This is a genomic window from Pseudarthrobacter sp. IC2-21 (genome assembly GCF_034048115.1).
Lineage (GTDB): Bacteria > Actinomycetota > Actinomycetes > Actinomycetales > Micrococcaceae > Arthrobacter > Arthrobacter naphthalenicus.
The window spans coordinates 3,762,751-3,873,729 of record NZ_CP139145.1 but is presented as its reverse complement, the minus strand read 5'-3'; the positions used below and the strand labels follow the sequence as shown (position 1 = coordinate 3,873,729).

Sequence of the window (110,979 nt, the reverse complement as noted above, 5' to 3'; positions counted from 1 at the left end):
CCGCCGCCCTGGCCCTGGCCCTGGTTCTTGGAAAGAGTTCCGGCTGGCCAAAGATGGAGCACACCAAGCCGCACAGCCGGCCCCTGGTGCTTATCGGCGCTGGCCTGCTCTGGATTGGCTGGTTCGGATTCAACGCGGGCTCGGCACTCTCGGCCGGCCAGTCGGCGTCCGTGGTTTTCCTGAACACGGCCGTAGCGGCTTCGGCCGGGCTCCTTGCCTGGGCGCTGGTTGAACGGGTCCGTCACGGGGCGGCCACCAGCATGGGCGCGGCCTCCGGCCTGATCGCCGCTTTGGTTGCCATTACTCCGGCGTGCGGTGCCGTGAGCCCGCTGGGTGCAGTGGCCATCGGGGCCATCGCCGGCGCAGTCTGCTCACTCGCCATCGAATGGAAGTTCCGCCTGGGCTATGACGATTCGCTGGACGTCGTAGGCGTCCACCTGGTGGGCGGCATCATCGGTACCCTGCTGATCGGGCTCTTTGCGACCGATAAGGCTCCGAACGGTGTGAGCGGTCTCTTCTACGGCGGCGGCTTCCAGCAACTTGGCATCCAGGCGCTGACCACTGTCTCAGTGCTGGCTTACTCGTTCGGGGTCACCTGGGTTCTGGCGAAGATCCTGGACCGTGCGATTGGCCTCCGTATCAAGCCGGAAGACGAGCTTCGGGGTATCGACCTCGCTGCCCACTCCGAGCTGGCGTACCTGACGGATGAAGACCCCGTGGAGCTGGGTTCGCCGCAACGCGCCTGATAGATAACGCCCAATTCGTAACCTGCCCGATCCAGGGCGCCACTGGCCTGTTGAATAACTGCCTTCTTGAATAACCGCCTTCTTGAATAACTTCCCTGATGAATAACTGAATAGCTAACGAGTCCGGCCCTGGGCCGAACTGCGGACAGGTGCCAGCGCCTGCTGGTTATAGTTCCGCGGTTCGGCCCACGGTCGTATCTGCCGTGGGTGCCGACCAGGCGTCAGCCATCCAACCGTCCGTCACCCGGCTCTGAGAACCCCAGCCCTGAGCCGCCCACTTCACAAAGGGATCCTTTGGTAGGGGCCGCCCTGGGAGCGAGTCATCAGGAAATAGCACATACTCCGGAAGATCATCTTCCGGCAGGGACAAGGGTCGAGGCAGGGTATAGCTAGGAACGGTGTTGGGCACGTCCCGAGCGAGGGCAGTGTCCAACTTGGCGGCGTCGAACCTAGCAGTGTCGAATCTAGCAGTGTCGAACCCGGCGGTGTCCACCTTTTCTGGCCAGATGGGTGGTTCGAAGTCGGGGTGTTCGCTGGTGTAGTGGCGGCCGGTGGGGGAAATCCATCCGGGAGGTTTGGTGGCGCTCGCCGGTGTGGGTGTCCAGGGTGAGGTGTGTTTTAGCCGGTGGTGGCGGCGGCATGGCTGGGCGAGGTTGGAGATTCCTGTGGTGCCGCCGTTGGCCCAGGCGAGGACGTGGTCGGCGTCGTTGTCCAGGGATTGGTTGTTACAGCCGGGGAACGGGCATTTGCCGTCCCGGAGTCTGAGCCAGGCCCTCATGGCTTTGGGGACCCGGTAGCTGGTCCGGCCGATTTCCAGGGGTGCGCCGTTGCGGGGGTCAACCAGGACGCGGTGGAAGGACTCTGCACCATCGGCGATGAGGGTGCGCGCCATGGATGGTGGGATGGGCCCGTACCCGTCCAACATGGCGGGCTCGTCGGTCAGGCCCATCAGTGCGAACACCGGCACGGTTACCAGGACCTGGGCTTTCGGTGAGGGGATCAGGTCGGCTTCCCCGCCGAGGAGCCAGGCTGCGACGGTGTCGGCGCGGAGTTGGGTGAGGGTCCTGGTTTCGGTGGGGCCCTGCATTGCCCGGGCGGCGGTGGTGGCGCGGTCATGGATCCCGGCGGCTTGATCGGCGGGGAGGTAGGCCGAGAGCCAGGCCATCCCATCCCGGTCCGGAGAGTACTCCAAACGCCGGTCCAAGGCACTCTTGGTGTGGCGTTTTTCGATGCTGTCCGGGTGGTGGCGTTCGCGCCAGGTGCGGGCTTTGGCGCGGAACCGGCCGGGGGTCAGCTCACCGGCCGGTCCCCGGGCGGGGTTGGGTGCGTCAGGGTCCAGGAAGTGGGCTTCCAGGGCGGCGGCGCCGGCGTGATCGAGGTTGAGGGTTTCGTCCGCCATGACCCGGGCGTGCTGCCACGACATGGTTCCTGCCTGCAGGGCGGCCAGGGTCAGGGGCAGGGTGGTGGTGAGCCGGTGGGAGGTGGACAGCAGTGACGCGGCGTTTGGTTCGCTGACGGTCAGGACGCAGGCGAGTTCGGCGATCGCGGCCATTTCGTGGGCGGTATTCTCCTGCGGGGACGCGGCAGGGGGTGTGAGTGCCGTGGTCCCGTCGACGTATTCGGTGGTGGTGAAAACTTTCAAAGCGGCCGTGCTTGCTTCGAGCCGGGAGATGACGGCCAGGCGGTCCAGGGAGTCGTCCACACCCCGGCGCAGCGGATCCGGCCCGGCGGGGTCCTCACGCTGGCGACGGCGGAGTTCGGTCAGCTCGGCGACACCAGCCACGACGGCCGCAAACGCCGCATCCGCCGACACCGCGTCAGCCGACGCCGCGTCGACTGGCACGGCTGCTGCTGGGCCGGCGTCCGCCGACACCGCCTCTGGCCGATCGTCCGCTGCTGTGCTTTCCATACCTCCATCATGTCGAGGGGGTACGACATTTAAGGCTGTCAGCGTGATCGCTCGAAAAAGAATTTTGAGGTATTTCAGCAGCGGAGTTCTCGCATCGCCGCGGTCGTCGCGACGTCGCGGTCCTCGCCTGCCGCGTAGCCTGACCGATTGTGTGACCGACTCCACCAACAGGCCTGACAGCTCAGGACGGCGTGCACTAGTAGCCTGTTCACCTCCGCCGCACGCCGGCCTCCCCCGCACGGCTGCCCTCTCCCGCACGCCTCCCTCCGCCGCACTCTTGAAGGACATACCGATCAACCGTTCCGCCGCCACCAAGGCATTGACCCTGTTCACCAGTCTGCTTCTCGTAGGCGCCCTCGCCGGTTGTGACGCCGCAGCCCAAGCCGCAGGGCAGGCAGCAACCTCGATGGCCGAAGGGGTCAGAGGAGCGCCGTCGGCCAACTCCGGCGAATCCCTGAGCCCGGCCGAAGCAGCGACGGCCCGTGCACAACTGGAATCGATCCCCGTGAAGGGGCGTGCGCCCAAGACCGGCTACAGCCGCGAGGAATTCGGCCCGGCCTGGGCCGACGTGGACCGCAACGGCTGCGACACCCGGAACGATATCCTCGCCAGGGATCTCGAAGGCGAGACGTTCAAGCCCGGCACCCAGGACTGCGTGGTTGCCACCGGCGTGCTCAGGGACAAGTACACCGGCACAACCATCAACTTTGTCCGCGGCAACGCCACCAGCACGGCCATCCAGATTGATCACCTCGTAGCACTCAGCGATGCCTGGCAGAAGGGCGCACAACAGCTCACTGCCGAACAGCGAAGGCAACTGGCGAACGATCCCTTGAACCTGATGGCTGCCGACGGCCCCACGAACAGTGCCAAGGGTGACAAGGACGCGGCCACCTGGCTCCCGCCCAACAAGGCGTTCCGCTGCGAATATGTGGTCCGTCAGACCGCCGTCAAGGTCAAGTACCAGCTGTGGACCACCCAGGCCGAGCACGATGCGATCGCAGGGATTCTGACTTCCTGCAGCTAGAGCCGTGGGGGAGGGGCCCGGGACGCGAAGGAGAGATCAGTCCTTGAACAGCCCCGCCAGGTCTTCGGCCGTGATGGCGCCGCCGGAGAGGGCATCGCCTTCCATGACGTCCGCGAACAGCTGGGATTTCCGCGCCTTCAGGGCCATCACTTTTTCCTCGATGGTGTCCTTGGCGACCAGCCGGTAGACCATGACGTTGCGCGCCTGCCCGATCCGGTGAGTCCGGTCCACGGCCTGCGCCTCGGACGCGGGGTTCCACCAGGGGTCCAGCAGGAAGACGTAGTCGGCCTCGGTCAGGTTCAGCCCAAAGCCGCCGGCCTTGAGCGAAATGAGGAACACGGGCGCGCTGCCGTTCTTGAATTCATTGACGACGTCGGTACGGTTCCGGGTGCCGCCGTCGAGATAGCAGAACTCGATCTTCTCCTCCACAAGCCGCTCGCGGACCTTCCCGAGGAAACCCGTGAACTGGCTGAAGATCAGGGCGCGGTGACCCTCGGCCACCAGGTCCTCCAACTGCTCAAACAGCACGTCCAGCTTCGAGGACCGGACGGCGGTCAGCGACGGATCCACCAGCGACGCGTCCAGGCTCAGCTGCCGCAGCAGCGTGAGCGACTGGAAGATGGTGAAGCGGTTCTTATTGACGTCCTCGATCAGGCCCAGGATCTTCTGCCGTTCGCGCTGCAGGTGCGTCTGGTAGACCTTCTGGTGGCGCGGATTCAGCACCACCTCCAGGATCTGCTCCTGCTTGGGCGGCAGGTCCTTGATGACCTGGTCTTTGGTGCGGCGCATCATGAGCGGACGGACCCGACGGCGGAGCTTTTCCAGCTGCCCCTTGTCGCCGTTCTTTTCCACCGGCTTTTGGTAGTACTCGGCAAACCGCTTGGGGCTCGAGAACAGGCCCGGCGCCACGATGGACGTCAGCGCCCAGAACTCCATGAGGTTGTTTTCCAGCGGCGTGCCGGTGATGGCCAGCTTGAAGGCTGCCGGCAGCTTGCGGGCGCACTGGTAGGCCTTGGACTGGTGGTTCTTGACGAACTGCGCCTCATCCAAAACCAGCCCGGCCCAGGTCCGGGTGGCATAGGACTCGTAGTCGATCCGGAAGAGGGCGTAGGAGGTGATGACGATGTCCGCGCCGCCCAGTTCCACGGCGACGTCCTGGCCGTTCTTGGCGAAGGTCTCACTGACGGTCCGGACTTTCAGGCCCGGCGCGAACCGCGCGGCCTCCGCCGCCCAGTTGCCCACCACACTGGTGGGTGCCACCACCAAAAAGGGAGTCCCGCCGTCGTGCGCTGCTGTTCGGGCGGTGGGTTCCGCGGCCGAAGAATCGGCCGCTGTTCCTCCCGCAACCTGAGCAGCCTGCGCAGCCTGCTCCTTCGCCGCGCACATCAGCGCGAGGGCCTGCACGGTCTTGCCCAGGCCCATGTCGTCCGCGAGGACCCCGCCCAGGCTGTGCTTGTAAAGGAAGCTCAGCCAGTTGAAACCCTCAAGCTGATAGGGCCGCAGTTCGGCATTCAGTGAGGCAGGCAGCGGCAACCCCTCGATCCCGCCCTCAAGCAGGCCGCCCACGGCGGAGCGCCACGCGGCAGCCTGTTCGTCCACGATGCCCAGCTGGGCCAGCTCGTCCCACAGCCCGGCCTGGAAGCGGCTGATCTGCAGCGGCGCGTCCTTGTTGTCCTGCAGCGAGCGGGCTTCCTCGATCAGGGCCCGCAGCTGGTGCAGTTCCGGTAGGTCCAGCGAGAAGTAGGCGCCGCTGGGCAGGAGCATCTTGGTCTGGCCGGCCGCAAGGGCGGAGAACACGGCGGCGAACGAGACGGGCTGGCCTTCCAGGGAAATCTGGATGCCAAGATCGAACCAGTCGCGCTGTTCGGTGGCCTTGGTGGAGATGGAAACCACCGGGGCTTCCTCGGCCTCACGGTAGTCCGCGATTTCGCCCGCGGTGTCCACCGAAACATCCGGTGCCTGCCGCAGCATGGGCAGGACGTCCTCGGTGAACGCGAGGGTGTCCAGGCCGCTCAGTTCCGCCGAAGCGGAGAGCCGCGGCGTGCCCCAACCACCGGTGGCCGATTCGCCCAGCGCCGGGACAACGTCCCACGGCTGGCCGATGCCCTCCAGGATGCGTGCTTCCGCGGTGTCGTCGCGGTAGCCGTGGTCGCCGGGGTGCCGCCAAAGGGGCTGGGCGGTGACCAGGGTCCCGGACTTGTAGTGCCATTCCCAATGCAGCCGCACGCGGTGGTCCGCCCCGTAGTTGGCCAGCAGCGAGAGCGTGGGGACAGCCAGGGCGGGCAGTTCCACCGAGTCATCCTTGGCGGTCACCCGTGCGGTCTGCTTGAGTTTCGGGTAGAAACCGGTGAGGAAGCGGGTTTCATCCTTCGCGGGAATATGCAGGGTGCTGCCCGCGGTCACGAACGCCAGGAGCTCCTCGCTCAGCCCGCTTTCCAGCGGGGCAAGCGTGATCACACTGTCCGCAGACACACCCGGCAGCGCGTCCCCGCCGGTGGTCAGGAAGATGCCGTGCGCGGGGCGGCCGATGGTGCCCACCGACGCCGGATCAACGTCTTCCCCCTCCACGGTGATGGTGGGCGCGAGCTCCAGACCGCCGTCGTCGGCCGTTTTGTCTGCTGACTGCCCCGACGCAGTTACCGTGGCAGATTCGTTGCCGTAACGGCTCAAATTAAGCCCGACGGCGGCGGGAGACTCCGCGAGCCGCACCGGCTCAGTGCCGCGGCTGTGGACGAGGGCGAGGCCGATCTTCTTCGCGTCAGCGAGCAGGCTCCACATGTTCTTGCCCGCGAAGGTGTTCAGGCCCAGCCAGAGCGCGGAGGAGTTGTGGACGCGGTTGGCGGCGGCGGTGTGGGCGGCGAGGAAGGCCTGCATCCACTCGATGTGCGCCTCGTTGCATTCGCGCCGGAAGTTCAGGTAGCTCAGGGTGTTCCAGGAGACGTCGCCCCGGATCCACTTGCCCTTGGCGCCCATGATCACGGGCCGGGCCTTGAGCTGGCGAACGCTGCGGAGCGGATCGCGGCGGCCTGTGTAGGAGAAGTGCGGGGCCGGTTCCTCGACCTCAAACTGGAGGGCCAGCGGGATGCCGTTACTCGACTGGGTGATCCCGGGCTGCGAAATGAGCGGGCTGAGGGCCTGCTCCCAGTCGGCCAGCTCCAGGCTCGCGGGCTGCCGGGACAGCCGGGAAACCTCGGCCGGGGCAAGGAGCTGGACGCGGATGGCGGGGTTGTCCTCGGCAGCGAAGAGCAGCGCCGCCACGTGCTTGCAGTCCTTGCGGACGGGGCAGCTGCAGACCCCGACAGTGCAGCTCCAGCCGCCCGTTTTCCGGACCAGCTTGGCCGTGGTGGAGTAAGGCACGTCCGCCCCGCCCCTGACCTTGCCCAGCATGAGCCCGGTGGTGGCATCGAACGAGATACCGGAGACGCGGCTTCCCATGGCATACGCCAGGCCGGCCGCGAGGGAACGGTCGTTGATGGCGGGAGTCTGTATTGCCAGTGCCGCACTCTCGTCCGGTTGGGATGGCATGGTGCGCGCTACTTTCAGTGGCCACGGCGGGGCCGTGTCCGATTCGATGGTTATCTGATTCATCTTAGTTCGCCCGGCGGGGGCCTGAAACTTCGTCTGACGTTCACTTCCGCCTCAACCGCCCGCTGTCCAAGCCCCCGTAGCGTGAAAGTGTCCCGAGCTTCATCGAAGCTTTCAGCAGCAGTGAGGAATCCCATGACCATGAGCCAGAACCCTGTCGTCCTGACCAAGGCCAGCATCGAAGCCGGCAGTGAGGAGGTTGTCGATGCCAACGTTCACGTGGTGAATGCCATGTACGGCAGCCTGCTGGACTCCCGCGAGATCGCCCCCGCGGCACTTCGCAGCTACTACGTGGACTTCTATGTCACGCAGTCGCTGGAGGGCGGCTTTGCCCAGTACGTGTTCACTGCCGACCGCGACGAGGTGGATCCGCTGATCCGCGAGGGCCTGGAGAGCATGGGCGCAACGGCGCACCTGGAGCTCTTCAACCGGACCGTTGGTGTCTTTGATGCCCTGTCCGAGGAAGACGAGGAGCGCTACCTCGACGGCGACCTGGACGCCGAGGAAGAATCCAACGATGCCGTGCGCACCATGGAAGAACTCGACGGTGAGTTTGAGGAACTGTTCGAAACCGAGAACATCACCGCCCTCAACGCCGCCTGGCTGCTGGGCCAGGAAAGCCTGCTTGTGCTGGATGACGAGGAACTCAGCGCCTACATCGAACGCCAGGTTGCGCTCCTGCCCGATCTCGAAGAGCGCCGGGCGCGGGCCGAGGACGAGGCGCTGGACAACGCCCCGGACTTTGAAATCATCATCCGGGAACTGTGCGACGTCGCCGGGTACGAACTCGAAAAGATCACCTTGGGCGACCCCAACTACCTCCACAACGGCGAGAAGACGCTGGCCTGGCACTTCAGCACCGACCACGGCGACTTCCTCATGGTCGAGGAAGAGGACGAGGCCTTCATGATCAACCCGGAGACCCAGGAGATCGTGGCCGCCGTCGAGTTCGAGGAAGTGGACGACGACGAGATGATCGAGGCGTAGCGCGCCTCACCTTTAGAGTGGCTCAGCTGGAGCGCGCCGCGCCCCAGCTCGCCGGGCCTGGCGGGGCCGCCGGTGCTGGCGCAGCACGGCGTGCCAGAAGAGTGCGGGGCCGCCGGGACGTTCCGGCGGCCCCGCTGCTTTCCGGCGCGGGCTGTGCAATGAGACGTATCCCTTCCGCATCTGGATTTCCACCCCCTCCGTGGCCGATGCCGACGTCGTTCTTTACGCCCGTACTGCGCGCGAGCTCCACCCAGTAGGCCACGTCCCGGCCGGTCTCCCGCAGCAGCAGTTGTTGGTTGTGATCCACCATGGTCTGCCAGGTCCTCCGCACGGTGCCAAAAGAAATTTCGGACAGGCCGTAACTTTCCCGGCCCGGCCGGCGATGTAAGGCGTGATGGGTTCCCCACGGAGCCGGATCTGAAATGTTCTCTAGTTTTTGGAGTGTCTCTATGTCGCTGTTCACTGTTCTCGCCACCAGCAAAGTTGCAGCCGGAGTTCTCGCTGCAGGCACCTTGGCCGTCGGCGGGACCGGCGTAGCCGCTGTCTCCGGCGTCCTCCCGGCCGACGCGCAGCAGACCGCGCACGAACTGCTGGGCGCCCCGGCCCCGAAGCTGGCAGGCGAAGCAGCCGCCGACGCCGCCGGTTCCGCAAAAGCCAATTCTGCAGTAACGTCCGCCGACGCCACCGCCAAGGGTTCCGCTGACACCTCAGCCAAGGTGACGGTTTCTGACCACGACGCCGCCGCCAAGGCAAATGTCGCTGCCGCTGCCGGCACGGCCGTGGACGCCGCCGGTGCCGCGGCCATCGGCCTTTGCACCGCCTTCACGAACGGCGGACTCAACGCGTCCTCCGAAGGTTTCTCCTCGCTGGCCATCGCGGCCAAGGGCGAAGCAAACGTCGAAGCTTTCTGCGCCGACGTGGCCGCCAAAGGCACTGCCGCCACTGAGGCCAAGGCTGCTGTAACGGGCTCTGCGGCTGTCCAGGCAGAGCGCCCCGAAGTGCCGGCAGTCCCCGCCATCCCGGCGGTACCCGGCATCGACGGCGCCCCGGCCGTGCCCGCCGTCCCTGCCGTTCCGGCAGTTCCTGCAGTGCCCGCCGTCGCCGGTCATCACGTAGACGTTCCGGCCGTTTCGGGCCGCTAGGACCCTCGCGGCTAGGCTGGACTGCGGGAAAACGGCCCCTTAGGGGTCCCCCGCGGTCCAGCACGCCGGGACGATGCAGCAGCCCGGGACGAAGGAGCCACTGGTGCCAGGTACTTTGGCCGAAGAAGACATCGACATATTTGAAGACACAGCCGGCGCTGATCCGGCCGTGCTCTTCGGCGTTGTCTACCGGACCTTTGCCGGCGCAGTCCTGGGTTACCTGAGGGCCCGCGGCGTCGACGATCCCGAAGCGGTCACCCAGGACGTCTTCCTGGCGTTCTTCCCCAAAATCGGCGAACTGACCGGCGGCCTGCAGGGCGCCAAGTCGTTGGTGTTCTCTATCGCCCACGCCCGGATGGTGGACTACTACCGCCGCGTTGAGCGCAGGCCGGCCTTCACCCCGTATGACCCCCTGCAGGACGCGCGCAGCACGCCTTCAGCAGAGGACCTCGCCCTCGGGCACGCCGGCGGCGCAGCGGGCATGCTCGAAGGCCTGGCCGACGACCACCGTGAAGTGCTGGCACTGAGGGTGGTGGCTGACCTGTCCATCGAACAGGTGGCAGGCATCATGGGCAAGTCCCAGGGCGCCATCAAACAGCTCCAACGCCGGGCGCTGCAAAACCTCAAGGACCGGACCCTCAGAAGAAACCAGGCAGATCATGAGTGACATTGCAGGCTCCAGCAGCGAGGGGACCGTCGACCAGCTGCTCCATGACGCCGGGTTCGACGGCGACGCTGCCCTCCGTTCCGCCCTGCAGGACCTCCGCGGCCTGGCCGCCGGGGAACAGCCGGAAGCCTCCGCCGCCGTGGCCGCGTTGATGGTCCCTGCGCCCACACGCCATCTCGCGGCCGTCCCGGCTCCGGCCACCGAACCGGCTCCAGCCCCTGAACCGGCTCCAGCCGCCGACGAACTGGCCGCCCGCCGTCGCGCCAAGCGCCGGATCACCCTAACCACACTGTCAGTGGCCGTTTCACTGGCAGCCGGCGGCGCGGTGGCCGTCGCTTCCGACCACGGCCTCCGAGATTCCATCGGCCATGCGAATCAGGCGGTCAGTTCTTTCGTGGCCACGATGGCTGGCGGCAACGAAGCCGCCCCGCCCGCCCCGTTGCCTGCCCGGCCGGTCACCCCGTCCACTGTGCCCGCCGCCCCCGCAAACCCTTCCGCTCCTGCCGTCACCCCGCCGCTTCCGGCGCCTTCGCATGCCAACTCCGGCCACACCCCGGCGCCATCGCCCGGCCAGCCGTCCCCGGCGAAGGACGCGCCGCTCCCGAGCCTGCCCGTCCCGCAGAATCTCACGCCTGGCCTCCCGAAGGTCCCGGACCGGCTGCCGGTCGGGGAGGGACAGCCCCCAGCCCTGCCCCTGCCGCCGACCCCTCCAGTCCATGTGCCCGGCGTCCAGCCCTAGCTACGGGTAGCCGCCTCTCCTTGGCAGCCCGCGCCGTCAGCCGCCGGTTCCTCAGCAACGCGGCGCTTCCTCAGTACCCCGGTGCCGCCGTCTTGATCATTTCGCCGGCCGGGTCTGCCAGGTACCAGACCCCGCCAACGCCCTCGCCCATGACGTCACCCGGCTCCTTGTCCTTCGCGTAGTAGTACAGCGGCAGTCCATTCAAGGTCAGCTGCTTTGCACCTTCCGGCGTCGTGATGGTTCCCAGCACTCCGGTGACCCCGTCAGCGGAGGGCTTGGCTGCGACGGTGAGCGCTCGGGGCCACGATGCCAGGCATGCGCCGGTGCAGGCGCTGGCGCCCGAATCCTTGGTGTCTTTGGCGAAGAAGTAGAGACTCATGCCCTTCGCGTCCACCACAATCCTGCCGGCGCTTGATGCCGCGGTCATGAGGTCGACGGCGGGTGCTTTGGTTGCAGCGGTGGGCGCCGCGGACGTGGCGGCGGGTCCGGTCACTGCCGGAGCGGCGGAGGACCCGCCGGGGGCAGCCGTTGTGGTGCTGGTTCCCGGGCTGCCGGCGCATCCTGCCAGTCCGGCCATGAGGGCCATGGCCGCAAGGCTGGTGGCCAGATGCTTTTTCATGGAATGCTCCCTCGAACTGATGGCCCGGCGTCGGATCGCCGGACGCTAACCGGTATGACGCCCCACGGTAAAGAATGGTTCAAAGCGGTGGCCGCCTGGTCCGCCGCCGTGCGGGCCCTAGCCGCGGGTGAACCGTTTGCCCGTGGCGGACGTCGTATCAGCGGAACCAACGGAGCCCGGCCGGGACCCGGGCGGGCGGCGCTGAGGGGCGGGCGACGCTGAGGCAGGGACGGGAGGAGGCAGGCATGCCGCTGGACGAGGATGTGGTGGCCGCGATTTACCGCGAACACGGCCCCGCCCTGCGCCGGTTTGTGCTGAGTGCCTCCCGGGACCCGCAGGTTGCCGAGGACGTGGTCCAGGAGACGGTGCTGCGCGTGTGGCAGCAGGCGCCGGACATCACGGGCAGCCTGCGCAGCTACCTGTTCCGGACGGCGCGCAACATCATGATTGACAACTACCGGAAAGCACAGCGCAGGCCTGCCGAGGTGGCTGAACGCGAAGTCGCGGATCCCGCCGAGGCCGTTGAGCGGGTGGATGAACTGCTCAACCGGGTGCTCATGGAGGAGGCCCTGCTCCGGCTCAGCAGCGAACACCGGGACGTCCTGGTGGCGCTCCACTACCGCCGTTTCACAGTTAACGAGGCCGCCCTGCAACTGAATATTCCCAGCGGAACGGTGAAGTCGCGGGCGTACTACGCGGTCCGGGCATTACGGACCATCCTGGATGAGATGGGGGTGGAACGGTGAACGCCGAGGAATTGCACCACTTGCTGGGCGCCTACGTGCTTGGGGGGCTTGATTTTGCCGATACGCAGCGCTTCGAAGCCCATCTCCGGGGGTGTGCGCAGTGCAGCGCGGACCTCGCCGAACTGGAAAGCCTGCCGGCCCTGCTGGACGCGCTTCCGGTGCCGGACGCGGTGGCACTCACCGGTCCGTCCCGCGCCGCCGCCGCGGCAGACCCGGCCACCTCCGTGCCCAAGGCGGTCCTCGGTGAACTGGCCGCCCGGCGTCGTAAATCACGACGCCGGTGGGCAGCGCTGGTGGGCGCCGTCGCGGCCGCGTGCCTCGCATTGGGCGTGGCCGCAGGACCACTCCTGAACCGGCCGCCGCAGCCGGACGCCAGCTACTCCGTCCAAGCCGACAACGGCCTGCGTTTCAGCGTTGACCTGGCCCGGAAGAACTGGGGTACCGAGCTGGCGGTTAACGGCAGCAGCATGCCGCTGACCGGAACGTACTCACTGTGGGTGCGGGACCGCGCCGGCGGGGAGGACCGCGCCTGCGCCTGGACCGCCACACCGAGCGGGCGGGTCAAGGTCACCGGCGCCACCCCGGTGCAGCTGGCCAGCATCGCCACCGTGGAGCTGCGGGACGATGATGCGAAGACCGTCGCCGTGATCACCGTCCCCTGAGTCCCGCCGCACCGGCCGTTCCCCAAGGCCGGAGGGGGCGTCAGATTATCGGGACATCTTGGCCAGCTTGGCCCGGACCACCATGTACACGCCGTAGCAAATGAGGCCGGCACCCACGGCGGCGAGCAGATACACACCGAAGGGCTGGTCCCGGAGTGCTTTCAGGCCGCCGTCCAGGCCCGTGGAGTTCTCCGGATGGGCACTCAGGGTGGCGATCACGATCAGCAGGCCGGTCAGCAGCAGCACCGCGCCTTTGGCAACGTAGCCGGCAACGCCCAGGACCGTGACCGCCGTCCGTGCCTGCGGTGAGGAAGGCATGACCAGGTGTTTTTCGAAGGATTTCTTGATTCCCCTGATGGCATACACGGCCCCGGTGATGGCGATGCCTGCACCCACCAGGACCAACAGGGCCACGCCGCCGGGGGCCTTCATGACGGTCAGGGTGAGGTCGCTCGCCTTTTGCCGGTTGTCGTTTCCGGAGCCTGTTCCCATGGCGAAGGCAGCGAGCGTCAGGGCAAAACCGGCGAACACCAGGCACTGCGCTGCTGCCTTGCCCTTTTCCGCCGCTTTCTTCTTGGTGGGAAGCCGGTTGTAATCGAAGATCGCATCGCTGGCCTGCCAGATCGCCAGTGCGGCGCACGCGGCGAAGCTTGCCCAGAGAAGGAAGGGGCCGGCAGGCTGGCTGGCGAGCTCGGCCACAGCCCCGCTGAAGTCCGCGTTCCCTGCTCCGCCCATGGCCAGGCGGATGGCGATAGCGCCGATTAGAAAGTGCAGGACGCCGCTCGCGGCAAACCCCGCCCGTGCCAGCAACTCCAAAGCACGCGAGTTGGTGACGTCCTCCGCCGCGTCTGCGGCCTGCTTTAATTCTCTTTTGATGACGGTTCCTTTGGCCGGCGCCAGGGAGGCGCAAATTGTGTGCCCCCCACACAATCCCCATCGTGCCATGCAACGACTGCCATCAACAGTCCCGCCATCCGCCGCGCCCATGGGGAGTGATCCCCATCGCGGGGCACCGGCCGCCGTGCAACCATATGTTCAGCGATATACCCACACGTATCACTTCCCGGGGGAGAAACCATGACCTTTTACGGCGCGGACGTCAGTCAGCTGCGTGAGCTGGCGAAGGCCGTCGACAAGGCGGCCACTCTGTTGAGCAGCCGGGCCAGCTCCCTGCAGGGTCAGATTCAGTCCGCGCCATGGAAGGGCCGTGACGGTGAGATGTTCCGGCAGGATTGGGCGTCAAGCCACCGCCCTGCCCTGGAACGCGTAGCGTCCAGCCTGCGCCATAACTCCAAGCTGCTGTTGCAGCACGCGAACGAGCAGGAACAGGCGTCTGATGCGGCCGGCGCCGGGAGCAGCGGCACTGGCGGGGGAAGCGTTCTGGACAAACTCAAGGGTTGGGGCGGCCGCGCTCAGACATGGCTCGAAGAACAAATACAGAAGGCTGCCGAGGCGAAGGCCCACCAGCAGGAGCTCGAACAGGGACTCAACGAGGCGGCCAAGGGCAGCCCGGAAGAGCAGGCGAAGTGGTGGGCTGGGCTGTCCGAGGTGGACCGGCAGTACCTGATCGAAGGCGAAGGTGAGCACGGCCCCCTTGCCGCTGAGCTGATGAAGATGGACGGCGGCATCCCGGAAGCTGCCCAGGCCCAGGCCACTGACCATCTCCAGCAACTTGCCCTGGCGGACACCGCAATCTACACCGAGGCCGGCAAAGCCTCCATTGACGGCCGGGTGGCCTGGTTCCACGCCGGCGCCGAAGTGGGCACCGTGGTGGTCGAAAACGCTGACGGTTCAGCCACGCTCAAGGTCTACGGAAACATCGGCCTGGGCGTCAATGACCACACCGGATCGGGAAACATCACCCTTAACGGGGAAACCTCCCGCGAGTTCAAGTTCGGCAGTGCTGAGGAGGCCATGGCCGCCCGGAACCAGCTGTACCGTGAGCTTCCGCCGGACAGCGCCGGGAAGGTCAAGGACGTGGCCACCAACGCGCCGGTCTACCTCGCAGCAACCATCCAGGAGGCTGCGCAGGACAACGGTACGTCCAGCTGGGACGACAAGGTCAAGGGAACGTTCTCTCTTGAGGCCAAGGGTGACGCCGGCGCCGCGTCCGGCTCCGCAAAGCTGGATCTCGCTTACGAGCGGAACCTGACGGACGGCACCGCGAAGGCCAGCGGCGAAGTGTCCGCCCAGGGCAAGCTGGACCTGGACGGCCAACTGTTCACGGCCTCCGGCAAGGGTGGCCTGGAAGTCAGCCTGGACAAGGACAGCAACATCGATTCGATCGCGGTATCAATGGAGGGCAACGTAGCGCAGGGAGTCAGCGCGGGACCTGACATTGAGGGCGCCAAGCTCGAGTCCAACGTGACCGTTGGTTCGCAGAGCACCGTCAAGATCGATGTGGACTACACGCCGGACAATGCCGCCGTGATCGACAGCTACATGCGCAACGTGGCGCTGGGTGACAACCAGGCGGCAGCCGCTGACGCGGCCAAACTGTACGAGGCAGGTTCCGCCACCGTCCAGGTGAACAACGTGGTGACGGTGTCCAACGAGGCCGGCGTGGACTTCAAGGCGGGCGAGGTGGAGCTGAAGACGGAGAACAAGGCAACCACCAACGTGTCCACGTACTATAAGGTCGCGAACGACACCAAGCTCGAGCGGCTCTGACCTGGCCGTGCCTGATCCCAAGACTTACCGCCAAGGAGCAACCATGTCAGTGCACATCGAATCCCCGTTGGGCTTTACCGCGGACTTTCCCGAGCACACCCAGGTCCTCGAGGATTCCGCCGCCGGACCCAACACCGAGCAGTACGGCCTGCTCGGCGGCGTCCTCGTCACCGTGATCAAGGACGATAACTCCGTCACGGATGCGCCCGCTGCCAACGGCTGGGCACACCTGATGTCGGACTTCTACCGGGATGAACACGCCGGTGTTGTATTGACCGAAGGTGAGCTGAACCTTCCCGGAAAAGCGGCGTATGCCGTCCTGGTGGGCTACTCGGATTCTGCCGGAGCGGCGAGGGTGGCCGCGACGGTCGGGGTGTGGGAAAACAACCGGTTCATCGGCGTTGTGGTGATCTGGCCGTATGTCAACCCGGAAATCGAACCGCGCGTGGACATGCTCAAGGAGATCGTCGCCTCAATCAGCGTGGCCTGACCCAACTAGGTAGCAGTAAGTGTCGTTTTGAGCGCTCAAAACGACAGATAGCGCTACCTACATTCTGGGTTGGCGGGTTCAGCGGCGCCGGTAGCAGAGGTCGAAGATCAACCGGCCGGCCTCATGGGCTTTGGCTTCGAAGCTGGTCCGGATGCGGCCCTCGAAGCGGGGAGCCCAGCCTCCGGTCTCATCCACGCCCTCGTTGGGGCCGGTGTGTTCGGTACTGACCGGGGCCCTGCCCTCCCGGACCGGCGCGCCGCCCACCAGAGACTCGACGCCGGACTGCCACACCTGGGTGAGGGGGCTTTCGGGCCCGTGGCGCTCGCCGGTGTGCAGGTTTTCAAAGTCCGCGGAGTCCGCCAGGACGTCGCGGACGTGCACGGCGTAGTTGGACCAGTCGGTCGCGATCCGCCACAGGCCGCCCGGCGTGAGCGCCCGCGCCGCAAGCGCTGCGAACTCCGGCTGGATGAGGCGCCGCTTGTGGTGCCGCGACTTGTGCCACGGGTCGGGGAAAAAAACCCAGAGTTCGCTGACGGAGCCTGCCGGCAGCATGGTGGCCAGTACCTCGGGCGCGTTGGCCTCCACCACCCGGACGTTGCTGAGCCCTCTGCTGTTGATCTTGATGATGGTGTTGGCCAGGCCCGGCGTGTAAACCTCCACGGCCAGGAAATCCGTGTCCGGGTTCTGTTCGGCGGCATGGCAGATGGCATCGCCCAGCCCGGAGCCGATCTCCACAATCAGCGGCGCCTTCCGGCCGAATTCCGCCTCGGCGTCGAACGTGTAGTCCGGGTGGACCGAGGTGTTCGCAATGTGCCGGGGCACGTCCACAGCCCAGCGGTCTGAGTGCTCTTCCCAGGCTGTCTGGCGGCGGCCCTGCAGGCGGGTTCCGCGGCGCACGAAGCTGACGGGCCTGCCGCCGTACGTGCCGAACGACGCCTGGGTTCCGGGGGTCACCGGCCGCGGGACATGCGGAGGCTGGGGGGTTTCTGGGGATTCGCTCATCCTCTTCAGGATACCCGCGCCGTGCGGCCGGCCCCTGGCGCTTAACCTGCCGGAGCGCAGGAACAGCAGTGGCACAATGGGTGCCGTGACCCGAGCTGACAACGTTGACGTACCCGGACTCCTTGTCGACGCCGAGATCGATGATCTCCCGCCGGCGCCCCCCACGGCCCTCCCGGGCGGCCCCCGCAGCCGCCGCGCCCTGGCCTACCTGGGCCTTTGCCTGGTGCTCATCGGCCTGAACCTCCGGACGGTTTTCTCGAGTTTCGCGGCGGTACTTCCGGAAATAACGTCCGACGCCGGCCTGCCGGGCTGGGCGGTGGTGGTGCTCACCACAGTGCCGGTCACCCTCCTGGGCGTTTTCGCGCCGCTTGCCCCGGTTTTGGCGCGCCGGTTCGGCGCGGAACGGGTGCTGCTGGGTGCAATGACGGTGCTCACGGCAGGGCTGTTGCTGCGGCCCGCGGACCTTGGCGGGCTGGTGCCTGGCGCCGGTCATCTGCCCGCGTTGCTGCTGGGGACCGCGGCCTGCGGTGCGGCCATCGCCCTGTGCAACGTCCTGCTCCCCGGGTTGGTGAAACGGGATTTCCCGCACCGGCTGGGCCTCATGGGCGGCCTGTACACCACCGCGATCTGTGCCTCGGCTGCCCTCGGCGCCGGCTTTACGTACCCGGTGTTCACGGCAACGGGGGAGTGGACGGCGGGGCTCTGGTTCTGGGCGCTGCCCGCCGCCGTCGTTCTTCTACTGTTCCTTCCGGTGGCGCTCCGGCAGCACCCCGTCCGGCACCAGGCAGCCGGGGACGGTGTCAACGTGTGGCGGTCGGCGGTGGCCTGGCAGGTGACCATATTTATGGTGCTGCAGGCCATGATGTCCTTCAGCGTGTTCGCGTGGCTGGCTCCGATCCTGCGGGAACGGGGCGTGGACGGCGGCACGGCCGGGCTGATGGTGTCCGCCTCGATCCTGATGCAAATGCTGGGCTCGCTGTTCGCCCCTGCCCTCGCGGCACGGTTCAAAGACCAATGCGCCATCAACGTGGTGGTGGCCCTTATGACCGGCGGCGGCTTCGCGCTGAGCATCTTCGGGCCGCTGGATCTCATCTGGGTGTGGGCCGGGCTGCTGGGGCTGGGGCAGGGGAGCCTGACCGCGGTGGCCCTGACCATGATCATGCTGCGGACCCGCGACGGGCACACCGCCGCGCATCTGTCCGGGATGATGCAGGGCGTGGGCTACGGGGTGGGTTCCACCGGCACGCTGATGGTGGGCCAGCTGCACCAGGCCACCGGATCCTTCACGGCCGCCGGACTGCTCTTCCTGCTGGTGGGCCTGCTGGCCGCAGTGTTCGGCTACCGTGCCGGACGAAACAGGTACATCGGCGCCTAGCCATTCCTCGCTCCGTACCACTTTCGTTGCCGGAACGTAGCAAAGCCGGGTCGGAAATCCTTGACAGGCCATGAGCCGCGCCTTAGATTTGCCGTAACGTGAATCACCTTTCAGGTTCACTCCGGATTTCGCTCGCATCACGTTCAGATTTTGCGGTATTCAACGAAAGGCATCCCGTGAAGGATACAAAGAAGTTCCTGCTCGCCGCCGTTATGGCCACGGGCCTGGCCCTCACTTCCTGCGCCCCCACACCCGGCACCAGCGCCCCTGCAGGCTCCGGCAAGGCCGAGGCCCAGCCGGTGGACGTGGGGATCATCTACTCCAAAACCGGCCCCCTCGCCGCCTACGGTGAAACCTACTACCAGGGCCTGCAGGCGGGAATCGACTACGCAACCGGCGGCACCGGTGAAGTCAACGGCGCCCAGATCAACCTGACCTACGCGGACGACGGCGGCGATCCGGACAAAGCGGTCACGGCAGCCAAGGATTTGATCGGCAAGGGCTACAAGATCATCGGCGGCACGGTGGTCTCCGGCATCGCGCTGAAGCTGGCCGAACAGGCCGCGCAGAACAATGTCCTCTACATCTCCGGCCCCGCGGCCACCGACGCCATCCAGGGCATCAACAAATACACCTTCCGTTCGGGACGCCAGAGCCTCCAGGACGTAGCAACTGCAGGCTCCTTCCTCGATGCCAATGCCAAGAAGGTGGTGGTCTTCGCGCAGGACAACGCCTTCGGCCAGGGCAACGTCGCGGCCGTCAAAGCCGTCCTCGGCGCCAAGGGCGCCACGGTTGACGCTGTCCTGGTTCCTGAAGGGCAGGAACTGACCCCCTTCGCCCGCCAGCTCATCGACGCCAAACCGGACATGATCTTTGTGGCCTGGGCGGGGGCAACCTCCGGCACCATGTGGCAGACCCTCAGCCAGCAGGGCGCCTTCGATGTGGCTCCGGTGGTAACCGGACTCGGCGACGCTTCAACGTTCGGCGCGTACGGCGAGGCGACCTCCAAGATCAGCTTCCTGAGCCATTACTTCCCCGGCGCTTCCGGCACGGAGGTGGAAAAGAAGATGATCGCCGCCGTCGAAAAGGCCGGCCACAAGGCGGATCTCTTCACCCCGGACGGCTTCGTCGCCGGTCAGATGATTGTCCAGGCCATCAAGGAGGGCGGTGCGGATTCCACTGAGCTGATGGTCAAGGCGCTGGAAGGCTTCACCTTCGACGGCCCCAAGGGCAAGGAAACCGTCAGGGCCACGGACCACGTTCTTGAACAGAACATGTACCAGGCCAAGCTGGTGCAGAAGGCCGGCGTCTGGACCCCCGAGCTCGTCGCCGTGGTTCCCGCAGACGACGTGACACCGCCGGAAAAGCAGTAGCGCCGCCCGACTGCCGCCGGCGCGGTGCAGCTCACAACCCGCGCTGCTCAGGAAAGCCCGCCGCTCCGGCGGACACAACGAAGGGTCCAACCATGGATGCCCCAGCCTTAGCCCTGCCTGCCCTCGCGGTGGACAGCCTCGGCCTGCAGATCGGCGGTGCCCGCATCCTCCAGGATGTGAGCTTCGCCGTAGGCGCCGGCGAAATGATCGGCGTGATCGGCCCCAACGGCGCCGGCAAAACCACCCTGTTCAACCTGATCTCGGGGGTGCTGCGGCCTACCCAGGGCAGCATCAGCCTCAACGGCAGGGAGATCACGGCGGCGCCTATCCACCGCAGGGCAAAGGCAGGGCTGGGGCGGACCTTCCAGACCTCCAACCTGTTTCCCCGGCTCAGCGTCCTGGAGAACGTCCGCCTCGCCGCGCAGGCCAAGATGGGCGGCAGCTTCAACCTCCTGCGCTTTCCCTCCGCGTCGGACGAAGCCACCCGGATCGCCCGCGGCACCATCAGCGAAGTGGGGCTAACCGGCCAGCTCACGACGGCGGCGGGGGACCTTTCGCACGGCGAGAAACGCAAGGTGGAAATCGCCGTGCTCCTCGCGACAAATCCTGCCGTGGTCCTTCTCGACGAGCCGATGGCGGGCGTCGCCTCGGGCGATGTCCCGTCGCTGAGCGCGATCATCCGCAGCATGCACCGCGACCGCGGCTGCACCGTGATGATGGTGGAGCACCACATGGATGTGGTCCTGGGCCTGGTGGACCGGGTGGCCGTGATGCACCACGGCAGCCTCCTTGCCCTGGACAGCCCCGACGCCGTGATGGCCGATCCCACCGTTCAAAGTGCCTACCTTGGAGAACCCGTATGACCGCCCCCATCCTCCGGATCCAGGGACTCAACGCCCACATCGCGGGCCAGCAGGTGGTGGAGGATGTGTCCTTCACGGTTCCGGCCACCGGCATCACGGCCCTCCTGGGCCGCAACGGAGTCGGAAAAACCAGCACCATCAAAGCCATCATCGGCCTGATCGACCGCAGCGGCCTGGTGGAACTCGACGGCGTCCGGGTGGAGAAGGAGCCAACCTACAAAATCATCCGCAGCGGCGTGGGCTACGTCCCGGAGGACCGCGAAGTGTTCTCCAAGCTGACGGTCGCCGAGAACCTCCGGCTGGCCGAACGCGACGCCGCGCCGCGGCGGCAGCTCGTGGAGGACCTCTTCCCGGACCTGCTGGCCCGCTCCGGCCAGATGGCCGGCACGCTGTCCGGCGGCCAGCAGCAGATGGTGTCGCTGGCCAGGGCCCTGCTGAACACCAACAAAATCCTCCTTGTGGATGAACCCACCAAGGGTTTGGCCCCGAAGATCGTTGCCGAAGTGGCCGAAACCCTCGCCGAGGCGGCCAGGACCGTCCCCATCCTGCTGGTGGAACAGAACCTGCAGGTGGTCCGCCGGCTCGCCGAAGGTGCCGTGGTCCTCTCCGGCGGCCGCGTGGTCCACACCGGAAATGCGCTGGAGTTCCTCAACGATGACGCGCTGACGCACCGGCTCTTGGGCGTCTCCACCGAGACGGCACCCCCGGCACCCCCGGCACCCCCCGCCGCGCCGGCAGAGAAGGGAGCAGCCCTGTGAGCACCGTGGTCCTCCTGCTGTTCACCGGGCTCGGCCTTGGAGCCCTCTATTTCCTGGTGGCCGCCGGCCTGTCCCTGATCTACGGACTGATGGGCGTGCTGAACTTTGCCCACGGCGCGTTCCTCACCCTAGGCGCCTTCACCGGCTGGGAAATCGCCCGCCGCACCGGCGCCGACAACTGGTGGACGTTCCTGCTGTCCCTGCTGGCGGGGGCGGTGGCCGGAGCCGTGTTCGCCGCGTTCACCGAGTTCGTCCTCATCCGCCGGCTCTACCAGCGGCACATCGAGCAGGTCCTGATCACGGTGGGCCTCTCGCTCGCCGCGGTGGCCCTCTTTGACGGCATCTGGGGCACCGACCCCGTGTTCATCCAGGGCCCTGCCTGGTTCAAGGAAACCACCGAAATCCTGGGTGCCCGCATCCCCAACGACCGGTTCATCTGCATCATCGCCGCCGTCCTGGTGCTGCTGGCCCTGGTCTTCTTCCTGAAGAACACCCGCTACGGCATGATCATCCGGGCCGGCGTGGAGAACCGGTCCATGGTCACCGCGCTCGGCATCGACGTCCGCAAAGCCTTCACCCTCGTGTTCACCATCGGCGGCGCCGCGGCGGGCCTGGGCGGGGTCCTGGCGTCCCACTACTTCGGCTACGTGTCCCCGCTGCTGGGCGGCTCGTTGCTGATCTTCGCCTTCATCGTCACCGTCATCGGCGGACTCGGCTCCCTGACCGGCGCGGCCATCGCCGCCGTGGCTGTCGCGGTGCTGCAGCAGTTCGCCAACTTCTACCTCGGCGGCACCGGCGACTTCGTTGTGGTGCTGGCCCTGGCGCTTGTGCTGCTGTTCCGTCCCTCCGGCCTGCTCGGGAGAACCTCATGACCACCGAAACCGACGCCACCGAAACCCAGGACACCAGCGGCAATCCCGCGGGGCCGGCTACGTCCCGCCGCAACGCAGCCGACGGCGGTGGCCCGCGCCCGCGCCTCACCCGCGGCAGGGTGGTGGGCGCCGCCGTCGGAATTGCGGGAATTGTCCTGCTGGTCCTGCTGCCGCTGCTCAATCTGTCCCTGCCCGGCGTGCTGCCCGGGCCGACCTACACGCCGGGGTCGCTGCAGCTGCTGGCCATGTGCATGCTGATGGCCGCTGCCGCCCTCACGTACCACCTGCTGCTGGGCGTCGCCGGGCTGCTCTCCTTCGGCCATGCCCTGTACTTCGGCGCCGGCGTCTACGGGCTGGCCATCATCCTGCAGAACCTGGACATCCCGCTGCTGCCGGCCATGGGCCTGACGCTGCTGGTGGTGATTGTGCTGGCCCATGTGGTGGGCAGCATCAGCCTGCGGGTCAGCGGCATCCCGTTCGCCATGGTCACCCTGGCCTTCGCGCAGGCCGGATCGGTGGTGGTCGGGAGGAATCCGGAAGGCGTCACCGGTGGCGATGAAGGCCTCACACTGCGCACGGACAACCTGCCGGCGTTCCTGGTGGGAGTGGTCAACACCCGCAACCTCTACTGGCTGGCGCTGGCTGTCCTGGTGGCCGTGTTCATCATTGTCACGTGGGTCCAGTCCTCGCGCGCCGGCCATGTTGCGGCGGCCGTCCGGGAGAACGAGCTCCGCGTCCGCATACTCGGCCTGCAGCCCTATCTGGTCAAACTGCTGATCTTTGTGGTCTCCGCCGTTCTGGTCTGCATCATCGGCATGGTCTTCCTGTTGCTGCAAAGCGGCGCCGTGCCCCGGGCCGTGTCCGCCGACCTCACCATCACCCTGCTGGTCATGGTGGTCCTGGGCGGGGTGGGCTCACGCTGGGGCGCGGTGATCGGCGGCGTCTTTTACACCATCCTGGACCAGCGGCTCACGGCGCTGGCGAACTCTGACGCGATCGATGCGCTCCCGGACATCCTGCGGGTGCCGTTGTCAGAACCGCTGTTCATCCTCGGTACCCTGTTCGTTCTGGTGGTGCTTTTCCTCCCCGGCGGCCTGACGGGAACCGCCCAGCGGCTGGCACAGCGCCGCAGCCGTCGCGGCGGGGACCGGGTACAGAAGTCCCGGGAAATCCTGGAGGAGGCCGCATGACCGGCACCAGCGGGCCGGGCCACGCGGACGGGCTGCACACCCTGGGCCGCTGGACCACGGACCGCAGCCTCGCCACGCCGCACCGGATCGCCATCGACGACCGCGGGCTCACCCTGACCTACGCCGAACTGGAACGGCGGGCGGCCAACCTCGCGGCAGCATTCCGGGCCGCCGGTTACGTTACTGGCGACAGGATCGCCACCCTGACCGGCAACAGCTCGGACCACGTGGTGGCCTTCTTCGCCTGCGCCAAGGCCGGGCTGGTGCTGGTGCCGCTCTCGTGGCGGCTCTCGCCCCGCGAACTCTCCGCCCAGCTTGGCCTGGCGGATCCGCAGCTGCTGCTGGTGGAAGATGACCTGGACGCCCTGGCCGCCGCGGCGTGCTCGCTGCTGCCCCAACCGCCACGGACCGCGGCGCCCGGCCCCGGCGGCGTCGAAAAGTCCGTGCCCGCACCGACGCGCCTGCTCCGCCCGGAGATGGTTCCAGCGGAACCCGCCAGGGCAGTGCGCGACGACGACGCCCTCCTGATGATCTTCACTTCCGGCACCGAGGGGGCCAGCAAGGCCGCCGTGCTGACCCACGCGAACTGCTTCTGGACGAACCTCTCGCTCTCCCGGACCCTGGACATGGCCAGCACCGACGTTGTCCTGGCCGTCCTGCCCCAGTTCCATGTGGGCGGCTGGAACATCCAGCCGCTGCTGGCCTGGTGGGCCGGTGCCACAGTGGTCCTGGAACGGGGTTTCGAACCGGGCCGGGTGCTCCAACTCATCGCCGAGCGCCGGGTGACCATGCTGATGGGCGTCCCCACCCAGTACCGGATGCTGGCCGAGCACCCGGACTTCGCACAGAGCGACCTCAGCAACCTGCGCCATGCCGTGGTGGGCGGCGCGCCCATGCCGGCGCCGCTGCTGCGGATCTGGCACCGCCGGGGCGTGGCCCTTAGCCAGGGTTACGGGCTCACGGAGGCCTCGCCCAACGTGCTGTGCCTGGCCAACGAGGACGCCGAACGAATGGTGGGCTACTCCGGCAAGGCGTACCCGCACGTGGCCGTCGCGGTTGCCGATCCGGTCACCGGCGAAGTGCTCGACGGCGCCGCCACCGGCGAGTTGCTGGTGGCAGGACCCGGCGTGTTCGCCGGATATTTCCGCGACCCTGCCGCGACGGCGGCCGTGCTCGCCGGCGGCTGGCTGCACACCGGTGACCTGGTGGAACGCGACGCCGACGGGTACATCCGGGTGGTGGACCGGCTCAAGGACATCTACATTTCCGGCGGCGAAAACGTTGCCCCGGCCGAGGTTGAGGCGGTCCTGCTGGCCCACCCCGCCGTGGCACAGGCCGCCGTCGTGGGTGTCCAGGATGAGCGCTGGGGCGAAACCGGAGCGGCCTTTGTGGTGGTGCGCGCCGGTATGGCCACGGATGAGCAGGAACTGCTCGAGCACTGTGCCGCCCAGCTGTCCGCCGTCAAGGTCCCCGCCACCATCTCGATGGTCGGGACCCTGCCCCGCACGGCGCTGAACAAGGTGCTGCGCGCCAGGCTGCGGCAGGAACTCGCCGGCCGCGCACCGGCTGCGCACGCGGAAGGCGGCCGGCCATGAGCGCCCAGCCACGCACCGCCAGGGGCACCCGGACCAAAGCCAAACTGCTGGAAGCCGCCGAAGCGGTGTTTGCCTCCGTGGGCTATCACGAAGCCTCGATCGTCAAGATCACTGAAGAGGCCGGCGTCGGGCTCGGAACCTTTTACCTGTACTTCGACGGCAAGCAGGCCATTTTTGACGAGGTGGTGGAGGACCTCAACCGGCGGGTCCGGCATGCCATGACCGACGCCGCCCGCAACGCCGGTACCCGGATTGAGGCCGAACGTGCCGGCTTCCGGGCGTTCTTCCGGTTCACGGCGCAGCACCCGGCGCTGTACCGGATCATCCGCCAGGCCGAGTTCGTTTCCCCCGGCGCCCTGCGGCTGCACTACACGCGCATTGTGGACGGCTACATTGCCGGACTTAAGGCTGCCCAGCTCACCGGCGAGGTCCGGGACATGGATCCCACTGTTGCCGCCTGGGCGCTGATGGGCATCGGTGAACTGATCGGCATGCGCTGGGTGCTCTGGGATGAAGAAGGCACCGATCCGGTCCCGGGCGCCCGTCCGGACGTTCCGGAGGACGTGTTCGAGGAAATGATGCAGTTCATCGAACGGGCCCTCGCGCCCACCCCAGATTCCACCCCGCTCCAGGAAGGGAAAGCCCCATGACGCAAGCAGCCAACGGCACCGGCTACCGGACCACCGACGTCGAGGTCCGCGGCGGCACCCTGCACACCGCACTGTGGGGCCCGGACGATCCCGTGGCGCCCACCATCCTGGCCGTCCACGGCGTTACGGCCTCGCATAAGGCATGGCCGTACCTGGCCGAGGCCCTGCCCGGGGTCCGGATCATCGCTCCCGACCTGCGGGGCCGCGGCCGCAGCAACATGCTGCCCGGGCCTTACGGGATGCCCACACATGCGCAGGACCTGGCCGCCGTCCTGGCCGCGCTCACCACGGGGCCGGTGGTGGTTGTCGGGCATTCCATGGGCGCCTTTGCCGCGCTGGTCCTCGCGAACCTGTTCCCCGAGCGGGTTCGTTCGCTGGTCCTGGTGGACGGCGGGCTGCCGCTGCAGGTGCCCGCCGGAATCTCGGACGAGGACGTGGTGGCCGCAGTACTGGGGCCGGCCGCCGAACGCCTGAACTCCACGTTCCCCAGCCGTGAGGTCTACCGGTCCTTCTGGCGGCAGCACCCGGCGTTCAGCGCGGACTGGACCCCGCTGGTGGAGGACTATGTGGACTACGACCTGACGGGGGAGGAGCCGGACCTGAAGCCGGCCACCCGCTACGAGGCCATGGCGGAGGACACCGCCGAGCTCCACCGGGGCGCATCGCTCCTTAAGGCGCTGGATGAGCTGGCCGTCGACGCCCAGGTGCTCCGGGCGCCGCGCGGCCTCCTCAACGAGCCCGCCGCCCTGTACTCGCCCGGCTATCTTGAGGACTGGGCGGAGAAGCTGCCGACCCTCCGCGTCCGGGAGGTGCCGGACGTCAACCATTACACGATTGTCATGGGCAAGGCGGGGGCCCGGGCCGTGGCGGAGAGTGTGCAGGAGGCCCTGGCGGTACGCTGAAACGTGCGAGACTCCACCCTCCCCTCAACGGGGACCACCGCCGGGATCCTGCAGCGGCCGTACCTGTGGGTGACCATCGGCGCGTGCTCCCTGGTGTTCCTGGCGGCGTTCGAATCGCTGGCGGTGACCACCATCATGCCCGTGGTCAGCCGCGAGCTGAACGGCGCCAGCCTGTACGCGCTGGCCTTTGCCGGGCCCATGGCCACCGGGGTTATCGGGATGGTGGCGGCCGGCAACTGGTCCGACCGCCGGGGACCCACCCTGCCGCTTTACGCCTCCGTGGCCCTGTTCATGCTGGGCCTGATCATCGCCGGCACCGCCGTGTCCATGCCCGTGCTGGTGGCGGGCCGGCTGGTGCAGGGGCTGGGCGGCGGGGCCCTGACCGTGGCGCTCTATGTGGTGGTGGCCCGGGTCTACCCTGCAACCCTGCACCCGGGCATCTTCGCCGCCTTCTCCGCCGCGTGGGTCATTCCGTCGCTGGTGGGGCCCTTCGCGGCAGGCATCGTGGCGCAGGTCCTGAGCTGGCACTGGGTGTTCCTCGGCGTGGTGGGGCTGGTGGTGCCTGCGCTGGTCATGATCGTCCCGGTGCTCCGCGGCATGGACGGCCAGCCCGAACAGGCAACCCTCCCGCCCTGGGCCGTGGGCCGGATCGCCTGGGCTGCGCTCGCCGCGCTCGCCGTCCTGGGCCTGAACCTCTCCGCGGACGTGACCGTTGCGGGCTTCCCCGCAACCCCGGCGCTCCTGGCCGCGGCCGCCGTTGTCATTGCCTTGATTGCCGTGCGCCCGCTGGTGCCCCGGGGAACGCTGCTCGCACGCCGCGGCCTGCCGAGTGTGATCCTGACGCGCGGGCTGGCCGCCGCTTCGTTTTTCGGTGCCGAGGTCTACCTGCCCTACCTGCTGATCGACCAATACGCATTTGCGCCGACGTTCGCCGGACTGGCACTGACCGCAGGTGCGGTGGCGTGGGCCGGTGCCGCCGCCATCCAGGGCCGGCTCGGCGGCCGGCTGCAGCACCGAGCCGCCGTGCGCATCGGCTCACTGCTGGTGCTGGCCGCCATCATGCTCACGCTGGCGACGGCGGCACTCCACTGGCCTGCCGTCGTCGCGATTGCCGGCTGGACCTTCGCCGGCGGCGGCATGGGGCTGCTCTATCCGCGGCTCAGTGTCATGACACTGGCGCTGTCCACGAAGGAGAACGAGGGCTTCAACAGTTCGGCCATGTCCATCGGGGATTCGCTGGGCGGCGCGCTCTCCCTGGCTACCACCGGAATCGTCTTCGCGGCATTTACGACGACGGCGGAATCGTTCGCGGGAGTGTTCGCCCTGACGGCCGTGCTCGCCGTCGCCGCGGTGGCCGTGGCGCCGCGGGTGGGGAGCGCCGGGAAGGCGGCGCGGCCGCCTCAGTAGTCAGGCGAGGCGGGTGGCGCGGAGCACGGTATCGGCGATCACGACCTCCTGGCCGTCCGGGCCCGTGGCCGGCCGGTCCCGCGTGGTGCTGACCTCCACCTGCCAGTCAGGGGACTTGATGCCAAGCTCCTGCACGAGCTGCTCCGGGGAGTAGAACATGTCCGGGTGGGTGTGGTTTCCCCACGGCGGCAGGCGGTGGGGGTGGTGACCCACAATCAGCAGCGTGCCGCCCGGCTTGACCGCGGCAGCCGCGGTCCGCAGTGCCGTCGGCCACACCAGCTGGGGACCGTGCAGGAAATGGGAGGACACGAGATCGTACTTCTCGGTGGGGTGCCACGCTTCCAGGTCGCACTGTTCCCAGTGGATGCGGCTGGCAATGGCGCCGGGGCCGGCATGCACGCTCTCGCGGTCCAGGGCGTCCTGTTCGTGCCTCGCCGCGCGTTCCAGGGCCACGGCGGAAACGTCGACGGCGGTGACGGTCCAGCCCCGCTGCGCGAGCCAGATGGCGTCGGCGCCCTCGCCGCATCCCAGGTCAAGTGCCTTGCCCGGCCGCAGCCCGTCGCCTTCGCGGACCAGCTGGGCGTTGGGTTTGCCGCTCCAGATCTGCGGCTTGCTGCCGTATCTTTCGTCCCAGGCCTCAGCGGCGCTTTGCTGCCGCTGGTCGCCTTGGCGGGTGTCGCCGTCGTGCGTTCCGTGGTGATGGCCCTCGCCCTGTGCAGTCATGCCCCAAGCCTGCCCCGGCCCGGCGTGGAAGGCAACGGTCCGGGCGGCGCATCCCCCCAACTGAGTAGCGCTATGTGTCGTTTTGAGGGGTCAAAACGACACATAGCGCTACCTACATGGGCGGGTGCGCCGGGCAGGAATCGGGGCTCCGGCCGACGGGATGCTATGCTTAGGGAACTTGATGTGCAGTGATGCCCGCTTGCTCCCGGATCTGTGGATTCCCTGATGTGTGGAGTCCCAATTGTTTGGGAAGCGGGTTTTTTCATGTGAGAGGCACATCCTGCGTCGATGAACGCGTTCCATTTGGTCCCGTCAGCCGCCCCGATATGGGCAGCAGCCCGGTTGATCACCTGAATTTTCTTCGGCGAAACCCTTGAGCCAACCGGCATCGGGGGCCGATATCCACCTGGATACCGCCTGAAAGACCTTGAATCTATGACTACTTTTGCTGCCCTCGGCACGCCCAAAGAACTTGCCGAGACCCTCACAGCCCAGGGAATCGTTGAGCCATTCCCCATCCAGGTCAAGACCCTCCCGGACACCCTGGCCGGACGCGACGTCCTGGGCCGCGGCCGTACCGGCTCCGGAAAGACCATCGCTTTCGCCATCCCGCTTGTAGCAAGACTCGCTGAGCGGGAAGCAAAGCACTTCCGGAAGCCCGGCCGCCCCATGGGCCTGGTCCTTGCACCGACCCGCGAACTGGCCACCCAGATCAATGCCACCATCGAGCCGATGGCCAAGGCCATGGGCCTGAACACCACCGTGATCTACGGCGGCATCTCCCAGGCCCGTCAGGAAAAGGCCCTGCGCGCCGGCGTCGACATCGTCATTGCCTGCCCGGGCCGCCTGGAGGACCTCATCCGCCAGCGCATCCTGACCCTCGAAGCCGTTGAGGTCACCGTCCTGGACGAGGCCGACCACATGGCCGACCTCGGCTTTCTGCCCGTGGTCAAGAAGCTCATGGACATGACCCCCAGCCAGGGCCAGCGCCTGCTGTTCTCCGCCACCCTGGACAACGGCGTGGACAAGATCGTCCAGCGCTACCTGTCCAACCCGCTGACCCACTCGGTGGATGACCCGCAGGCAGCGGTGACCACCATGGAGCACCACGTGCTGGTGGTCAACGATCAGACCGTCAAGAAGCAGGTTCTTGTCGAGCTCGCCTCCGGTGCCGGCCGCCGCGTACTTTTCATGCGGACCAAGCACCACGCCCGCAAGCTCGCCAAGACCCTGACCGACGCCGGGATCCCCGCCGTCGATCTGCACGGCAACCTTTCGCAGAACGCCCGTGACCGCAACCTGGCTGAGTTCTCCTCCGGTGAAGTTCGCGTCCTGGTGGCCACCGACGTCGCCGCCCGCGGCGTCCACGTGGACGACGTCGAGCTGGTCATCCACGTCGATCCGCCCACAGAGCACAAGGCATACCTGCACCGCTCAGGCCGTACCGCCCGCGCAGGTTCGGACGGCACCGTGGTTACGCTGACCCTCCCGGAGCAGCAGTCCGACGTCAAGAAGCTCATGAAGGCTGCCGGCGTCGAGGTCAACTTCGAGCGTGTCACCGCCAACTCCCCGCTGGTTGCTGAACTCGTGGGCGAAATGGCCGACAAGATCGATCCCCGCACCCGTGCGGCACTGCTGGCCACCAAGGCCAAGCAGCAGGGCGGCGGCGCCTCCACCGGTGCCAACGCCGAGCGCAAGCGCGCCCGCCGCAGTGGCCAGGCCGCTCCGACGGCCGGCGGCCGCGGTGGACGTGGCGGACGCGGACGTGTCTCCACCGAGGCTCCCCGCACCGATCTGCCCCGTGCCGAGCGCCGCGCGGTGGCCTACGAAGGACGGACCGAGGCACGCGCCGCGTTTGATCGCGTAGCCGAGCAGAATGAGGACCGCGCCATTGCGGCCGCAGCTGCACGCCGCAACGCCCGTGGCACCACTGCGTCGACGCACCGCAACGACGTCCCCGGGGCAGGTGGCCGTGCATCGGCTGGCCGCGGTTCAGACGGACGCAGCACTGAGGGTCGCACCGATTCCCGCATCACCCGCAGCGACGCTCCCCGCGGCGGAACCGGACGTCCGGCTTCCTCCGGCCGCCCGGCGTCGTCCGGCGGACAGCGCAACGGCCGTCCGGCAACGGGCCAGCGCGCAGCCGGCGCCCGCACTGCCGGCGCAGGCGCAGGTGCCCGGACCGGCGGGTCAGGCCAGCGCTCCGCAGGCGCGGGTGCAGCCGGCGGCAACAAGGCTGTCTGGTCCTCCAACACCGGTGGCACGTCCGGTGGCTCCTACGCAGGCGGCGGCAACGGCCGTTCCGGCGAAGGCCGTCCGGCCCGCAGCGGCCCCCGCCGCGCGTCGGCTCCGGCTTCAAACGATCGCCGCAGCCGCTAGCTCCCCAACCGCCCCCTAACCTCGCAAGCTCGGTCAGGGAACCCGGCGGTCGTGGGCCCCGGCTCAAACACCATCGAGTGCTGCGTAAACGCCGTTTAGAAGGTTCATAACGGCAGTTACGCAGCACTCGATGCGTGGTTTAACGCTGTTTACCAGCCGCGGGCGCGCCACTCTTCCAAGTGCGGGCGTTCCGCGCCGAGGGTGGTGGGATTGCCGTGGCCGGGGTGCACCACGGTGTCGTCCGGGTAAACATCGAACAGCCGCTCGCTGACGTCGCTGATCAGCTGGTTAAACCGTTCCGGATCCTTCTGGGTGTTGCCCACGCCGCCGGGGAAGAGTGAATCCCCGGAGAAGATGTGGGCGGGCCCGGCCGGATCCTGGTAGACCAGGGCCACTGAGCCGGGGGTGTGCCCTCGCAGGTGCACGGCAGTCACGTCGAAACCTTCGAAGTTGCCCACGCTCCCGTGGTCCAGCAGGACATCCACCTTCACCGGCAGCTCCGGGGCGTCGTCTGTCCCGGCCGCTGTCCGCACACCGGTCGCTTCCACCAGGGCAGGCAACGCGCGGACGTGGTCCCAGTGCTGGTGCGTGGTGACAATCAGTTTCAGTGTGGGCGTTGCGGCGGTGTCCGCGGCAGCGTCCCGCAGCAGCGCCTGGATGGCCGGAAGGTCATCCGCGGCATCAATCAGCAGCTGCGCCCCGGACTCCTTGGCGGTCAGCAGGTAAACATTGTTATCCATCTCGCTGACCGATATCCGGCGGATGGTGATGTCCCGTAAGTCGTGAATGAGCGTGTCCATGGGCACCAGTTTATTCACGCCCCTCGGACACCCAGCCCGGATCCGCCGAGCGGGAACCGACGACGGCGTCCGCGGCCTGATCCAGCGCGTTCAGTTGCGTCGGGGTCAGGTCGAGGGCGAGGGCACCCAGGTTTTCATCGATCCGGTGCGTTTTGCGCGTGCCGGGGATGGGGACCACCGGCAGCCCCAACCGCTTTCCCTGGGCCAGCAGCCATGCGAGCGCTACCTGCGCCGGGGTAGCGGACAGTTCCGTGGCCACGGCCTGGACCGCCGCCACCACGGCCTGGTTCGCGTCCGCGGCATCCGCTGCGAAACGGGGGATCCGGCGTCGGAAGTCCTTTGCTCCGAGGCTGGAAGCGTCCACGGTGCCGGTGAGGAATCCCCGGCCCAGGGGCGAATACGGCACAAAACCCACGCCCAGTCCGGCGGCGGCAGGAACAACGTTGCGTTCCACGTCGCGGCTCCAGATGGACCATTCGCTTTGGACTGCGGCGATCGGATGGACCGCGTGGGCTTCAGCCAGCTCCTGTGCGGTCACCTCAGACAGGCCAAGGTGTTTGACCTTGCCTTGCTGCACAAGCCCCGCCATGGCCTCCACGGTTTCCACTATCGGAACGCGGAGGTCACGGCGGTGCATGTAGTAGAGGTCGATCACGTCCGTGCCGAGGCGCTTGAGGCTGGCGTCCACGGCCTGCCGGACGTAGGCGGCGTCGCCCCGGATGTCCGTGTAGCCGTCCGTGGGGGTGCCCACGAGGCCGAACTTGGTGGCGAGCTGAACCTCCTGACGCCTTTCCTTGAGCAATTTCGCGATGAGTTCCTCATTACCGCCCCCGCCATAGATGTCCGCGGTGTCAATGAAGCTGACCCCGGCGTCCACGGCATGGTGCAGGGTCCTGAGGGCCTCGTCCTGGTCAACATCGCCGTACACGGGCGTGAGGGCCATGCCGCCGAAGCCCAGGGGGCTGACGTTGAGGCCGTCGCCAAGGTGAACTGATGGTGCGGTCATGCGCGTGCTCCGTTCCTTGAGGAATCCTGCAGTGTGCTGGTGCGTGTGTCAGCCAAGAACCCCGTGTGTGGCGTCAGTATTCCGGGGTGCCGCTCATCGAGGGGCGGGATCTCGCCGCTCCGGCGCCGTCTTAGCGCCGGGATCTCGCCGTTCGACGCCGGGAAATCAGGCCCACGGGATGATCCGGTCCGCCGCGGGGCGGGTGGCTTCGATGAGCCGTGCGTTTGCCGCATCCGGACCCGAAGCCCAGGCTTCCGCGGCGCCGCGTTCCATGCCGAACTCCACATGCCGGCCCACCAGCCGGGCCAGCCTGACCGCGGGTGGCGTGTCCATGAACCAGACCTCGTCCAACTGTGCCCGGACGTCCTTCCACTCAGGCGTGTCCGCGAGCAGGTAGTTCCCCTCGGTGATCACCAAGGAAGCTGAGGCGGGGACGGCGATGGACGCGGCCACGGGTTCATCCAGGGTGCGTCGGAACTCCGGCGCGTAAACCACTTCCTCGTCCCGCCGCACCAGGCGCCGCAACAGGGACAGGTAGCCGCCGACGTCGAACGTGTCCATGGCACCCTTGCGTTGCCGCAGCGGTGTCCCATCGATGATGGCGTTGCCCAGATGGAAGCCGTCCATCGGCACCACCACGGCAACCTCAGGGCCAAACTCCTGCTGCAGGCGGGCGGCGAACGTGGACTTGCCCGAGCCGGGCGCCCCGGTGATGCCCAGCAGGGTGCGGTGGCCGCCATCGAGCCTGTGCCTCAGGGCGCCGATCGCCGCAAAGATTTCGGGGGAATCCATGGCAAAAGCCTAGCCCGGGCGCCGGGCCTCGCGACGTCCGGCGTCAAGAACGGGAAGACTCAGCAGGGGGCCTGGGGGCGGCCGCCAGGTCAGCGCCGCCCTTCGCATCAGCGGGCAACGATTTCAGCCCCGCGGCGCAGCCCACAATCCCGGCGATGAACAGCACTTTCAGCAGGCTGAAGGGCTCGACGCCGGTGGCCATCGCCCAGCCAACCGTCAACGCCGCCCCGATTCCCACCCAGACGGCGTACGCGGTGCCGAGCGGAATGCTGCGGATGGCCAGGCCCAGCCCGATCATGCTCAGCGTGGACGCCACCGCGAAAACCACGGTGGGCAGGGGAACCGTGAAACCGTTGGACAGCCCCAACGCGGTGGCCCAGACAGCCTCAAGGAGGGCAGAGCCAAGCAGCAGCAGCCACGCAACGGAACGCGTGCTCATCACGCCACCACCTTCAGGCCAACCACGCACGCGGCGATGCCGGTGAGCAGCAGGAGGCGCGCCGTCGTCGGACGTTCTGCCTTGGTGACCATGGCGTACGCGGAGGTCAGCACCACGCCCACACCCACCCAGACGGCGTACGCGGTACCGGTGGGGATGGACTGCATGGCGAGGGCGAGGCCGGCCATGCTGGCGAGGACCGAGGCCAGGAAGAGGACGGCGGGGACGATGCGGCGCCGGCCTGTTGATTCGAAGGTCCGGTGCAGGGCCGCTGCCCAGACGGCCTCCAGCGACCCGGAAAGAATGAGGATTAACCACGACATGACAGATCCTTTGGCCAGTCTTGTCGCGTGCCGGGTACTGAACCGTCGTCCGGAGGCCCGTTTGCAGGGCCTTGCTTTTCAGGGTAGCAAACCGCGACGGCGGGTGCCCGGGCAAGTAGGTAGCACTATGTGTCGTTTTGGGCCCTCAAAACGACACATAGTGCTACCCAGTTGGGGTGGCGGGACCCACCTTTAGCCCGCCACGCGGTCGATCGACACCACGGCCAGGAAGCCGCGGCCCAGGATCTCGGGGGAGCGGGTATCGGAACCGACGACGGCGTCATAACGGTTGAGTGCCTCGGGTGCGGACGCTTCCGCAGTACCGGAACCGTCGGAAGCCCCCGCAGCGTCGGAAGCATCCGCAGCGTCGGCATCTTCCGCAGCGCCGGAAGCCCCCGCAGCGCCCGGGCTGACCGTGGCCTGCCCCTGCAACAGCACGGCGAGCTGGCCCGCGAAGACCGGATGCGCGCGCTTCTTGGACAGTTCGATGATGGACGTGAAGCCCTTGAAGGAACCGGTGCGGGTGATGACGTTGAGGTCCCGGATATCGCCGGTTGGCAGGGCGCCGTGCGCAGCCGCGTCACCGGAGAATCTGAAGGGCCGGTACTTTTCCAGGGGATGCTCGGCGCCGTCAAGGGTGAGCAGGAGCAGTTCGCCGTCCACCACGGTCAGCACCCGCTCCATGCCGGGGAATGCCGAGAAATCCCCGGCCTTGGTGACATCGGCGATGCTGACGCGCCAGTCCCAGGCGCCGTCCTGCGCCGAAGCTGCCTTGGGATGGCTGGCCAGTTCGCGGGATACCCCGCCGCCGTTGCGCCACGGTTCGGACCTGAGTTCTGCGAAGCGGATGATCTCCATTCGTCCAGCCTAGTTCGTTGGGCAGGTTCGCCCGGCAGGCTGCCCGGGTGCGTGGCATGCTGGGTGGATGCGCAAGCGGATCACGGAAGAACAAGCCCGGCTCCTGGCGGCCTGGCTTGGTTCCTTCAGCGTGGTGCGGGATTACAGCTGGCCCCTGCAGGACACCACCGTCCTCCACGTCCGGACGGTCTCCGGCGAGGAACTCATCGTCAAGGCGAGCACCACCAGCCACCACATCCGCCGCGAAATTGCGGCCCACGGCGCCACGCCTGCAGCCGCCGGCGGCACACACCTGACCGGCCGGGTCCCTGACCTGCGGCACGCTTCGGCCGAGGCCGGGATCCCGGTGACAGGGTTCCTGCCGGGGACGCTGGTGGAAGGAACTCCCGCCGAGGATGACCCCGAAACGTACCGGCAGGCTGGATCGCTGCTGGCACGGATCCACCGGCCGGCCGGTGAGTCCAGGCACTATGCCAAGGCCCTGACCGCCAAGACCTGGTCGTGGCTGGACTGTGCACGCGGGCTCGTGCCGGAGGGGCAGCTCACCAGTCTCGCGCAGGAGCTTGGCGCGTTGCGGCCGGGGGCGGTGCAGCTGGTCTCCACGCACGGCGATTATCAGCCGCGCAACTGGCTGTACGACCATGGGCAGATCAAAGTCATCGATTTTGGCCGGGCCGACGCGCGTCCGTGGGTGCACGACCTCGTCCGGCTCAGCCATCAGCAGTTTGTTGGCAGACCCGGGCTCGAAGCCGCGTTTTATGACGGTCTGGGAAAGACCATGGGGCCTGAGGATGCCGACCTGTGGCGTCTGGAGAACCTGAACCAGGCCGTCGGCACGGTGGTCTGGGCGAACCAGGTTGGGGACGGCGCCTTTGAGCAGTCCGGACGGACCATGGTGGCGCGCGTGGTGGCCGCCACCCGAGGAATCCGTCCCGCGGGCAATCCCTGCTAGTGTCCTCCCGGGGGACATCGCGAAGACTGCCTGAAGGAGCCGGGAATGTTCGTTAAAGTGTGTGGGCTCAGTACGCCTGAAGCTGTCCACGAAGCAGTTAATGCCGGGGCGGACGCCGTCGGGTTTGTCCTCACCGCGAGCCCCCGGGTCGTGTCGCCGCCGCAGGCTGCTGCCCTGCTGGGCGGCGTTCCTGAGGGCGTCGCCGCCGTCGGAGTGTTCCGGGATGAACCCGCCGCGGACGCCGTGGCCATTGCCCGCGCCGCCGGACTTGAGTGGGTGCAGCTGCACGGGGAGCGTACGGCGGAGGACGTCAAAACAGTGCACGACGCCGGGATGAAGCTGATCCGCGCCGTCACCATGAGTGCCGCGCCGGAAGCGTTCGGCAACTGGGGTGAGGAACTCCTCCTCATCGATGCCGCCGTGCCGGGATCCGGGGAAGCCTGGGACTACGGCTCCGTGGCGGCCATTCCGGCTTTGACGGGGCGCCGTTGGCTGCTGGCCGGCGGCCTTGATCCGGAGAACGTCAGCCAGGCCGCCACAGCGGCAGTCGCCTGGGGCGTCGATGTCTCCTCAGGAGTGGAAGCGTCGCGCGGGGTCAAGGACCTGGATAAGATCCGGGCTTTTGTGAAGGCAGCCAAAGCCTGACCGAACGCTCCGGTTGCCCCTTACCGGTAGAACTCAGGGGACAATCAGGGCATACCCCGATCTCTTTGTCAGACCCTGCAGGGCACAATGGACAGATGAAGACACTGCTCAACATCATCTGGCTCGTTTTCGGCGGATTCTGGCTGGCCCTGGGCTACTTCGCGGCGGGCGTTATCTGCTGCCTGCTCATCGTGACCATCCCCTGGGGCATCGCCTCGTTCCGGATCGCGGCGTACACCCTGTGGCCCTTCGGCCGGATGGTGGTGGACAAGCCGGGCGGGACAGGCGTGTTCTCACTGCTGGGCAATGTCATCTGGCTTGTGGTTGCCGGCATCTGGATCGCGATCGGCCACGTGGTGACGGCCTTCGCCATGGCGGTCACCATCATCGGCATCCCGCTGGCCATCGCCAACCTGAAGCTCATCCCGGTGAGCCTGATGCCGCTGGGCAAGCAGATCGTGCCCACCGACAGGCCGTTCATCACGGCCTACCGCTAAGCGGCACTCAGGCGAGCTCGCCCCGGAGGTTCCGGCGCGCGGCGTCCAGCCACAGCTCCCGTGCCCGCTGGCTATGGAAGAGCGGGTCCAGTTCCAGCAGGTGACGGACGACGGCGGCGCGTCCGGCCGCGAAGTCGGCGTCGCCCACGTGCGCGTAGTCTTCCCGGACGGCGGCCACGTACCGGGCGTATGCCTCCGGTTCGCCGCCGAGGACTGAAAGGTCCGCGTCGCAGAGGAGGGCGCCGTCGTCGTCCCCTGGTTCCGGACGGTGGTCCGACGTCAGCAGCACCAGCCGCGCCACCTCCGCCACCTCGGCCGGCGGCAGCCCCGTCCCGGACAGCCGGACCTCGGCCAGCCGGGCGGATTCCTCCTCGTCCTGGCCCGCGACCCCGCGGTACACGGCGTCATGGAACCACGCCGCCAGCAGCACGGTCCGCGGCGGATCGGCGGGGTCGGTGAGCAGGTCCAAGGCCTCAAGGACAGCCAGCAGGTGGGTGCGCCCGTGGTACCTGCGGTGCTCCTCGCCCCACCGGTCCAGAAGGTCCAGGAAGAGGGCATCGTGGCCGGGCATGATGCTTTCCCAGCGGTTCAGGAGCGGCACTTTCAGGGACTTGCTCCGCTGCCGGGCAGGGATTCGCAGGCCGCTGGCGATGAGCTTGCGGACCAGGATCCGGGCTTCCACCGGTACGGCGCCCGCGGCCACCAGGTCATCAAACCTGCGCTCCGGCACATCGTAGTGGTCGCCGTCGAACGCGCGGTCCGGGATGCCGGCCGCGGCAGCGAAGGCGTGCAGTTCCGCCAGTGAGCTGTCCGAGACCAGATGCGAAAAGTGCGTATCGTGAGCCGGCCACAGCGGCGGATCGATGTATATCAAGTTCTCCATTCTGAGCCCCGGAACCGTTCGGACGCCTGCTGAAAAGATCCTAGCGCCGCTCGGGTGCCTCGTCCCATCATTCGGAACTCCAGACCTTGTGCCGACAACACGCGGCCGGGAGAACCTCAACGTCCCGGAGATATTCCCCACCGGAGCTCTCCCTCTGCAACTGTGGGTGTGAAGGACAGCGCAGGTTGGCCAGTCCGCAGGCTCAACAGAGTGTCAGCCAAAAGAGCTTCAAGAGATGGCCAAATCGCCGGGCGCCAATCGGCTTCCTCCTTGAAATATTCACTTATGCAGCCGTGCCGCCGTCCCTTTCTGAGGTCGATAAACAGGAAGTCGCCGGAACCGTCGTCTGCGACCGGGAGGAAGGATGAAATGAACATAGAAACCCTGGTACCGGCCTCTTCGGCTGCAGCACGTGCCGGGTCGTACGGTTGATGGGGCGTGGGCGCAAGAGTACCGCTGTAAGCTTCGTGGACGGCGCGCAGATTCAAGTAAAGAGGCGACCTCTTCTCGCGTTCGTCCAAGGCATTTGCTTCCTCTCCAACCCGCGCCCAGATGTCGAGCAACATTTGTTGTGTCTTCCCCGCTTCTTTCAGTGGGAGCGGCCGATAGTTCGGGAAGATGTACCCTGCGGTTGACGGCTCGGCGCCGTCGAAGAGCAGGTACAGAGTCGACAGGTCTTTGTGCCATCCGGTGGGTGCTGCCTGTTCAAATGAGCGAATAAGCGCTTCGGGCGCGGGGGCTCGTATGGTCCGGGCTGTTTCTGGTGCGTTAACGCTCAGCCACTCAACAATTTCAGTCCACACTTTCTGAATCCCCATGCCGCGAATCTACCCGCCATTCCTGAGCATGGACGCGGAAAAGCTTCAGCAATTCTTTCCAGGAAGAAACACGGGCCCAGGGAGGGAGCCAGGGCCGCACCTCGGCCAGTGAACTACGGCGGATCCAGGTAAATCACCATGGAGAAAGTCTAGTTCCGGCCCCTCTGCCGGTTCCGGAAGAAGCCCCACCGTTGATATTCGCCCGGGGAAGGCGGATGATCAGCACACACGCCGCCTGTTCAAAGGGGAGGTTCCAGTGGAGATGCCAGAGGACGCCCGGTTGCAGGGCGAACCAGTGTCCCTGTGGCTCGACTCCGCCGGGGAAACCGACTATCCCAAACTTGACCGGGATATCGAGGTGGACGTGGCAGTCATCGGGGCCGGCGTCGCCGGGCTGACGGCCGCGTTGGCCCTCAAACGGGCCGGGCGCAGTGTCGCGGTGATTGAAGCTGCCAGGGTGGGAACCGGCGTCACCGGCCACACCACCGGCAAGGTCACCTCGTTGCACCGGCTCGCCTACACCGAGCTCGCCCGCAACCACGGAGCCGACACCGCGCGCAGCTACGGCCAGGCCAACCAGGGCGCAATCGAACACATCCGGCGGCTGGTGGCGGAGGAGAGCATCGACTGCGGCTTCCGCCAGGTTGACAACTACACCTACGCCGAATCCGAGGACGCCCTGGCGGAAGTCCGCGCCGAAGCGGATCTCGCTGCGGGCCTCGGCCTTCCCTCGACGTTCACCACGGATGTGCCGCTGCCGTTCCCCGTCAAGGGCGCGGTCCGCTTCGACGGGCAGGCACAGTTCCATGCAGTGGAGTACCTCCAGGGCCTGGCACGCGCGGTTGACGGGGAGGGCAGCTTCGTGTTCGAACAGACCCGGGCTTTGCAGGTCCACGACGGCGCCCCGGGTGTGGTGGAATCCGAAGGCGGCACGGTCCGGGCCCGGGACATCATCGTGGCCACGAATGTGCCGTTCGCTGACATGGGCAGCTTCAAGGACCGGTGTCAGCCGCACCGTTCCTACATCGTGGCCGGCCGTGTGGACAGCCCGCCGGCTGAGGCCACGTTCATCAGCGTGGATGAGCCGATGCGTTCCATCCTGACCGTCAGCATCGGCGGCCAGACGTACGTCCTGGTCGGCGGCGAAGGCCATCCCGCGTCCGAATCCGGCGACACCGCCCGGCGGTACGGCAGGCTTGCGGCATTCGCACGCGACAGGCTCGGCGTCCGTGAGGTCTCCCACCGCTGGTCCACGCAGGACAACCTGCCGGCGGACGGTCTGCCCTATGTTGGGCTGATGTCCGCGGAGGCCAAGCATCTGTATGTCATCACCGGACTGCGCAAGTGGGGCCTGACGAACGGAACAGCCGCCGCCCTCATCCTCACCGACCTCATCAGCGGCCGGGACAACCCCTGGGCCGCGGTGTTCGACAGCAACCGAACCACCGGGACGGCCAGTGCCGGCGCGCGGGGCGACGGGAAAGCGACCGCGGAGCCGGCCGGCGAGGCCACGCCCGCGCCCGGGAAGCTCGGCCGGGCACCGGAACAGATTACGCTGGCTCCCGGGGAAGGAACCGTCATTGACGTCGGCGGCCAGAGCACGGCGGTCTACAAGGACACCGGCGGCCGGATCCATTCCCTGTCCGCCATCTGTACCCACCTTGGCTGCACCGTGGAGTTCAATCCTGCCGACACTACCTGGGACTGCCCCTGCCACGGCTCCCGCTTCGCCGCGGACGGCGCGGTCATCCACGGACCCGCCACCACTAACCTCCCGCCCGGACCGGAGCACTTACCGGAAAGCCTGACGTAGGCCCAGAAACCGCAAATGCGGACTATTATGGCCAAATGCCCACGATTCGCGTTTCCGAAGCGGCCAGGTTCCTCGGCGTCAGCGATGACACCATCCGCCGCTGGACGGACAACGGCACCCTGACCGCCATCAAAGACGACGCCGGCCGGCTGGCAGTGGACGGGCTGGAACTGGCCACGCATGCCCAGAAACTCGCTCAGCTTCCCGATGATCCGCACCGCGCCGGCAGCTCGGCACGCAACCGCTTTGTCGGCCTGGTCACCGGCATCACGGCGGATAAGGTCATGGCGCAGGTTGAGCTGCAGTGCGGCCCGTTCCGGGTGGTCTCGCTCATGAGCAGCGAAGCCGTCCGCGACCTCGGCCTGGAACTCGGTTCGGTGGCCACCGCCGTGGTCAAGGCCACCACGGTCATCATCGAGACCCCGCACGGCAAGGGCTCCGCATGAGGCGCGCCGTGATGGCGCTGGTCCTCGCACTGGCACTCGCCGGCTGTTCCCCGGCAGGGCAGGGCGGCACGGCAGGGCAGGGCGGCACGGCAGGCCAGGAAGGAACGGGCGACGGCGGCACGTCCGGCGCTGCGGGCAGCGTCACCGTCTTCGCCGCGGCGTCACTCAAAACGGCCTTCACGGGCATCGCCAAAAAGTTCGAGGCGGCCAACCCGGGAACAGGCGTCACCCTCAGTTTCGCCGGCTCCGCGGACCTGGTCACCCAGATCACCCAGGGCGCTCCGGCCGACGTCTTTGCCTCCGCGGACACGCGCAACATGGACAAACTCAAAGCCGCCGATCTAGTGGCGGGCACGCCCGGCAACTTCGCCACCAACACCCTGACCATCGTGGTTCCCCCCGGCAACCCGGCCCGCATCACCGGCTTCAGCGATCTCGCCAGATCCGGCGTGAAGGTGGTGGCCTGCGCCAGCCAGGTGCCCTGCGGTGCCGCCGCCACAGCCATCGAGCAGGAAACCCGCACCGCCCTCAGCCCGGTCAGCGAGGAATCCTCGGTCACCGATGTCCTGGGCAAGGTCACGTCCGGGGAAGCCGACGCGGGGCTCGTCTACGTCACCGACGCCAAAGGCGCGGGTCCAAAGGTGCAGGAGATCCCCTTTCAAGAAGCGGCCAAAGCCATCAACACCTATCCCATTGCCGTAGTGCGGGGCGCGCGAAACAAGCCGCTGGCTGACCGGTTCGTGGACTTCGTCCGCGGCCCGGAAGGCCAGGCCGTACTGGCCGCTGCCGGCTTCGGCGCGCCGTGAGCGGGCGCGTCAGTGCCCGCAGAGGCGCCACGTACACCGGCATTCCCGGCTGGATCTACGCTGTGGCGGCGGCCGGCGCACTGCTCGTGGTCCTCCCGGTCGTCGCCATGGTGGCCAAGGTCAACTGGGCCAACTTCATTCCCCTGGTCACCTCGGAGCCCTCCCTCACCGCGCTGGGGCTGAGCCTTCGCACGTCGGCCGCGAGTACTGTCCTGTGCATTATTCTGGGGGTCTCGCTCGCCCTGGTGCTGGCCCGCGGGAGCTTCCCGGGCCAGCGGGTGCTGCGCTCACTGGTCCTGCTGCCGCTGGTGCTGCCGCCGGTGGTGGGCGGCATTGCGCTGCTGTATACGTTTGGCCGGATGGGCCTGCTGGGCCGGGCGCTGGAGGTGGCGGGGCTGCAGATTGCGTTCTCCACCACTGCGGTGGTGCTGGCCCAGACGTTTGTTGCCCTGCCGTTCCTGGTGGTCAGCCTGGAGGGCGCGCTGCGCATCGCCGGGCCCAAATACGAAGCCGTGGCCGCCACCCTCGGCGCCAGCCCCGCCACTGTGCTGCGGCGGGTCACGCTGCCGCTGGTGCTGCCGGGCCTGGCGTCCGGCGCGGTGCTCTCCTTCGCGCGCAGCCTGGGTGAATTCGGCGCCACCCTCACGTTCGCGGGCAGCCTGCAGGGGGTGACCCGGACCCTGCCGCTGGAGATTTACCTGCAGCGCGAAACGGACGCGGACGCCGCCGTCGCGCTTTCCCTGGTCCTCGTGGCAGTGGCACTGGCCGTGGTGGCGCTCGCGTACCGGGGCCCGCGGGCGGGCCGGCCGGCAGGGGCCGGGAGCACGACGGCGGCGCCCGCCCACAGCGGTGACGTCCGGTGACGTTCGTGGTTCAGGCAGCCGTGGAGCAGCGCGGATTCGACGTGTCCCTCCGGGTCGGGCCGGGCGAAACGGTGGCCGTGATGGGGGCCAACGGCGCGGGCAAATCCACCCTGCTCAACATCATTGCGGGCCTGCTGCACCCCGATTCGGGCAGGGCGGAGCTGGACGGCAGGATCCTCTTCGACCTCACCGCCGGGCGCGGTGCGTGGACGGCGCCGCACCGCCGCGGCACCGCCCTGCTGGCCCAGGAACCCCTGCTGTTTCCGCACCTGAGCGTGCTGGACAACGTGGCGTTCGGGCCGCGGAGTGCCGGCGCCCCGAAGGACGCCGCCCGGGCGGCCGCTTTTCGGTGGCTGGCGGAGGTGGAGGCCACCGACCTCCAGACGCGCCGCCCGTCGGAGCTGTCCGGCGGCCAGGCGCAGCGCGTGGCTGTGGCCCGGGCGCTCGCGGCCGATCCGGGGCTGCTGCTGCTGGACGAGCCCATGGCCGCACTGGACATCCACGCCGCCCCGCTGCTCCGGCGTCTCCTGAAGCGCGTCCTGGCTGGCCGACGCGCCGTGATCATCACCCACGACGTCCTGGATGCCCTGATGCTCGCGGACCGTGTGGTGGTCCTGGAAAACGGCAGGATCAGCGAGGAAGGCCCCACCCGCGAGGTCCTGCAGCGGCCGCGCAGCCGGTTCGCCGCCGGGCTCGCCGGGCTCAATTTCCTGTCCGGCGAGGTCACCGAACACGGCCTGCACTCCGGCGGCCTGAACCTCTACGGCCAGCACCACGACGTCCCCGGCCCCCTGCCCGCGGGGCAGCCGGGCGTGGCGGTCTTCCCGCCGTCGGCCGTTTCCGTTTTCCTGTCCGAAGCGCACGGCAGCCCGCGCAACGCCTTCCGGGTGACCATCACGGACCTGGAGCCGCACGGCGACCAGATCCGCGTCCGCGCGGGCGAAAGCGGCCGGCTGAGCGCGGACATCACCCCGGCCGCCGCCGCCGATCTGGGCCTCGCGCCCGGCATGGAGGTGTACTTCGTGATCAAGGCCGGCGCCGTGTCCATCTACCCGGCCTGAACCCCGGCCGCCCCTGCCCCACACCGCTGCCCTTGCCCCACCCGACGCTCTCTCACTTAATGTGGCTTTTTGTCGAACGCTCTCTCACTTGATGCGCCCCCGGCGCGGGTAGGCTGGTCAGCGTCGTCCGGACGCGGCGGTATGGGGGGAGAATCATGAAGGTTCGGGTCAGCCGTTCGCGCGGCAGAAAATGGACGACGGCGGCTGCCGCCCTTGCGCTGCTGGCAGCCCTGAGCGGTTGCAGCCTGTTTCCGTCACCGGCGCCTCTCCCGGACATCGCCCCGGCCACCCCCGTTTCAGCGCTGCCGCCGGAATGTCCGTTTGTTGGGAAGAACGACCTGACTCCCGTACGAATCCCCCTCGGCACCCCGCGCGAAACGATCGGCAGCGTCCTCAACGCCTACAGCGGCTGGCTTAATGCCGGTTCCGAGCTGGTCGCCGCCTGGAGCCCGGGCAGCGCAGTCCCGGAAACCTGTGTTGAGAGGCTCGCGTCCAGATACGCGGATGCCTACTCCACCACCTCGTTCACGTCGCACAGAGATGTGGCCTGGCAGGACTACTTTGCCGCGGTGAAGGTGATGAACCAGCAGAACCTGGCCGCCATCCGCTCTGCGGCCCCGGAAAGCAGCGGACGGGGGAAGTTTGAACTGCTCCAGGAGATCGATTCGAGCGCCACGGACAGCGGCACGTTCCTGAAGTTCGATGCCGTCTACCGCCCGGTGGTTGCCGGCCAGGGCAGCTGGGAGGACCTGGACAAGACCACCCGCTGGTATGTGGAACTGGTCCCCGCGGGGGAGTTCCTGGTGATCAACTACATCGAGACCAAACCCGCGGCCGGCTACTAAAAGGCTGGCCACAAGCCGGCTGCGGGCACTTAAGCTGGATTTGTCTCAACGGTTAACCTGCGGACCAAGGAGTGAAGGACATGCCTAAAACCGGCAAGAACGATCACGCCCGCAAGGACGAGCTGCCCTCGACCCTGCAGCGTTCCGAGCAAAAAGCCCAGGACACTTTCGCCAAAACCTACGATTCCGCCCTCGAGTCCTACGACAACGACGAGAGCCGGGCGGCGCGTGCAGCGTACGCCTCGCTGAAACACAGCTACGAAAAGGTGGGTGACCACTGGGAGCCGAAGGAAAAGCGCGGGCCCTCGGACAAGCGGGCAGCGGAGGGGGTTGATTCGGCCCAACCCACGGCCGGGGGCGTCGATGCCAATGCGTCGAAGGAGCACCTCTACAGGCGTGCGCAGGAACTGGACATCGATGGCCGGTCAAAAATGACCAAGGATGAGCTCGTCAAAGCACTGCAGAAGGCGAATGACGCCGCAACCCGGAAGGCCCGGGGGGACTAAGGGCCGCGGGACTAAACCTGGGGGACTAGCGGGAAGCGGCCCACCCCGCATCCGCCCCCAGTGCTACATGCCGGGCATGTCCAGGAACTCGTACACCTGGATGCTGGCCCCTGGCATCATCAGGTGCGGGTGCCCCTCAAGCAGGGCCTCGGCGCCGGCAAGGTCCTCGGCCTGCAGGATGCCGTAGCCGCCAATGTGGTTGCCGCTGCTGACCTCGGTAGCGCCCGTTGCGGTGATTTCCCGGCCCTCCCCCAGGGGGCTGCCCATGTCCACAATCCCGCTTCCGGCGCGGTCCGCCCACTCCATCCAGGCCTTCATGCCCTCCTGCGCGGCTTCCGGCGAACTCTGCGCCATCTGGGCCTGGGCTGACTGCGGTGCGACGTAAAGAACAGCAAACTTCTTCATGGCTTACCTCCGCTGGAGTGCGCCGGCGGAACGGTGGTCCCCGGTCACACATCGATCCTAGGTTGATCGCCCCGGCGGCGATACAGTGCAAGGACACCGCTTCCGGGCGACCGGGCGATGATGCCGAAGGTCGGGTTCGCTGTGGGCAAAATCTGCTCTCCGTCTGACGGGAATCAAAGTTGAGCGTAGTACACTCAACTTAGCGAAAACGCTCATTCGGAAGGAGCTCTCTTTGGATTTCAAACCCACCACCAAGAGCCAGGAGGCTCTTTCGGCGGCAGCCATGAATGCCTCCACCATCGGCAACCCCCAGGTTGAGCCTGCACACCTGCTCAAGGCCCTGATGGATCAGCGGGAGGGCGTGGCCGTGGCACTGCTGCGCGCAACAGGCGCTGACCCGGACGCCGTCAGCGTCCAGGCAAGCAGCGCCATCAAGGCGTTGCCCGCAACCTCGGGCGGCTCAGCGCAGCAGGCGCAGCTGTCGCGGCCTGCCCTGCAAGCCATCCAAAACGCCAAGAACGAGGCCGACCGCCTCGGTGACACCTTTGTGTCCACCGAAGTGCTGCTGCTGGGGCTCTCCGCCGGAAGTGACGCCGTCGGGCGGTTATTGCGCGACGCCGGCGCCTCCCATGAAGCGCTCCTCGCCGCCCTGCCGGGTGTCCGCGGTGACCGTAAAGTCACCAGCCCGGACCCCGAGAATACGTTCCAGTCTTTGGAGAAGTTCGGCACTGACCTCACCGCGATGGCGCGGTCGGGCAAGCTGGACCCGGTGATCGGCCGCGACACCGAGATCCGCCGCATCATCCAGGTGCTGAGCCGCCGGACCAAGAACAACCCCGTCATCATTGGCGAGCCCGGCGTTGGGAAGACGGCTGTGGTGGAAGGCCTGGCCCAGCGGATCGTGGCCAATGACGTCCCGGAAAGCCTGCGCGGCAAGACCCTGATCGCCCTGGATCTGGCCTCCATGGTCGCCGGCGCGAAGTACCGCGGCGAGTTCGAGGAGCGGCTTAAGGCCGTCCTGGAGGAAATCAAAAGCTCCGAAGGGCAGATTGTCACCTTTATTGACGAGATCCACACGGTGGTGGGTGCGGGCGCCACGGGGGAGTCGTCCATGGATGCCGGCAACATGCTCAAGCCCATGCTGGCCCGTGGCGAGCTGCGCCTGATCGGGGCCACCACGCTGGATGAGTACCGCGAGAATATCGAGAAGGACCCGGCCCTGGAGCGCCGGTTCCAGCAGGTCTACGTCGGTGAGCCGAGCGTCGAGGACACCATCGGCATCCTCCGCGGCCTGAAGGAACGCTACGAGGCGCACCACAAAGTGACCATCGCGGACGCTGCCCTGGTGGCCGCAGCCACGCTGTCCAACCGCTACATTGCCGGCCGCCAGCTGCCGGACAAGGCCATCGACCTGGTGGACGAGGCCGCCTCCCGGCTGCGGATGGAAATCGACTCCGCCCCCGAGGAAATCGACCAGCTGCGCCGTGCCGTGGACCGGCTCACCATGGAGGAACTTGCCCTCGAGAATGAAAAGGACGCAGCCTCCGTGGAGCGGCTGGCTGCCCTCCGCGCGGACAAGGCCGACAAAACCGAAGAGCTGGATGCGCTCAACGCCCGCTGGGAAGCCGAAAAGGCGGGCCTGAACCGGGTGGGCGACCTGAAGGCGAAGCTGGACGAACTGCGTTCCACCTATGACAAGGCGGCGCGCGAAGGCGACCTGGAGACGGCCTCGCGGATCCTCTACGGCGAGATTCCCGCCGTCGAACGCGAACTCAGCGCAGCAGCAGCAGCCGAAGCAGCCGTCACCGACAAGCCGGCCCAGATGGTGGCCGAAGAGGTGACCGCGGACGACATCGCCGAGGTCATCTCGGCCTGGACCGGCATTCCCGCCGGCCGCATGCTGCAGGGCGAAAGCCAGAAGCTGCTGCACATGGAGGAGGAGTTGGGGAAGCGCCTGATCGGCCAGTCCAAGGCCGTGACCGCGGTGTCCGACGCCGTGCGGCGTGCCCGGGCAGGCATCAGTGACCCCAACCGGCCCACGGGTTCCTTCCTGTTCCTTGGCCCCACCGGCGTGGGCAAGACCGAACTCGCCAAGGCGCTCGCGGACTTCCTGTTCGACGACGAACACGCCATGGTGCGGATCGACATGTCCGAATACGGTGAGAAGCATTCGGTGGCCCGCCTTGTCGGCGCACCTCCGGGCTACGTCGGCTACGAGGAGGGTGGCCAGTTGACCGAAGCCGTCCGCCGCCGGCCGTATTCGGTGATCCTGCTCGACGAGGTGGAAAAGGCCCACCCGGAAGTCTTCGACATCCTGCTGCAGGTGCTCGACGACGGCCGCCTCACCGACGGCCAGGGCCGCACCGTGGACTTCCGCAACGTCATCCTGGTCCTGACCTCGAACCTGGGCAGCCAGTTCCTGGTGGACCCGACGCTCTCCGCCGATGCCAAGCGGAACGCCGTCATGGCCACCGTGAATGCCTCCTTCAAGCCGGAGTTCCTGAACCGGCTGGACGAAGTGGTCCTGTTCGATGCCCTCACCGTGGACGAGCTGTCCCACATCGTGGAACTGCAGGTGGCTGAACTCGGAAAGCGGCTGCATGACCGCAGGCTCACCCTGGAAGTGTCCGAGGCCGCCCGCGCCTGGCTGGCACTCTCCGGTTTCGATCCCGCATATGGTGCCCGGCCGCTCCGCCGGCTCGTGCAGCGCGAGATCGGCGACCGCCTGGCCAAGGCCATCCTGGCCGGAACGATCGCGGACGGCGACACCGTCCTCGTAGACACTGCTGCCGATGTCGACGAACTCACCATCGAGGGTCTTGAGGCGCCGGCAGGGCCCGACGGCGGCGCTCCCGCCGGCACCGGCCTGGTGGTCCGTCGCAAGGCGTAGGAAAGAACCGAAACGCGAAAATGCCCCCTCCGGATGGAGGGGGCATTTTCGCGTCCGGCCGGTTTTCGCTAGACGGCCGTGTAGCCGCCGTCGACCGGAATGGTCGCGCCCGTAATGAACTTGGCCTTGTCGCTCGCCAGGAAGGTGATGAGGTCCGCAACTTCCTGCGCCTCGCCCACGCGGCCGGCCGGGTGCAGTTTTGCGTACTGTTCGAGAGTGGGCTCGTCGATCAGCGGGGTGCGGATGACGCCCGGGGCCACCGCGTTCACGCGGATGCCCTCCTTCGCGTACATCGTCCCGGCGGCTCGGGTCATGTTCACAACGCCGCCCTTGGAGGCCGAGTACGCGATGTTGTTGGAGACAGCCACGAGGCCGAACATCGACGCGAGGTTAACCACAACGCCGCCCTGGCCCTGCTTGAGAAGCTGCTCGATGACGTACTTGTTGGTGTAGAAGACCCCCGAGTAGTCGATGCCGTTGGTGCGCTCCCAGTTTTCGACGGTCGAGGTGACGACGTCGCCCTCGCCGCCGACGCCCGCGGAGGCAACGGCAATGTCGACGCGGCCGAATTCCTCGACCGTCTTGGCGACGGCGGCCTCAACACTTTCCGCCTTCGCGACGTCGCCCTGGACAAACCTTGCGCCGATCTCGTCGGCCACTTCCTGCGACTTGGGGTTGAAATCGAAGATCATAACCTTCGCGCCTTCGGCGATGAAGGTCTTTGCGGTCGCGAGGCCGAGCCCCGATCCGCCGCCGGTAATGAATGCCACTTTGTTCTCGAGTTGCATGGTCAGTCCAATCTCTAAAGCGATGTCGCGGTCACGACCCTCAGGGTGTTCCCGCGGAACGCATCTTCATGCGTATGCATCTATCATCCCACTAATACTTGAAAAGTCAACTTTCGTCGCGGGCTGGTTGAGAAGTGTCACGCGCTGCGCGGGGGTGTTTAGGGCAGACTGGTGGAGTGAGCGGAATCCAGTGGGTGCTGCACGTCGATCTCGACCAGTTCATTGCCGCAGTCGAAGTGCTCAGGCGGCCGGAGCTTGCGGGCAGGCCGATCATTGTCGGCGGCCGGGGCGACCCCTCTGAAAGGGCCGTGGTGTCCACCGCCTCATACGAGGCCAGGGTGTTCGGTGTCAGTTCCGGAATGCCCCTGCGGATCGCCGCCCGAAAAGTGCCCGACGCCGTGATCCTGCCGGTCGATCACGAGGCCTACCTCGCAGCGTCTGAAACGGTCATGGCCACCTTGCGCGCTCAACCCGGCGCCACGGTGCAGGTGCTTGGTTGGGATGAGGCCTTTATTGGCACGGCCACGGCGGATCCTGAAGCCTACGCACGGCAGGTGCAGGCTGCTGTCCTGGGCCGGACGCAGCTGCACTGCAGCGTTGGCATTGGCGATACCCTGGTCCGCGCCAAGGTGGCCACCGGTTTTGGCAAGCCGGCCGGCATCTTCCGCCTTACTGCGGGGAACTGGCTTGAGGTCATGGGTCCCCGGCCCACCAGGGACCTCTGGGGCGTCGGCGCCAAGGTCTCCGGGAGGCTGGCAAAACTCGGCATCCACACTGTCGCCGAGCTAGCCGCGGCCGACCCGCTGGACCTGGTCCCTGAGTTCGGCCCCAGGATGGGTCCCTGGTATGCGGAGCTGGGGCGCGGAGACGGTGCCAGCGTGGTGGACGACACGCCGTGGGTGGCGCGGGGGCACAGCCGGGAGACCACGTTCCAGCAGGACCTGACCGATCCCCTGCAGGTGGACGGTGCAGTCAGGGAGCTGGCGGCGCGTGTCCTCGAGGATGTTGTGGCCGAAGGGCGTCCCGTGGTGGGGCTGACCCTCAAGGTCCGTTATGCGCCGTTCGCCACCACCACCCATGCCCGGAAAATCCCCGAGACCTACGACCGGAACGACATCCTGGCCCGCGCCCTGGACCTCGCGGCCGCGATCGAACCGGGCCGCCCCATCCGCCTCCTGGGGCTGCGGGCGGAGATGGCCATGCCGGAGGATGCCCGAAAGGGGCACACGCCTACGCGCGGCGGCTGGTGACGGCCAGGGCCACGCGGTGATGCGGTCAGGCGGAGAGTGGTGTATCCGTCGGCCGCACATAGTCAAAGATCACGGTGGTATTCGTCCCGGCCACCTCGGGCCTGACGCTGAGGTTGGCGGCCACCAGGTCACGGAGCGCGGCCGAGTCAGCCACGGCAACGTGGATGAGGAAGTCCCGGTCCCCGGTGACAAAGAAGATGCTCTCGACGGCGGGCAGGCCGGCCAGGTATTTTTCGAACTTGGTCAGGTTGGACCGGGCGTGGGCATGCAGCCTGATGGCGATCAGGGCCTGCAGTCCGCGGCCCACGGCCGCCGGGTCCACGTCAGCGTGAAAGCCCCGGATGATGCCGCTTTCCTGGAGGGCACGGATCCGACCGTGGCAGGTGGAGGGGGCGATGCCAGCAGCTGCGGCAATGGCATTGTTCGGCATGCGCGCGTCGGCCTGCAGCAACCGGAGGATAAGGCGATCGGTCTCGTCCAGCCGCGGGTGCCGAGCGTTGTTCGGTTCTGTGGCCAAAGTCCCACCATTTTCTGAATAAGTTGGCATAAGCCCACCTTGCTCCAGAATGATTGCCGAATCAATTGAGGTCCTCTTTTATATTCTTCAGACTGGAGCCAATGCCATGTGGCATCCGTCATGGTTGAAGGAGAGTGGAAATGTACTCACGTGCACAGTCGCCGCGCACCGCCGTCGTTGTCGGTGCTGGAATGGTTGGCCTGGCTACGGCCTGGCATCTTCAGAAACGCGGCGTTGAGGTGACCGTCCTCGATCGATCCGGCGTCGCCGCCGGCGCCTCATGGGGCAACGCCGGCTGGCTCACGCCGGGGATGGCCATGCCGCTGGCCGATCCGACCCTGTGGTCCTACGCCCCGAAGGCCCTGCTCGATGCCACGGCGCCGCTGCACATCCCGGCCCGGCTGGATCCGAAGCTGTGGGCCTTCCTGGCACGCTTCGGCCTGCACGCCACTGGCAAGGCCTGGGCCAAGGCCATGGCAGCACTGACGCCGATCGACCGGATGGCGCTGGACGCCTTCGATGAGCTGACTTCCGGCGGCGTGGATGCCTGGACGCGGAAGGGGCCCTTTGTCATCGGGTTCGAACGCGAACAGGAAAGCAAGCCGTTCATCCACGAAATCCAGCAGGTGGAAAAGGCCGGGCAAAAGGTCCCGCTCACGCGCCTGGACAATCCGCAGCTCAAGGTGCCGCAGCTCTCCGCCGGCGTGTCAACCGTCTATGAAATGGAAGACCAGCGCTTCATCGAACCCGGACCGTTCGTTCAGGCGCTGGCCGACGCCGTGCAGGCCCGCGGCGGAAAAATTCTGAGCGGCCGGGAAGTCCGGTCGCTGCGCCACGGCCCGCAGGGGATCTCCGTCGAGAGCTACGGACAGGAACCGGTCAACGCCGACGTCGTGGTGCTGGCCACCGGAGCGTGGCTGCCGGCGCTGGCCAAGCCGCTTGGGGTCAGGACCCAGGTCCAGGCCGGCCGCGGCTATTCCTTCAGCGTGGCCACGGATGATCCGGCCGAGTTCCCCATTTACTTCCCGGCCCGGCGCGTGGCGTGCACGCCGTACCAGGGGCGGCTTCGGATTGCCGGCACCATGGAGTTCCGCGGACCGGACGAGCCGTTGCAGACGGGGCGCATCGATGCCATCCTCGCCTCGGTGCGGCCGTTGTTCACCCACATGGACCTGGAGAACCTTGAAGATATCTGGGTGGGCGCCCGCCCGGTCACGCCTGACGGGCTGCCGGTGGTAGGTGCCACCCGCTCCCCGGGGGTCTACATTGCCGGCGGTCACGGCATGTGGGGCATTGTGCTTGGACCGGCCACCGGCAAGCTGCTGGCCGAGCAGATCACCACCGGGAACGTTCCGGAGGAGATCCGTCCCTTCGATCCGCTCCGGTAACACTGCTCCAGTGTGGCTGCCTGAGCCCGCGCCGGCCTGATCAGGCCGGCGCGGTGGGCAGCACCAACAGGTACCCGGTGGGCAGGTCACTGCTCCAGCGCCGCGGCTCGCGCACCACGAACTGCGTGGCCAGCTCCTCCGGGGTAAGCAGGCTGTTCGGCGCGGGCGAAGGTCCCCACTGCGGGCTGCCATACGGGTAGAGCGGGTCCAGGACGCGGACGCCGGTGACCTCCACGGCCGGGACTTGGCGGGGATCGCCGAGTGACTCAAACCCGCTCATCACCCAGGCGTGCCGGCCGCTCCACATGACCAGCCCCACCGGCCGGCCCGTGACGGCGATGGCGCGCGCGGCGGTTTGGAGGGCTTGCCGGTAGTCGGCGATGCTAACGACCCTGTAGGGCCCCATGCCGGCCTCGGTCAGCACCTGGGCCCAGCCGAACGGGTTGGCGCCGTTGAACGAGTTGGACGACCGCGCCCGGGCCATCTCCCACAGCTCGTTCTGTTGGGTGCGGTCGCTCCAGGTGCCGCCGCCGGTGTCATCAATGAGGTTGTGCGCCATCTGAATGCTCGCAGCAACGCACCAGTCAAAGGTGTACTGCGGCACGAAGTCGCCCTCCCGGTAGAGGTTCAGGGCGAAAGGCTGGGGTACCGGAACCGGAACCGGCGCCGGAGCGGGGACGGGGCTCGGTGCGGTGGTGGACGCCGGCGGTGCGGGGGTGGTGGCGCCCGCACCCGGCGTGGACGGCGCGGAGAAGGTGGCGGCGGTGGGTTGGCCGGTTGCTACGGCATCCAGGCGGCCGGCGGGCGTGCAGGCGCCCAGGAGGGCGGCCAGGGCAAGGAGCCAAGCCAGGAGTCGGGCGCGGGCACCGATCATGATCCAGTTTAGCGCGACGCCGGATCCTCCGGCCTGCCGCTGTTCCCGTACATGGACATCTCGGTCACGCCCCTGGCGAAGCACCCCTCTGACGTCAACTGACGGCGGCACTGCCGCAACGCCGTCGTGTTCCCCGGAAACTTAGGGGAGCACGCTGGTGTTGATAACGTTCCCGGCGTCCGCCGTGACGAAGCAGTCCACGCGGCGGTCGCCCGAGTCCCAACTCGTGCCGCTGGGGTAGGCGCGTTGGAAGTTCAATGCGTAGTCATAGGCCGCCGGCGCGAGCTTGGCCGCATGGCAGGCCTCCAGCGCCTTCGCGGCGAGAGCCTCCCGGCCCGGATAGAGATCGTTGCCTGGGTAACGGAACACGGCCACCAATTGGGCCGAATGCGGGGAATCGCAGGCCACCACGGTTGACCGGAGGGCCGCGGGGTCAAAGTCCTTGAAGCAGTCTCCCAGCCGGTAGTCCTGCGGCGTCACGCCTTCCTGTGGCAGGGCGCGCGGGCTGGCCGGATGAGTAGGGGAGATCTCCACGACGCCGGAGCCGGGATCTCCGGCCGGGGCAGTTGGCTGGGTATCGAGGCGGTTGGCCAGCCACACCAGGGCGAGCACCACGCCAACCAGTACCACCGCGAACAAGGCCTTCAGCAAAAGGGATGCACGCCGGCGGCGCTTCAGCAGGGACGGGTCCGGGACCGCGCCCGGGGGAGCGGCAGGAGGTGCCATCCGGGGCGTGGGCGGAGCCGCTGCGGGACTCGTAATCTGCGGCACGCCAACCGTGGGCGGGCCCGCAGGTTTGGGAGGGAAGGGACGCTGTTCCTGGTTGTCCATCCGGGACCCTCCTGGGTTTTTGCCTCGTCCGGGTGGCCTTCCGCGCACCCGGAAACGCGGCTGTTGAAGAAACTCTATCCAACAAAAAGGCCGCGAACCCGGCGTTCGTCGCGGAAAGGGTACCCGAGATGGCGTCCGGACGCACAGGCTGCAAGCACCTGCCGCCGAAAGCATGTAATCTAGGTGTACGACAAATTGACCAAACATTCCGGGGCCTCACCGATAGCCAAGGTGACCACCTCCGGTCCGAGTACAAAAGGGGGTCACGCCATGGGGCGCGGCCGTCAAAAGGCAAAAGCTACCAAGCAGGCTCGGGACATTAAGTACTACTCCCCGAACACTGATTATTCGGCACTTCAGCGTGAGCTCAAGGGTCGTGAAGGTCTTGCCACGAGCCATTTCGCGAATGACCCGGTTGAACCGGACTATTCGGCTTACGTGGATAAGTACGCGGAAGATTTGGAAGAAGACGACGACGAGGTGCACACCCGTCGGATCGGCTAGCTGTCGCAGCCCGTTCGCCGCGGCGGCCGGTCCCGTGACACCGCAGTACGAAGAGGACGCCACAGCGGCCAGGCCGTACAGCGCTTCTTTTTCAGCACCTTGGTTGAAGCAGACCCCCGGTGTTGGCCTCAGTTATCAGGCCCGTTGCCTGTACCGGAATCCGGTGCAGGTGGCGGGCTTTTTGGTGTTGACTGGAGTCTGGATGCGACGTACCTCCCGCGAAAGGACCCCCGATGCCAGAGACTTCCCCCGCACCGCGATACCGTCACGGCGAACCCTGCTGGGCTGACGTCCAGACCCGGGACGTCGAGGCGGCCAAAGCTTTCTACGCCGCTGTGTTCGGCTGGACCTTCAAGGACCTGCCCACGCCCGACGGCCGCAGCTACGCCCAGGCCTTCGTGGGCGAGGACCTGGTGGCCAGCGTGGCTCCGCAAAACCCGCACCAGGAAGCCTTGGGTACCGCCGCCCAGTGGAACGTCTACTTCGCAGCCGAGGACGCTGGCGCGCTTGCCGGGGAGGTCCCCCACGCCGGTGGCGCCGTGGTGTTCGGGCCTGAGGAGATCGGGGGTACGGGTGTGATGGTGTTCATGGACCCTCCCGGCGGCGGGACCACCGGGGTGTGGCAGCCCGGAACGCACACCGGCACCGGCCGGTACAACGAGCCGGGTGCGCTTTCCTGGACGGAACTGCTCACGCCCGAGCCGCAGGCCGCCGTCGGCTTCTTCCAGCAGCTGTTCGGCCACGAGGTGACCGAGTATCCCCAGGACGACGGCGGAACATACTCAACGCTGATGGTGAACGGCGCCGAGGTGGCCGGGATCGTCGCTGCTGAGGCGCCTGCGCGCTGGCAGATCTACTTCGGCGTGGCTGATGTGGCGGACGCGGTCCGGAAGGCTCTGGCAGCCGGTGCGGAGGTGCTGATCGCTCCCGAGTCCGACGACGACGAGACGCCGGGCGCCACGGCCACCCTCAGGGATCCGCAGGGCGGCGAGTTCAGCCTGCTGGAGGTTTAGAGTCTGCTTAAACGCATCGAGTGCTCCGTAACGGCCCTTTTGACGCGTCAAAACGGCGGTTACGGAGCACTCGATGAGGGGTTTAGGCGTAGGCGTTGACCAGGCGGACGGCGCCGCCGTCCACTCCCTTGGCGCCCTGGACGTAGTCCGGGCCGGACTTGAGGATTGAATCCGAGTCCTCCGTGATGGTGCCCATGACCCAGGATGGCAGCCCGCGGTCGTTGAGGCGGGCCACGGCGGCGTCGGCAGCCTCGGCGGACACGATGGCCACCATGCCCACGCCGAGGTTCAGGGTGCGCTCGAGGTCGGCCAGCGGGACGTTGCCCAGTTCGGAGACCAGCTTGAAGATGGCCGGGAGTTCCCAGGTGGCGCGGTCAACAGTGGCCACGAGCCCCTGCGGCAGGACACGGGCAAGGTTGGCGGCGAGGCCGCCGCCGGTGACGTGGCTGAAGCCGTGCACGGCCGCCCCTCCGGCGGAGCCGCTGACCGGGAAGGTGCGGGCCAGGTCCAGGCAGTCGGCGGCGTACACGCGGGTGGGTTCGAGCAGTTCCTCGCCCAGGGTCCGTCCCAGTTCGGAGACCTGGCGGTCCAGGGCCCAGCCGGCGTGGTTGATGACGCGGCGGACCAGGGAGTAGCCGTTGGAGTGCAGGCCCGAGGAAGCCATGCCGATGACGACGTCGCCGGCACGGACGCGGTCCGGGCCCAGCAGGTCGGAGGCTTCCACCACGCCGGTGGCTGCCCCGGCGACGTCATATTCGTGCTCGCCCAGCAGGCCCGGGTGCTCGGCGGTTTCGCCGCCCACCAGGGCGGTGCCGGCCACGGAGCAGGCGGCAGCGATGCCACGGACGATGTCCGCGATGCGCTCGGGGACAACCTTGCCGCAGGCGATGTAATCGGTCATGAACAGCGGCTCGGCGCCCACCACCACGATGTCGTCCACCACCATGCCCACCAGGTCAAAGCCAATGGTGTCGTGGATGTCCATGGCCTGGGCAATGGCAACCTTGGTGCCCACGCCGTCGGTGGAAGTGGCCAGCAGCGGACGCTTGTAGGTCAGCAGCTTCGAGACGTCGTACAGTCCGGCGAAACCCCCTACACCGCCCAGGACGGAGGGATTGTGGGTGGCCTTTACGGCACCCTTCATCAGTTCGACGGCGCGGTCGCCGGCTTCAACGTCAACACCGGCGGAGGCATAGGTGATGCCTGCGGCGTTCCCGGACGTGCTGCCGGCGGCGGGGGATGCGGAAGTCATATGGACTCTTTCTTGTCGGCGCCGGGGATGGTGGCTGCGGGGTGAATCTCGGGCACACGGTCTTCGTCGGTGAGCAGATCCTCGAACTCCGCATCGGGACCGGGATCGCAGCCGTCAGAGCCTTCAACGTCTGCAGGGTCCTCGCGGTCGTCGATGGCGGGCTCGGAGAGTGCAACGGTGGCGCCGGGCAGGGCCGAGGCCGACGGCGTGAGGCCGCCGAGGTCGGTGCGCTCCAGCAGGTTCTTGCCCAGTTTGTCCGAGCTGGGAAGTTCAATGGGGTACTTGCCGGTGAAGCAGGCGGTGCACAGGCGTTCGCGGGGCTGCCGGGTGGCGTTGATCATGCCGTCTTCGGAGATGTAGGCGAGCGAGTCGGCCCCGATGGCCTGGGAGATCTCCTCAATGGTGGCGCCGTTGGCGATCAGTTCGGCGCGGGAGGCGAAGTCGATTCCGTAGAAGCAGGGCCACTTCACCGGCGGCGAGGAAATCTTGATGTGTACGGACGCGGCGCCGGCTTCGCGGAGCATCCGGACAATGGCGCGCTGGGTATTGCCGCGGACGATCGAGTCGTCCACCACCACCACGCGCTTGCCGCGGATCACGGACTCGAGGGCGTTCAGCTTGAGCCGGATCCCCAGTTGGCGGAGCGTCTGGGAGGGCTGGATGAAGGTGCGGCCCACGTAGGAGTTTTTGACGAATCCGTGCGCGAACGGGATGCCGGATTCCTCGGCGTAGCCCACGGCGGCGGGAGTGCCGGACTCGGGGACGGGGATGACGATGTCCGCTTCCTGGGTGTTTTCGCGGGCCAGCTGGCGGCCCATTTCCACACGGGACTCATAAACTGAGCGGCCCGAGATGGAAGCATCAGGGCGCGCGAGGTAGACGTACTCAAAAACGCAACCCGCCGGCGTCGGCTCCGCGAACCGTTTGGAACGCACGCCGTCCTCGTCGATGGCAATGAATTCACCCGGTTCGATCTCACGGATGAAGCTGGCACCCACGGTGGCCAGGGCGGACTGCTCGGAGGCAACCACCCAGCCGCGCTCCAGCCGGCCCAGGACCAGCGGCCGGATGCCATAGGTGTCGCGTGCGGCGTAGAGGGTTCCTTCGTCCATAAAAACGAAGCAGAAGCCGCCCTTGATCTTGGGCAGCAGCTCGGTGGCGGTCTGCTCGAGCGTCTTGCCCTCCTCGCCTTCCAGGAGTGCGGTGACCAGGGCAGTGTCCGAGGTGTTGCCCTGCTTCATTTCACCGCTGAGCTGGCCGCCGTTGCGTTCCAGGATCATGGCGTTGAGCTCGGCCGTGTTGGTGAGGTTGCCGTTGTGCGCAAGAGCCACCGTGCCGGTGCTGGTGGCGCCGAGGGTGGGCTGGGCGTTGGCCCAGTGGCTGGCTCCGGTGGTGGAGTAGCGGCAGTGTCCCACCGCCAGGTGCCCGGTCAGGGTGTTCAGCGTGGTCTCGTCGAAGACCTGGGAAACGAGGCCCATGTCCTTGTAGACGTTGATCCGCTTGCCGTCACTGGTAGCTATACCAGCCGACTCCTGACCGCGGTGCTGCAATGCATACAGCCCGTAATAGGTTAGTTTTGCTACTTCTTCACCTGGTGCCCAGACCCCGAAAACGCCACAAGCGTCCTGAGGGCCTTTTTCGCCAGGGAGAAGATCATGAGAAAGTTTTCCATCGCCGCGTGCCACTGGTCGATTATCTCATGAGATGAGGTAACACTTGGCCGTGCGGCTTTTGTGACTCCGTGCTGTGACGCCCCGCGGGAACCTACTGGCCGGTACCGTCGTCGGGCTCGGAATCCGGGACGGCCTCCACAACGGCCCGTTCCTGGTGCCTGACGCTCCACCGGTCCAGGACGAGCGCAGCCACCGCACCGAGGATGGCGCCGCCGGCACCGAACATCACCAGGAAGAAACCGAACACCGCGCCGCGGTCAAAGCTTTCGTCGCCGGCGGGGGCGAACGCCACCACGGCGGCAACCAGAACGCCCACCACTGCGCCAAGAATAAGGAAAGGCACATATTTGGGCGCCCGGCGTACGGTAACCTCGCGGCGCTCGGCGGGGATTTCTTCAGAAGACATGCCCTCTAGCCTACTCATTTCCGCCCATCCGCTGCTTCCCCGGATTGCCCCGTCATCAACAACACCCAACACGGGCATCCAGGGACCAAAGGAGAGGGCGCGACGCGGAGCCGGATATCATCGGCGGAGGACCGGGGCATTGCTGGTTACTGGGCTGCCCACGCCGCAATTTCACCGAGGGGGACAACACTGCATGGATACCGTCACGTTTGGCTGGACGGCCGCGGAGTCGGACCGGGCCACCGCGATCAGGAGCTACGGGCTTGCCCCCACCGCCGCCGGGGAGCCGCCGGCCCTGCCCGAAGCGGAGGCCGGAGGCGCGCTCACCAACCTGGTCCGCCTCGCTGCCCGGCTGTGTGCCGTGCCGTTCAGTGTGGTCAATATCATTACCGAGGACCAGCAGGTGCAGATCGCGGCCTGGGGCGTGGACCCCGGCGTGTGTTCGAGGGAAGACTCGATGTGCGCCAAGGTTTTCCTGACCGGAAAGACGACCGTGGTGCCGGACGCCTCCCGGGACCTGAGGTTTGCAGACAACCCGTTTGTCACCGGCGAAATCGCCGCCGTACGTTTTTACGCCTCCGTGCCGCTGAAGACGCTTTCCGGCTTTGTGCTGGGATCGCTCTGCATCTTCTCTGACGGGCCGGCCAGTCCCACCGCGGAGCAGATCGGGATGCTGGAGGTGCTGGCCCACCAGGTGGTGGAGGTCCTGGAGCTTCAGCACCGGACCTTGCAGTTGAGCGAGGCGCTGGCCGAACTGGAACGCAGCAACGCCATGCTGGGGGAATTCGCCGGCCGCGTCAGCCACGACCTCCGCATCCCGCTCACCACCATGCTGGGCTACATTGAGCTCGCCGAGGACGATCCGGACATCCCGCCGGGCCATCCCGCCGTGGAGTACCTGCAGTTCATTGGAGGTGGCGGGCGGCGCATGCTGAAGACGCTCGAGGATGTGCTGGAGTATTCCCGGGTGGACGGCACCCTGCACCGGGAGCGGCTCTCGCTGCTGGCGGTCACCGCCGAGGCTGCCCACGATCTGGGGGTGGACCTTGGGCCCTCCAGCGGTATCTTCTGCGATGACGCGGAACTGTACGCAGACCCCGTCCAGCTGCGATTGCTGCTCCAGAACCTGCTGGCCAACGCACTGAATTACAGGAGCACCGAGCGCGAGCTGAAAGTGACCGTGGGGGCCGCGCCCGGCGAACAGGGAATGGCCCTCACCGTGGCGGACAACGGCGTGGGAATCAGCCCGGCGGACCGCAAACGTGCCATGGAGCCCCTGGTCAGGCTGAACCGGGCCGGGGACGGACCGGGCACCGGCCTGGGCCTTGCCACGTGCCGGCGCATCGCGCAGGCCCACGGCGGGGAACTGGAAATCCGGGACTCACCGGGAGGCGGCGCAAGCATCTCGGTGCTGTTCCGCTGGGACCAGTAGGAAACCGCCGGCATCCCCGAATCTGCAGGGAACCTAAACCTGCAGGGAACCTAAACCTGCTGCGACTTGGACAGGATCCAGGTGTTGGTGCCGTCCTGCCGTTCGAAGGTCACGGTGGTGACCAGCGCCTCGATGAGCGCCAACCCGCGGCCTGACTCGGACTCTTGATCCGGGGTCCCGGGCTCCATCGGACCGAACGGGGGCTTGGCGTGGAACGCGCTGACCCTGGCCCGCAGGAGCGTGGGCCGGACGCTGATGTCCACTCCCAGTTCCACAGGCTGCTGAACCCTGGCCGGCAGGGCATGCTGGACGATGTTGGAGGCCGATTCGATGACGGCGGTGGTGAACGTCATCTGGTCCATGGCCTCCACGAAGGGTGCGTCGTTCCACAGGGCGTCCAGTTCATCGTGGACGGCCTCGACGGCCTCCGCCTCTGCGAGCCCGCGGAAGCTGCGCTCTGCCAGCACATCAGTCATTGCTGAACGCATCCTCGGCGGTGGCGTAAGCGTTCAGGACTCGGTCCATGCTGGTCAGCTCCAGCACCATCTTCACCTGCGGCTGGACGGCCGCAATGCGGAGGTCTCCACCGGCCTGGCGCGCGGCCTTGAGGCAGCCGATCAGCGCGCCCAGACCGGAGGAATCCATGAACGCGGTGTTCTCCAGGTTCACCACGATCCGCGACGATCCGCCGGCGATCACATCGGTTACGAACTCGCGCAGCTTGGGCGCGGAGACCATGTTCAGCCTGCCGTCCGCCTTGACCTCGGCGTATGAATCCTTGACCTCGTAGCTAAACTCCATCGGTTTTCCTCTCTAAAGCATCAACGTCCCCGGCGGGTTCGTAGCCTTTGTACAAAACAGCCCGAACCAGGATGCTCATGACCACCAGGTCAAAAATAACCCAGGCCACGTTCACCAGGGTGCCAAGGGGCTCGGCCAGCCCTGTGGCCAGGCGGATAAGTCCGACGACGGCGGCCACGGCCAGCAGCGCGGCCACAATGATCTGGGGCCGGATCAGGCTCCAGCTGGGACCGCCGGTCTGGCGGGATTTCGGTGTTACCGCGAACCCCAGGGGACGGCCGAACCAGACGTTGCGGGCCGCCGTCGTGCACGCCTTGATCCAGGTGGGGAACAGCGCCAGGCTGTACTGCTGGCCGCGCCAGGTGGGAATCCCGCGGCCGGCCACCGCGAACAGGAGCTGGTTGGCCACCATGAACGGGATGAACCGCAGGAAGAAGTCCCAGCTGAGGCTGGTGACGGGCAGGATGCCCAGCAGCAGGTAGATGATGGGGGCGGCGAAGTAGATGACCGCCGCGTACCCGCTCAGGTAGGTCCACATGGTGGCGAAGTACATCAGCCGCTGGCCGATCTTCAGGCCCTTCTGGACCAGCGGGTTCTCGCGGAGCAGCACCTGGATGGTGCCCTGCGCCCAGCGCAGCCGCTGCGTGAGCATGGTGGCGATGTCCTCGGGCGCGAGGCCGTACGCGAGGATCTCGTGGTGGTAGACGCTCTCCCATCCCATGGCGTGCATGCGCATGGCGGTGGCCATGTCCTCGGTGACCGAGATGGTGGCCAGCGGCATCACCGGCTGGGCTTCGTCGTTCCGTTCCACGTTCAGTGCATCCAGGACGGCCTGGACTGATTCCAGTGCGCCCAGCGGAGACCAGTCGCGGGCGGACATGCGCTGCACGGCGTCCTCTGCCACCACCGGGACGCCGGCCTCGCCCACGTGAGCCAGTTCCATCGCGGCGATCTCCTCGAGGTCCGCCTGCAGGGCGGACATGTCCGCCATGACCAGGGTCTGCACGGCGGCGTCAACCCGGCGGCGGACCCGGTAGGTGATTTCACCCAACGGTTCGCCGGCGGCCAGCTGCTCCTGGGCCTCCAGGGTGGCAGCCTCCACCTCATCCAGCACCTCGGAGACCAGGGGAGTACCGACGTCGGCGGATTTCCTTGCCTGCCGGATCGCCGAACGGGAGGCCGTAAGGGCCCGGCGGATGCTCTTCTCGGTTTCCTTGACGTAACCCACCAGGCCCAGCTGCATGAGGGCTTCACGGCGCAGGATGGCATTGGAGCCGCAGAAGAATGCGGCGTTCCAGCCGTCCTTGCCCTGCTGGATGGGCCCGTAGAACAGGGGAGCCTGGCTGCCGAGGGGATCGTCCGCGGGGACGTTGCTGAAGTACTGCGGGGTCTGGACGAGGGCGACCCGGCGGTTGTTGAAGTAGCCCAGGGTCTTTTCCAGGATGTCCGGCTCCGGGATCTGGTCCGCGTCCAGGATGAGCAGGAATTCGCCGTGGGTGACCATCAGGGCGTTGTTCAGGTTGCCGGCCTTGGCGTGGCGCGGCACATTGGCGGTCCAGTCCACGCTGCGGGTCACGTACCCGAGCCCGTGCTCTTCGGCGAGGGCTTTCAGTTCGGGCCGGGCGCCGTCGTCGAGGATCCAGGTGCTGTGCGGGTGCCGGATCTTCTGGGCGGCCAGGGCGGTGGTCATCACCATGTCCAGGTCTTCGTTGTAGGTGGTGATGAAGACGTCCACCGTGGCATCCTGCGGCGGCGCCGGGGCTTCCTTGCGGACCTTGAGTTTCCATACGGTCATGCCGAAGAGCATCACGTCGATCAGGCTGTACGTCTCGGCCACCACCAGGGGCACGGCGATCCACCACGCGTCCCAGTTGAGCGACGCGGCCCAGCGCCAGGCGACGTAGTTCAGGCCGAAGATGACGGTGAGGACAACCACCAGGCGGGTCCAGAAGCGGGTCATGCGGCCCCTCCTTCCAGCAGCCGGCGGACCACGACCACGGTGACGTCGTCCTCGGCTGATTCGGCGGGAGCCAGGGCCAGGATGGCATCGCTGGCGGCCTGTGCGGAGGCTTGGCCCCGGGTTGCCGAGCCCACGGCCTCCGTGAAGGACTCCACCGAGTCGAAAACATCCAGCACGCCGTCACTGACCACCACGAGGGAATCCCCGGGGGCCAGGCCGATTGCGGACTGCGGCCAGGCCGAGCCGGCCCAGGCGCCCACCGGCGGGCCGCCGCTCTGAAGCCGGTGCAGCTCACCGTTTGCCCTGACGTGCAGGGCAAGGCCGTGGCCGGCGTCGATGTAATTGACGACGCCGGACGCGGCGTCCAGCCGGGCGTGGAAGAGGGTGGCGAATGAGTTGGAGGAGTCAAGGTCCGCCGCGATGGTGCCGGCGGCGGAGGCGAAGGCCGCGTCCAGGTCGCGCCGGTGCCCGGTGGACCGCATGACAGCCCTGACCGTGGCCGCAATCAGAGCGGCCCCCATCCCTTTGCCCATGGCGTCCGCGAACGTCAGGTGCAGGCCGTCCGGGGTCCGGTACCAGTCGTAGAAGTCCCCGCCCACGCTGCGGGAGGGGCGGAAGGCTCCGGCGAGGTCGTAGCCGTCCACCCGGACGTCTTCTTTGGGCAGAAGGCTCTGCTGGACCTCGGTGGCGCGTTCAAGCTCGCTGTGTTGGGCCGGGTCGGCCGCCCGCGGCTGGTGACGGCGGAACAGGGCGTTGATCCTGGACTGGAGCTCCCGCGGGCTGAACGGTTTGCTGATGTAGTCATCGGCACCGTTGTCCAGGCCCGTGAGCTTGTCCAGTTCGTCCGTGCGGGCGGTCAGCATCACAATAAAGGCATCGGAGAACTCGCGCAGGAGCTTGCAGACCTCCAGCCCGTCCATATCCGGGAGGTTCAGGTCCAGGGTGACCAGATCCGGCTTGGCGCGGCGGACTTCCTCGACGCCGGGCAGCCCCGCCTGGGCCTGGCTGACCTCGAAGCCCTGCTTGACAAGGACCCGGACCAGAAGGCCGCGGATATCGGGGTCGTCCTCGATCACAACGGCACGGCGGGCTTCGGGGATGGAAGGCATGACTCTACTTCTACCGTATTAAGGCTGTTGGGGCATGTCACAAAGCTGACCACACCGGTTGAGTAGCCGTTGAGAGGCCGCTTTAGGTTACCTCAGGGCACATGCGGGTGACGGGTCTTGTGGAAATATTTGCACCCCCTTGATGGGGCCTTGAGCGTCGCTGGCCACACTCGATATGGGAGCTCCAACAGGGTGCTTCGAGGAATGCGCGGCTGGCCAGAGGACGGTGCAACGGTTATGGAAGAAACTACGGAAGAAACAGGATCCACCAACGGTCTGCTCCCCAGGCTGACGGGCTCGTGGCGGCTGTTGAAGCAGGGCCGCCGTCCCCGGCGCGCTGTTCATTACCTGAGCCATTCCTGGCGCCTTCGGTCCCTGTCCCGGTCTTTGGCCAAGGCCCTGGGTGAATCATGGCAGGCCTCGAGCTGGCCGGGGGACCGGCTGGCGGTGGGTGCCGAACTTTCGGAGAAAGTGGAAAAACTGACGCTCCGCCTGAACCGGGAAACCGAAATTCACGGCCGGCTGGCGGCGCTCCTGAAGTAGCCGTTCCCTCCTGACCCAATCCGTGCCAGACTAACCACCATCGAGTGGCTGGGGGTTACCAAGTCAGGAGATGCCGTGCATTGGTATACAGGATGGGCTTACCTCTTAGCTGGGCTCATGACCATGGACGCACTCCTGTTGGCCTTGTGGGTGATTGACTCCGACTGGCCCAACAACTGGCGAAAAAAGCCCTGACCTGCCTCAGCGCAGTTCCAGCCGCATCAGCACCCTCCGGAAACCGTTGAGCACTGACTGGGTGTCCGCCGCTTTGACGAACCCCGCGGCTTCAAACAGCTTGCGGGTGCCCACGTAGGCCATGGTCAGGTCCACCTTGCTGCCCTGGTTGTCCACGGGGTAGCCCTCGATGGCCGGCGCCCCGTAGCTGCGGGCCATGTCCACGGCACCCTTGAGCAGATGGTGCGAGATGCCCTTGCCGCGGTGACCGGGACGGACCCGGATGCACCAGACGGACCACACCGCCAGATCATCCACGTGCGGAATCCTGCGGTTGCGGGCAAAGCTGGTGTCGGCGCGCGGATGGACAGCGGCCCACCCGACCGGTTCGTCGTCGTCGTACGCCACAACTCCCGGCGGGGGATCCTGACGCACCAATTCCTGCATGCGGTCTCCGCGGTCGGTTCCGCGCAGCGCCACGTTCTCCGCGGACGGAATCCGGTAACTGAGGCACCAGCACACGGTGGCATCGGGACGCTTGGGCCCTACGACTGTCCGGACATCCTCAAAGTGCGTGGCAGGGCGAACCTCGACTGCCATGGTTGCCTCCGATCCGTACGGGCTGATCCTCGCGGGCCGATCCGCGCGGGCCTGATCCTCGCGGGCCTGACCCGCGTCTGCCTGACCCGCGCCTGCCTGATTCCGTCGGCTTAGACCCCGAGCGTCTCCCGCAGGGCTGCGACGTGCCCATCTGCCTTGACCTGGTACTGGGCCAGCTCCACGTTGCCCTGGGGGTCAACCACCACGGTGGACCGGACGAGGCCCTCGACGATCTCGCCGTTCACCAGCTTTTCACCCCAGGCGCCGTAGGCGAGGGCCACGCTGTGGTCTTCATCGGAGAGGAGCGGAAAGGTCAGGCCGAAGTCGCCGGTGAAGGCGGCCAGCTTCTCCGGGGCGTCCGGGGAGATGCCCAGCACTTCGTAGCCGGAACCCTGCAGGGAAGCGAGGCTGTCGCGGAAATCGCAGGCCTCGGTGGTGCAGCCCGGGGTTGCCGCCGCCGGGTAGAAGTACACGATGACGTTCTTGCCCCGATAGTCGGACAGTGAGACTGCCTTGCCGGCGGCATCCCGGAGGGTGAACTCCGGGGCCTGCGTACCTGGCTGAAGCTTGATGGTCAGTTGGTGGCTCATGGCGTTCCTTTGGGAGACTCTGGCGGCTAAAAGGCAAAACCAGTGAAGCGGGCTTTCCGCTCTGGGAACAACTCCGGCGTCATGTGGAGTATTCCGCAGGTCATGCTTTTCCATTGACTTCGGCGGCGGCAGGGATACGGTTAAAGATACTCAGAAATGGTCTCTGCCGTACTTCGTTGCCCGCACTTTGCCGCGCCTGACCGCGCGGTTACCGCCCTCATTACCCCGCGAATCATTTCCTAGGCTGTGTCCTAATGACCGCAAATTTCATCAGAGCCCTGGCCGTCAAGTCCCTGGACATCCCGGACAAAAAGCGCTGCCCGGACAAGGCCGAGTTCGATCTCGTCACCGTGGACGACTACGCTGTGGCGCGGTTGATCCTGGCGCCCGGCTGGCGTTGGTCCGAGTCCGCCAAGCCCACCGAGCTGACGGACTTCTGCCAACACAACCACCTGGGCTACTGCGTCTCCGGTTCGCTGGAGATTCAGACGTCCGACGGCGTGAGGTCCACTATCCGGGCCCATGACACCTACGCGTTGCCTCCGGGGCACGACGAGTGGGTGGTTGGCTCCGAACCGTTCGTCGCCATTGAGTTCCTGGGGGCGGCGTCATTCGGCCGGCCGAGGAGCCGGGGCCTGCACGCTCTGATCTGAGCCCGCGGAGATCGGTGAGCGGACAACGGCGGCCGGGCGGCCGCCGTCGCGCGCTCAGACGGGAGCTAGCTGCAGAAGCTGGACAGCGCCGTGTTTGCTGCCTGGCTGTCTGCCTGCATCTGCGCCATCTTGTCCTGGTCCGGGCTCTCCTTGGACGCCTCATCCGCATACTCCAGCAGGGATCCCAAGGCAGGCTTGAGATCGTCCGAGGCCACAGCCTCGATGGGACGGAGCTGGTTGGCGAGGCGCACCAGGCCGGTCTTGGTCTGGCCGCCGCCGTTCGACGGGTTAGAGATCACAACCTGGACGCGCTCGCAGGTTTCTTTGGTGGAGAGTTTGGTGGGCGCTGTGCAGGCCGAAGCGGAAAGCACGAGGCCGGCGGCGATCAGGGCGGTGGCGAATTTCTTCATGGGTCCCTCAGTAGGCGGTTGAGGTTTCGATTGTAAGCAGAGTGCGCGCTCCGGTGCCCCTTCGGATTGCTCGGATGGGCCCAGTGTGACCGGCAGGGTGGGGGCCTCGGGCTCTGGCGGGAGGCGCTGCAGGTTGCTTAAACTGGCAGGACAACCGTGCGGGCCTGCCGCATGTTGGCCTGTGCGGATCAGCCGAATCTAGGAAGCAAAATGGCCCGCACAACCCACAATTTAGGAAGAGTGCAACGCCGTACCGCCATGGTGTTCCTGGCGCTTATGGGGTTGCTGGCACCCGTCAGCCCGGCGACAGCCACGTCGCCAAAAGACGCAGTCATTGTCCTTGAGGGCGCTAAATCCGCCGAAGGAATCGCTGCCGGCGACGGCACGACTTTCTACGCGGGCGACCTCCAGCTCGGCGACATTTACCGCGGTGACATCAACAGCGGCAAGGCGAAACTCTTCATTGACGTGTCCGAGTTTGATGCGGCACCACGGGCCGCCGTCGGCATGAAGGCCGATCTCCGGAACGACCTGCTGTTCGTGGCAGGCGGTGCCACCGGCAAGGCCTACGTTTATGACACAGCCTCAGGGGAGCCCGTTAAGGACTACACGCTCGCCCCGGGCTTCATCAACGATGTGACCCTCACCGACGAGGGGGCCTGGTTCACCAATTCTGTGGCGGCAGAGCTCTACTTCATTCCGGTCGGCCGGCACGGCAGGCTGGGCGACGTCCAGAAGCTGGCACTGCATGGCCCGGCCGCGAAGATAGCCGGAACCTTCAGCCTCAACGGCATCGCAGCCGCGGATGACGGCCGGACGCTGATCGTGGCCCACTCAGGGCTGGGCAGGCTCTTCACCGTGGACCCGGAGACCGGCAACAGCGCAGTCATTGCTGGTGTGGACGTGCCCAACGTGGACGGCATCCTGGTCCGCGGCAGCCAGCTGTGGGCCGTGCAGAACTTCTCAAACCAGATCAGCCGTTTCCGCCTCGCCGATGACCTGGCCTCGGCTGAACCCAGGAAGGTGATCACCAGTGCAGACTTTAAAGTGCCCACCACCGTGGCCTTCTTTGGCGACACACGGGACGGGGACACCCTGGCCGCGGTGAACGCCAAGTTCAACGACACCACGGCCACGCAGTACGAAGTGGTGCTGGTGCCGGCCTGGGGCTAGCGGTCGCCCAAGGTGCCGCCGAGGGGCGGAAAGGTGCCGTCCGCGCGCCTGATGCCCCTCCGGTCGGCCCTGCTGTGGGCCTCGCCCTCCGCCGATCCGTCGGATTCACCCTCGAGGTCCACCAGGCCGCCGGTCTGGTCGAACGGGTGCGCGAACCGGTTGTACTCACGCGGCTCATCGCCCGCGAGGCTTTCGGCGGTGCCCTGTGTTGCAGCCATGTCCCTTGTTGCAGCCATGTCCTTTGTTGCAGCAATGCCCTGCGTTGCGGCAGGCGGAGCCTTCCGCCACTCGCCGGAAGCATGGCCCTCGTGTTCGATGAACTTCTTGAATTTCCGGAGGTCGTGTTCTGCCTGGCGGCCCACCACATGAAGCAGTTCGCCAACCCGTTCCAGCATCCCTTCCGGCAGGTATTCCAGGGTGAGGAAAACCTCGGTCCTGTTGCCGCCGGCGTCGGAAAATTCAACGGCGCCGGCGTTCGTGGCACCTCCGGTGGAAGCCCACGCCAGCCGCCGTTCCGGTACGCGCTCAAGGATGGTTGCCTCCCATTCCCGCCGGACACCGGCAATCCGGGCCACCCATTTGAGCCGGTTGTCGCCCAACTGGGTCACACTCTCCACACCGTCCATAAAGTGCGGAAAGTCTTCGAACTGCGTCCATTGGGCGTTCGCAGTGGACACCGGCACGTCCACCACGATCTTCTTCTGCACTTTGCTGCTCATGGTGCTACTCCTCGTCGGGATCGAGGCCTTCCGCCGGTTCCTGCGAGTGCACCCGGATATCGGTCTCTCCTGCCTCAACCCCCACGGCTTCGTCGCCTTCGGCCGGGGCCTCGCTGTGGATCCGCTGCTCTGCTGGCTTGTCCTTCATGACAGATGCTCCCTGGGTGCTTTGTTGATGGCGTACTCATCATTCAGCCCCTCCCGCTGCGGGGTGTCAATAACCCCAAAAGCTATGGCTGTGCCTGCGGTTTTGTGCTGGACTGGTGGGGCACTGTGCCGCTTTCACCAACCAAACTTATTGGCCAGCCGGACTACCGGCTGTTGGGAAGGAACAATCGCATGGCATCGTTTAGGATCGGATATTTTGTGGGGAGCCTGGCAACAGGGTCCATCAACCGAACGCTTTCCCGGGCGCTCATCAAACTCGCTCCGGAGGAGCTGGAATTTACCGAGATCCCTATCAAGGACCTGCCGCTCTACAGCTACGACTATGACGCCGATTACCCGCCGGAAGGACAAGCCCTCAAGGATTCCATCGAGGCTTCCGATGGAATCCTCTTTGTGTCCCCGGAATACAACCGTTCCATTCCCGGGGCCCTCAAGAACGCCATTGACTGGGCGTCGCGGCCCTGGGGCACCAACTCGTTCGCCCGCAAACCGACCGGAATCATTGGCGCCTCGCCGGGCAGCATCGGCACGGCGGTGATGCAGTCCTCCATGCGGAGTGTCCTGAGCTTCCTGGACGCTCCCCAGCTCAACGCCCCGGAGGTCTACATCCAGTTCAAGCCCGAGGTCTTCGGGGAAGACGGCGAAGTCCATGATGAATCAACGGCCAAGTTCCTGCGGCACTACATGGAGGAATACAGCGCCTTCGTCCAGCGGGTGTTGGACGCCAGTGCGCCGGGCCACATCGGCGATCCGGAACCGGACCCTGACAAGCTTTCACGCTAGGACCGCCTTCCGACGTCCGCAGGTTCAGTCCAGGGGCAGGGTTACCGTGACAGTGGTGCCTTGCCCCGGCGTCGAGGTGACCTGTACGGTGCCGCCGGCCTCGTGAACAGCCACGGACATCAGTCGCAGCCCGTACCCGTGGTGTCGTCCGCTGAGTGCGAGTTGGCTGTCAAAGCCGGTGCCGTCGTCGGACACCATCAACCGCACGCCATGGCCTACTGCAGCCAGTTGGACCGTGAGCTCCGAGGCCGCTGAATATTTATACGCGTTGCTGAGCGCTTCCCGGGCCGACTGGTACAGGAGGGACGCGCAGTCCGCCGGGATCTCAATCCCCCAGTGGGGAGTATCCCAGCGGACTGCTGTGCCCTGCTGGCGGAGGGGGCCCGTGAGCCGGTCAATACAACCGGCCAGCCCCAAGGTGTAGAAATCGATCGGGTGGTGATCAGTGATCACTCCTTCGACCGTTACTACCTCGTCGAGAGCTGATTCGTTCACCATTGAACCGTCCTGCTTTCCGCACAGATCATCCTTGTTGATAACTCCAGAGTGAACCGCGAAATGCATGGGTTGCGAAGGGTTTGCTCAAGATTTCATCAAATTTTTCGGCGGCTGTTGCGGAGGGGACTTTCCTGCTGGGTGTTCTGTCCGGCGGTCCTGCTTGGTACCGTGATTTCCCCACATCCAGGAGGAATCATGAGCATTAACTCACCCGAATCCCGGCCCGCCGATGAGCCGCAGGACGAGGAAGCCGGCACAAGTGCCGTGAACAAAAAGGACGACGGCGGGGTCCCCACCGGGGCGGACGGTGTTGGCCTGGGCTTCACGCACGACGCCAACACCTTCGAGCCCGAGGAGGACACCGAGGCCGAGTAGGGACGGCGCTGGGGCCGCCCCCGGACGTCAGGACCAGTCGAAGAAGCCCTTGCCGGTCTTGCGGCCCAGCTCGCCGCGGGCCACCTTGTCCCTGAGGATCTGCGGCGGGGCGAACCGGTCACCGAGCGTGGACTGCAGGTATTCGGCGATGCCCAGCCGCACGTCCAGGCCCACGATATCCGTGGTCCGCAGCGGACCGGTGGGGTGTTTGTAGCCCAGCACCATGGCGTTGTCGATGTCCTCCGCGGAGGCCACGCCCTCCTCCACCATGCGCATCGCTTCCAGCGCGATGGCCACGCCAAGCCGTGAAGAGGCAAATCCGGGCGCGTCATTGACGACGACGGCGGTCTTGCCGAGTGCCTCGACCCACCCCTTCGCCGCAGCGGCTGCGTCCGGGGAGGTCTGCTCGCCGAGCACCACTTCAATGAGGGTGGAGGCGGGCACCGGGTTGAAGAAGTGCAGGCCGAGGAAATTCTGCGGCCGCTTCAGCTCCCGGGCCAGGCCGTTCACGGACAGCGACGAGGTGTTGGAGGCCAGGAAGGCGTCCTCGGCCAGGCGCGCTTCGATGCCGCGCAGGGCGGTGACTTTCAGGTCCCAGTCCTCGGGGACGGCCTCCACAACCAGCTGGCGGTCCGCGAAGTCGTCGTAATCCACGGTGACGGCGAGCCGGGACACCATTTCGTCGAGGTTGACGTCGGTTGCGCCGCGTTCGATGCTCTTGGCAGCGGCGGATTCCACGCGTTCCCGGGCGGCCTCGGCGGACTCTTCGTCACGCTCCACCACCAGGACGTTGGCTCCGTTGATGAGGAAGGCGTGCGCGATGCCGGCTCCCATGCGGCCACCGCCAAGGACACCGACGGTCGAGGGAAGGTTGGGGTTCGGCTTCGTCATGGCTGCTTTGCCTTTTCGTCGTTTGCTTTCTTGGCTGTTTTTTTGTCCAGGAACTGCTGCATGCGGTCAAACTTGGCCTGGGACTCAAAGAGGATTCCCTGTGCCAGCTGGTCGATCAGCGGATGCGCCTCGGCCGGGGCGTGGAACACGGATTTGGTGATGCGCACCGCCAACGGGTCCTGGCGGCCAACCCTGTCTGCGAGGCTGTGGGCGGCATCCATCAGCTCCGAAGCCTCATGGATTTCCGTGATGAGGTGGGCGGCCAGCGCGTCCTCGGCCCGGAGCACCAGGCCGGCCAGCAGGATCTGCTTGGCCAGCGGCTCGCCCACCAGTTCCTTCAGCCGCCAGCTGGCGCCGGCGGCGGCGAGGATGCCCAGCCCGGTTTCGGGGTTCCCGATCCGGACGCTGGGTGTTCCGATCCGGAAGTCCGCTGCGTAGGCGAGTTCGGCGCCACCGCCCAGGCAGTAGCCGTCCAGCGCGGCAATGACCGGCATGGGCAGCTTGGCGATCCGCACGAAAATCGTGGAGTTGATGCCCTGCAGGGCGTCGTCGCGGCGGCGTTCGCGCAGCTGGGCGATGTCCGCCCCGGACGCGAAGACCCCGTCCACGCCGGCGATGATCAGGACCTTGGGATTCTGCTCCAGCGCGGCGCAGACCAGGTGCAGCTCATCCACCATCTGCTGGTCGATGGCGTTCCGGACGTCCGGCCGGTTGAGGAGGACCACCACACGGTCCTCGCGTTCCTCCACCAGGAGCGTGCTGAACTGTTGCTGGGCGAGGTCCGGGCCGGCCACTAGACGCGCTCCAGCAGCATGGCCGTGCCCTGGCCCACGCCGATGCACATGGTGGCGAGGCCGATTTTGGCGTCCTCACGCTCCATCCGCCCCAGCAGGGTGATGGCGATCCGTGATCCGCTGGAACCGAGCGGGTGCCCCAGGCTGATGGCGCCGCCGTCGTTATTCACGATTTCCGGATCCAGGCCGAGCCGCCGCATGCTGGCGAGCGACTGGGTGGCGAAGGCTTCGTTGAGCTCGACGGCGCCGAGGTCCCCGACGCTGAGGCCGCTTCGCTTGAGCACCTTCTGCGTGGCGGGCACGGGCCCGATGCCCATGATTTCGGGCTCGCAGCCGGCGGAGGCGCCGTCGATGATGCGGGCACGCGGTGTCAGGCCCAGGCGTTCGATCGCGGCTTCGGAGGCCACGATGATGGCGGAGGCGCCGTCGTTTAGCGTGGAGGAGTTGCCGGCGGTGACCACCGAACCGCCCGGGACCACCGGGCGCAGACCGGCCAGGACATCCATGGTGGTGCCGGCGCGGGGGCCTTCGTCGGTGTCCACCACGGTTTCGGATTTGCGGGTTTTGACCGTTACGGGGACGATCTCGTCCGTGAACCGTCCTGCGGCGATGGCCGCGAGGGACCGTTCGTGGGACCGGACCGCGAAGGCGTCCGCGTCGTCGCGGGAGATGCCGTCCACCCGGGCCACTTCCTCGGCGGTTTCCGGCATGGAGTACGTCATCTTGCCGTCGCGGGACAGCTCACCCTTGGTGAAGAGCGGGTTGGCGAACCGCCAGCCGATGGACGTATCAAAAATGGCGCCCGGCTTGGCGAACGCGGTGGCGGGTTTTTCCTGGACCCACGGGGCCCGGCTCATGGATTCCACACCGCCGGCGATCACAATGTCAGCGGCGCCGGACTTGATCATGTGGCTGGCCATGATGATGGCGCTCAGCCCGGAGGCGCAGAGCCGGTTCACGGTGATGCCGGGGATGTGGAGGGGGAATCCAGCCAGGAGAGTTGCCATCCGGGCCACGTTGCGGTTTTCCTCGCCGGCGCCGTTGGCGTTGCCGAGGATGACTTCCTCGATGCTGTCCGGATCAAGTCCTGCGCGGGTGACGGCTTCGCGGAGCACCAGAGCGGCGAGGTCATCAGGGCGGACCGCCGAGAGCGCTCCGCCGTAACGGCCCACGGGTGTCCGGACGCCGCCGACGAGAAAAGCTTCAACCATAAGAACAGATCCTTTTCAGCAGGGAAGCGGGCCGGCCGGGAATTATTTACCGACCGTTCGTTCTATAAAGATGGCACGGGGCGCCGTGGAGGTCAACCTCGGGACGGGGCGGGCTGCTGGCGGGGCCCGTGCAGCCCGTCGAACGCAATGGTGATGACGTCATCGGCCAGTTTTTCGGGGGAGAGGGGGCCGCCCGGTTTGTACCATTCCACGATCGAGTTGATGGTGCCGAACAGCAGCCGGGTCACGGTGCGCGGGTCGATGTCCTGGCGCAGCGAGCCTTCATCCCGGGCCGCGGAAATGAGCTCCGCCACCGCGTGGTCAAAGGCGCGGCGGCGTTCCAGCGCATCGCGCTCAATCTCGGTGTTGCCGCGAAGGCGCAGCAGCAGCGTTACGAAGGGAAGCCGCTCCACCAGCACGGCCACGGTCTGCCGGAGCACAAATTCCAGCCGGGCATCAGCGGCGCCGGAGGTGGCCTGGGGCTGTTCCAGGATGGCTTCAAGGCCGCCAAGCGCGTGATCCAGGGCCAGCTTGAGGAGGTCGCCCTTGGACGGCACGTGGTGGTAGATGGCCGACTTGGAGATGCCCAGGTTCTCGGCCAGGATGCCCATGGACGTGGCATCGTAGCCGTGCCGGTTGAAGACGTCCACGGCGATGAGCAGCACGGACTGCTGGTCATAACCGGGGCGGCCGCGTTTGGCGCCGGCAGTGCTGGCTGTATCGGTGATGCTGGGCATGGGGCCTAGTTTCTCATGAACGATCGGTCGGGCGGTGCGGCCGGAGCCTGCACCGCCCGGCGGGCCTACTGCTGCGGGCGCATGTCGTAGATGCGGCGCAGCTTGCCGTTGGACCGCTCCAGGGAACCCGGATCCACCACGTTCACTTTGCACGAAGAACCCACGTGGATCTTGATCTGCTCCTGCAGGGTGCGGGCCGCCGTCGTGCTCTGCTCGAGGGAGACGGATTCCCGGCGCTCGATCTTGACGGTCATCTGATCCATCCGCTGGCCCTCCGGGCGGGTGAGCTCCAGCTGGAAATGCGGGCTGAGCTCGGGAATGCGGAGCGCGATTTCCTCGATCTGTGACGGGAAGACGTTGACGCCGCGCAGGATGATCATGTCGTCACTGCGGCCGGTGATGCGGCCCATCCGGCGGTGCCCGGGGCGGGCGGTGCCGGGGAGCAGCCGGGTGAGGTCCTTGGTGCGGTAGCGGATGACCGGCAGGGCCTCCTTGGTGAGCGAGGTGAAGACCAGCTCGCCGTGTTCGCCGTCGCGCAGCACGTTTTCCTTGCCCACCGAGGGGTTGAAGGGGTCGATGATCTCGGGGCGGAAGTGGTCCTCCCAGATGTGGCAGCCGTCCTGGGTTTCCACGGCTTCGCCGGCAACGCCAGGGCCCATCACTTCGGAGAGTCCGTAGATGTCGCACGCCTTGATGTTCATGGTGACTTCGAGTTCGTGCCGCATCTCCTCGGTCCAGGGTTCGGCACCGAGCACCGCGAACTTCAGGGAGGTGGAGGCGGGATCGATCCCCATCTGGGTCATGGCGTCCGCGATGGTCAGGAGATAGGTGGGCGTGGCCAGGATGGCATCCGGCTTGAAGTCCTGAATGAGCTGGATCTGGCGTTCGGTCTGGCCCCCGGAGATGGGGATGACCGTGCAGCCCAGGGCCTCGGCGCCGGCGTGGGCACCCAGCCCGCCGGTGAACAGGCCGTATCCGTAGGCGTTGTGCACCTTCATGCCCGGGCGGACGCCGGAGGCACGCAGTGAACGCGCCACCAGTTTGGCCCAGTCGGCGAGGTCCTGCTTGGTGTAGCCCACCACGGTGGGCCGGCCCGTGGTGCCGGAGCTGGCGTGCACACGGGCTACTTCGGCCTGCGGCACGGCAAACATGCCGAACGGGTATTCCTCGCGCAGGTCATCCTTGGTGGTGAAGGGGAAGTTGCCCAGGTCGCTGAGTTCACGCAGGTCGTTGGGGTGGACGCCGGCCTCGTCGAACTTGCGCTTGTACAGCGGGACGCGGTCGTAGGCGTAGGAAACGGTGTGCTGCAGGCGGCTCAGCTGGAGTGCTTCGATCTCGTCGCGGGACATGGTTTCCTCGCGGTCCAGGACAGCGTCGGTGCCTGCCACAGCGGGCTGAGAGGTGGGCGTTTCGGGGAGGTGGAGGCTCATGGTTTCCTACTTCTTGGGGATGGTGCGGCTGCGGCCGCGGAACTCGGCAATGAGTTCACCCGGCTGGCCGGCGCCAAGCGGGGAATCGGACGAGGATCCGGATTGTCCGGGATCAGCGGCGAATATTTGGATGTCATACAGCCCGCTACGGCCCGCGCTGGAGCGACGGTCCGCTACGGCGGTGATGACCTGGCCCTGGTAGGCGGGTTTGAGGAAGTTGATGTCAACTCCGGAAGCCACCGTGATGCTGCCCTCGTCCCCGGGCCCGGGGTTGATCGGGTTGCAGGCCATGGCGAACGCGGTGTCGGCGAAGGCGAAGATCATTCCGCCGTGGGCCATGCCGAAGCCGTTGAGCATTTCCTGGCGAAGAGGCATGCGGATGGTGGCATGGCCTTCGCTGACGGCGAGGACTTCGATGCCCATCCATTCGGAGGCATAGTCGTTTTCCAGGATCGGATGGGTGGCCCCGGAGAGGGCTGCTTCAGTCATGCGTCATTGCCTCCAGCTTTATTTACCGAATGTTCATTAGGTAATCCCACAAGGGTGCCCGGTGTCAAGGGTTGGGCGTTGCCGGCTGGTGCTTGCGCCGCATGAGCATGTTGGTGATTCGGAGGGTGCAGAGCCGCTGACCGGCCTCGTTGGTGATCAGCACTTCATGGGTGGTCAGTGTCCCGCCGAGGTGAATCGGTGTGGCCGTGATGGTGACCAGGCCCCCGCGCGCCGAGCGGTGGTGGGTGGCGGAAACGTCCACGCCCACCGCCGTTTTGCCCAGCGTGCTGGCGTGGATGACGGCGGCCCACGATCCCACGGCCTCGCCCACGGCCAGGGATGCCCCGCCGTGGAGCAATCCGAACGACTGCCGGTTTCCCTCCACCGGCATGGTGGCCACGACGCGCTCCACAGATTCCTCGAGGATCTTCACGCCCATCTTTTCGTCGAGCTCGCCCAGCGTGATTTTCCAGAGTGCATGTTCGGCGGGTTCCGGGGCGGGATCGGAGCCGTTCTTGGCGGGGGAGTTCATGGGCCGTCCTCGTTGTGGGGCATGGATCTTTTCAGTGTGCAGCACCGATCATTCATGTACTGTAGTCATATTACCGAACGGACGGTCAGTAAATCACCTGGCCCTGCCGTTTTGTCCCCGTGTTGGAAGGACCCGTCGACGATGACCACCACCGCAGCTGCAGAAGCCACCGTAGATACCGTAGAGACCGTTCCCAGTTTTGTGCAGGATTCCTGGTGGACGCCCGACGCCGGGTCGGCAGCCTCCGCTGTCCCCGTGCGGGATGCGAGCACCGGCGAGATCCTGGCCAAGGTGAGCGCCGACGGACTGGACCTCGCCGCCGTCGTGGAGTACGGCCGCACCACCGGCCAGGCCGAGCTGGGCAAGCTGACGTTCCACCAGCGCGCGCTCAAGCTCAAGGAGCTCGCCCAGTACCTGAACGCCCGGCGGGAACACTTCTACACCTTCTCGGCGCAGTCCGGCGCCACCAAGATCGATTCGATGATCGACATCGACGGCGGCATCGGGGTGCTGTTTACGTTCGGCTCCAAGGGCCGGCGCGAGCTGCCCAACTCCCAGGTAGTGGTGGACGGCCCCATGGAAGTGCTGTCCAAGGACGGTTCCTTCGCCGGCGAGCACATTTACACCCGCATCCCGGGCGTCGCCGTGCAGATCAACGCCTTTAACTTCCCGGTCTGGGGCATGCTGGAAAAGTTCGCCCCCGCCTTCATCGCCGGGGTGCCCACCATCGTCAAGCCCGCCACCCCCACCGGTTACGTGGCCGCCGCCGTGGTCAAGGCCATCATCGAATCCAACATCCTGCCCGCCGGTTCGCTGCAGCTCATTTCAGGCTCGGTCCGGGGCCTGCTGGACGTCCTGGACTACCGCGACCTGGTGGCCTTCACCGGGTCCGCGTCCACCGCGCTGACCCTCAAGTCGCACCGCAACGTGGTGGAGGGCGGCGTCCGGTTCACTTCGGAGACCGACTCCCTCAACGCAGCCATCCTGGGCCCGGACGCGGTGGAGGGCACGCCGGAGTTCGACGCCTTCGTCAAGTCCGTGGTCACCGAGATGACCGCCAAGGCCGGCCAGAAGTGCACCTCCATCCGCCGCGCCCTCGTTCCGCAGGAACTGGTTTCCGCGGTGACCGCCGCCGTCGGCAAGCGCATCCAGGAGCGCGTTGTCCTCGGTGACCCCCGCGCCGAGGGCGTCACCATGGGTGCCCTGGCATCCCTGGAGCAGCTCGCGGACGTCCGCGCCGCCGTGCAGTCCATGCTCGACGCCGGCGGAGAGCTGACGTACGGAACCCTCGATTCGCCGTCGGTGACCTCCGCGGACGGATCCACCGGCGTGGTGGAAGGTGGCGCGTTTATGTCACCGGTGCTGCTGGGCTGGGATGACGCCGAGGCTGAGGCGCTGCACTCGCTGGAGGCCTTCGGCCCCGTTGCCTCGGTGGTGGGGTACAAGGACCTGGCCGACGCCGTCCGCCTCGCCGCCCGCGGTGGCGGCTCCCTGGTGGCCACCGTCTGCACGAACGATCCGGCCGTGGCCCAGGAACTGGTCACCGGCATTGCCGCCCACCACGGCCGCGTCCTGATGCTCAACCGCGAGGACGCCCGGAGCTCCACCGGCCACGGCTCCCCGGTTCCGCACCTGGTCCACGGCGGCCCCGGCCGCGCCGGCGGCGGCGAGGAACTGGGCGGCATCCGCTCCGTCATGCACCACATGCAGCGCACCGCGATCCAGGGCTCACCCAACATGCTCACCGCCGTCACGGGGATCTGGCACACCGGGGCGGACCGCAACTTCACCCTCGAAACCGAAGGGCAGCACCCGTTCCGGAAGCCGCTGGCCACGCTGCACATCGGCGACGCCATCCGCTCCGACCTGCGCGAGGTGACCCTCGAGGAAATCACCAAGTTCGCCAACTCCACCGGTGATACCTTCTACGCCCACACCAACCAGGAAGCGGCCGCCGCCAACCCGTTCTTCCCGGGCATTGTGGCCCACGGCTACCTGCTGCTGGCCTGGGGCGCCGGGCTGTTCGTGGAGCCGGCTCCGGGCCCGGTCCTGGCCAACTACGGACTGGAAAACCTGCGCTTCATCACGCCCGTGGCGGCCGGCGACTCCATCAGGGTGACCCTGACGGCCAAGAAGATCACCCCGCGCGAAACGGACGAGTACGGCGAGGTGGCCTGGGACGCGGTGCTGACCAACCAGAACGGCGAGATCGTGGCGACTTACGACGTCCTCACGCTCGTGGAAAAGGGCTGAATAAAAAAGCCCGGTTCACTTGCCCCCATCCCACACCGGCCCATATACTGAACGAACGGTCGGTAAATAATTGAGCGCCTTTCAGAGGCCTTTGCTAGAGGAGCAACCATGGCAGTGCAGAATCTGCAGTCAGTGACCGCTGAGCTGTCCCCGGACGAACTCGAAGCCGCTGCCCGGCGCGATGCCGAGGGCCAGGCGAATTTTGACCGGGTGATCGCCGATGATTCCCGGATTGAACCGAAGGACTGGATGCCTGCGGCGTACCGCAAGACACTCCTGCGCCAGATCTCCCAGCACGCGCACTCGGAGATCATCGGGATGCAGCCGGAGGCCAACTGGATTTCCCGGGCCCCCAGCCTGAAGCGCAAGGCCATCCTGATGGCCAAGGTCCAGGACGAGGCAGGCCACGGGCTGTACCTCTACTCCGCCGCCGAGACGCTGGGCCAGTCCCGCGACGAGATGATGGACGCGCTGATCGCCGGCAAGGCGCGCTACTCGTCCATCTTCAACTACCCGGCACGGACCTGGGCAGACATGGGCGCCATCGGCTGGATGGTGGACGGCGCGGCAATCTGCAACCAGGTGCCGCTCTGCCGCGCCTCTTTCGGCCCCTACGGCCGGGCCATGGTCCGCGTCTGCAAGGAAGAATCCTTCCACCAGCGCCAGGGCTTCGAAATCCTGCTGGAACTCTCCAACGGCACGCCCGAGCAGAAGCAGATGGCCCAGGACGCCGTGAACCGCTGGTACGCCCCGGCCCTGATGATGTTCGGGCCGCCGGATGACGATTCGCCCAACTCCAAGCAGTCCATGGCCTGGAACATCAAACGCTTCAGCAACGACGAACTCCGCAACCGCTTCGTCGGCATGATGATGGAGCAGGTCAAAGTCCTGGGACTCACCCTGCCGGATGAGGAAATCCGCTTCAACGAGGAAACCAAGAAGTGGGAGCACGGGCCCCTCGACTGGGACGAGTTCCACGAGGTCCTGGCCGGCCGCGGCCCCTGCAACGCCCAGCGGCTCGAGCGCCGCAGGGAAGCGCACGACGACGGCGCCTGGGTCCGTGAAGCAGCGGCCGCTTATGCGGAGAAACAGCAGGCAAAGCAGTCAATGACGACGAAGGAATACGCAGCATGAGCCCCCACGGCAACCCGGAAGTACCGGCCAGCTCGGCCACCGAAATCAACCGCAGCGCGGAAAAAGTCAGTCCCGTCGTAGAGCCCGCCGATACCCGGGCGGCCCACCGCCAGGGCTGGGGCCTCTGGGAGGTCTTCGTCCGGTCCAGCCGCGGCCTGAGCCACGTCCATGCCGGTTCCCTGCACGCGCCGGACGCCGCCATGGCCCTGCGCAACGCCCGTGACCTGTACACCCGCCGCAACGAGGGTGTGTCCATCTGGGTGGTTCCGGCCGACGCTATTGCGGCCAGCGATCCGGATTCCAAGGGTTCGTTCTTCGAATCCCCGCAGGGCAAGGACTACCGGCACGCCACCTACTACACCAAGAGCGAAGGAGTGAAGCACCTGTGACCGCTCCCGGAACCAACACCGAAGCAACCGAGACGCACGGCCACGGTGACATCTCCACCGGCGTCGCCGCGCCAATGGGAGGTGGCGAGAGTAACGCCTCCGCCACCCGCATCACGCCCGGAAACGCCCTCCGCCCGGAGGACATTGCCCTCGAGGTCCGTGCCGGCGTGGCCAAGCCCACCGAGGACGTGGCCGAGTATGCGCTGCGCCTGGGTGACGACGCCCTGATCCTCGCCCAGCGCCTGGGCCACTGGATCTCCCGCGCACCCGAACTGGAAGAGGACATTGCCCTGGGCAACATCGCCCTGGACCAGCTGGGCCACGCCCGCAGCTTCCTCACCTACGCCGGCGGCGCCCTTGGAGAAGACGGGGCCCCCAAGTCCGAGGACGATCTGGCCTACTTCCGCCGGGAGCACGAGTTCCGCTCCGCACACATCTTTGAGCAGCCCAACGGCGACTTCGCGGCCACCATCGCCCGCCAGTTCGTGGTCAGCTACTACCAGTTCGAGCTGTACCGCCGGCTCACCGGGTCCAGCGACGCCACCCTGGCCGCCATCGCCGCCAAGGCCGTGAAGGAAGTGGATTACCACCGGGACCACAGCGCCCAGTGGATCCTCCGCCTCGCCGGCGGCACGGATGAGTCGCGGAAACGGATGATCCACGGCCTGCACGTGGTGTGGCCCTACGTCAACGAACTGTTCGAGGACGACGATCTGGTGACCCGCCTCGCGGAGTCCGGTGCCGGCGTCGCGCCCTCCACAATCCGCGCTGACTTTGACCGCCTGACCGGCGACGTCCTGGCCGAAGCGGACCTGGACGCTCCGGACGTTCCCCCCGCACCCGGCGGCGGCCGGCGCGGCAAGCATTCGGAGCACCTTGGCTACATCCTCGCGGAGATGCAGGTGCTGGCCCGCGAGCATCCCGGAGCAAGCTGGTGACCGTGATGGCTGCCCAGACAGATCAGAGCCAGAAGGCCTGGGACATCGCCGCCACGGTGGTCGATCCCGAAATCCCGGTCCTCACCATCGCGGACCTGGGCATCCTGAGGGATGTGCAGGTCGCGGACGATGCCGTGCGGGTCACCATCACGCCAACCTACTCGGGCTGCCCCGCCATGGATGCCATCCGGGATGACCTGAAAACCGCGTTCGCCAAGGAAGGCTACGCCAGCGTGGACGTGGACCTGGTCCTCGCCCCGGCGTGGACCACCGACTGGATGACCGAGGCCGGGAAAACCAAGCTGCAGGAGTACGGGATCGCCCCGCCCACCGGCCGCTCGGACGCGGCCCGGCACGCAGGCCCCATCCGCCTCACCATGGCCGTGAAATGCCCGCAGTGCTCGTCACTGAACACCAAGGAACTCACCCGCTTCGGTTCCACATCCTGCAAGGCGCTGTACGTCTGCCAGGACTGCAAGGAACCGTTCGACTACTTCAAAGTCCTGTAAGGAAACCCCATGCCTGTTGTCCGCCAGACCGCCGCCGAATCGGCGCAGGCCACCGGCCGCCGTCGTCCGTCCTTCCACACGCTCGCCGTCAAGGAGGTGCGCCGGCTCACCGAGGACGCCATTGAAGTCTCCTTCCATGTTCCGGCCGAACTCGCCGGCCAGTTCGACTACCTGCCCGGGCAGTACGTGGCCCTCCGCACCAAGCTGCCGGACGAGACCGGCGAGCTGCACGAGGTCCGCCGCAGCTACTCCATCTGCGCCGAGCCGCGCAGCTTCGAAGACGGCAGCAGCGAAATCCGCGTCGCCGTCAAGAAGGACCTTGGCGGGCTGTTCTCCACCTGGGCCAACGCCGAGCTGAAGGCCGGGGACACCCTGGACGTCATGAGCCCGATGGGCGCGTTTGTGTCCAAGCACGGCCGCGACGGTAAAGCGGTGGAGCAGAACCGGATGAACTCCATGAACCACCCGGAGGATCTGGCCGGCGAAATCGCTTCCACCGGCGAGGCAAACTTCGTGGCCATCGCCGCGGGTTCCGGCATCACCCCGGTGATCGCGATTGCCCGCACCCTGCTGGCCGCCAACCCGGAGAGCCGTTTCGACCTGATCTACGCCAACAAGGCCGCCATGGACGTGATGTTCCTGGAGGAACTCGCGGACCTGAAGGACAAGTACCCGCAGCGCCTGGCCATCCACCACGTACTGTCCCGCGAACAGCGGATCGCGCCGCTGCTCAGCGGCCGGATCGACGCCGAAAAGCTCCAGCAGCTGCTGGGCACCGCCATCCACGCCGACGACGTGGACGAGTGGTTCCTGTGCGGGCCGTTCGAGCTGGTGCAGCTCTGCCGGGACACCCTGGCCGAGCGCGGGGTCAGCCCGGACAATGTCAGGTTTGAACTCTTCACCTCGGGCAAGCCGGACCGGCCGGAGGGCCACGCCGGCCGTCCCGTGCTGGTGGACGAGTCCAAGGAAACGTACAAGATTATGTTCAAGCTGGACGGTCTTCAGGGCGAGGTGGCCAGCCCCACCCACGCCCGCGAATCCATCCTCAACGCCGCACTGCGGGTCCGTCCGGACGTGCCGTTCGCGTGCGCCGGGGGAGTCTGCGGCACCTGCCGCGCCAAGGTGGTCACCGGCAGCGTGACCATGGACGAGAATTACGCGCTGGAACAGGACGAGCTGGACAAGGGCTACGTGCTGACCTGCCAGAGCCACCCCACCACCAAGGAAGTCATGGTCGACTTCGACGTCTAGTCCTGTTGATCGCCGGGACTCTTCACATCAGCGTGCCTTAATTCCGAACCAACCCTAGGAGCCCCATGATCTCCCTTTCCATCGCCAACAACGTCGCCGAAGTGGTCCTGGACGCCCCGCACAAGCTGAACTCCCTGGACGAGCAGGCGCTCGGCGAACTGTCCAAGGCGTACGACGACGCTGCTGCCGCCGCCGCGCGCGGTGAGGTGCGGGCGTTGTTGCTCAGGGGAGAGGGCCGCGCCTTCTGTGCGGGCCGGGACATCCAGAACGTTACGCCGGAAAGCGACGACGCCGAGGCGTACCTGGCGGGGCTGGTGCAGCCGCTGCTGAAGAAGATGAGCGCGTTCCCGGCGCCCACGTTCGCTGCCGCGCAGGGCGCCTGCCTGGGCGTGGGCCTGGGTCTGCTCCTGGCCACCGATGTGGTGTACGTGGCGGAGAACGCCAAGTTCGGCTCGCCGTTCGCGAAGCTGGGGGCCACGCTGGATTCGGGCGGACACTGGTACTTCACGGAGCGGCTGGGCATGCACCGGACGCTGGATCTGATCTACACCGCTGACCTGATTTCCGGGGCAGAGGCCGTGGCTCAGGGAATGTTCAGCCGGGCCATGCCCGCTGACGAGCTACTGACGGGCACGCGGGAGATCGTGGCCCGGGTGGCCGAAGGCGCCACCGGTGCGTTCACAGCCAGCAAGGAACTGGTGGCACACATCCGCGACCAGCGGCTGGGCCTCTGGGATGCCATGGCGGAGGAGAACGCCGAGCAGGCGCGGCTGTGCAAGAGCGAGGACTACGCCGAAGGCTTCCGCGCCTTCCAGGAAAAGCGGACTCCCGTGTTCACCGGAACGGTGGCGGGCTAGCGCCAACTGGCGCCGTTTTGCGGGTTGGCCCACGCCTCAAAAGATTTAGCTGTGTTCCGGGCCACATCCATGTATTATCTAGAGTAACTGAACGTTCGATCAGTAAATCTCTCGACCCTCATCCCCAGGCAGCAGTGCTGCCCCAGCCATGGAGTTCCAATGACCGCAACTTCACACGTCGATTCAGAGTCGGGTCCCAGCAGCAAACACGAGGAACGAAAAGTCCTTGCGGGGACCCTCGTGGGCACCACCATCGAGTGGTACGACTTCTTCATCTTCGCCCAGCTGACGGCAACGCTGCTGTCCCCGCTGTTCCTTGCCCCGCTGAACGAGTCCAACCCCGGCCTTGCGCAGATCCTGTCCTTTGCCCTGATCGGCATCAGCTTCCTGTTCCGCCCGCTGGGAGCGATCGTCGCCGGCCACCTGGGTGACCGCCTGGGCCGGAAGGCCATGCTGGTCTTCACGCTGATCATGATGGGCGCCGCTACGGCGCTGATCGGCATGCTGCCCACGTACGCACAGATCGGCTTCTGGGCTCCTGTCCTGCTGATCCTGCTCCGCGTCATCCAGGGCTTCTCGGCCGGCGGTGAATGGGGCGGTGCAGCCCTGATGGCTGTTGAGCACGCACCGATGAGCAAGCGCGGCCTGTTCGGCGCCTACCCGCAGATCGGTGTTCCGGTCGGCATGATCCTGGCCACCGGCCTGCTGTACTTCCTCAACACGTCCATGTCCAAGGAAGACTTCGCCGCGTGGGGCTGGCGGATGCCGTTCCTGCTCTCGATCGTGCTGATCGTGGTGGGATACCTGATCCGCCGGGCGGTCGCCGAGAGCCCCGTCTTCAAGGAGATGCAGGACCGCAAGGAAGAGAGCAAGGCGCCGCTGGGCGAACTGATCCGGAACCACAAGCTGCCGGTGCTGTACTCCACCATGATCTTCATCGGCAACAACGCCGCCGGCTACCTCCTGATCGCGTTCTTCATCTCCTACGCCACCAAGTCGCTGAAGATGCCGGTGGCGCAGATCCTGCTCGCCACCACCCTGGCTTCCTTCGGGTGGTTGATCTTCACGCTGGTGGGAGGCTGGCTCTCCGACAAGATCGGCCGGGTAAAGACCTTCCTGATCGGCTACGCCATCGTCTTCGCCTGGATGATCCCGATGTTCGCCCTGATCGACACCAAGGACATTATGCTCTACGGCGTGGCGCTGTTCGTCCTGACCGTCGGCCTGGGCCTCTCCTACGGCCCGATGTCCGCCATGTACGCCGAAATGTTCCCGGCCAACGTGCGCTACTCGGGCATCTCCATCGGCTACGCATTCGGTGCGATCCTGGGCGGCGCGTTCGCCGCCACCATCGCTGAGACCCTGTTGCAGAGCACCAAATGGACTGGCTCCATCGGTATCTACATCATGATCCTCTGCGTCATCTCGGCCATCGGCGTCCTGCTCGCCAAGGAGACCAAGGGCCGTCCGCTGGGTGTCAGCCACCACTGATTCCGCGCGGCCGGCGGGGGTGGCGCCTTAGGGCTCCACCCCCGCCGGCTCAAGGTTCAGTCAAGATTTCGCCCCGCCGGCCTGTGGCCGCCCGGGTGCCGGTTGGCAGCCGGTACATTTGTTTCGGTTTCGGTTTCCCCCCAACGAAACCATGGAAGCCCCCGCGCTCGAGTTCACCTCGCGCGGGGGCTTCCAGTCAAAGAGCGCCCGACGGCGGCTCCGCCCCGTCACTTGCAGTGCGGGAGCCGGGCCGTTCCGGTTAGCGGCCGCGGCCAGTTTCGCAGGGGTGGTCAGCGCTCAGCGGTTCCGCCAAGCGGAGGAATCGGCCCGGGACCGGGCTCCTCGCGACGCTTGGCCGCGCTGCGGATCTCACCCTCGGCCGTTCCGTCGGATTCACCCTCGAAGTCCACCAGGCCATTGGTCTGGTCGAAGGGATGCCCCGGGGCGCGGTCCGCGCCGCCCACGGTGGCGTCACCCCCGGCGCCAAGATCCGACGTCGTACTGGTCACTGAATTGGCGGGCACATGCTGGATCGGCACCGGCTCAGCGGTGACCGGCGCCCCAGGAGAAGCCGCATCCCGGGTCTCGGATGAGTCCTTGCTGCCCGCCTTCATGGCCGCGGCGGCGCCGGCAACTGCTGCCACTCCTGCCGCTGCTGCCACCTTGCCGGAAATGCCCGCCTTGCCCGAATCGCCGCGTGAGGCGCCGGCATCCTCGACTCCCGGGGTACCTACGGACGCGCCCTCGTTGACCGAACCGCGCCAGGCGCCGCTGGCATAGCCCTCGTCCTCAATAAACTCCTTGAACCGGTGCAGGTCAGCTTCGGCCTGGCGGTCAACAACATTTAATTTGTCGCCGACCTTTTCGACGATGCCCTCGGGATCGTATTCGAGGGTGAGCCGCAGCGAGGTTTGGCCACCGCCCACGTCCTCGAACTCCACCGCTCCGGCATTTGTGGCGCCTTCGGTGGCTGCCCAGGCGACCTTGCGGTCGGGGATCTGCTCCAGCACCTTCGCGGTCCACTGCCTGCGGACCCCGGCGATCTCCGCTACCCATTCCAGCCGGTCGTCGCTGGTCTGCTTCACGCTCTTTACCCCGCCCATGAAGTGCGGGAATTCTTCGAACTGCGTCCACTGGTTGTAAGCCGTGCTCACCGGCACGTTAACCAAAATGCGCTTCTCCACCTTCGTGCTCATAACATCTCCTTCGAGAGTAGAACCGGACCTGATGAAGGACGTAATCAATTCATCAGCATGCTTAGCATATCGTCCGGGGCGGCATCGAGGTCAACCCTGGCGGCGCGGGCCAAAGCTGGGAGTCGGGCCAGCAATCAGCGGCGCGGAGACTCTGACTGGCGAGCAGGGCGCCCTGGACGTCGACTACCCGGCCGCTCGCGGAAGTCGCGCTCTCCACTCCGCCGCGCACCGCGCTGCCCTCTTTGGGGGCGGGGGGCTCCCGATGGGCACATCCGGCAACCCCGAAACTGAACCCGCCGCACTGGGGGCTTTTCAATCGTCGCGTTGGGGAAGAAAGCTGTCGAAATGTTGTCTTGAACGATTGACTTGAACTGATGTTCATGTCAAAGTTTGTGGGACGGACAACGTGATCGTTATCACATCGAAAGGGCTCAGAGCAGAGCTCGGCCGGTTGATGAAAGTTACAAACTTCGGGTTCGCAGGTGATCCCTCAAGGAGCCCCAGGGGCTTCAACCCGGTTCTTCAATGCAGTCTTATGTGCACCAAAAGATTGAACAGCCCTGCCAAAGACGAACAGCTCTGACAAATCTTTCAAGACACTATTTTTAGGAGACATCATGGAAACCACTCTCGTAGGCACTTTGAGCAAGGCCGGATCCATCCACAAGGTTGAAAACGGCTTCATCGGCCTGCCGTCGATGAATGAGCCGGGGACCATCTCCGCGATCGGAGATTCCCTGCACAACCCCGAAGGATCGGTCATGTGTGCCGGCTTCTTCGAACTGAAGGCGTCCGAGCCCCTCGTCTACACGTACACCTATGACGAGATGAAGGTTGTCATCAAGGGAGAATTCATCCTCACGGACCAGAGCACCGGCGAAGTCACGCACGCCAAGGAACGCGACGTGCTGTTCTTCCCCAAGGGCACCACCGTGAAGTTCGAAACCCCCGAGTACGGCCTGGGGTTCTTCGCCGGCGACCGCACCTTCAACCCGTAAGGACCCGCCATGCGGCCCGCAACCACGCCATGGGCAGGGCGCGGGCCGCTAGACCGGGGGATGGCAGTCCACCAACTTTGGTGTCCCATGGGAACACCTTCGGGCCGCCGATTGGGCGACAGACGTAACCCCCGCTCGCGTTCCACGCATCACCCGGACGAATGACCAACTGCGCCTTCAATGTCGACGGCGTCGCTGGCCGGCCCGGCGATGTATCCCTCACGCAAGTGACCCGTTTTAGGCTTCATACCGCCTTGAATTGGTGGCCCGGCGAACCCCATCCTTGCCTGTTCCCGCCGCCCCCAAATGATTCTGATTCCCGCTTGTCCGTGATCCCGGCCGGTCGAATGGCCGGTCGAATGGCCGGCCGTATATAAGCCTTCGGCATGGCCGAAGTTGACGAGGGCTGACGGTTCGCAATGAACCTGGCTCGCAGCGGCATCAGATTGGAAGTTCCGGCCGGCGTTTCGTTGCTGGAAATCCTCGTTGGAACAGGGAAGCAAAGCGCCTGCGTGTGCCGTCAGGCATCCGCTGCAAATGCTCCCTGTCCCCGCTCCGAGGGTACCCCTTGCACCGGATCTCTACCCGACCGACCAGGAACGGCCGCGAACACCACCATGATTGCTGCGTTTTAGCAGCCTGGACCAAGAATTGGAGTTGGACCCTTGAGTATCACTGTCAAAGACACCGAACCGGACACCGCCGTCCCTCTTGAGGACCGCGGTCCCAAGGTCAACTGGCGTGTTTTCATCATCGCTTCAGCCATCGTCATCGCCTTCTCCCTCTGGGCCATGCTGGCTCCAGGTACCGCCGACGCCACCATGAAGACTGTCGTGTCCTGGATCGCGAAAAACCTCGGCTGGTTTTACGTCGTCACGGTTACCGTAGTAATCGGGTTTGTCCTGTGGGTGGCTCTGTCCAAGGTCGGCTCGGTCCGGCTCGGCCCGGACCACTCTCGCCCCCAGTACAAGCTCTTCACCTGGGTCGCCTACCTGTTCGCCTCCGGCGTGGGCATCGACATGCTCTTCTACTCCGTGACCGAACCCATCACTCAGTACATGACGCCGCCGGCGGGCGTAGGCCAGACGGCCGCAGCTGCCCAGGACGCGGTGGTGTGGACCATGTTCCACTACGGGGTAGCTGGCTGGGCCATGTACGCGCTCCTCGGAATGGCCATGGGCTATTTTGCTTACCGGTGGGGCATGCCGCTCTCCATCAGGTCTGCCCTGTACCCGCTGCTCGGTAAGCGCGTGCGCGGCGGCGTCGGCGACGCCATTGACATCGTGACCCTGGTAGGAACCGTCTTCGGTGTGGCCACGGCCATGGGGATCGGGGTTGTGCTGCTGAACGTTGGTTTTGCCATCATGTTCGGCCTGGAGCAGGGCCTGGCACTCCAGATCGCACTGGTGATTGTCGCCGTCATACTGACCATCGCCGCGTGCACATCCGGTGTCGACAAAGCGATCCGCTGGGTCGCGGAACTTAACATCTGGAGCGCCGCGGCCTTGCTGCTGTACATCGTCGTGACGGGCCAGACCTCGTTCCTGTTGAACTCTTTGGTGGAGAATATCGGCCGGTTTGTCTTCACGATGCCCGAACGGACCCTGCAGACACTTGCCTACCAGGAGGGCGGTTCGGAATGGATGGGCGGCTGGACGCTGTTCTTCTGGGCGTTCTGGCTGGCTTGGGGCCCATTCGTGGGCCTGTTCCTGGCCCGGATCTCGCGTGGCAGGACGCTGCGGGAGTTCGTGATTGCTGCCATTACCGCCCCGGTGTTATGCGACTTCCTGATTGTGAGCATCTTCGGCAACAGCGCGATGTCGCAAGTCCTGGGTGGAAACATGGAGTTCGCGAAATTGGCCGTGGACAGCCCGGAACAGGGCTGGTACGCCCTGCTGGGGATGTTCCCCGGAGCCTCATTCCTGATCGGCCTGGGCACCCTGTCCGGCATGCTGTTCTATCTCACCAGCGCCAACTCCGGCGCCATGATGATGTCTAACTTCTCCTCCACGATCAAGGATCCCGGACAGGACGGGGCTAAGTGGCTCCGCGTCTTCTGGGCCATCCTCACCGCCGTGCTGACCATCGCAATGTTGGTCGCTGGTGGCGTGAGCACCATGGAACACGCCACGCTGATCTTCGCCCTCCCGGTAACGATCATCGCCTGGCTGGTGATGGCCTCGTTCACCAAGGCGTTGCGGATGGAGAAAGCCGAACGTGAGGGTCGAATCCAGGGTCGGCGTTCTACGGCAGTGCACGGCGGCCATGCGACAGAGCGCACCTGGGGTCAGCGGCTGGCGCGGATTCGCTCATACCCGTCCAAGAAGGAAGCTGCCACCTTTATGGAAGCCACCGGGCAACCGGCGCTGGCAGACGCCCTCAAGGAGTTCATCCAGCAGGGCCATGAAGCAACCCTGGAAACCATCCCGAACGAACATACCGGCGTGCCCAGCCATGCTCTGGTGGTAACCATTCCCGACCACCGCGATTTCCATTATCAAGTTGAGGCGGTGGAAGCCCCGGTGCCGAAATTCGGCCGGCACAACCATCGTGACAGTCACGTTTACTACCGAATCGAGGTCTTTGCACAGACCGGGTCGGAGGGCTATGACCTGATGGGCATGACGCACGAACAGATCATGGAGGACGTCCTGGAACGCTACGAGGCCCACCTGGGCTTTCTGACATACTCCAGCGCGTATGACCACCCTTCGCTCATCACTCCGCCGGTCCCGCCGGCAGCGGGCTCCCTCGCCTAGGCGGAGGCCGTACTGGGAAGTCCTAAGACGAAGGCCCGACGACGGTCCGCGTCACGGAGTGGCAGTACGGTTTAAGACGACCATGGTGGGCGGCTTCATCGCCCACCATGGTCGTTTCGGTGTTAAGGCATATTCGCCGCCTCCGCGGCGGCCGGGCGCCGGACGCGCAGCCCGAACGCCGGACGCCGGACCTGCAGTGCGGGGCGCCTGACCTGTCCGCCGAGTCAGGGACGGACGCCACCACAAGGGCTTAGGCGGCAGGCTATTCGCCCGGGAGCCGAAGCCGCGGCCGGGGATGCAGCCTGTGCCGATGGGGCCTTCCGGCGGGCAACTGTGGCGCTGATGGGCGGGACAAGGGAACAACTAAGCGAAGTACGATCATGCTTCTCTCGCTGCAGGCTTTAAACAAAGCCGTACCCAGCGGCTGTGGCCGCTGGGTACGGTGTGAAAAGGCTTATTCCGGCAGGACAAGCCCCGCAGGCGGGCTGCCCGCTCGGATCCGGGCGAATCCTGCGGCTATCAGAAGATGACGTAAAGCTTGCGCAACGTCTCGTGAAGTTCCCAGTTGCCACTCCATCCCCTGGGAATGAAGACGGTGTCGCCAGGACCAACGAACTGGGGTTCCCCGTCGTCGGGGGTAATGGTCATGGATCCTGTTAGTACGTGCACAAACTCGTTTGTTTCAAGAACCCAGCGAGAGGGACCTTCCGTGCATTCCCAGATGCCGGATTCGGCGCCATCCTCATTTTTCCACAAGTAGTGCCCACGAGTATTCATCTGCTTTCCGGTTGCTTCCGGGCAGGGACCCCAATTTTCGAGTTCCGTTATATTCTGCGCGTCTCGAATAAGAGTCGCTGAGATGGAGGCTGTCTTTTGTGTCATTAGTTGCCCTTTCACGGGTGCTATCGGTCCAGTATTCTGGTTCAGGTGTTGGTGCCAGCGTTGCTGGCAACCGCCACGCGCAAAAATTCCTTCGAACGTGCAGTCCGGTTAGCGCGCTCAGATTTCGTAGTAGCGGAAGGAATGCGATTCTGCGCCCTGGGGATTGGGGCCGTAAATGGTGACCATCCGCGCGTAGACAGGTGCCCGGTAGCGGCCGATCTGTCCGGGATTCACACGCGCTGAATCGCCAGGCTTGAGAACGACGGTCTCCCCGCCGCTCTCAATGTGGAGCTCACCTTCCAGTACGTAGTTCGTTTCGCTGTGTGGATGAAAATCCTCCCAGGCGCAGGCCTCCAGTTCCCATTCTGAGAGGATGAAGTCATCCCATGGGCCGACTGGAAGGGCGTTTATGAACCTGCAGCGCAGGCCCTGCCAGTGATCTTTCATGGGGGCCATGGACTGCGCCGGCCAGAAATCTATCGTGTCCGTCGTCGTCTTCATTGACGTGGGGTGGGGGGTGGTTGTGACCATTGTCTTTCACCGTTTCCTCTGCGGGGAAGTCTGCATTGCGACATGCTTTGATGAAGCTAGTGACATCGCATCTGCGTGATGCAGGTCACTGTGATCTAAATACTTTTACATGGACGGATGTTCAAGTCAATCGTTCGAGAAGGAGATCTTGAAACTTTTTCCTGTTTACAACCCATAGTGTTAAGGAAGTGTCCCTGCGGGCCGAAACGGGACCCTGGAGAGTGAGCCATGAGAGTATCCGCGGAAGATCGAAAAGAACAACTTATTTCAGCGACAGTGAAACTGATGCGTCGTGAGGGTGTCCAGTCCGTAACCATTCGGGCGATAGCCAAGGAAGCGAACGCTCCATTGGCAACGGCGCATTATTGTTTCAGCAATAAAGAAGAACTGATGGAGGCTGCCGCTGAGGCTTGGTTTAAAAACTTGAGTCGCTTCTCCAGTGGCGTTTCGGTCCATTTGGGACTTCGAAAGGCTGTGGAACAAGTCGCTGAAGGCTACTGGCGCGCGCTGGAGGAAGAGCCGGAAAGCATACTTTCTGAGATTGAACTCATTTTGTGGGCGACACGCAATGCTGGTGTAAGTCCCTTGGCGGCGAAAATTTATCCGGCCTATGAGGTGGAGCTGGGAAATATCTTCTCCTCCGCTGCGCAGAGCGCCGGTGACGAGTGCAGCCTGGAATTCGACGCCCTGGTGCGGATCTTTCTGATGATTTACGACGGTGCGGCCATTCAGTACATGACAGACCCGAAGGCCATCGACCACCGCGCACAGTTCTTTATGATGATTGACGCCCTCCTGTTGAAGGCCGGCGTATAAGTGCGGGCTGTCCACGCCGTGGGTGCCCCGCTATCCGGGAGGCGGGGGTATTCACGCTCTTAGGGTTGGCCAAGGAAGGCCCGGGCCAGGTACCCGTTCCAGCCTGTGGCGCTAGCCCTTTGCGTCCGCTCGGCGGGTCCTTGCCAGTGCGCTCGCGCCTGCGGCGAGGCCCAGGATGCCAGCTCCGAGTCCCGTCCATCCTGCGGCTGCAGCACCGCTGTCCGGGGATACTGACGAGGTGGCCTCCAGATCTGCGGGTGCGTGAGCCCCGTGGTCGCCTAGGGGAAGCGTGGTGATAAAGGACGGCGCAGGATGCGCCGGTTTATCCTGCCCGGCAACTGTCACCTCGCTCCAGTTGACCACGGTCCCGTCGGAGTATGTCTGGGCTGCCGGCAGCAGCAATGTAGTGCCTTCGCGTGGCAACCGGCCTACTGAGATGGAAAAAGTCTGGTACTGCCTCTGGGATATCTGGTGTGTCTCGTCAGCCGTCCACACGACCGAGGCCGGTGCCTTTGTGATGGTGGCTCCCTTGACAGTTATGGGAGCTGCAAGTTCTGCGTCCAGCACCTCAACCGTCCAGCCATCCATCGGTTGGACCGACACCGACGTGAAGGGCGTATCGGCCGGGAGAGTGACTGTCAGTTTGGATGTCTTGGCTGTTTGGGACTCATTGGGAACCTTGAACGTCAGTTGAGCGAAACCATCTGCAGATGTGGAATCCGGTGTCACACTGACGTGAGCGGATGCCACTGCGGTGCCAAGGGCCATAAAAGAGGCGCCAACAGTAAGAACCGCTGCAGCGCGGGCCCTGCGGAGGGTTGACGAGTTCATGGTGAAGGCCTTTCTCAGTGAAGGTAACGCCCGATTTGTTGGTGCCGGGGCCTCCCGCGGTGGTAAACGGAAGGCCCCGGGTCTGCTGCGCTCAGTCAGTCTCGGGTCCGGTGCAGAAGTAGCACTCACCGGCCTCGGTGCTTGAGTCGCAAATCTGTTCTATGAGGATCGAGCGCTCCTCGCCAGCGACGGCTGGAGTGCCTGAATGACTATGGGCTCCTGGTGAATGATCAATGACCGGGGTCATCATGACATCGCCGCGAACATCATGGCCATGGTTGCGGCCCCAAGTGCCTCCAGCCCGTGTCCTGGACGAAGGGAAAGCCGCGAAGCACGACGGCGATAAGATTTCCCTAAGCCGCGACGGACTCCCAGAATGATGAAGACCGCCGCGGCGGCGCCGAATGTCGCGGTCAACAGGACAACCAGGCCGGGCGAGTGGTCTATGGTTGCCGCGGCCGTTGTTGGGGCTGTCACGGTCAGGGAGTGATGGGCATTCCGCATTGACATCGCGTGAGCTGGCGCGTGGCCACCTGAGACCTGACCCATCATGGCAATCATGACTGCAGCGCCGCCCATGCTCACGCTGTGGTAAACGCATTTCAGCCGGCCTCGGTTGTCCGCGCACAGCACTTTGAATTCAGGCCGTGCAACGGCCTGAATGACGAACCAGAGGGCTGCGCCGCTCAGTACGGCGATTTGGGCCAGCATCGTGGAGGGCGCGAGATTCCAGAGCATGGCGGCCATCAGGATATTCATGAGGGCGTGGAGGGCGTTGTTGATCCGATCGGTGACTTGCTGGGGCCTGGTGGCCTGCAGGACGTGGTAGCTTCCGCTGAGGAGCAGGACGGCGGTGAGGGTCCAGGTAATTGCGGGGATATTGAACACGCGGATCACACTCTCGCTACAGGAATTGGGTTGGGTGCAGGCGGTCCCCGGCGCTTTGGATTCAGCACCGGGGACCGCCTGTTTGAGGGATGTTGCTTTCCAGCTTTAGTTCATGGGTGGTTCCGGGCTCTCCCTGAAGCTGGTGAAGGTTTTACTTGTCGGTGGTGCAGCAGGTTTCACTTGTGGTGGTGGTGGTGCGGTTTTCGTTGGTGGGGAGGTTGAGGGTGGGGTTTTGGTCGAAGAAGCCGTGGGGTTCGAGCATGAAGCCGATGTTTTGGCGGGGCATGATGGGCCAGTCTTCGAGGCGGACGACGTGGTGCATGCCGAAGGTGTACCAGACGACGAGGTCCTGGTCGACGATGTTGCGGTCGGCTTTGGTCCAGATGTGGAGGCCGTCGTCTTCGCCGGTGGCTTGGTTGGGGAATTCGCCGGCGGCGAAGCGTTCGGTGCGGTCGTAGGCGGTGACCCAGAGGTTGTTCCGGGCGAATTGTGCGCGTTTGGAGACGTAGGATTCGTCGCCGGCGGCGAGTTGGATGCCGTCGGTGGGGATCAGGCGGTAGGCGACGGGTTCGTTGACGATGTTGCGGCTGTCGCGGTTGGCGATTTTCCAGAAGCGGTGTTTGGAGGTGTCGGTTTTGCGGATGGCGGCTTGTTCGGTTTCCAGGAGCCGGTCCACGGCCATGAAGGCGGTGTGGGTGGGGTTGTGTTCGGGGATTTCCATGTCGACTTCGTAGACGGCGTTCTTCGGGCCGTCGATTTCGAAGTCCATGCGGACGTTGAACATGTGCTGGTGGATGGGGGCGTAGAGTCCGTCGTTGTTCAGGTTCTGGCCGTAGGGGCTGTTCTCGCCGGGTTTCTGGCCGGCGGTGGAGAGGATGCCGGTGGCTTTGACGAGGAATTCGATGGATCCGTCGAGGAAGAGGTGCCAGTAGAAGGCGTATTCGTAGTTCGCGACGGTGGCGATGAAGGAGATGACGAGTTTGCGGGAGCGGCGGGTTTCGGTGGTGCCTTCGCGGAAGTCGAAGTGTTTCCAGAGGATTGAGTCGTCTTCTTCGTGCATGCAGATGGCGTTTTCGATGGTGAGGGGGTTGCCGTGGCTGTCGGCGGTGATCCCGTCGAAGTATTTGATTTCGCCGAGGCAGTCACAGCCCAGGGTGAGGGAGTTGGCCATGTTGCCGATGTTGTATTCGCCGGAGTCGAAGGCGTTCTTTTTGGCCTGGACGGGGGCGGTGTCGCCGTAGGGGACGACCATTTCGGAGAGGGAGGCGCGGTTGATGACGGGGCGTTCGACGCCTTTGTTGCGGAATTTGAGCTGGTGCAGGACCAGGCCTTCGCGGGGGGTGAAGCCGACGCGGAAGGACCAGTCGGCCCACTGGACGTGGTTGCCGGTGACGGTGAAGGATGCGCCTTCGGGCTGGGTGATGCTGATGGGTTTGAGGTCGGTGCGGGGTTCGCCGACGTATTTGGGCAGGTAGTTCCCGGACGCGGAGGGCACGGGGATGGCCTGGTCGTCGTTGACGGTGACGACCTGCCCGGAGTTCAGGTCCACGATGACGACGAAGTTCTCGATCGGGTGGGCGTAGGGGGAGTCGTCGGCTTCTTCGCGGACGAAGACCAGGGCGCGCATGAGGCGCCGGCCCAGGTCGTCTTCGCCGAAGTAGCCTACGGACCAGGGTTCGAAGCAGACCAGGGACATGTCGGTGATGCCGCGTTTGGCCAGGGCGGCCTGGACTTCGGGGTTGGTCCGGCAGGACTCTTCGCCTTCGGCGAATTCGTCGAGCATGAACGGGGGGTGGATGTGGGCGGGCAGCTGGGTCCAGGTGGAGACGATGCCGGAGTCGAGGTCCACGATCGCTTCGTAGGAGCGGGCCTCGGCCCGGTTGACCAGGACCGCGTCGGCCTCGCGGGTGGTGGGGGCGCCGGTGCGGAGCAGTTCCTTGTCGGGTTCGCGCAGTTCAATGCTGATGAAGCGGAACGACTCAGCGGCGGCGGGGCCCTCCTTCAGGATCGACGCTGCCCGGGAGATCTCCTCGCGGGAGAGCGGATCGAGCGGGTGGGATACCCCTACCCCGGTGTGGATTTCAGTGTTGAGAGTCATGGTTTTCTCCTTGGTTCTTTCTTGAGGATGAAGATCCCTATGGCCTGGTAGGCAAGTTGCCCCGTGACATGAGTGGCGTTTTGCGAATCTTCGGCAGCCGCTCATGTGCTTGAAACTGCCTAAGAGGAGGCCGGACCTGGACATTGCCAGCGGAGCTCTGCATTGAACTCCGGCAGCGTGATGCCGGTCACGTGTTCCTCTTGCAGCCAAGCTACGCGAGATAAATCATTTAGTCTAGCTTTTTTTAGGGATATTCACTTGTTGCTCTATTTATGGTGTGCTGCCGCGGTATCTAGCGGCCCAGCAGCCAATCGGAAGCGGCTTTGCGGTAGCGGATGATGCCCTTGTATGCGGCCATGTCGTCCGGCAGTTCGGCCAGGACATGGCCCATCCTTTCCCTCCACGCCGGTACCCGGGCAATGTCGGAGAGGGGCAGGAGGTGCGTCCTGACAAGGAACAGCAAAGCACCGGAGTGTGGAAGGCGGATCAGGTGCTGAACTTCCACGCGCAGGTGGAGCTTCTCCGGCAGGGCAGGGTCGTCGGCAATGGTGCTTCGGTCCGGGCCCCACTCGGGGTACGTTTCCGTGGAGGTGTCCAGGCGCCGGCCGATGGTCATGGTCCAGTTGGTCCGCCGGAACTGCTCTCCGGGCTGCAGGCGCAGCAGGAACTGTTCAGCCCGGCTGACGATGCGTTCTTCATTCACCCGCGGGACGGGGTGATGGATTTCCGTGAAGTTCATGCCCACATCGAAGCCGAATGACCAGTCGGCGGCGAAGGTGACGAGGCCGGCATCGAGCCACAGGGTATCTTCCCGGACGTCGAGAAGAATGATGTCGTCCTGGATCTGGCTGCCCAGGAACCGCATTGGTCCCCCAGGCAGTGAGCTGTCATCGCCGACGGTGAATTCAATGTCGAGATTCTGCAGGCCGTTATGCCAACGGCAGATGTTGCCCGCCCGGTGGAACGACATCGTATCCGGGTAATCATCCGCCATGGAGGACAGCAGGGTGATCAGGGCGTCCCACACCGACCCTCGCATGTGGGGGAGGACATTCACGCGGGATGCGTCGCGCTCCAGCACCTTGGCGCGCTCGGCCAGTTCGTCCAGATAGTGTTCGTCGATGTCCACCAAGTGGGTTCCCCAGGAACCGGCTTCCGTCGGTGCATCCTTGGTGGCCGGTTCGACGTTTGCGCTGTAGCGGTACGTGTCATTGGCAAAGGGAAAAGGGAAGCGCCTGATCCGTTCGGGGAGGAGGGTTGCGTCCGGATCGGTTTCGATGATCGTGCTACTCAAAGGTCCAACTCCAATTCTGGGTCGTTGCTGCGCGAAACACAGCACATCATTGTGGTGTTCTCGGCTTTCTCCTGGTCGGACAGGTAAAGGTCCCGGTGCTGGGGTGCGCCGCGAAGTACCGGCAGGACGCATTCTCCGCAGATGCCCTTACGGCACATATTGGGAATGGTCTTCCCTGCTGATTCAAGCGTCTCCAGCAGCGAAACGCCTGCCGGAACTTCCAGGCTGACGCCACTGCGTGCCAGATGCACCGTAAACGGTTCGCCAGCGTCCAGCTCGGTTGCGCCAAAGGCCTCGGAATGGAGCCGGGCGGATGACCAGCCCTGGCTCCGGGCTTCTTCCAGAACCGCATCCATAAAGACAACGGGACCGCACACGTAGAGGTGGGTGCCGAGGGGCTGCGTTATGAGCGCTTCGGCCAGAACGCTTTGGAAACTGTCCCGGCTGGTGCACTCCACCAGGGCGGTCAACCCCGGCCCCAGCAGTTCCCGTGCTTCTGTCACATGGGCGCCGGCGTCGGGCCGGTGGACGTAGATCATTGATGCTGTGTTGCCCCGTTCCACTGCTGCCCTGGCATGCGAAAGAATCGGCGTGACCCCGATTCCTGCAGCAACAAGCAGATGATGCGACGCTGTTGATGCGGGAGCAAACGCACTCCGGGGGCGCGAAACGTTAACACGGTCGCCGACAGAGAGCCTGTGCATTGCTACGGAGCCGCCGGCGCCTTCATCGACCCTCAGGACAGAGATGGTGTATTCGGATGGCGCGTTGCCTGAACCTGTCAGCGAGTATGCATTGACGCCGCTGCCGTATTGGACCACCAGGTGGCTCCCCGGGACATAGGAGGGCAACCGTCCACCCTCCGGAGCAGCGAAGGTGATGCTGACGATGGACTCCGTCTGGCGGCTGATGCCTGTCACTTCCAGGTGGAGGCCTCCCTCCACCGCGGGGTGGACCTGGGGCTGGAGCGCTATGGCGGTCATGCTGCCTCCTCGGCGTGGGCTGAGTAGCCCAGGTATGCGCCTCTTCGTCGGGAAAAGTGATCAGTGACGGTCAGGATGGTTGCGCATCCTTGACACGTCACCTCGGTGCCGGCTGACGCATCGGTGGTGGTGGAAAGGCAATGCGGGCAGTAAACAAACCGGGGTCCGGTTTCCTGGGGCAGGAGAGTTACTTCTTCGCCCAGAAGGCCGTAGTCCGCGGCTAATGCTGCCGCTGCTCGGATATCCGTGGGGGGTCCTGCGAGAACAAGGCGGACGCCTACACGGGAACTGCTGAATACGGACTTGAGTTCCAAGAGGGTATCGGCTGTTGCTGCTGCGAAATGGAGATCGTAGCGGGGCTGGCCATCGGTGACTGGAACTGCGGTGTCACCTGTGGATCCGAAAGATACACAGATGACACCGCGGAAACCAGGTTCCAGGCCGTTGCCGGCTGTTGGCGGCGTGGACGCGGAACGCATGGCGGGTCCTTACGGGTTGAAGGTGCGGTCGCCGGCGAAGAACCCCAGGCCGTACTCGGGGGTTTCGAACTTCACGGTGGTGCCCTTGGGGAAGAACAGCACGTCGCGTTCCTTGGCGTGCGTGACTTCGCCGGTGCTCTGGTCCGTGAGGATGAATTCTCCCTTGATGACAACCTTCATCTCGTCATAGGTGTACGTGTAGACGAGGGGCTCGGACGCCTTCAGTTCGAAGAAGCCGGCACACATGACCGATCCTTCGGGGTTGTGCAGGGAATCTCCGATCGCGGAGATGGTCCCCGGCTCATTCATCGACGGCAGGCCGATGAAGCCGTTTTCAACCTTGTGGATGGATCCGGCCTTGCTCAAAGTGCCTACGAGAGTGGTTTCCATGATGTCTCCTATGACTTGTGGTGTGAAGGTGGAGTGGGAGGGGCATCTACCGCGGGAACCGGCCTGACCGGCTCCTTGGAGTGTGATGTGAGTCACGCCCCGTGCCCTGAAAGCAAACCTACGTGACTTAATTCATCTAGTCCAGACTTTTTAAAAGTTAAGTCTTAAATTCCGTTTTATTTCTTCGGGCCATCGTTGACAGGCCTGCGGCCCCGAACGCATTGCGGCGGATGCCGGGTTCGGAAGGGCCCGGCATCCGCCGCGCTGTCTGCCGCTGGCTGGTTTGGCGACAGCTGCGCCTGACAATGTCGTCATCCGACACTTCCCGCGAACACGCGGGGCGCGCGGGACTCGTTTCGCTGGAAACCCCGCCAAGTCCTTGTCAGGGACTTGGAATCGGCTCCAGGTCTCCCGCGTCCTCGTCTGAGGATGGAGCGGTAGCTGCCCTGCTGTTCAGGCGACGGGATTCACGCTGGGTATACAACCAGATGGGTATGTACAGCGATAGTACGAGGAAGCCAACCCAGGTGGAGGTCCAGCCGACCTCCAGGCTGTTCAGGTAGACAACGCCCGCCAGACACAGAGGCAGGTTGAACAGGCCAAAGAGCAGGGCCACCTTTTTCCAGCCCTTGGGTGCTTTGAATGGCCGTTCCAGATTGGCGAAGGCCGGGTGATTTTTGGCCCTGACATAGGCGAACAGGCTGATGCCGTTGGCGCAGGTGTATCCGATCGCCGATGCTGCCAGGATGGCCGCAGGGGTTCCCATGGAAATCAGCACGAGGTTGAAGGCGCCGATGACCAGCATGGCCACAAACGGGGTCCCCTGACGGTTTGTTTTGCCGAACACCCTCGGCAGGTTGCCTTCACTCGACATGGAATGCATGGCCCGGGAGGAGCCCAGGTAAGCCGTCTGGATGATGAGGACCATGGCGGCAATCAGCATGATGATGGTGACCATGGTGCCCGCTTGGCCGAAGACGGCCTGAGCCACTGGAATCAGAGGCGACAAAGGCTCGGCCAGCACGCCTTCAACTCCGAGCACGCCGATCACTGCAGACTGCACCAAGACAAACGAGAAGAAGCAGATGATGCCGCACGCATAGAGTGCTTTGGGGACATCCCTCGACGGGTTCTTATATTCAGGGCCGTAGATGGCTGCCGTTTCCCAGGCGCAGGCACTCCACTGGGCAATCGCAAAAATACCAAAGAGGATCAGGACGTGGTGCATGTCCCAGGCCCAATCGGCCGGCATCCAACTGCCGGTGATATTTGAGAGCTCGACGTGCCCGGTGGCGAACGGCGCCACGGTCAGGACGACCAGAGGGATAAGAGAGAACGCAGCCAGGACGTAACCCAGTTTGGCGCCATCTTTGAGGCCGAACCAGTTCACGATGAACAATCCGCTGAAGATCACTACGCCGGAGATCAATGCGAGCTGATATTCGGTGAATGTCTCGGCCAGCACCGGAAAAAGCCCATGCAGGTAACCGCCCACCAGGATGGAAAAAATTGCCAGCACGGGGTTCCAGGCGAACCAGTAGCTCCACGCAGAGAAGCCGCCGATCAGCTTGCCCTTGTCGTACTTGCCCTTGTAGTTCTCCGTACGGAACACATGCTGCGCAAACCCCGGTAGGCCGGAAGCTTTGGGGAAGGTGGTGGCCATCTCGGCATAGGCAGTGCTCTGCATAAAACCCTGCAGGACCGATAGTCCCCAGACGAGGATGGCCGCGGCAGAGACATACATCGGCAGATAGCCCAGCGAGGGCAGAATCAGCAAGGGAACACCCAGCGCAATGGCCAAGCCCTGCTTCCAGTCGATCGACCTTTCCAGGTGATCGGTGCCGTCTAAACGATTTTCACTCATTGAATCTCCCTAAAACTACTGAAGTCGTCGCTGACTTCTTCGTTATGGAACGCGGTTCGTGGATCCCCTATTGGCGGTGAACGGCTTCTCTGTGTATGTAGTGTTGCCGCGCCAGGCTTGCTGCCCGATGCTGCAGCCGCATGAATGTCCGGACTGGTGCCGTCGTGTAAAGCGATGGGGCGCCGGTGCGCAGGAGTGGACCCGGCGAGCCATGCGGAAGAGTGCGCCAGGAGTGCTCGCCGGGGCGCCGTGGACGGGTCGACTTCCGGAGTTGTGGACGCGGGTGTTGTCCGGAGCTTGGGAAGTTTCTCCTGCGATGCCGAAGGGCTCATGTCGGCTCCGCATTAGCGCAATGTGAAGCAGATCACTCCCAGAGGTTACAGCTTAATAGCTCTATAGCGATAGTTTTAATTCGGAATAAGTCTGGGGTATCTTATTGCCCGGCCCGGGGCTGGCAGCGAAATCTCCCGATTTATGCGATGTAGATCAGGGAAAGCCCAAGATGAGGGACATCCAGGCTGATCCGATGCTGATGGGGGTAGTCGGATTTAATCCGCTCGCCAACAAGGTATAAGCCCGAGTTGCCGAGAATGACGCGGTTGCTGGCATTGACCAGGGCCGCATCGGCGGAGATGGCGCGCAGGCTCGGCATGATGAGGGGTTCCAGGTCCTTGATCCTGATGTCACAGGCGGCTACACCGGTGAAGCGTTCCTGGACAAACAGCGGTGCCGCAAATGTCAGAATATATTCCTCGAAGCCGAGGAAGTCCACATACGGCCCCCAGAGGCTCTGTTCACCCGTGGACGCGGCGGTGGAGAAGAACGGTAGTTTTTCATAGTCGTAGTAGCGGCTGCTGCCGGGAGTCATGTCCAGGTCGAGCCTGCCGACGGTGCCGTATTCCTTGCGTGCCCACCAGTCCAATGCCGGAACCCCCGGCTCGAGGGTCTCCACCGCAAAGAACGTTCCGGCGCCGGCCGCAAAGGCATTCCGTGTCAGGAAGTCGCGGGGATATTCGTCCAACCCGGCCAGTGCGGCGACATTGATGCCGGGCTCGCCGGCGAGATTTCCCTCCAGTAGGGAGGCGATGTCGCCAGCGAGGGTTTTCACCTCCGCGCAGACGCCGCTCAGCCAGGAAGAAAGGGTAGCGGCAGCATGTGCGACTTCAGCGGCGGGCATCATTGACCATCCTGGGTTGATTGGGCGTAGCCGAGGGTGAGCTTCTTATCGATGAGGTGGAAGATGTTCCGCCTGATGTGCTCAAGGACAAGGTTCTGGGCTTTCTCCGGCTGGTCCTGGGAAACTGCCCGGACCAGTTCCAAGTGTTCAGCGGTTGCCTGTTCCGGGTCAAATGCCACCGTGAGGGGAGTCCAAAGCTGCTGCACTGTTTCTTCCTGAAGCCGGATCTCGGCATTGGCGAGCCTCGGTGACTGGGCGGCGATGGCCATCTCGATGTGGAAGCGGCTGTCGGCTGGTGCACGCAACTCGGGGGTGTCGGCCAGGACCAAGGCCCGGGCAAGCTCCTGCAGCCGTTCGCAGTCGTGTGGCTCAGCACGCTCACATGCCAGGCGGACGGTGGTGGCGGCGATGGCTGAATGTTCGTCACCGATGTCGCGGATTTCGGATATCGACGTCGAGAGGAACCAATCGCGTATCACATCAGTCTGCGTTCGGGGCTGGCTGACCACAAAGGTTCCTCCGCTTCGCCCCCTGCGGGTCTCAACAACCCCGCTCTCGCGCAGTTCCCCTAAGGCTTCGCGAAGGGTAGCACCGCCAACCCCGAACATTTCGGAGAGGGCGGCTTCCGGAGGCAAACGTTCACCGACTTTGAGCAGTCCCAGGCCGATGGCCTTGGTAATTCTGTCCACGATCGCATCGGCCCTCTCGATTTCGGGCAGGGACCGGTAGATCTGGGACTGGAATGAGGACGGCGAGGCCAAAAGTCTGCGCTCCGGGAACTGGGCTGCGGGGTTGGTCATCAACAAGCGGGTCCGGACTGCTGCGTCATGACTCAGCTCGTTGTACAGAGTCTATGCAATAAATCCTTCGAAACTGCGGCTTTCCGGGGGTTCCCATCCACCCAGCAGCGGGGCGCTATCCCAAAGTGTAGTTAGAACCGTCAGAAAACAGTGTTACCACTGCCTGTCCGCATCGGGAGGATGGATATCAACCAGAAAGCGTCGTTCGGCTGCTACCGGCCAACGACCGAATAGAAGGGGAAAACATCGTGACTACGACAACAAGTGAAGTTCGTACCGGGCATAGCAGCACAGACGACATTGTCCGGAATCTCGCTCTTGTCAGGGACGAGATCACGGACACCGCGGCCAAGATTAACGGGCAGCAGCTCGCCGACCTCGCCCGTCACCTCAGCCAGCCTGGCCGCGTGTTCGTCGCTGGAGCCGGCCGGAGCGGCCTGGTGCTGCGGATGGCGGCCATGAGGCTGATGCACCTTGGCCTTAACGTCCACATCGCCGGTGACACCACTACTCCGGCAATCGCCTCCGGTGACCTGCTCCTGGTGGCCTCCGGATCGGGAACCACCGCCGGGGTGGTCAAGTCGGCCGAAACAGCGGCCAAGGCGGGCGCACGCATTGCCGCGTTCACCACCAACGGCAGTTCACCGCTGGCCGGCCTCGCCGATTCGCTGGTCATCATTCCTGCCGCCCAGAAGACGGACCACGGCTCCAGCGTTTCCCGACAGTACTCCGGATCGCTCTTCGAGCAGGTTCTCTTCCTCGCCACCGAAGCGCTTTTCCAGTCTCTGTGGGACAACACGGATGTGCCTGCCGAAGAGCTTTGGCTCCGGCACGCAAACCTCGAATAACCGAGGCGCAGCTCTAACCCACCGCAGTATCAACCCGATTTTCACCACCCATCGCATTTCCCAACAGAAGGAAAAACCATCATGAAGCTCCAAGTTGCTATCGACCTGCTGACCACCGAAGCCGCCCTCGAACTCGCCGGCCAGGTTGCCGAATTCGTTGACATCATCGAACTGGGCACCCCGCTGATCAAGGCCGAAGGCCTCTCGGTCATCACCGCGATCAAGAACGCCCACCCGGACAAGGTCGTTTTTGCTGACCTGAAGACCATGGATGCCGGCGAACTCGAAGCCGACATCGCTTTCAAGGCCGGCGCTGACCTGGTCACCGTGCTCGGTGCCGCCGATGACTCCACCATCGCCGGTGCCGTCAAGGCAGCCAAGGCCCACAACAAGGGTGTTGTCGTTGACCTCATCGGCATCGCAGACAAGGTGACCCGTGCCAAGGAAGTCCGCGCCCTGGGTGCGAAGTTCGTTGAGATGCACGCGGGCCTGGACGAGCAGGCCAAGCCCGGCTTCGACCTGAACGGCCTGCTTCGCGCCGGCGCCGAAGCCCGCGTTCCGTTCTCCGTTGCAGGCGGCGTAAAGCTCGCCACCATCGCAGACGTCCAGAAGGCCGGCGCTGACGTAGCCGTTGCCGGTGGTGCCATCTATGGTGCAGCCGACCCGGCACTGGCAGCCAAGCAGCTCCGCGCCGCCATCAACTAACCAGCCGGTGGACGGTGGCGTCCCGCACTCCCAACAGTTCCGGGACGCCACCGTCGGGCTGCAGGCCCTTCATTGGGGGCTGCAGCCCGGAAAGTCTGACCTGTACTGCCCGCGGAGACACGTTCCCGCGGGCAGTACGGTTCAGCGTTGAATCCAATTCCAGAAACACAACACCCCAATGACGCGGGGTTGGCACATGGGCGCACAACCCATGGGAAGGAACTGTTCATCATGCGTAGTCAGGCCACCCATAACGTAGAAGTAGTTGTTACCGAGCCAAGCCGTCTTTACGAGTTGCTCGACGATGCCGAGGCCACCCTCCGCCAGGTAGCCAGGCCCCACTGCTATTCCGGCATCCTGGTCACCCGCCATACCCCAAGCCGTTACACCCTCACCCTCAGTGACGCTGTTCCCTACGGTGAGACCCGCGAGCAGATTCTCTCCTGACCGCCGGTCCGCGGCCGCACTACCCTGTCGAAAGTTAGAACATGTCACTTACCTACGTTGATCCAAGCGCGAGGCCCGTGCCGAAGTCCGGGCGTAATCCGTTGCGGGATCCGCGGGATCGCCGGTTGAACCGGATTGCGGGTCCGTCCTCGTTGGTCCTTTTTGGGGTGACGGGTGATTTGGCCCGGAAGAAGCTGATGCCGGCGGTGTATGACCTGGCGAACCGGGGGTTGTTGCCGCCGAGTTTCGCGTTGGTGGGTTTCGGCCGGCGGTCCTGGTCCCATGAGGAGTTCGCCGCGCAGGTGGAGGAGTCTGTCCGGGCTCATGCCCGGACCCCGTTTGATGAGGCGGTCTGGAACCAGCTCGCCGAGGGGGTGCGTTTTGTCCAGGGCGAGTTCGACGATGATGACGCGTTCGAGCGTTTGGGTGAGACGATCGCGGAACTGGATGAGGTCCGCGGAACGCGGGGGAACCACGCGTTTTATCTTTCGATCCCGCCGAAGGCGTTTGAGCAGGTCTGCCGGCAGCTCTCCAAGCATGGCCTCGCGCAGGCGGACGGGCAGAAGTGGCGCCGGGTGGTGATCGAGAAGCCGTTCGGTCATGACCTGGAGTCTGCCCGGCAGCTGAACGACATTGTCGAGTCGGTGTTCCCGCCGGACGCGGTGTTCCGGATCGATCATTACCTGGGCAAGGAAACGGTGCAGAACATCCTGGCGCTGCGGTTCGCGAACCAGCTGTTCGAACCGTTGTGGAACGCGAATTACGTGGACCACGTCCAGATCACCATGGCCGAGGACATCGGCACGGGCGGCCGGGCGGGGTATTACGACGGGGTCGGCGCGGCCCGGGACGTGATCCAGAACCACCTCCTGCAGTTACTGGCACTGACCGCGATGGAGGAACCGATCTCGTTCAACGCCGATGATTTGCGGGCCGAGAAGGAAAAGGTCCTCGCCGCGGTCAAGCTCCCGGAGGATTTATCCGCGCACTCCGCGCGGGGGCAGTTCGCCGGCGGCTGGCAGGGCGGGGAACAGGTCCAGGGCTACCTGGAAGAAGAAGGCATCCCGGCGGATTCGAAGACCGAGACGTACGCGGCGATCCGGGTGGATATCCATACCCGCCGCTGGGCCGGGGTCCCGTTCTACCTGCGCGCGGGCAAACGCCTGGGCCGGCGGGTGACCGAGATCGCGGTGGTGTTCAAACGCGCCCCGAACCTGCTCTTCCGCGACCACGGCGAGGATGACTTCGGGCAGAACGCCGTGGTCATCCGGGTCCAGCCCGATGAGGGCGCCACGATCCGGTTCGGGTCCAAGGTCCCGGGCACCCAGATGGAAGTCCGGGACGTGACCATGGACTTCGGCTACGGGCACTCGTTCACCGAGTCCTCCCCGGAAGCGTATGAGCGGCTGATCCTGGACGTGCTGTTGGGTGAGCCGCCGCTGTTCCCGCGGCATGAGGAAGTGGAACTGTCCTGGAAGATCCTGGACCCGTTCGAAGATTACTGGGCCGGGCTGAAGGAACAGCCTGAACCCTACGCCCCCGGGTCCTGGGGACCCGCCAGCGCGGATGAGCTGCTGGCCCGTGACGGACGAACCTGGAGAAGGCCATGATCGTTGACCTGCCGGACACCACCACCTCTAAGGTTTCCAAAAAGCTGATGTCCCTGCGCGAGCAGGGCGGGGTGATCGCCCTGGGCCGGGTCCTGACCCTGGTGGTCGTGACCCGTTCCGGGCTCGAGGAAGAAGCGATCGAGGCCGCGAACGAAGCCAGCCGGGAACACCCCTGCCGGATCATCGTGCTCGCCGACGCCGGCGCGGACGCCCCGAACCGGCTTGACGGCCAGATCCGGGTCGGCGGGGACGCCGGCGCCTCGGAAGTGATCGTGCTCCGGGGCTACGGTGAACTCGCGCACGAATCCGAATCCCTCGTCGCGGCCCTGCTGCTCCCGGACGCCCCGATCGTGGCCTGGTGGCCGCACGGCACCCCGGAAAACGCGTGCGAAACCTCCGTGGGACGCATCGCGCACCGCCGGATCACCGACTCCGCGAACGAACCGGACCCCCAAAAAGCGCTCGAGAACATCCGGGCCACCTACCAGGCCGGCGACACCGACCTCGCCTGGACCCGGCTCACGAACTGGCGGATCCAGCTCGCCGCCGTCCTGGACCAGACCGATTCCTCCCCCGTCACCGCCGTCGCGGTCGAAGGCGCCTCCGACTCACCCTCCACGATCCTGCTCGCCGCCTGGCTGACCCTGGCCCTGGACGCACCCGTGACCATCGTCGCGGACCCCGCCGGAACCGGCATCCGCCGCGTCCGGCTCACCCGCCGCAGCGGCGACGTCCAGCTCTACCGCCCCGGGACCACCATCGCCGAACTCACCCAACCCGGCCAACCCGCCCAACGCATCTCCCTGCCCCGCCGCAGCCTCAAAGACTGCCTCGCCGAAGAACTCCGCCGCCTCGACCCCGACGAAGTCTTCGGCGAAACCATCACCAACCTCCCCACCCCCACCCAGCAGGAATTCCCCATGACGTTCACGTGCAGCGGTGAGCCGGAACGTCACAACTACCGCGAGTCATTGATCCCCGTTTAGATGGACCGCATAAGCGGGATCGGGCAACCAAAGACGTGGAACCCCGTCACGTCAGTTAGATTGGCACTTGGTGCCGATTCACCGGGTCCAAACGGATCCAGGAAAGGAACACAAGAATAATGGTCCATAAAGTACAGGCCGTCATTGTCAGGGAGAAGAACGCCCCGGTTTCGCTGGAGACCATTCTGGTCCCGGATCCCGGGCCGGGGGAGGCACTGGTGGACATTCTCACCTGCGGCGTCTGCCACACCGACCTGCACTACAAGCAGGGTGCCATCGGCGATGACTTCCCTTACCTGCTGGGCCATGAGGCCACCGGTGTGGTCAGCGCGGTGGGTCCCGATGTCACGCAGGTGGCCCCGGGTGACCGGGTGATCCTGAACTGGCGCGCCGTCTGCGGGGAATGCCGCGCCTGCGCCAAGGGCCAGCCGCAGTACTGCTTCAACACGCACAACGCGACGCAGAAAATGACCCTCGAGGACGGAACGGAACTCTCTCCCGCGCTGGGGATTGGCGCGTTCGCGGAGAAGACTCTTGTTGCCGCCGGGCAGTGCACGAAAATTGACGACGACGTCGATCCCGCCGCCGTCGGGCTGCTCGGCTGCGGCGTGATGGCAGGCATTGGTGCAGCCATCAACACGGGCGAGGTCAAGCGCGGCGAATCCGTGGCTGTCATCGGCTGCGGCGGCGTGGGCATCGCGGCGATCGCCGGGGCAAAGCTCGCGGGCGCCACCACCATCATCGCGGTGGACATCGACGCCAAGAAGGTGGAGATGGCCAAATCCCTTGGCGCCACCCACGGCGTGGATTCCAGCCAGGAAGACCCCATCGAGGCAATTCGGGCCCTCACAGGCGGCAACGGCGCGGACGTGGTGATTGACGCCGTCGGACGTCCCGAAACGTACAAGCAGGCGTTCTACGCCCGCGACCTCGCCGGCCGCGTGGTCCTGGTGGGTGTCCCGGCGCCGGACATGAAGCTTGAACTGCCGCTGCTGGATGTCTTTGGCCGGGGCGGATCGCTGAAGTCCTCCTGGTACGGCGACTGCCTGCCCTCCCGGGACTTCCCCATGCTCGTGGCGCATTACAAGCAGGGCAATCTGGACTTGGACGCGTTCGTGTCCGAACGGATTTCCATCGACGAGGTCGAGGAAGCGTTCGGCAAGATGCACGAGGGCAAGGTGCTGCGCTCGGTTGTGGAACTCAAGACTCGGAAGGAGTCCTCATGACAGTCACTATTGAAAACCTGGTCACCTCGGGCACGTTTTCGCTCGACGGCGGAACGTGGGATGTGGACAACAACGTCTGGATTGTGGGCAACGATGATGAGTGCGTGATCATCGATTCCCCGCATGATGCGGCTGCGATCATCAACCAGGTCCGCGGCCGCAAGGTCCTGGCCATCCTGCTGACCCACGCCCACAACGACCACATCGGCGCGGCGCGTGAGGTTGCCGCCGCCGTCGGCGCCCCGATCATCCTGAACCCGGAGGACCTGGTCCTCTGGAAGCAGGTTTATCCGGATGCGGACCCGGACCGGTACCACGGGGACGGCGATATTTTCGAGGTAGGCGGCACGGCGCTGCTGGCCATCCACACCCCGGGACATTCCCCCGGCTCCACCTGTTTCTACCTTGAGACAGAAGGAACGGTGTTCACCGGCGATACTCTCTTCAACGGTGGACCCGGGGCAACTGGACGGTCCTACAGCGACTATCCCACCATCCTGACGTCCATCCGGGAGCGGCTCCTCGTCCTCCCGCCGGAGACAGTGGTCCGCACCGGCCACGGCGACAACACCACCATTGGTGCTGAACGGGAAACGCTGGCTAAGGTTTCCGAGTAAAGCAGGGTCGCGAAACAGCAGTAGCCCCGTTGAGGCGCGCCAGGACAGCTGGCGCGCCTCAACGGGCGTTTTGGACAAGAACGGCGTGAGCCGCAAAGGAAGTTGGAACAATGAAGTTCGGTAAGCAGCCCGCACCGGTCGCGGACATCAACGAGGAGAACCTCGAAGTCCACAAGCCCAAAACGGAGGCGGCCGGCGTCAAGGCCGTGATGGTGGCCTTGGAACGCGCCGTGGCCCAGGCCGGCGTGACACGGACCGCGCAGTCCCTGCTGCGGCTGAACCAGCAGGGCGGATTCGACTGCCCCGGCTGCGCCTGGCCCGAATCTGCCACCAAACGCAAAGCCGCCGAGTTCTGTGAGAACGGGGCCAAGGCGGTGGCCGAGGAGAACACCCTGCGCACGGTGGGGGCTGAGTTCTGGGCCAGGCATTCGGTCGCCG

Annotated in this window: 114 protein-coding genes and 1 riboswitch (2 of these 115 cut by a window edge); of the genes, 62 read left to right on the top strand and 52 right to left on the bottom strand. The window is 65.7% G+C overall.

Annotated elements, in window-relative coordinates; genetic code table 11:
- Positions 1-746: the 3' portion of an ammonium transporter gene (locus SBP01_RS17960; RefSeq protein WP_320536774.1), read on the top strand. 544 nt of this gene lie to the left of the window's left edge; the window shows 746 of its 1,290 coding nt (coding positions 545-1,290); the start codon falls outside the window, past its left edge; its stop codon occupies positions 744-746.
- Between the two features lie 166 nt (positions 747-912).
- Here SBP01_RS17960 and SBP01_RS17955 read toward each other — a convergent pair whose 3' ends face one another.
- A complete protein-coding gene (locus SBP01_RS17955; RefSeq protein WP_320536773.1) occupies positions 913-2,655 on the bottom strand; it encodes an HNH endonuclease signature motif containing protein in 1,743 nt (580 codons plus the stop codon).
- A gap of 277 nt (positions 2,656-2,932) precedes the next feature.
- Here SBP01_RS17955 and SBP01_RS17950 point away from each other — a divergent pair, with 277 nt between their 5' ends.
- Positions 2,933-3,682 carry an HNH endonuclease family protein gene (locus tag SBP01_RS17950; protein ID WP_320536772.1) on the top strand — a complete coding sequence of 250 codons (750 nt, stop codon included), beginning with the start codon at positions 2,933-2,935 and terminating at the stop codon, positions 3,680-3,682.
- Positions 3,683-3,718: 36 nt separating this feature from the next.
- On the opposite strand, the gene SBP01_RS17945 is transcribed toward SBP01_RS17950, so the two are convergent.
- Complete coding sequence (locus tag SBP01_RS17945; protein WP_320536771.1) at positions 3,719-7,207, bottom strand: DEAD/DEAH box helicase; 3,489 nt, start codon at positions 7,205-7,207, stop codon at positions 3,719-3,721.
- Positions 7,208-7,402: 195 nt separating this feature from the next.
- Here SBP01_RS17945 and SBP01_RS17940 point away from each other — a divergent pair, with 195 nt between their 5' ends.
- The 4 genes from SBP01_RS17940 to SBP01_RS17925 all read left to right on the top strand — a co-directional run bounded on the left by SBP01_RS17940 (position 7,403) and on the right by SBP01_RS17925 (position 10,802).
- Positions 7,403-8,254, top strand: a complete 852-nt coding sequence (locus SBP01_RS17940) for a hypothetical protein (protein ID WP_275214785.1) — start codon at positions 7,403-7,405, stop codon at positions 8,252-8,254.
- Between the two features lie 449 nt (positions 8,255-8,703).
- Positions 8,704-9,396, top strand: a complete 693-nt coding sequence (locus tag SBP01_RS17935; protein ID WP_275214786.1) for a protein tyrosine phosphatase — start codon at positions 8,704-8,706, stop codon at positions 9,394-9,396.
- 73 nt (positions 9,397-9,469) lie between these two features.
- Positions 9,470-10,063 (top strand): RNA polymerase sigma factor, encoded by a 594-nt coding sequence (locus tag SBP01_RS17930; RefSeq protein ID WP_414004242.1) that lies wholly within the window; start codon positions 9,470-9,472, stop codon positions 10,061-10,063.
- A complete protein-coding gene (locus SBP01_RS17925; RefSeq protein WP_320536770.1) occupies positions 10,056-10,802 on the top strand; it encodes a hypothetical protein in 747 nt (248 codons plus the stop codon). The genes SBP01_RS17930 and SBP01_RS17925 overlap by 8 nt, the downstream gene beginning before the upstream one ends.
- A gap of 70 nt (positions 10,803-10,872) precedes the next feature.
- On the opposite strand, the gene SBP01_RS17920 is transcribed toward SBP01_RS17925, so the two are convergent.
- Complete coding sequence (locus tag SBP01_RS17920; protein WP_320536769.1) at positions 10,873-11,421, bottom strand: hypothetical protein; 549 nt, start codon at positions 11,419-11,421, stop codon at positions 10,873-10,875.
- 245 nt (positions 11,422-11,666) lie between these two features.
- Here SBP01_RS17920 and SBP01_RS17915 point away from each other — a divergent pair, with 245 nt between their 5' ends.
- Entirely contained in the window at positions 11,667-12,167 is a 501-nt protein-coding gene (locus SBP01_RS17915; protein WP_320536768.1) for a sigma-70 family RNA polymerase sigma factor, read from the top strand.
- Positions 12,164-12,829: a zf-HC2 domain-containing protein gene (locus tag SBP01_RS17910; RefSeq protein WP_320536767.1), complete on the top strand. Its 666-nt coding sequence runs from the start codon at positions 12,164-12,166 to the stop codon at positions 12,827-12,829. The genes SBP01_RS17915 and SBP01_RS17910 overlap by 4 nt, the downstream gene beginning before the upstream one ends.
- A 45-nt stretch (positions 12,830-12,874) precedes the next feature.
- Here SBP01_RS17910 and SBP01_RS17905 read toward each other — a convergent pair whose 3' ends face one another.
- On the bottom strand, positions 12,875-13,774 hold the full coding sequence (locus SBP01_RS17905; RefSeq protein ID WP_275214792.1) for a DUF1206 domain-containing protein: 900 nt from the start codon (positions 13,772-13,774) through the stop codon (positions 12,875-12,877).
- 132 nt (positions 13,775-13,906) lie between these two features.
- Here SBP01_RS17905 and SBP01_RS17900 point away from each other — a divergent pair, with 132 nt between their 5' ends.
- Both SBP01_RS17900 and SBP01_RS17895 read left to right on the top strand, forming a co-directional pair.
- The gene (locus SBP01_RS17900) at positions 13,907-15,499 is read left to right on the top strand and encodes a hypothetical protein (RefSeq protein ID WP_320536766.1); all 1,593 of its coding nucleotides are present in this window, start codon (positions 13,907-13,909) and stop codon (positions 15,497-15,499) included.
- Between the two features lie 43 nt (positions 15,500-15,542).
- Positions 15,543-15,989 (top strand): hypothetical protein, encoded by a 447-nt coding sequence (locus tag SBP01_RS17895; RefSeq protein ID WP_275214795.1) that lies wholly within the window; start codon positions 15,543-15,545, stop codon positions 15,987-15,989.
- Between the two features lie 78 nt (positions 15,990-16,067).
- Here the strand turns inward: SBP01_RS17895 and trmB are convergent, their stop codons facing one another.
- Positions 16,068-16,991 (bottom strand): tRNA (guanosine(46)-N7)-methyltransferase TrmB, encoded by a 924-nt coding sequence (gene trmB / locus SBP01_RS17890; protein WP_320536765.1) that lies wholly within the window; start codon positions 16,989-16,991, stop codon positions 16,068-16,070.
- An 85-nt stretch (positions 16,992-17,076) separates the two neighbouring features.
- Between trmB and SBP01_RS17885 the strand changes: the two genes are divergently transcribed.
- The 10 genes from SBP01_RS17885 (at position 17,077) to SBP01_RS17840 (ending at position 27,976) form a co-directional block, all read left to right on the top strand.
- Positions 17,077-18,366 (top strand): MFS transporter, encoded by a 1,290-nt coding sequence (locus tag SBP01_RS17885; RefSeq protein WP_320536764.1) that lies wholly within the window; start codon positions 17,077-17,079, stop codon positions 18,364-18,366.
- A gap of 176 nt (positions 18,367-18,542) precedes the next feature.
- Positions 18,543-19,739 carry a substrate-binding domain-containing protein gene (locus tag SBP01_RS17880; RefSeq protein WP_275214798.1) on the top strand — a complete coding sequence of 399 codons (1,197 nt, stop codon included), beginning with the start codon at positions 18,543-18,545 and terminating at the stop codon, positions 19,737-19,739.
- A gap of 92 nt (positions 19,740-19,831) precedes the next feature.
- Positions 19,832-20,602, top strand: a complete 771-nt coding sequence (locus SBP01_RS17875; protein ID WP_275214799.1) for an ABC transporter ATP-binding protein — start codon at positions 19,832-19,834, stop codon at positions 20,600-20,602.
- Positions 20,599-21,360, top strand: coding sequence for an ABC transporter ATP-binding protein (locus SBP01_RS17870; protein WP_320536763.1), 762 nt, complete (start codon positions 20,599-20,601; stop codon positions 21,358-21,360). The genes SBP01_RS17875 and SBP01_RS17870 overlap by 4 nt, the downstream gene beginning before the upstream one ends.
- Positions 21,357-22,232 (top strand): branched-chain amino acid ABC transporter permease, encoded by an 876-nt coding sequence (locus tag SBP01_RS17865; protein WP_275214801.1) that lies wholly within the window; start codon positions 21,357-21,359, stop codon positions 22,230-22,232. Before SBP01_RS17870 ends, SBP01_RS17865 begins: the two co-directional genes overlap by 4 nt.
- Positions 22,229-23,422 (top strand): branched-chain amino acid ABC transporter permease, encoded by a 1,194-nt coding sequence (locus SBP01_RS17860; protein ID WP_320536762.1) that lies wholly within the window; start codon positions 22,229-22,231, stop codon positions 23,420-23,422. Before SBP01_RS17865 ends, SBP01_RS17860 begins: the two co-directional genes overlap by 4 nt.
- The gene (locus SBP01_RS17855; protein ID WP_320536761.1) at positions 23,419-25,017 is read left to right on the top strand and encodes a class I adenylate-forming enzyme family protein; all 1,599 of its coding nucleotides are present in this window, start codon (positions 23,419-23,421) and stop codon (positions 25,015-25,017) included. The genes SBP01_RS17860 and SBP01_RS17855 overlap by 4 nt, the downstream gene beginning before the upstream one ends.
- Positions 25,014-25,667: a TetR/AcrR family transcriptional regulator gene (locus SBP01_RS17850; protein ID WP_275214804.1), complete on the top strand. Its 654-nt coding sequence runs from the start codon at positions 25,014-25,016 to the stop codon at positions 25,665-25,667. Before SBP01_RS17855 ends, SBP01_RS17850 begins: the two co-directional genes overlap by 4 nt.
- Positions 25,664-26,569, top strand: a complete 906-nt coding sequence (locus SBP01_RS17845) for an alpha/beta hydrolase (protein ID WP_320536760.1) — start codon at positions 25,664-25,666, stop codon at positions 26,567-26,569. Before SBP01_RS17850 ends, SBP01_RS17845 begins: the two co-directional genes overlap by 4 nt.
- A 3-nt stretch (positions 26,570-26,572) precedes the next feature.
- A complete protein-coding gene (locus SBP01_RS17840) occupies positions 26,573-27,976 on the top strand; it encodes an MFS transporter (RefSeq protein ID WP_320536758.1) in 1,404 nt (467 codons plus the stop codon).
- Here SBP01_RS17840 and SBP01_RS17835 read toward each other — a convergent pair whose 3' ends face one another.
- Positions 27,977-28,699, bottom strand: a complete 723-nt coding sequence (locus tag SBP01_RS17835; protein ID WP_320536757.1) for a methyltransferase domain-containing protein — start codon at positions 28,697-28,699, stop codon at positions 27,977-27,979. It lies immediately after the preceding gene.
- Positions 28,700-29,134: 435 nt separating this feature from the next.
- Between SBP01_RS17835 and SBP01_RS17830 the strand changes: the two genes are divergently transcribed.
- On the top strand, positions 29,135-31,078 hold the full coding sequence (locus SBP01_RS17830; RefSeq protein WP_320536756.1) for a DEAD/DEAH box helicase: 1,944 nt from the start codon (positions 29,135-29,137) through the stop codon (positions 31,076-31,078).
- 149 nt (positions 31,079-31,227) lie between these two features.
- Here SBP01_RS17830 and SBP01_RS17825 read toward each other — a convergent pair whose 3' ends face one another.
- The 6 genes from SBP01_RS17825 to SBP01_RS17800 all read right to left on the bottom strand — a co-directional run bounded on the left by SBP01_RS17825 (position 31,228) and on the right by SBP01_RS17800 (position 35,296).
- Positions 31,228-31,878 (bottom strand): MBL fold metallo-hydrolase, encoded by a 651-nt coding sequence (locus SBP01_RS17825; RefSeq protein ID WP_275214810.1) that lies wholly within the window; start codon positions 31,876-31,878, stop codon positions 31,228-31,230.
- A 10-nt stretch (positions 31,879-31,888) separates the two neighbouring features.
- Entirely contained in the window at positions 31,889-32,884 is a 996-nt protein-coding gene (locus SBP01_RS17820; protein ID WP_275214811.1) for an aldo/keto reductase, read from the bottom strand.
- 165 nt (positions 32,885-33,049) lie between these two features.
- Positions 33,050-33,676, bottom strand: a complete 627-nt coding sequence (locus tag SBP01_RS17815; RefSeq protein WP_320536754.1) for a nucleoside/nucleotide kinase family protein — start codon at positions 33,674-33,676, stop codon at positions 33,050-33,052.
- 43 nt (positions 33,677-33,719) lie between these two features.
- Positions 33,720-34,115: a DMT family transporter gene (locus SBP01_RS17810; protein WP_320536752.1), complete on the bottom strand. Its 396-nt coding sequence runs from the start codon at positions 34,113-34,115 to the stop codon at positions 33,720-33,722.
- Complete coding sequence (locus SBP01_RS17805) at positions 34,115-34,438, bottom strand: DMT family transporter (RefSeq protein WP_320536751.1); 324 nt, start codon at positions 34,436-34,438, stop codon at positions 34,115-34,117. Before SBP01_RS17805 ends, SBP01_RS17810 begins: the two co-directional genes overlap by 1 nt.
- A gap of 9 nt (positions 34,439-34,447) precedes the next feature.
- Positions 34,448-34,513: riboswitch (guanidine-III (ykkC-III) riboswitch) on the bottom strand.
- 117 nt (positions 34,514-34,630) lie between these two features.
- Positions 34,631-35,296, bottom strand: a complete 666-nt coding sequence (locus tag SBP01_RS17800) for a HutD family protein (RefSeq protein WP_320536750.1) — start codon at positions 35,294-35,296, stop codon at positions 34,631-34,633.
- Between the two features lie 67 nt (positions 35,297-35,363).
- Here SBP01_RS17800 and SBP01_RS17795 point away from each other — a divergent pair, with 67 nt between their 5' ends.
- The 3 genes from SBP01_RS17795 to SBP01_RS17785 all read left to right on the top strand — a co-directional run bounded on the left by SBP01_RS17795 (position 35,364) and on the right by SBP01_RS17785 (position 37,390).
- Positions 35,364-36,248: an aminoglycoside phosphotransferase family protein gene (locus tag SBP01_RS17795; RefSeq protein ID WP_320536749.1), complete on the top strand. Its 885-nt coding sequence runs from the start codon at positions 35,364-35,366 to the stop codon at positions 36,246-36,248.
- A gap of 45 nt (positions 36,249-36,293) precedes the next feature.
- Positions 36,294-36,893, top strand: a complete 600-nt coding sequence (locus SBP01_RS17790) for a phosphoribosylanthranilate isomerase (RefSeq protein ID WP_320536748.1) — start codon at positions 36,294-36,296, stop codon at positions 36,891-36,893.
- 95 nt (positions 36,894-36,988) lie between these two features.
- Positions 36,989-37,390: a YccF domain-containing protein gene (locus tag SBP01_RS17785; RefSeq protein ID WP_275214820.1), complete on the top strand. Its 402-nt coding sequence runs from the start codon at positions 36,989-36,991 to the stop codon at positions 37,388-37,390.
- 7 nt (positions 37,391-37,397) lie between these two features.
- Here SBP01_RS17785 and SBP01_RS17780 read toward each other — a convergent pair whose 3' ends face one another.
- Together SBP01_RS17780 and SBP01_RS17775 are read right to left on the bottom strand one after the other, a co-directional pair.
- On the bottom strand, positions 37,398-38,273 hold the full coding sequence (locus SBP01_RS17780; RefSeq protein WP_275214822.1) for a DUF4031 domain-containing protein: 876 nt from the start codon (positions 38,271-38,273) through the stop codon (positions 37,398-37,400).
- 116 nt (positions 38,274-38,389) lie between these two features.
- Complete coding sequence (locus SBP01_RS17775) at positions 38,390-39,091, bottom strand: SMI1/KNR4 family protein (protein ID WP_320536747.1); 702 nt, start codon at positions 39,089-39,091, stop codon at positions 38,390-38,392.
- Between the two features lie 262 nt (positions 39,092-39,353).
- Here SBP01_RS17775 and SBP01_RS17770 point away from each other — a divergent pair, with 262 nt between their 5' ends.
- From SBP01_RS17770 to SBP01_RS17740, 7 genes are all read left to right on the top strand, one after another.
- Positions 39,354-40,904 carry an FAD-dependent oxidoreductase gene (locus SBP01_RS17770; RefSeq protein WP_320538382.1) on the top strand — a complete coding sequence of 517 codons (1,551 nt, stop codon included), beginning with the start codon at positions 39,354-39,356 and terminating at the stop codon, positions 40,902-40,904.
- Positions 40,905-40,939: 35 nt separating this feature from the next.
- Positions 40,940-41,350 (top strand): TOBE domain-containing protein, encoded by a 411-nt coding sequence (locus SBP01_RS17765; RefSeq protein WP_275214826.1) that lies wholly within the window; start codon positions 40,940-40,942, stop codon positions 41,348-41,350.
- Entirely contained in the window at positions 41,347-42,156 is an 810-nt protein-coding gene (gene modA, locus SBP01_RS17760; protein ID WP_275214828.1) for a molybdate ABC transporter substrate-binding protein, read from the top strand. Before SBP01_RS17765 ends, modA begins: the two co-directional genes overlap by 4 nt.
- Positions 42,153-43,019: an ABC transporter permease gene (locus SBP01_RS17755; RefSeq protein WP_320536746.1), complete on the top strand. Its 867-nt coding sequence runs from the start codon at positions 42,153-42,155 to the stop codon at positions 43,017-43,019. The genes modA and SBP01_RS17755 overlap by 4 nt, the downstream gene beginning before the upstream one ends.
- Positions 43,016-44,080 carry an ABC transporter ATP-binding protein gene (locus SBP01_RS17750; RefSeq protein WP_320536745.1) on the top strand — a complete coding sequence of 355 codons (1,065 nt, stop codon included), beginning with the start codon at positions 43,016-43,018 and terminating at the stop codon, positions 44,078-44,080. The genes SBP01_RS17755 and SBP01_RS17750 overlap by 4 nt, the downstream gene beginning before the upstream one ends.
- Before the next feature lie 155 nt (positions 44,081-44,235).
- Positions 44,236-44,925, top strand: a complete 690-nt coding sequence (locus SBP01_RS17745; RefSeq protein ID WP_320536744.1) for a hypothetical protein — start codon at positions 44,236-44,238, stop codon at positions 44,923-44,925.
- Positions 44,926-45,005: 80 nt separating this feature from the next.
- A complete protein-coding gene (locus tag SBP01_RS17740) occupies positions 45,006-45,431 on the top strand; it encodes a ChaB family protein (RefSeq protein ID WP_320536743.1) in 426 nt (141 codons plus the stop codon).
- 63 nt (positions 45,432-45,494) lie between these two features.
- Here the strand turns inward: SBP01_RS17740 and SBP01_RS17735 are convergent, their stop codons facing one another.
- Positions 45,495-45,836 (bottom strand): YciI family protein, encoded by a 342-nt coding sequence (locus SBP01_RS17735; protein ID WP_275214833.1) that lies wholly within the window; start codon positions 45,834-45,836, stop codon positions 45,495-45,497.
- 232 nt (positions 45,837-46,068) lie between these two features.
- On the opposite strand from SBP01_RS17735, the gene clpB reads away from it, so the two are divergent.
- On the top strand, positions 46,069-48,726 hold the full coding sequence (gene clpB / locus SBP01_RS17730) for an ATP-dependent chaperone ClpB (protein ID WP_275214834.1): 2,658 nt from the start codon (positions 46,069-46,071) through the stop codon (positions 48,724-48,726).
- Between the two features lie 68 nt (positions 48,727-48,794).
- Here the strand turns inward: clpB and SBP01_RS17725 are convergent, their stop codons facing one another.
- On the bottom strand, positions 48,795-49,514 hold the full coding sequence (locus SBP01_RS17725; RefSeq protein WP_275214835.1) for an SDR family NAD(P)-dependent oxidoreductase: 720 nt from the start codon (positions 49,512-49,514) through the stop codon (positions 48,795-48,797).
- A gap of 194 nt (positions 49,515-49,708) precedes the next feature.
- Here SBP01_RS17725 and SBP01_RS17720 point away from each other — a divergent pair, with 194 nt between their 5' ends.
- On the top strand, positions 49,709-50,764 hold the full coding sequence (locus SBP01_RS17720) for a DNA polymerase IV (RefSeq protein WP_320538381.1): 1,056 nt from the start codon (positions 49,709-49,711) through the stop codon (positions 50,762-50,764).
- Between the two features lie 25 nt (positions 50,765-50,789).
- Here the strand turns inward: SBP01_RS17720 and SBP01_RS17715 are convergent, their stop codons facing one another.
- Positions 50,790-51,281 carry an Lrp/AsnC family transcriptional regulator gene (locus SBP01_RS17715; protein WP_320536742.1) on the bottom strand — a complete coding sequence of 164 codons (492 nt, stop codon included), beginning with the start codon at positions 51,279-51,281 and terminating at the stop codon, positions 50,790-50,792.
- 140 nt (positions 51,282-51,421) lie between these two features.
- Here SBP01_RS17715 and SBP01_RS17710 point away from each other — a divergent pair, with 140 nt between their 5' ends.
- The gene (locus SBP01_RS17710; RefSeq protein ID WP_320536741.1) at positions 51,422-52,669 is read left to right on the top strand and encodes an NAD(P)/FAD-dependent oxidoreductase; all 1,248 of its coding nucleotides are present in this window, start codon (positions 51,422-51,424) and stop codon (positions 52,667-52,669) included.
- A 40-nt stretch (positions 52,670-52,709) separates the two neighbouring features.
- Here the strand turns inward: SBP01_RS17710 and SBP01_RS17705 are convergent, their stop codons facing one another.
- Positions 52,710-53,543, bottom strand: a complete 834-nt coding sequence (locus SBP01_RS17705) for a hypothetical protein (RefSeq protein WP_320536740.1) — start codon at positions 53,541-53,543, stop codon at positions 52,710-52,712.
- Between the two features lie 51 nt (positions 53,544-53,594).
- Between SBP01_RS17705 and SBP01_RS17700 the strand changes: the two genes are divergently transcribed.
- Positions 53,595-53,645 carry a hypothetical protein gene (locus tag SBP01_RS17700; protein ID WP_320538380.1) on the top strand — a complete coding sequence of 17 codons (51 nt, stop codon included), beginning with the start codon at positions 53,595-53,597 and terminating at the stop codon, positions 53,643-53,645.
- A 39-nt stretch (positions 53,646-53,684) separates the two neighbouring features.
- Here the strand turns inward: SBP01_RS17700 and SBP01_RS17695 are convergent, their stop codons facing one another.
- Complete coding sequence (locus SBP01_RS17695; protein WP_320536739.1) at positions 53,685-54,374, bottom strand: septum formation family protein; 690 nt, start codon at positions 54,372-54,374, stop codon at positions 53,685-53,687.
- A 270-nt stretch (positions 54,375-54,644) separates the two neighbouring features.
- Between SBP01_RS17695 and SBP01_RS17690 the strand changes: the two genes are divergently transcribed.
- Both SBP01_RS17690 and SBP01_RS17685 read left to right on the top strand, forming a co-directional pair.
- Positions 54,645-54,878 (top strand): DUF3073 domain-containing protein, encoded by a 234-nt coding sequence (locus SBP01_RS17690; RefSeq protein ID WP_190991276.1) that lies wholly within the window; start codon positions 54,645-54,647, stop codon positions 54,876-54,878.
- Positions 54,879-55,111: 233 nt separating this feature from the next.
- Positions 55,112-55,891, top strand: a complete 780-nt coding sequence (locus SBP01_RS17685) for a VOC family protein (protein ID WP_320536738.1) — start codon at positions 55,112-55,114, stop codon at positions 55,889-55,891.
- 82 nt (positions 55,892-55,973) lie between these two features.
- Here SBP01_RS17685 and purM read toward each other — a convergent pair whose 3' ends face one another.
- The 3 genes from purM to SBP01_RS17670 form a co-directional block, all read right to left on the bottom strand.
- Positions 55,974-57,143, bottom strand: a complete 1,170-nt coding sequence (purM, locus tag SBP01_RS17680) for a phosphoribosylformylglycinamidine cyclo-ligase (protein ID WP_275214844.1) — start codon at positions 57,141-57,143, stop codon at positions 55,974-55,976.
- Entirely contained in the window at positions 57,140-58,828 is a 1,689-nt protein-coding gene (gene purF / locus SBP01_RS17675) for an amidophosphoribosyltransferase (RefSeq protein ID WP_320536737.1), read from the bottom strand. Before purF ends, purM begins: the two co-directional genes overlap by 4 nt.
- Positions 58,829-58,907: 79 nt before the next feature.
- Complete coding sequence (locus tag SBP01_RS17670) at positions 58,908-59,222, bottom strand: hypothetical protein (protein ID WP_320536736.1); 315 nt, start codon at positions 59,220-59,222, stop codon at positions 58,908-58,910.
- 193 nt (positions 59,223-59,415) lie between these two features.
- Here SBP01_RS17670 and SBP01_RS17665 point away from each other — a divergent pair, with 193 nt between their 5' ends.
- Positions 59,416-60,654: a HAMP domain-containing sensor histidine kinase gene (locus SBP01_RS17665; RefSeq protein WP_320536735.1), complete on the top strand. Its 1,239-nt coding sequence runs from the start codon at positions 59,416-59,418 to the stop codon at positions 60,652-60,654.
- Positions 60,655-60,704: 50 nt separating this feature from the next.
- Here SBP01_RS17665 and SBP01_RS17660 read toward each other — a convergent pair whose 3' ends face one another.
- Genes SBP01_RS17660 through SBP01_RS17645 form a run of 4 tightly spaced genes read right to left on the bottom strand, consistent with a single transcriptional unit; the run spans position 60,705 to position 64,524 of the window.
- Positions 60,705-61,130, bottom strand: a complete 426-nt coding sequence (locus SBP01_RS17660; protein ID WP_320536734.1) for an ATP-binding protein — start codon at positions 61,128-61,130, stop codon at positions 60,705-60,707.
- Positions 61,123-61,455, bottom strand: coding sequence for an STAS domain-containing protein (locus SBP01_RS17655; protein WP_275214851.1), 333 nt, complete (start codon positions 61,453-61,455; stop codon positions 61,123-61,125). Before SBP01_RS17655 ends, SBP01_RS17660 begins: the two co-directional genes overlap by 8 nt.
- Complete coding sequence (locus SBP01_RS17650) at positions 61,445-63,415, bottom strand: glycosyltransferase family 2 protein (protein WP_320536733.1); 1,971 nt, start codon at positions 63,413-63,415, stop codon at positions 61,445-61,447. The genes SBP01_RS17655 and SBP01_RS17650 overlap by 11 nt, the downstream gene beginning before the upstream one ends.
- Positions 63,412-64,524, bottom strand: coding sequence for a PP2C family protein-serine/threonine phosphatase (locus tag SBP01_RS17645; protein ID WP_275214853.1), 1,113 nt, complete (start codon positions 64,522-64,524; stop codon positions 63,412-63,414). Before SBP01_RS17645 ends, SBP01_RS17650 begins: the two co-directional genes overlap by 4 nt.
- A gap of 237 nt (positions 64,525-64,761) precedes the next feature.
- On the opposite strand from SBP01_RS17645, the gene SBP01_RS17640 reads away from it, so the two are divergent.
- Complete coding sequence (locus SBP01_RS17640) at positions 64,762-65,067, top strand: hypothetical protein (protein WP_275214854.1); 306 nt, start codon at positions 64,762-64,764, stop codon at positions 65,065-65,067.
- 201 nt (positions 65,068-65,268) lie between these two features.
- On the opposite strand, the gene SBP01_RS17635 is transcribed toward SBP01_RS17640, so the two are convergent.
- Positions 65,269-65,841 carry a GNAT family N-acetyltransferase gene (locus SBP01_RS17635; RefSeq protein ID WP_320536732.1) on the bottom strand — a complete coding sequence of 191 codons (573 nt, stop codon included), beginning with the start codon at positions 65,839-65,841 and terminating at the stop codon, positions 65,269-65,271.
- Positions 65,842-65,951: 110 nt separating this feature from the next.
- Positions 65,952-66,431 carry a thioredoxin-dependent thiol peroxidase gene (gene bcp, locus SBP01_RS17630; RefSeq protein WP_320536731.1) on the bottom strand — a complete coding sequence of 160 codons (480 nt, stop codon included), beginning with the start codon at positions 66,429-66,431 and terminating at the stop codon, positions 65,952-65,954.
- Between the two features lie 254 nt (positions 66,432-66,685).
- On the opposite strand from bcp, the gene SBP01_RS17625 reads away from it, so the two are divergent.
- A complete protein-coding gene (locus SBP01_RS17625) occupies positions 66,686-67,084 on the top strand; it encodes a cupin domain-containing protein (protein ID WP_275214857.1) in 399 nt (132 codons plus the stop codon).
- Between the two features lie 65 nt (positions 67,085-67,149).
- Here SBP01_RS17625 and SBP01_RS17620 read toward each other — a convergent pair whose 3' ends face one another.
- A complete protein-coding gene (locus tag SBP01_RS17620; RefSeq protein WP_275214858.1) occupies positions 67,150-67,494 on the bottom strand; it encodes a hypothetical protein in 345 nt (114 codons plus the stop codon).
- A 240-nt stretch (positions 67,495-67,734) separates the two neighbouring features.
- Here SBP01_RS17620 and SBP01_RS17615 point away from each other — a divergent pair, with 240 nt between their 5' ends.
- A complete protein-coding gene (locus SBP01_RS17615) occupies positions 67,735-68,667 on the top strand; it encodes a hypothetical protein (protein ID WP_320536730.1) in 933 nt (310 codons plus the stop codon).
- Here the strand turns inward: SBP01_RS17615 and SBP01_RS17610 are convergent.
- Together SBP01_RS17610 and SBP01_RS17605 are read right to left on the bottom strand one after the other, a co-directional pair.
- Entirely contained in the window at positions 68,664-69,386 is a 723-nt protein-coding gene (locus tag SBP01_RS17610) for an SRPBCC family protein (protein ID WP_320536728.1), read from the bottom strand. The two genes, SBP01_RS17615 and SBP01_RS17610, sit on opposite strands and share 4 nt — an antisense overlap.
- A 4-nt stretch (positions 69,387-69,390) precedes the next feature.
- Positions 69,391-69,534, bottom strand: coding sequence for a hypothetical protein (locus SBP01_RS17605; protein WP_320536727.1), 144 nt, complete (start codon positions 69,532-69,534; stop codon positions 69,391-69,393).
- Positions 69,535-69,725: 191 nt separating this feature from the next.
- Here SBP01_RS17605 and SBP01_RS17600 point away from each other — a divergent pair, with 191 nt between their 5' ends.
- Positions 69,726-70,337: an NADPH-dependent FMN reductase gene (locus SBP01_RS17600; protein WP_275214862.1), complete on the top strand. Its 612-nt coding sequence runs from the start codon at positions 69,726-69,728 to the stop codon at positions 70,335-70,337.
- Between the two features lie 24 nt (positions 70,338-70,361).
- Here the strand turns inward: SBP01_RS17600 and SBP01_RS17595 are convergent, their stop codons facing one another.
- Positions 70,362-70,835 carry a sensor histidine kinase gene (locus SBP01_RS17595; protein WP_275214863.1) on the bottom strand — a complete coding sequence of 158 codons (474 nt, stop codon included), beginning with the start codon at positions 70,833-70,835 and terminating at the stop codon, positions 70,362-70,364.
- Between the two features lie 195 nt (positions 70,836-71,030).
- Here SBP01_RS17595 and SBP01_RS17590 point away from each other — a divergent pair, with 195 nt between their 5' ends.
- On the top strand, positions 71,031-71,210 hold the full coding sequence (locus SBP01_RS17590) for a hypothetical protein (protein ID WP_320536726.1): 180 nt from the start codon (positions 71,031-71,033) through the stop codon (positions 71,208-71,210).
- 27 nt (positions 71,211-71,237) lie between these two features.
- Here SBP01_RS17590 and SBP01_RS17585 read toward each other — a convergent pair whose 3' ends face one another.
- From SBP01_RS17585 to SBP01_RS17555, 7 genes are all read right to left on the bottom strand, one after another.
- Positions 71,238-72,101: a 3-hydroxyacyl-CoA dehydrogenase family protein gene (locus SBP01_RS17585; protein ID WP_320536725.1), complete on the bottom strand. Its 864-nt coding sequence runs from the start codon at positions 72,099-72,101 to the stop codon at positions 71,238-71,240.
- Positions 72,098-72,895, bottom strand: a complete 798-nt coding sequence (locus SBP01_RS17580; RefSeq protein WP_320536723.1) for an enoyl-CoA hydratase/isomerase family protein — start codon at positions 72,893-72,895, stop codon at positions 72,098-72,100. Before SBP01_RS17580 ends, SBP01_RS17585 begins: the two co-directional genes overlap by 4 nt.
- Entirely contained in the window at positions 72,895-74,106 is a 1,212-nt protein-coding gene (locus SBP01_RS17575) for a thiolase family protein (RefSeq protein WP_275214868.1), read from the bottom strand. The genes SBP01_RS17580 and SBP01_RS17575 overlap by 1 nt, the downstream gene beginning before the upstream one ends.
- A gap of 92 nt (positions 74,107-74,198) precedes the next feature.
- Positions 74,199-74,843: a TetR/AcrR family transcriptional regulator gene (locus SBP01_RS17570; RefSeq protein ID WP_320536722.1), complete on the bottom strand. Its 645-nt coding sequence runs from the start codon at positions 74,841-74,843 to the stop codon at positions 74,199-74,201.
- Positions 74,844-74,908: 65 nt separating this feature from the next.
- Positions 74,909-76,273 (bottom strand): phenylacetate--CoA ligase PaaK, encoded by a 1,365-nt coding sequence (gene paaK, locus SBP01_RS17565; RefSeq protein ID WP_275214870.1) that lies wholly within the window; start codon positions 76,271-76,273, stop codon positions 74,909-74,911.
- A 6-nt stretch (positions 76,274-76,279) separates the two neighbouring features.
- Entirely contained in the window at positions 76,280-76,762 is a 483-nt protein-coding gene (locus tag SBP01_RS17560; protein ID WP_320536721.1) for a hotdog fold thioesterase, read from the bottom strand.
- Between the two features lie 64 nt (positions 76,763-76,826).
- Complete coding sequence (locus tag SBP01_RS17555) at positions 76,827-77,294, bottom strand: PaaI family thioesterase (protein WP_320536720.1); 468 nt, start codon at positions 77,292-77,294, stop codon at positions 76,827-76,829.
- 141 nt (positions 77,295-77,435) lie between these two features.
- On the opposite strand from SBP01_RS17555, the gene paaZ reads away from it, so the two are divergent.
- From paaZ to SBP01_RS17515, 8 genes are all read left to right on the top strand, one after another.
- A complete protein-coding gene (gene paaZ, locus SBP01_RS17550; protein ID WP_320536719.1) occupies positions 77,436-79,547 on the top strand; it encodes a phenylacetic acid degradation bifunctional protein PaaZ in 2,112 nt (703 codons plus the stop codon).
- Between the two features lie 108 nt (positions 79,548-79,655).
- On the top strand, positions 79,656-80,681 hold the full coding sequence (gene paaA / locus SBP01_RS17545; protein ID WP_275214874.1) for a 1,2-phenylacetyl-CoA epoxidase subunit PaaA: 1,026 nt from the start codon (positions 79,656-79,658) through the stop codon (positions 80,679-80,681).
- Positions 80,678-81,070 (top strand): 1,2-phenylacetyl-CoA epoxidase subunit PaaB, encoded by a 393-nt coding sequence (gene paaB / locus SBP01_RS17540; RefSeq protein ID WP_275214875.1) that lies wholly within the window; start codon positions 80,678-80,680, stop codon positions 81,068-81,070. The genes paaA and paaB overlap by 4 nt, the downstream gene beginning before the upstream one ends.
- A 74-nt stretch (positions 81,071-81,144) precedes the next feature.
- A complete protein-coding gene (gene paaC, locus SBP01_RS17535; protein ID WP_414004309.1) occupies positions 81,145-82,008 on the top strand; it encodes a 1,2-phenylacetyl-CoA epoxidase subunit PaaC in 864 nt (287 codons plus the stop codon).
- 5 nt (positions 82,009-82,013) lie between these two features.
- Positions 82,014-82,517: a 1,2-phenylacetyl-CoA epoxidase subunit PaaD gene (gene paaD / locus SBP01_RS17530; protein WP_320536716.1), complete on the top strand. Its 504-nt coding sequence runs from the start codon at positions 82,014-82,016 to the stop codon at positions 82,515-82,517.
- 9 nt (positions 82,518-82,526) lie between these two features.
- Positions 82,527-83,768, top strand: a complete 1,242-nt coding sequence (paaE, locus tag SBP01_RS17525; protein ID WP_275214878.1) for a 1,2-phenylacetyl-CoA epoxidase subunit PaaE — start codon at positions 82,527-82,529, stop codon at positions 83,766-83,768.
- Between the two features lie 65 nt (positions 83,769-83,833).
- Entirely contained in the window at positions 83,834-84,625 is a 792-nt protein-coding gene (locus SBP01_RS17520; protein ID WP_320536715.1) for an enoyl-CoA hydratase/isomerase family protein, read from the top strand.
- Between the two features lie 159 nt (positions 84,626-84,784).
- Complete coding sequence (locus SBP01_RS17515; RefSeq protein WP_320536714.1) at positions 84,785-86,116, top strand: MFS transporter; 1,332 nt, start codon at positions 84,785-84,787, stop codon at positions 86,114-86,116.
- Between the two features lie 290 nt (positions 86,117-86,406).
- Here SBP01_RS17515 and SBP01_RS17510 read toward each other — a convergent pair whose 3' ends face one another.
- Positions 86,407-87,312, bottom strand: a complete 906-nt coding sequence (locus tag SBP01_RS17510) for an SRPBCC family protein (protein ID WP_320536713.1) — start codon at positions 87,310-87,312, stop codon at positions 86,407-86,409.
- 617 nt (positions 87,313-87,929) lie between these two features.
- On the opposite strand from SBP01_RS17510, the gene SBP01_RS17505 reads away from it, so the two are divergent.
- Entirely contained in the window at positions 87,930-88,310 is a 381-nt protein-coding gene (locus SBP01_RS17505) for a cupin domain-containing protein (RefSeq protein WP_320536704.1), read from the top strand.
- Positions 88,311-88,975: 665 nt separating this feature from the next.
- Positions 88,976-91,069: a choline BCCT transporter BetT gene (gene betT, locus SBP01_RS17500; protein WP_320536712.1), complete on the top strand. Its 2,094-nt coding sequence runs from the start codon at positions 88,976-88,978 to the stop codon at positions 91,067-91,069.
- Between the two features lie 519 nt (positions 91,070-91,588).
- Here betT and SBP01_RS17495 read toward each other — a convergent pair.
- Both SBP01_RS17495 and SBP01_RS17490 read right to left on the bottom strand, forming a co-directional pair.
- Positions 91,589-91,846, bottom strand: a complete 258-nt coding sequence (locus SBP01_RS17495; protein WP_320538379.1) for a cupin domain-containing protein — start codon at positions 91,844-91,846, stop codon at positions 91,589-91,591.
- Positions 91,847-92,068: 222 nt separating this feature from the next.
- Positions 92,069-92,452 (bottom strand): cupin domain-containing protein, encoded by a 384-nt coding sequence (locus SBP01_RS17490; RefSeq protein ID WP_320536711.1) that lies wholly within the window; start codon positions 92,450-92,452, stop codon positions 92,069-92,071.
- A 258-nt stretch (positions 92,453-92,710) separates the two neighbouring features.
- On the opposite strand from SBP01_RS17490, the gene SBP01_RS17485 reads away from it, so the two are divergent.
- A complete protein-coding gene (locus tag SBP01_RS17485) occupies positions 92,711-93,298 on the top strand; it encodes a TetR/AcrR family transcriptional regulator (RefSeq protein ID WP_320536710.1) in 588 nt (195 codons plus the stop codon).
- Between the two features lie 111 nt (positions 93,299-93,409).
- Here the strand turns inward: SBP01_RS17485 and SBP01_RS17480 are convergent, their stop codons facing one another.
- From SBP01_RS17480 to SBP01_RS17435, 10 genes are all read right to left on the bottom strand, one after another.
- The gene (locus tag SBP01_RS17480) at positions 93,410-94,066 is read right to left on the bottom strand and encodes a YcnI family protein (protein WP_320538378.1); all 657 of its coding nucleotides are present in this window, start codon (positions 94,064-94,066) and stop codon (positions 93,410-93,412) included.
- Between the two features lie 309 nt (positions 94,067-94,375).
- Entirely contained in the window at positions 94,376-95,017 is a 642-nt protein-coding gene (locus tag SBP01_RS17475) for a DUF5134 domain-containing protein (RefSeq protein ID WP_320536709.1), read from the bottom strand.
- Between the two features lie 151 nt (positions 95,018-95,168).
- The gene (locus SBP01_RS17470; protein WP_320536708.1) at positions 95,169-97,115 is read right to left on the bottom strand and encodes a primary-amine oxidase; all 1,947 of its coding nucleotides are present in this window, start codon (positions 97,113-97,115) and stop codon (positions 95,169-95,171) included.
- 292 nt (positions 97,116-97,407) lie between these two features.
- Entirely contained in the window at positions 97,408-98,409 is a 1,002-nt protein-coding gene (locus SBP01_RS17465; RefSeq protein ID WP_320536707.1) for a DUF3445 domain-containing protein, read from the bottom strand.
- Entirely contained in the window at positions 98,406-99,392 is a 987-nt protein-coding gene (locus SBP01_RS17460; RefSeq protein WP_320536706.1) for a PDR/VanB family oxidoreductase, read from the bottom strand. The genes SBP01_RS17465 and SBP01_RS17460 overlap by 4 nt, the downstream gene beginning before the upstream one ends.
- A complete protein-coding gene (locus SBP01_RS17455; protein ID WP_320536705.1) occupies positions 99,389-99,871 on the bottom strand; it encodes a dimethylamine monooxygenase subunit DmmA family protein in 483 nt (160 codons plus the stop codon). Before SBP01_RS17455 ends, SBP01_RS17460 begins: the two co-directional genes overlap by 4 nt.
- Before the next feature lie 9 nt (positions 99,872-99,880).
- A complete protein-coding gene (locus tag SBP01_RS17450; protein WP_320536704.1) occupies positions 99,881-100,261 on the bottom strand; it encodes a cupin domain-containing protein in 381 nt (126 codons plus the stop codon).
- A gap of 382 nt (positions 100,262-100,643) precedes the next feature.
- Positions 100,644-102,125 carry an APC family permease gene (locus tag SBP01_RS17445; RefSeq protein WP_320536703.1) on the bottom strand — a complete coding sequence of 494 codons (1,482 nt, stop codon included), beginning with the start codon at positions 102,123-102,125 and terminating at the stop codon, positions 100,644-100,646.
- A 472-nt stretch (positions 102,126-102,597) separates the two neighbouring features.
- Positions 102,598-103,305 (bottom strand): cache domain-containing protein, encoded by a 708-nt coding sequence (locus SBP01_RS17440; protein WP_320536702.1) that lies wholly within the window; start codon positions 103,303-103,305, stop codon positions 102,598-102,600.
- Positions 103,302-104,102, bottom strand: a complete 801-nt coding sequence (locus tag SBP01_RS17435) for a FadR/GntR family transcriptional regulator (protein WP_320536700.1) — start codon at positions 104,100-104,102, stop codon at positions 103,302-103,304. Before SBP01_RS17435 ends, SBP01_RS17440 begins: the two co-directional genes overlap by 4 nt.
- 248 nt (positions 104,103-104,350) lie before the next feature.
- Between SBP01_RS17435 and hxlB the strand changes: the two genes are divergently transcribed.
- The 8 genes from hxlB to SBP01_RS17395 all read left to right on the top strand — a co-directional run.
- A complete protein-coding gene (gene hxlB / locus SBP01_RS17430; protein WP_320536699.1) occupies positions 104,351-104,950 on the top strand; it encodes a 6-phospho-3-hexuloisomerase in 600 nt (199 codons plus the stop codon).
- 81 nt (positions 104,951-105,031) lie between these two features.
- A complete protein-coding gene (gene hxlA, locus SBP01_RS17425; RefSeq protein ID WP_190992144.1) occupies positions 105,032-105,655 on the top strand; it encodes a 3-hexulose-6-phosphate synthase in 624 nt (207 codons plus the stop codon).
- A 231-nt stretch (positions 105,656-105,886) separates the two neighbouring features.
- On the top strand, positions 105,887-106,102 hold the full coding sequence (locus tag SBP01_RS17420; protein WP_320536698.1) for a hypothetical protein: 216 nt from the start codon (positions 105,887-105,889) through the stop codon (positions 106,100-106,102).
- 41 nt (positions 106,103-106,143) lie between these two features.
- Positions 106,144-107,712 carry a glucose-6-phosphate dehydrogenase gene (gene zwf, locus SBP01_RS17415; RefSeq protein ID WP_320536697.1) on the top strand — a complete coding sequence of 523 codons (1,569 nt, stop codon included), beginning with the start codon at positions 106,144-106,146 and terminating at the stop codon, positions 107,710-107,712.
- Positions 107,709-108,698: a glucose-6-phosphate dehydrogenase assembly protein OpcA gene (locus SBP01_RS17410; protein ID WP_320536696.1), complete on the top strand. Its 990-nt coding sequence runs from the start codon at positions 107,709-107,711 to the stop codon at positions 108,696-108,698. The genes zwf and SBP01_RS17410 overlap by 4 nt, the downstream gene beginning before the upstream one ends.
- A 119-nt stretch (positions 108,699-108,817) precedes the next feature.
- Complete coding sequence (locus SBP01_RS17405; RefSeq protein WP_320536695.1) at positions 108,818-109,924, top strand: S-(hydroxymethyl)mycothiol dehydrogenase; 1,107 nt, start codon at positions 108,818-108,820, stop codon at positions 109,922-109,924.
- Positions 109,921-110,541, top strand: coding sequence for an MBL fold metallo-hydrolase (locus tag SBP01_RS17400; protein ID WP_320536694.1), 621 nt, complete (start codon positions 109,921-109,923; stop codon positions 110,539-110,541). The genes SBP01_RS17405 and SBP01_RS17400 overlap by 4 nt, the downstream gene beginning before the upstream one ends.
- 110 nt (positions 110,542-110,651) lie before the next feature.
- Positions 110,652-110,979, top strand: partial view of an FdhF/YdeP family oxidoreductase gene (locus SBP01_RS17395; protein WP_320536693.1) — the start only. The gene runs 2,048 nt beyond the window's last position; only the first 328 of its 2,376 coding nucleotides appear in the window; its start codon is at positions 110,652-110,654; its stop codon lies off the right edge, out of view.

Bases quoted from the DNA above. Each gene is read 5' to 3' on its own strand.
- SBP01_RS17875 (WP_275214799.1), top strand. From the start codon at position 19,832: ATGGATGCCCCAGCCTTAGCCCTGCCTGCCCTCGCGGTGGACAGCCTC.
- SBP01_RS17555 (WP_320536720.1), bottom strand. From the start codon at position 77,294: ATGAACTCCCCCGCCAAGAACGGCTCCGATCCCGCCCCGGAACCCGCC.
- SBP01_RS17735 (WP_275214833.1), bottom strand. From the start codon at position 45,836: ATGAAGAAGTTTGCTGTTCTTTACGTCGCACCGCAGTCAGCCCAGGCC.
- SBP01_RS17785 (WP_275214820.1), top strand. From the start codon at position 36,989: ATGAAGACACTGCTCAACATCATCTGGCTCGTTTTCGGCGGATTCTGG.
- SBP01_RS17765 (WP_275214826.1), top strand. From the start codon at position 40,940: ATGCCCACGATTCGCGTTTCCGAAGCGGCCAGGTTCCTCGGCGTCAGC.
- SBP01_RS17935 (WP_275214786.1), top strand. From the start codon at position 8,704: ATGTCGCTGTTCACTGTTCTCGCCACCAGCAAAGTTGCAGCCGGAGTT.
- SBP01_RS17845 (WP_320536760.1), top strand. From the start codon at position 25,664: ATGACGCAAGCAGCCAACGGCACCGGCTACCGGACCACCGACGTCGAG.
- SBP01_RS17705 (WP_320536740.1), bottom strand. From the start codon at position 53,543: ATGATCGGTGCCCGCGCCCGACTCCTGGCTTGGCTCCTTGCCCTGGCC.
- zwf (WP_320536697.1), top strand. From the start codon at position 106,144: ATGTCACTTACCTACGTTGATCCAAGCGCGAGGCCCGTGCCGAAGTCC.
- SBP01_RS17405 (WP_320536695.1), top strand. From the start codon at position 108,818: ATGGTCCATAAAGTACAGGCCGTCATTGTCAGGGAGAAGAACGCCCCG.
- SBP01_RS17510 (WP_320536713.1), bottom strand. From the start codon at position 87,312: ATGAGCACGAAGGTGGAGAAGCGCATTTTGGTTAACGTGCCGGTGAGC.
- hxlA (WP_190992144.1), top strand. From the start codon at position 105,032: ATGAAGCTCCAAGTTGCTATCGACCTGCTGACCACCGAAGCCGCCCTC.
- SBP01_RS17640 (WP_275214854.1), top strand. From the start codon at position 64,762: ATGGAAGAAACTACGGAAGAAACAGGATCCACCAACGGTCTGCTCCCC.
- SBP01_RS17895 (WP_275214795.1), top strand. From the start codon at position 15,543: ATGTCAGTGCACATCGAATCCCCGTTGGGCTTTACCGCGGACTTTCCC.
- trmB (WP_320536765.1), bottom strand. From the start codon at position 16,991: ATGAGCGAATCCCCAGAAACCCCCCAGCCTCCGCATGTCCCGCGGCCG.
- paaZ (WP_320536719.1), top strand. From the start codon at position 77,436: ATGACCACCACCGCAGCTGCAGAAGCCACCGTAGATACCGTAGAGACC.
- SBP01_RS17605 (WP_320536727.1), bottom strand. From the start codon at position 69,534: ATGAAGGACAAGCCAGCAGAGCAGCGGATCCACAGCGAGGCCCCGGCC.
- SBP01_RS17515 (WP_320536714.1), top strand. From the start codon at position 84,785: ATGACCGCAACTTCACACGTCGATTCAGAGTCGGGTCCCAGCAGCAAA.
- paaC (WP_414004309.1), top strand. From the start codon at position 81,145: ATGGGAGGTGGCGAGAGTAACGCCTCCGCCACCCGCATCACGCCCGGA.
- SBP01_RS17780 (WP_275214822.1), bottom strand. From the start codon at position 38,273: ATGGAGAACTTGATATACATCGATCCGCCGCTGTGGCCGGCTCACGAT.
- SBP01_RS17410 (WP_320536696.1), top strand. From the start codon at position 107,709: ATGATCGTTGACCTGCCGGACACCACCACCTCTAAGGTTTCCAAAAAG.
- SBP01_RS17590 (WP_320536726.1), top strand. From the start codon at position 71,031: ATGAGCATTAACTCACCCGAATCCCGGCCCGCCGATGAGCCGCAGGAC.
- SBP01_RS17695 (WP_320536739.1), bottom strand. From the start codon at position 54,374: ATGGACAACCAGGAACAGCGTCCCTTCCCTCCCAAACCTGCGGGCCCG.
- SBP01_RS17445 (WP_320536703.1), bottom strand. From the start codon at position 102,125: ATGAGTGAAAATCGTTTAGACGGCACCGATCACCTGGAAAGGTCGATC.
- SBP01_RS17775 (WP_320536747.1), bottom strand. From the start codon at position 39,091: ATGGGGATTCAGAAAGTGTGGACTGAAATTGTTGAGTGGCTGAGCGTT.
- SBP01_RS17915 (WP_320536768.1), top strand. From the start codon at position 11,667: ATGCCGCTGGACGAGGATGTGGTGGCCGCGATTTACCGCGAACACGGC.
- SBP01_RS17805 (WP_320536751.1), bottom strand. From the start codon at position 34,438: ATGTCGTGGTTAATCCTCATTCTTTCCGGGTCGCTGGAGGCCGTCTGG.
- SBP01_RS17600 (WP_275214862.1), top strand. From the start codon at position 69,726: ATGGCATCGTTTAGGATCGGATATTTTGTGGGGAGCCTGGCAACAGGG.
- SBP01_RS17930 (WP_414004242.1), top strand. From the start codon at position 9,470: ATGCAGCAGCCCGGGACGAAGGAGCCACTGGTGCCAGGTACTTTGGCC.
- SBP01_RS17820 (WP_275214811.1), bottom strand. From the start codon at position 32,884: ATGACCGCACCATCAGTTCACCTTGGCGACGGCCTCAACGTCAGCCCC.
- SBP01_RS17850 (WP_275214804.1), top strand. From the start codon at position 25,014: ATGAGCGCCCAGCCACGCACCGCCAGGGGCACCCGGACCAAAGCCAAA.
- paaA (WP_275214874.1), top strand. From the start codon at position 79,656: ATGGCAGTGCAGAATCTGCAGTCAGTGACCGCTGAGCTGTCCCCGGAC.
- SBP01_RS17450 (WP_320536704.1), bottom strand. From the start codon at position 100,261: ATGGAAACCACTCTCGTAGGCACTTTGAGCAAGGCCGGATCCATCCAC.
- SBP01_RS17790 (WP_320536748.1), top strand. From the start codon at position 36,294: ATGTTCGTTAAAGTGTGTGGGCTCAGTACGCCTGAAGCTGTCCACGAA.
- SBP01_RS17575 (WP_275214868.1), bottom strand. From the start codon at position 74,106: ATGGTTGAAGCTTTTCTCGTCGGCGGCGTCCGGACACCCGTGGGCCGT.
- SBP01_RS17610 (WP_320536728.1), bottom strand. From the start codon at position 69,386: ATGAGCAGCAAAGTGCAGAAGAAGATCGTGGTGGACGTGCCGGTGTCC.
- SBP01_RS17645 (WP_275214853.1), bottom strand. From the start codon at position 64,524: ATGCCTTCCATCCCCGAAGCCCGCCGTGCCGTTGTGATCGAGGACGAC.
- SBP01_RS17560 (WP_320536721.1), bottom strand. From the start codon at position 76,762: ATGACTGAAGCAGCCCTCTCCGGGGCCACCCATCCGATCCTGGAAAAC.
- SBP01_RS17920 (WP_320536769.1), bottom strand. From the start codon at position 11,421: ATGAAAAAGCATCTGGCCACCAGCCTTGCGGCCATGGCCCTCATGGCC.
- SBP01_RS17800 (WP_320536750.1), bottom strand. From the start codon at position 35,296: ATGGAGATCATCCGCTTCGCAGAACTCAGGTCCGAACCGTGGCGCAAC.
- SBP01_RS17955 (WP_320536773.1), bottom strand. From the start codon at position 2,655: ATGGAAAGCACAGCAGCGGACGATCGGCCAGAGGCGGTGTCGGCGGAC.
- SBP01_RS17690 (WP_190991276.1), top strand. From the start codon at position 54,645: ATGGGGCGCGGCCGTCAAAAGGCAAAAGCTACCAAGCAGGCTCGGGAC.
- SBP01_RS17620 (WP_275214858.1), bottom strand. From the start codon at position 67,494: ATGAAGAAATTCGCCACCGCCCTGATCGCCGCCGGCCTCGTGCTTTCC.
- SBP01_RS17740 (WP_320536743.1), top strand. From the start codon at position 45,006: ATGCCTAAAACCGGCAAGAACGATCACGCCCGCAAGGACGAGCTGCCC.
- paaD (WP_320536716.1), top strand. From the start codon at position 82,014: ATGGCTGCCCAGACAGATCAGAGCCAGAAGGCCTGGGACATCGCCGCC.
- SBP01_RS17420 (WP_320536698.1), top strand. From the start codon at position 105,887: ATGCGTAGTCAGGCCACCCATAACGTAGAAGTAGTTGTTACCGAGCCA.
- SBP01_RS17810 (WP_320536752.1), bottom strand. From the start codon at position 34,115: ATGAGCACGCGTTCCGTTGCGTGGCTGCTGCTGCTTGGCTCTGCCCTC.
- SBP01_RS17945 (WP_320536771.1), bottom strand. From the start codon at position 7,207: ATGCCATCCCAACCGGACGAGAGTGCGGCACTGGCAATACAGACTCCC.
- SBP01_RS17595 (WP_275214863.1), bottom strand. From the start codon at position 70,835: ATGGTGAACGAATCAGCTCTCGACGAGGTAGTAACGGTCGAAGGAGTG.
- SBP01_RS17490 (WP_320536711.1), bottom strand. From the start codon at position 92,452: ATGAAGACGACGACGGACACGATAGATTTCTGGCCGGCGCAGTCCATG.
- SBP01_RS17635 (WP_320536732.1), bottom strand. From the start codon at position 65,841: ATGGCAGTCGAGGTTCGCCCTGCCACGCACTTTGAGGATGTCCGGACA.
- SBP01_RS17505 (WP_320536704.1), top strand. From the start codon at position 87,930: ATGGAAACCACTCTCGTAGGCACTTTGAGCAAGGCCGGATCCATCCAC.
- SBP01_RS17710 (WP_320536741.1), top strand. From the start codon at position 51,422: ATGTACTCACGTGCACAGTCGCCGCGCACCGCCGTCGTTGTCGGTGCT.
- SBP01_RS17685 (WP_320536738.1), top strand. From the start codon at position 55,112: ATGCCAGAGACTTCCCCCGCACCGCGATACCGTCACGGCGAACCCTGC.
- SBP01_RS17460 (WP_320536706.1), bottom strand. From the start codon at position 99,392: ATGACCGCCATAGCGCTCCAGCCCCAGGTCCACCCCGCGGTGGAGGGA.
- SBP01_RS17520 (WP_320536715.1), top strand. From the start codon at position 83,834: ATGATCTCCCTTTCCATCGCCAACAACGTCGCCGAAGTGGTCCTGGAC.
- SBP01_RS17860 (WP_320536762.1), top strand. From the start codon at position 22,229: ATGACCACCGAAACCGACGCCACCGAAACCCAGGACACCAGCGGCAAT.
- paaK (WP_275214870.1), bottom strand. From the start codon at position 76,273: ATGAGCCTCCACCTCCCCGAAACGCCCACCTCTCAGCCCGCTGTGGCA.
- SBP01_RS17660 (WP_320536734.1), bottom strand. From the start codon at position 61,130: ATGACTGATGTGCTGGCAGAGCGCAGCTTCCGCGGGCTCGCAGAGGCG.
- SBP01_RS17440 (WP_320536702.1), bottom strand. From the start codon at position 103,305: ATGATGCCCGCCGCTGAAGTCGCACATGCTGCCGCTACCCTTTCTTCC.
- SBP01_RS17795 (WP_320536749.1), top strand. From the start codon at position 35,364: ATGCGCAAGCGGATCACGGAAGAACAAGCCCGGCTCCTGGCGGCCTGG.
- SBP01_RS17485 (WP_320536710.1), top strand. From the start codon at position 92,711: ATGAGAGTATCCGCGGAAGATCGAAAAGAACAACTTATTTCAGCGACA.
- SBP01_RS17725 (WP_275214835.1), bottom strand. From the start codon at position 49,514: ATGCAACTCGAGAACAAAGTGGCATTCATTACCGGCGGCGGATCGGGG.
- SBP01_RS17585 (WP_320536725.1), bottom strand. From the start codon at position 72,101: ATGACGAAGCCGAACCCCAACCTTCCCTCGACCGTCGGTGTCCTTGGC.
- SBP01_RS17770 (WP_320538382.1), top strand. From the start codon at position 39,354: ATGCCAGAGGACGCCCGGTTGCAGGGCGAACCAGTGTCCCTGTGGCTC.
- SBP01_RS17870 (WP_320536763.1), top strand. From the start codon at position 20,599: ATGACCGCCCCCATCCTCCGGATCCAGGGACTCAACGCCCACATCGCG.
- SBP01_RS17665 (WP_320536735.1), top strand. From the start codon at position 59,416: ATGGATACCGTCACGTTTGGCTGGACGGCCGCGGAGTCGGACCGGGCC.
- paaE (WP_275214878.1), top strand. From the start codon at position 82,527: ATGCCTGTTGTCCGCCAGACCGCCGCCGAATCGGCGCAGGCCACCGGC.
- modA (WP_275214828.1), top strand. From the start codon at position 41,347: ATGAGGCGCGCCGTGATGGCGCTGGTCCTCGCACTGGCACTCGCCGGC.
- SBP01_RS17745 (WP_320536744.1), top strand. From the start codon at position 44,236: ATGAAGGTTCGGGTCAGCCGTTCGCGCGGCAGAAAATGGACGACGGCG.
- SBP01_RS17495 (WP_320538379.1), bottom strand. From the start codon at position 91,846: ATGAATACTCGTGGGCACTACTTGTGGAAAAATGAGGATGGCGCCGAA.
- SBP01_RS17655 (WP_275214851.1), bottom strand. From the start codon at position 61,455: ATGGAGTTTAGCTACGAGGTCAAGGATTCATACGCCGAGGTCAAGGCG.
- SBP01_RS17570 (WP_320536722.1), bottom strand. From the start codon at position 74,843: ATGCCCAGCATCACCGATACAGCCAGCACTGCCGGCGCCAAACGCGGC.
- SBP01_RS17855 (WP_320536761.1), top strand. From the start codon at position 23,419: ATGACCGGCACCAGCGGGCCGGGCCACGCGGACGGGCTGCACACCCTG.
- SBP01_RS17480 (WP_320538378.1), bottom strand. From the start codon at position 94,066: ATGGCCCTTGGCACCGCAGTGGCATCCGCTCACGTCAGTGTGACACCG.
- SBP01_RS17650 (WP_320536733.1), bottom strand. From the start codon at position 63,415: ATGACCCGCTTCTGGACCCGCCTGGTGGTTGTCCTCACCGTCATCTTC.
- SBP01_RS17940 (WP_275214785.1), top strand. From the start codon at position 7,403: ATGACCATGAGCCAGAACCCTGTCGTCCTGACCAAGGCCAGCATCGAA.
- SBP01_RS17435 (WP_320536700.1), bottom strand. From the start codon at position 104,102: ATGACCAACCCCGCAGCCCAGTTCCCGGAGCGCAGACTTTTGGCCTCG.
- SBP01_RS17835 (WP_320536757.1), bottom strand. From the start codon at position 28,699: ATGACTGCACAGGGCGAGGGCCATCACCACGGAACGCACGACGGCGAC.
- SBP01_RS17925 (WP_320536770.1), top strand. From the start codon at position 10,056: ATGAGTGACATTGCAGGCTCCAGCAGCGAGGGGACCGTCGACCAGCTG.
- purM (WP_275214844.1), bottom strand. From the start codon at position 57,143: ATGACTTCCGCATCCCCCGCCGCCGGCAGCACGTCCGGGAACGCCGCA.
- paaB (WP_275214875.1), top strand. From the start codon at position 80,678: ATGAGCCCCCACGGCAACCCGGAAGTACCGGCCAGCTCGGCCACCGAA.
- SBP01_RS17825 (WP_275214810.1), bottom strand. From the start codon at position 31,878: ATGGACACGCTCATTCACGACTTACGGGACATCACCATCCGCCGGATA.
- SBP01_RS17830 (WP_320536756.1), top strand. From the start codon at position 29,135: ATGACTACTTTTGCTGCCCTCGGCACGCCCAAAGAACTTGCCGAGACC.
- SBP01_RS17400 (WP_320536694.1), top strand. From the start codon at position 109,921: ATGACAGTCACTATTGAAAACCTGGTCACCTCGGGCACGTTTTCGCTC.
- bcp (WP_320536731.1), bottom strand. From the start codon at position 66,431: ATGAGCCACCAACTGACCATCAAGCTTCAGCCAGGTACGCAGGCCCCG.
- SBP01_RS17670 (WP_320536736.1), bottom strand. From the start codon at position 59,222: ATGTCTTCTGAAGAAATCCCCGCCGAGCGCCGCGAGGTTACCGTACGC.
- SBP01_RS17625 (WP_275214857.1), top strand. From the start codon at position 66,686: ATGACCGCAAATTTCATCAGAGCCCTGGCCGTCAAGTCCCTGGACATC.
- SBP01_RS17470 (WP_320536708.1), bottom strand. From the start codon at position 97,115: ATGACTCTCAACACTGAAATCCACACCGGGGTAGGGGTATCCCACCCG.
- SBP01_RS17815 (WP_320536754.1), bottom strand. From the start codon at position 33,676: ATGGATTCCCCCGAAATCTTTGCGGCGATCGGCGCCCTGAGGCACAGG.
- SBP01_RS17455 (WP_320536705.1), bottom strand. From the start codon at position 99,871: ATGCGTTCCGCGTCCACGCCGCCAACAGCCGGCAACGGCCTGGAACCT.
- SBP01_RS17905 (WP_275214792.1), bottom strand. From the start codon at position 13,774: ATGGCACGATGGGGATTGTGTGGGGGGCACACAATTTGCGCCTCCCTG.
- SBP01_RS17900 (WP_320536766.1), top strand. From the start codon at position 13,907: ATGACCTTTTACGGCGCGGACGTCAGTCAGCTGCGTGAGCTGGCGAAG.